Annotated in this window: 97 protein-coding genes and 3 pseudogenes; 48 read left to right on the plus strand and 52 right to left on the minus strand. The window is 45.6% G+C overall.

All coding sequences use genetic code 11. The annotated features are described in order from the left end of the window. Positions 1 to 246 precede the first annotated feature (246 nt). Complete coding sequence (locus ACQCVE_RS15300) at positions 247 to 1,119, minus strand: nucleotidyltransferase-like protein (RefSeq protein ID WP_426863321.1); 873 nt, start codon at positions 1,117 to 1,119, stop codon at positions 247 to 249. 199 nt (positions 1,120 to 1,318) lie between these two features. On the opposite strand from ACQCVE_RS15300, the gene ACQCVE_RS15305 reads away from it, so the two are divergent. After that, positions 1,319 to 1,681, plus strand: coding sequence for a YgzB family protein (locus ACQCVE_RS15305; RefSeq protein WP_426846413.1), 363 nt, complete (start codon positions 1,319 to 1,321; stop codon positions 1,679 to 1,681). Positions 1,682 to 1,703: 22 nt separating this feature from the next. Here ACQCVE_RS15305 and perR read toward each other — a convergent pair whose 3' ends face one another. Next, positions 1,704 to 2,141, minus strand: coding sequence for a peroxide-responsive transcriptional repressor PerR (gene perR / locus ACQCVE_RS15310; RefSeq protein WP_426846411.1), 438 nt, complete (start codon positions 2,139 to 2,141; stop codon positions 1,704 to 1,706). Positions 2,142 to 2,471: 330 nt separating this feature from the next. Between perR and ACQCVE_RS15315 the strand changes: the two are divergent. Together ACQCVE_RS15315 and ACQCVE_RS15320 are read left to right on the plus strand one after the other, a co-directional pair. Next, positions 2,472 to 3,338: pseudogene (locus ACQCVE_RS15315) on the plus strand (SPFH domain-containing protein). A gap of 11 nt (positions 3,339 to 3,349) precedes the next feature. Further along, positions 3,350 to 3,508 carry a ribbon-helix-helix domain-containing protein gene (locus ACQCVE_RS15320; protein ID WP_426846409.1) on the plus strand — a complete coding sequence of 53 codons (159 nt, stop codon included), beginning with the start codon at positions 3,350 to 3,352 and terminating at the stop codon, positions 3,506 to 3,508. A gap of 32 nt (positions 3,509 to 3,540) precedes the next feature. On the opposite strand, the gene ACQCVE_RS15325 is transcribed toward ACQCVE_RS15320, so the two are convergent. The 6 genes from ACQCVE_RS15325 to ACQCVE_RS15350 all read right to left on the minus strand — a co-directional run bounded on the left by ACQCVE_RS15325 (position 3,541) and on the right by ACQCVE_RS15350 (position 8,075). Continuing rightward, positions 3,541 to 4,062 carry a DinB family protein gene (locus tag ACQCVE_RS15325; protein ID WP_426863322.1) on the minus strand — a complete coding sequence of 174 codons (522 nt, stop codon included), beginning with the start codon at positions 4,060 to 4,062 and terminating at the stop codon, positions 3,541 to 3,543. Between the two features lie 131 nt (positions 4,063 to 4,193). Further along, positions 4,194 to 4,664: a thioredoxin-dependent thiol peroxidase gene (gene bcp, locus ACQCVE_RS15330; RefSeq protein ID WP_426863323.1), complete on the minus strand. Its 471-nt coding sequence runs from the start codon at positions 4,662 to 4,664 to the stop codon at positions 4,194 to 4,196. 60 nt (positions 4,665 to 4,724) lie between these two features. Then, a complete protein-coding gene (locus tag ACQCVE_RS15335; RefSeq protein WP_426863324.1) occupies positions 4,725 to 5,132 on the minus strand; it encodes an ion channel in 408 nt (135 codons plus the stop codon). A 321-nt stretch (positions 5,133 to 5,453) separates the two neighbouring features. Continuing rightward, entirely contained in the window at positions 5,454 to 6,239 is a 786-nt protein-coding gene (locus ACQCVE_RS15340; RefSeq protein ID WP_426863325.1) for an ABC transporter permease, read from the minus strand. Between the two features lie 3 nt (positions 6,240 to 6,242). After that, positions 6,243 to 7,034, minus strand: coding sequence for an ABC transporter permease (locus ACQCVE_RS15345; RefSeq protein ID WP_426846400.1), 792 nt, complete (start codon positions 7,032 to 7,034; stop codon positions 6,243 to 6,245). 15 nt (positions 7,035 to 7,049) lie between these two features. Then, entirely contained in the window at positions 7,050 to 8,075 is a 1,026-nt protein-coding gene (locus ACQCVE_RS15350; RefSeq protein ID WP_426863326.1) for an ABC transporter ATP-binding protein, read from the minus strand. A 165-nt stretch (positions 8,076 to 8,240) separates the two neighbouring features. Here ACQCVE_RS15350 and ACQCVE_RS15355 point away from each other — a divergent pair, with 165 nt between their 5' ends. The 7 genes from ACQCVE_RS15355 to ACQCVE_RS15385 all read left to right on the plus strand — a co-directional run bounded on the left by ACQCVE_RS15355 (position 8,241) and on the right by ACQCVE_RS15385 (position 19,663). After that, a complete protein-coding gene (locus ACQCVE_RS15355) occupies positions 8,241 to 8,843 on the plus strand; it encodes a sigma factor-like helix-turn-helix DNA-binding protein (RefSeq protein WP_426846396.1) in 603 nt (200 codons plus the stop codon). A gap of 2 nt (positions 8,844 to 8,845) precedes the next feature. Continuing rightward, on the plus strand, positions 8,846 to 9,439 hold the full coding sequence (gene clpP / locus ACQCVE_RS15360) for an ATP-dependent Clp endopeptidase proteolytic subunit ClpP (protein ID WP_426863327.1): 594 nt from the start codon (positions 8,846 to 8,848) through the stop codon (positions 9,437 to 9,439). A gap of 65 nt (positions 9,440 to 9,504) precedes the next feature. Beyond that, a complete protein-coding gene (locus ACQCVE_RS15365; RefSeq protein ID WP_426863328.1) occupies positions 9,505 to 10,797 on the plus strand; it encodes a glutamate-1-semialdehyde 2,1-aminomutase in 1,293 nt (430 codons plus the stop codon). A 678-nt stretch (positions 10,798 to 11,475) separates the two neighbouring features. Further along, the gene (locus tag ACQCVE_RS15370) at positions 11,476 to 15,957 is read left to right on the plus strand and encodes a glutamate synthase-related protein (RefSeq protein ID WP_426863329.1); all 4,482 of its coding nucleotides are present in this window, start codon (positions 11,476 to 11,478) and stop codon (positions 15,955 to 15,957) included. A gap of 458 nt (positions 15,958 to 16,415) precedes the next feature. Next, entirely contained in the window at positions 16,416 to 17,474 is a 1,059-nt protein-coding gene (locus tag ACQCVE_RS15375; RefSeq protein WP_426863330.1) for a DUF1835 domain-containing protein, read from the plus strand. A gap of 75 nt (positions 17,475 to 17,549) precedes the next feature. Next, on the plus strand, positions 17,550 to 18,344 hold the full coding sequence (locus tag ACQCVE_RS15380; RefSeq protein WP_426863331.1) for a protein phosphatase 2C domain-containing protein: 795 nt from the start codon (positions 17,550 to 17,552) through the stop codon (positions 18,342 to 18,344). 242 nt (positions 18,345 to 18,586) lie between these two features. Next, positions 18,587 to 19,663: an FUSC family protein gene (locus ACQCVE_RS15385; protein WP_426846384.1), complete on the plus strand. Its 1,077-nt coding sequence runs from the start codon at positions 18,587 to 18,589 to the stop codon at positions 19,661 to 19,663. A gap of 630 nt (positions 19,664 to 20,293) precedes the next feature. On the opposite strand, the gene nikC is transcribed toward ACQCVE_RS15385, so the two are convergent. The 10 genes from nikC to fabL all read right to left on the minus strand — a co-directional run bounded on the left by nikC (position 20,294) and on the right by fabL (position 30,848). Further along, the gene (nikC, locus tag ACQCVE_RS15390; RefSeq protein WP_426846424.1) at positions 20,294 to 21,169 is read right to left on the minus strand and encodes a nickel transporter permease; all 876 of its coding nucleotides are present in this window, start codon (positions 21,167 to 21,169) and stop codon (positions 20,294 to 20,296) included. A gap of 28 nt (positions 21,170 to 21,197) precedes the next feature. Further along, positions 21,198 to 22,199, minus strand: a complete 1,002-nt coding sequence (locus tag ACQCVE_RS15395) for an ABC transporter permease (RefSeq protein ID WP_426863377.1) — start codon at positions 22,197 to 22,199, stop codon at positions 21,198 to 21,200. A gap of 138 nt (positions 22,200 to 22,337) precedes the next feature. After that, entirely contained in the window at positions 22,338 to 23,942 is a 1,605-nt protein-coding gene (locus ACQCVE_RS15400; RefSeq protein ID WP_426846380.1) for an ABC transporter substrate-binding protein, read from the minus strand. 45 nt (positions 23,943 to 23,987) lie between these two features. Beyond that, positions 23,988 to 24,956: an ABC transporter ATP-binding protein gene (locus ACQCVE_RS15405; protein ID WP_426863332.1), complete on the minus strand. Its 969-nt coding sequence runs from the start codon at positions 24,954 to 24,956 to the stop codon at positions 23,988 to 23,990. Beyond that, complete coding sequence (locus tag ACQCVE_RS15410; protein WP_426863333.1) at positions 24,931 to 25,932, minus strand: ABC transporter ATP-binding protein; 1,002 nt, start codon at positions 25,930 to 25,932, stop codon at positions 24,931 to 24,933. The genes ACQCVE_RS15405 and ACQCVE_RS15410 overlap by 26 nt, the downstream gene beginning before the upstream one ends. Before the next feature lie 797 nt (positions 25,933 to 26,729). Continuing rightward, positions 26,730 to 28,475 (minus strand): ABC transporter ATP-binding protein, encoded by a 1,746-nt coding sequence (locus ACQCVE_RS15415; protein WP_426863334.1) that lies wholly within the window; start codon positions 28,473 to 28,475, stop codon positions 26,730 to 26,732. Between the two features lie 86 nt (positions 28,476 to 28,561). Then, positions 28,562 to 29,092 (minus strand): nucleoside tri-diphosphate phosphatase, encoded by a 531-nt coding sequence (ntdP, locus tag ACQCVE_RS15420; protein WP_426846372.1) that lies wholly within the window; start codon positions 29,090 to 29,092, stop codon positions 28,562 to 28,564. 164 nt (positions 29,093 to 29,256) lie between these two features. Next, entirely contained in the window at positions 29,257 to 29,511 is a 255-nt protein-coding gene (locus ACQCVE_RS15425) for a YgaB family protein (RefSeq protein WP_426846370.1), read from the minus strand. Positions 29,512 to 29,801: 290 nt separating this feature from the next. After that, entirely contained in the window at positions 29,802 to 29,996 is a 195-nt protein-coding gene (locus tag ACQCVE_RS15430) for a gamma-type small acid-soluble spore protein (RefSeq protein ID WP_426846368.1), read from the minus strand. A gap of 102 nt (positions 29,997 to 30,098) precedes the next feature. Further along, positions 30,099 to 30,848: an enoyl-[acyl-carrier-protein] reductase FabL gene (gene fabL / locus ACQCVE_RS15435; protein WP_426846367.1), complete on the minus strand. Its 750-nt coding sequence runs from the start codon at positions 30,846 to 30,848 to the stop codon at positions 30,099 to 30,101. Positions 30,849 to 30,935: 87 nt separating this feature from the next. Between fabL and ACQCVE_RS15440 the strand changes: the two genes are divergently transcribed. Beyond that, positions 30,936 to 31,160, plus strand: a complete 225-nt coding sequence (locus ACQCVE_RS15440; RefSeq protein WP_426846365.1) for a hypothetical protein — start codon at positions 30,936 to 30,938, stop codon at positions 31,158 to 31,160. Positions 31,161 to 31,174: 14 nt separating this feature from the next. Here the strand turns inward: ACQCVE_RS15440 and ACQCVE_RS15445 are convergent, their stop codons facing one another. Both ACQCVE_RS15445 and mutY read right to left on the minus strand, forming a co-directional pair. After that, the gene (locus ACQCVE_RS15445; RefSeq protein WP_426846363.1) at positions 31,175 to 31,366 is read right to left on the minus strand and encodes a hypothetical protein; all 192 of its coding nucleotides are present in this window, start codon (positions 31,364 to 31,366) and stop codon (positions 31,175 to 31,177) included. Between the two features lie 31 nt (positions 31,367 to 31,397). Beyond that, a complete protein-coding gene (mutY, locus tag ACQCVE_RS15450) occupies positions 31,398 to 32,486 on the minus strand; it encodes an A/G-specific adenine glycosylase (RefSeq protein WP_426863335.1) in 1,089 nt (362 codons plus the stop codon). 127 nt (positions 32,487 to 32,613) lie between these two features. Between mutY and ACQCVE_RS15455 the strand changes: the two genes are divergently transcribed. Continuing rightward, positions 32,614 to 33,594 (plus strand): metal-dependent hydrolase, encoded by a 981-nt coding sequence (locus tag ACQCVE_RS15455; RefSeq protein WP_426863336.1) that lies wholly within the window; start codon positions 32,614 to 32,616, stop codon positions 33,592 to 33,594. Positions 33,595 to 33,625: 31 nt separating this feature from the next. On the opposite strand, the gene ACQCVE_RS15460 is transcribed toward ACQCVE_RS15455, so the two are convergent. Then, a complete protein-coding gene (locus ACQCVE_RS15460) occupies positions 33,626 to 33,895 on the minus strand; it encodes a YfhJ family protein (RefSeq protein WP_426863337.1) in 270 nt (89 codons plus the stop codon). A gap of 124 nt (positions 33,896 to 34,019) precedes the next feature. On the opposite strand from ACQCVE_RS15460, the gene sspK reads away from it, so the two are divergent. Next, positions 34,020 to 34,175: a small, acid-soluble spore protein K gene (gene sspK, locus ACQCVE_RS15465; protein WP_426863338.1), complete on the plus strand. Its 156-nt coding sequence runs from the start codon at positions 34,020 to 34,022 to the stop codon at positions 34,173 to 34,175. 24 nt (positions 34,176 to 34,199) lie between these two features. Then, positions 34,200 to 34,364, plus strand: a complete 165-nt coding sequence (locus ACQCVE_RS15470) for a YpzG family protein (protein WP_426846356.1) — start codon at positions 34,200 to 34,202, stop codon at positions 34,362 to 34,364. A gap of 34 nt (positions 34,365 to 34,398) precedes the next feature. On the opposite strand, the gene ACQCVE_RS15475 is transcribed toward ACQCVE_RS15470, so the two are convergent. Then, entirely contained in the window at positions 34,399 to 34,716 is a 318-nt protein-coding gene (locus ACQCVE_RS15475; protein WP_426846354.1) for a YfhH family protein, read from the minus strand. Positions 34,717 to 34,772: 56 nt separating this feature from the next. Further along, the gene (recX, locus tag ACQCVE_RS15480) at positions 34,773 to 35,591 is read right to left on the minus strand and encodes a recombination regulator RecX (RefSeq protein ID WP_426863339.1); all 819 of its coding nucleotides are present in this window, start codon (positions 35,589 to 35,591) and stop codon (positions 34,773 to 34,775) included. 99 nt (positions 35,592 to 35,690) lie between these two features. Between recX and ACQCVE_RS15485 the strand changes: the two genes are divergently transcribed. From ACQCVE_RS15485 to ACQCVE_RS15510, 6 genes are all read left to right on the plus strand, one after another. Then, positions 35,691 to 36,584 (plus strand): TIGR01777 family oxidoreductase, encoded by an 894-nt coding sequence (locus ACQCVE_RS15485; RefSeq protein WP_426863340.1) that lies wholly within the window; start codon positions 35,691 to 35,693, stop codon positions 36,582 to 36,584. A gap of 67 nt (positions 36,585 to 36,651) precedes the next feature. Continuing rightward, positions 36,652 to 37,824, plus strand: a complete 1,173-nt coding sequence (locus tag ACQCVE_RS15490) for an amidohydrolase (protein WP_426863341.1) — start codon at positions 36,652 to 36,654, stop codon at positions 37,822 to 37,824. A gap of 251 nt (positions 37,825 to 38,075) precedes the next feature. Further along, positions 38,076 to 38,633 carry a GNAT family N-acetyltransferase gene (locus tag ACQCVE_RS15495; protein WP_426846346.1) on the plus strand — a complete coding sequence of 186 codons (558 nt, stop codon included), beginning with the start codon at positions 38,076 to 38,078 and terminating at the stop codon, positions 38,631 to 38,633. After that, positions 38,630 to 38,857: a hypothetical protein gene (locus ACQCVE_RS15500; protein ID WP_426863342.1), complete on the plus strand. Its 228-nt coding sequence runs from the start codon at positions 38,630 to 38,632 to the stop codon at positions 38,855 to 38,857. Before ACQCVE_RS15495 ends, ACQCVE_RS15500 begins: the two co-directional genes overlap by 4 nt. A gap of 211 nt (positions 38,858 to 39,068) precedes the next feature. After that, positions 39,069 to 39,188, plus strand: coding sequence for a YfhE family protein (locus ACQCVE_RS15505; protein ID WP_426846344.1), 120 nt, complete (start codon positions 39,069 to 39,071; stop codon positions 39,186 to 39,188). A gap of 75 nt (positions 39,189 to 39,263) precedes the next feature. Continuing rightward, positions 39,264 to 39,455, plus strand: a complete 192-nt coding sequence (locus ACQCVE_RS15510; protein WP_426846343.1) for a YfhD family protein — start codon at positions 39,264 to 39,266, stop codon at positions 39,453 to 39,455. 41 nt (positions 39,456 to 39,496) lie between these two features. Here ACQCVE_RS15510 and ACQCVE_RS15515 read toward each other — a convergent pair whose 3' ends face one another. From ACQCVE_RS15515 to ACQCVE_RS15525, 3 genes are all read right to left on the minus strand, one after another. After that, positions 39,497 to 40,705 carry a C40 family peptidase gene (locus ACQCVE_RS15515; RefSeq protein ID WP_426846341.1) on the minus strand — a complete coding sequence of 403 codons (1,209 nt, stop codon included), beginning with the start codon at positions 40,703 to 40,705 and terminating at the stop codon, positions 39,497 to 39,499. Between the two features lie 180 nt (positions 40,706 to 40,885). Beyond that, positions 40,886 to 41,767 carry a DUF4037 domain-containing protein gene (locus ACQCVE_RS15520; RefSeq protein WP_426863343.1) on the minus strand — a complete coding sequence of 294 codons (882 nt, stop codon included), beginning with the start codon at positions 41,765 to 41,767 and terminating at the stop codon, positions 40,886 to 40,888. Then, on the minus strand, positions 41,742 to 42,494 hold the full coding sequence (locus ACQCVE_RS15525; RefSeq protein ID WP_426863344.1) for a GntR family transcriptional regulator: 753 nt from the start codon (positions 42,492 to 42,494) through the stop codon (positions 41,742 to 41,744). Before ACQCVE_RS15525 ends, ACQCVE_RS15520 begins: the two co-directional genes overlap by 26 nt. A gap of 422 nt (positions 42,495 to 42,916) precedes the next feature. On the opposite strand from ACQCVE_RS15525, the pseudogene ACQCVE_RS15530 reads away from it, so the two are divergent. After that, positions 42,917 to 43,450, plus strand: a pseudogene (locus tag ACQCVE_RS15530) (peptidoglycan recognition protein family protein); the annotation flags it as partial. After that, positions 43,442 to 43,927 carry a peptidoglycan-binding domain-containing protein gene (locus ACQCVE_RS15535; RefSeq protein ID WP_426863378.1) on the plus strand — a complete coding sequence of 162 codons (486 nt, stop codon included), beginning with the start codon at positions 43,442 to 43,444 and terminating at the stop codon, positions 43,925 to 43,927. The pseudogene ACQCVE_RS15530 and the gene ACQCVE_RS15535, both read left to right, overlap by 9 nt. Positions 43,928 to 44,053: 126 nt before the next feature. On the opposite strand, the gene ACQCVE_RS15540 is transcribed toward ACQCVE_RS15535, so the two are convergent. After that, entirely contained in the window at positions 44,054 to 44,686 is a 633-nt protein-coding gene (locus ACQCVE_RS15540; protein ID WP_426863345.1) for an MSMEG_1061 family FMN-dependent PPOX-type flavoprotein, read from the minus strand. Positions 44,687 to 45,263: 577 nt separating this feature from the next. Continuing rightward, a complete protein-coding gene (gene putP, locus ACQCVE_RS15545) occupies positions 45,264 to 46,754 on the minus strand; it encodes a sodium/proline symporter PutP (RefSeq protein WP_426846333.1) in 1,491 nt (496 codons plus the stop codon). 188 nt (positions 46,755 to 46,942) lie between these two features. Between putP and ACQCVE_RS15550 the strand changes: the two genes are divergently transcribed. From ACQCVE_RS15550 to ACQCVE_RS15570, 5 genes are read left to right on the plus strand one after another with little or no spacing between them, the layout of a single operon-like run. Continuing rightward, positions 46,943 to 48,592, plus strand: coding sequence for an AAA family ATPase (locus tag ACQCVE_RS15550; protein ID WP_426863346.1), 1,650 nt, complete (start codon positions 46,943 to 46,945; stop codon positions 48,590 to 48,592). 16 nt (positions 48,593 to 48,608) lie between these two features. Next, the gene (locus ACQCVE_RS15555) at positions 48,609 to 49,049 is read left to right on the plus strand and encodes a hypothetical protein (RefSeq protein ID WP_426863347.1); all 441 of its coding nucleotides are present in this window, start codon (positions 48,609 to 48,611) and stop codon (positions 49,047 to 49,049) included. A gap of 19 nt (positions 49,050 to 49,068) precedes the next feature. Next, positions 49,069 to 49,278, plus strand: a complete 210-nt coding sequence (locus ACQCVE_RS15560; RefSeq protein ID WP_426846327.1) for a DUF2997 domain-containing protein — start codon at positions 49,069 to 49,071, stop codon at positions 49,276 to 49,278. 6 nt (positions 49,279 to 49,284) lie between these two features. Further along, positions 49,285 to 49,965, plus strand: coding sequence for a ComEA family DNA-binding protein (locus ACQCVE_RS15565; RefSeq protein ID WP_426846325.1), 681 nt, complete (start codon positions 49,285 to 49,287; stop codon positions 49,963 to 49,965). Next, a complete protein-coding gene (locus ACQCVE_RS15570) occupies positions 49,965 to 50,615 on the plus strand; it encodes a 4Fe-4S single cluster domain-containing protein (protein ID WP_426863348.1) in 651 nt (216 codons plus the stop codon). Before ACQCVE_RS15565 ends, ACQCVE_RS15570 begins: the two co-directional genes overlap by 1 nt. A gap of 47 nt (positions 50,616 to 50,662) precedes the next feature. On the opposite strand, the gene ACQCVE_RS15575 is transcribed toward ACQCVE_RS15570, so the two are convergent. Together ACQCVE_RS15575 and ACQCVE_RS15580 are read right to left on the minus strand one after the other, a co-directional pair. Further along, positions 50,663 to 51,694, minus strand: a complete 1,032-nt coding sequence (locus ACQCVE_RS15575; protein WP_426863349.1) for a serine hydrolase domain-containing protein — start codon at positions 51,692 to 51,694, stop codon at positions 50,663 to 50,665. A gap of 13 nt (positions 51,695 to 51,707) precedes the next feature. Beyond that, on the minus strand, positions 51,708 to 52,934 hold the full coding sequence (locus ACQCVE_RS15580; RefSeq protein ID WP_426863350.1) for an MFS transporter: 1,227 nt from the start codon (positions 52,932 to 52,934) through the stop codon (positions 51,708 to 51,710). A gap of 138 nt (positions 52,935 to 53,072) precedes the next feature. Here ACQCVE_RS15580 and ACQCVE_RS15585 point away from each other — a divergent pair, with 138 nt between their 5' ends. Then, positions 53,073 to 53,726, plus strand: coding sequence for an O-methyltransferase (locus ACQCVE_RS15585; protein WP_426863351.1), 654 nt, complete (start codon positions 53,073 to 53,075; stop codon positions 53,724 to 53,726). Between the two features lie 43 nt (positions 53,727 to 53,769). On the opposite strand, the gene ACQCVE_RS15590 is transcribed toward ACQCVE_RS15585, so the two are convergent. From ACQCVE_RS15590 to ACQCVE_RS15605, 4 genes are all read right to left on the minus strand, one after another. Beyond that, on the minus strand, positions 53,770 to 54,297 hold the full coding sequence (locus tag ACQCVE_RS15590) for a YwqH-like family protein (RefSeq protein WP_426863379.1): 528 nt from the start codon (positions 54,295 to 54,297) through the stop codon (positions 53,770 to 53,772). A 117-nt stretch (positions 54,298 to 54,414) separates the two neighbouring features. Continuing rightward, positions 54,415 to 54,819: a VOC family protein gene (locus tag ACQCVE_RS15595; RefSeq protein ID WP_426863352.1), complete on the minus strand. Its 405-nt coding sequence runs from the start codon at positions 54,817 to 54,819 to the stop codon at positions 54,415 to 54,417. Between the two features lie 13 nt (positions 54,820 to 54,832). After that, positions 54,833 to 55,408 carry a hypothetical protein gene (locus tag ACQCVE_RS15600; RefSeq protein ID WP_426846314.1) on the minus strand — a complete coding sequence of 192 codons (576 nt, stop codon included), beginning with the start codon at positions 55,406 to 55,408 and terminating at the stop codon, positions 54,833 to 54,835. 91 nt (positions 55,409 to 55,499) lie between these two features. Beyond that, positions 55,500 to 55,850: a DoxX family protein gene (locus ACQCVE_RS15605; RefSeq protein ID WP_426863353.1), complete on the minus strand. Its 351-nt coding sequence runs from the start codon at positions 55,848 to 55,850 to the stop codon at positions 55,500 to 55,502. A gap of 214 nt (positions 55,851 to 56,064) precedes the next feature. Between ACQCVE_RS15605 and ACQCVE_RS15610 the strand changes: the two genes are divergently transcribed. The 3 genes from ACQCVE_RS15610 to rbsK all read left to right on the plus strand — a co-directional run bounded on the left by ACQCVE_RS15610 (position 56,065) and on the right by rbsK (position 57,722). Continuing rightward, positions 56,065 to 56,274 (plus strand): hypothetical protein, encoded by a 210-nt coding sequence (locus ACQCVE_RS15610; RefSeq protein ID WP_426863354.1) that lies wholly within the window; start codon positions 56,065 to 56,067, stop codon positions 56,272 to 56,274. Between the two features lie 87 nt (positions 56,275 to 56,361). Further along, positions 56,362 to 56,754 (plus strand): ion channel, encoded by a 393-nt coding sequence (locus tag ACQCVE_RS15615; protein WP_426846308.1) that lies wholly within the window; start codon positions 56,362 to 56,364, stop codon positions 56,752 to 56,754. A gap of 74 nt (positions 56,755 to 56,828) precedes the next feature. After that, positions 56,829 to 57,722, plus strand: a complete 894-nt coding sequence (rbsK, locus tag ACQCVE_RS15620; protein WP_426863355.1) for a ribokinase — start codon at positions 56,829 to 56,831, stop codon at positions 57,720 to 57,722. Positions 57,723 to 57,949: 227 nt separating this feature from the next. Here rbsK and ACQCVE_RS15625 read toward each other — a convergent pair whose 3' ends face one another. The 3 genes from ACQCVE_RS15625 to ACQCVE_RS15635 all read right to left on the minus strand — a co-directional run bounded on the left by ACQCVE_RS15625 (position 57,950) and on the right by ACQCVE_RS15635 (position 61,901). Continuing rightward, complete coding sequence (locus tag ACQCVE_RS15625) at positions 57,950 to 58,723, minus strand: TerC family protein (protein ID WP_426846304.1); 774 nt, start codon at positions 58,721 to 58,723, stop codon at positions 57,950 to 57,952. A gap of 789 nt (positions 58,724 to 59,512) precedes the next feature. After that, positions 59,513 to 60,568: a hypothetical protein gene (locus tag ACQCVE_RS15630; RefSeq protein WP_426863356.1), complete on the minus strand. Its 1,056-nt coding sequence runs from the start codon at positions 60,566 to 60,568 to the stop codon at positions 59,513 to 59,515. Positions 60,569 to 60,680: 112 nt separating this feature from the next. Beyond that, positions 60,681 to 61,901: a hypothetical protein gene (locus ACQCVE_RS15635; RefSeq protein ID WP_426863357.1), complete on the minus strand. Its 1,221-nt coding sequence runs from the start codon at positions 61,899 to 61,901 to the stop codon at positions 60,681 to 60,683. 191 nt (positions 61,902 to 62,092) lie between these two features. On the opposite strand from ACQCVE_RS15635, the gene ACQCVE_RS15640 reads away from it, so the two are divergent. From ACQCVE_RS15640 to ACQCVE_RS15695, 12 genes are all read left to right on the plus strand, one after another. Next, a complete protein-coding gene (locus tag ACQCVE_RS15640; protein WP_426863358.1) occupies positions 62,093 to 63,268 on the plus strand; it encodes a hypothetical protein in 1,176 nt (391 codons plus the stop codon). 119 nt (positions 63,269 to 63,387) lie between these two features. Beyond that, entirely contained in the window at positions 63,388 to 64,128 is a 741-nt protein-coding gene (locus tag ACQCVE_RS15645) for a sugar phosphate nucleotidyltransferase (RefSeq protein ID WP_426863359.1), read from the plus strand. Next, the gene (rfbB, locus tag ACQCVE_RS15650; protein ID WP_426846295.1) at positions 64,125 to 65,084 is read left to right on the plus strand and encodes a dTDP-glucose 4,6-dehydratase; all 960 of its coding nucleotides are present in this window, start codon (positions 64,125 to 64,127) and stop codon (positions 65,082 to 65,084) included. The genes ACQCVE_RS15645 and rfbB overlap by 4 nt, the downstream gene beginning before the upstream one ends. After that, positions 65,056 to 65,931: a dTDP-4-dehydrorhamnose reductase gene (gene rfbD, locus ACQCVE_RS15655; protein ID WP_426846293.1), complete on the plus strand. Its 876-nt coding sequence runs from the start codon at positions 65,056 to 65,058 to the stop codon at positions 65,929 to 65,931. Before rfbB ends, rfbD begins: the two co-directional genes overlap by 29 nt. Continuing rightward, the gene (locus ACQCVE_RS15660; RefSeq protein ID WP_426863360.1) at positions 65,928 to 66,386 is read left to right on the plus strand and encodes a dTDP-4-dehydrorhamnose 3,5-epimerase family protein; all 459 of its coding nucleotides are present in this window, start codon (positions 65,928 to 65,930) and stop codon (positions 66,384 to 66,386) included. Before rfbD ends, ACQCVE_RS15660 begins: the two co-directional genes overlap by 4 nt. Before the next feature lie 239 nt (positions 66,387 to 66,625). Next, on the plus strand, positions 66,626 to 67,516 hold the full coding sequence (locus ACQCVE_RS15665) for a glycosyltransferase family 4 protein (RefSeq protein WP_426863361.1): 891 nt from the start codon (positions 66,626 to 66,628) through the stop codon (positions 67,514 to 67,516). A gap of 128 nt (positions 67,517 to 67,644) precedes the next feature. Beyond that, on the plus strand, positions 67,645 to 68,667 hold the full coding sequence (locus ACQCVE_RS15670) for a mannose-1-phosphate guanylyltransferase (protein ID WP_426863362.1): 1,023 nt from the start codon (positions 67,645 to 67,647) through the stop codon (positions 68,665 to 68,667). A 31-nt stretch (positions 68,668 to 68,698) separates the two neighbouring features. Further along, the gene (gene gmd / locus ACQCVE_RS15675) at positions 68,699 to 69,664 is read left to right on the plus strand and encodes a GDP-mannose 4,6-dehydratase (RefSeq protein ID WP_426863363.1); all 966 of its coding nucleotides are present in this window, start codon (positions 68,699 to 68,701) and stop codon (positions 69,662 to 69,664) included. Continuing rightward, positions 69,661 to 70,587: a GDP-mannose 4,6-dehydratase gene (locus ACQCVE_RS15680; RefSeq protein WP_426863364.1), complete on the plus strand. Its 927-nt coding sequence runs from the start codon at positions 69,661 to 69,663 to the stop codon at positions 70,585 to 70,587. Before gmd ends, ACQCVE_RS15680 begins: the two co-directional genes overlap by 4 nt. Positions 70,588 to 70,629: 42 nt before the next feature. Then, entirely contained in the window at positions 70,630 to 73,038 is a 2,409-nt protein-coding gene (locus ACQCVE_RS15685) for a glycosyltransferase (protein WP_426863365.1), read from the plus strand. Positions 73,039 to 73,097: 59 nt separating this feature from the next. Then, positions 73,098 to 73,859 (plus strand): sulfotransferase domain-containing protein, encoded by a 762-nt coding sequence (locus tag ACQCVE_RS15690; RefSeq protein WP_426863366.1) that lies wholly within the window; start codon positions 73,098 to 73,100, stop codon positions 73,857 to 73,859. Between the two features lie 351 nt (positions 73,860 to 74,210). Beyond that, complete coding sequence (locus tag ACQCVE_RS15695; RefSeq protein WP_426846277.1) at positions 74,211 to 74,582, plus strand: hypothetical protein; 372 nt, start codon at positions 74,211 to 74,213, stop codon at positions 74,580 to 74,582. 87 nt (positions 74,583 to 74,669) lie between these two features. On the opposite strand, the gene ACQCVE_RS15700 is transcribed toward ACQCVE_RS15695, so the two are convergent. From ACQCVE_RS15700 to ACQCVE_RS15715, 4 genes are all read right to left on the minus strand, one after another. Continuing rightward, complete coding sequence (locus ACQCVE_RS15700; RefSeq protein ID WP_426846275.1) at positions 74,670 to 75,446, minus strand: FkbM family methyltransferase; 777 nt, start codon at positions 75,444 to 75,446, stop codon at positions 74,670 to 74,672. Between the two features lie 128 nt (positions 75,447 to 75,574). Then, a complete protein-coding gene (locus ACQCVE_RS15705) occupies positions 75,575 to 76,378 on the minus strand; it encodes a glycosyltransferase family 2 protein (protein ID WP_426846273.1) in 804 nt (267 codons plus the stop codon). Between the two features lie 14 nt (positions 76,379 to 76,392). Further along, on the minus strand, positions 76,393 to 77,289 hold the full coding sequence (locus tag ACQCVE_RS15710) for a glycosyltransferase family 2 protein (protein WP_426846271.1): 897 nt from the start codon (positions 77,287 to 77,289) through the stop codon (positions 76,393 to 76,395). A gap of 18 nt (positions 77,290 to 77,307) precedes the next feature. Continuing rightward, the gene (locus tag ACQCVE_RS15715; RefSeq protein ID WP_426846269.1) at positions 77,308 to 77,940 is read right to left on the minus strand and encodes a hypothetical protein; all 633 of its coding nucleotides are present in this window, start codon (positions 77,938 to 77,940) and stop codon (positions 77,308 to 77,310) included. Between the two features lie 466 nt (positions 77,941 to 78,406). Here ACQCVE_RS15715 and ACQCVE_RS15720 point away from each other — a divergent pair, with 466 nt between their 5' ends. Beyond that, positions 78,407 to 79,174: a hypothetical protein gene (locus ACQCVE_RS15720; protein ID WP_426846267.1), complete on the plus strand. Its 768-nt coding sequence runs from the start codon at positions 78,407 to 78,409 to the stop codon at positions 79,172 to 79,174. Between the two features lie 149 nt (positions 79,175 to 79,323). Next, positions 79,324 to 79,803 carry a M67 family metallopeptidase gene (locus ACQCVE_RS15725; RefSeq protein ID WP_426846263.1) on the plus strand — a complete coding sequence of 160 codons (480 nt, stop codon included), beginning with the start codon at positions 79,324 to 79,326 and terminating at the stop codon, positions 79,801 to 79,803. Positions 79,804 to 79,947: 144 nt separating this feature from the next. On the opposite strand, the gene ACQCVE_RS15730 is transcribed toward ACQCVE_RS15725, so the two are convergent. Further along, positions 79,948 to 80,283: a hypothetical protein gene (locus tag ACQCVE_RS15730; protein WP_426863367.1), complete on the minus strand. Its 336-nt coding sequence runs from the start codon at positions 80,281 to 80,283 to the stop codon at positions 79,948 to 79,950. A 24-nt stretch (positions 80,284 to 80,307) separates the two neighbouring features. Continuing rightward, complete coding sequence (locus tag ACQCVE_RS15735) at positions 80,308 to 81,597, minus strand: hypothetical protein (RefSeq protein WP_426863368.1); 1,290 nt, start codon at positions 81,595 to 81,597, stop codon at positions 80,308 to 80,310. Between the two features lie 318 nt (positions 81,598 to 81,915). Here ACQCVE_RS15735 and ACQCVE_RS15740 point away from each other — a divergent pair, with 318 nt between their 5' ends. Both ACQCVE_RS15740 and ACQCVE_RS15745 read left to right on the plus strand, forming a co-directional pair. Next, positions 81,916 to 82,869 (plus strand): D-2-hydroxyacid dehydrogenase, encoded by a 954-nt coding sequence (locus tag ACQCVE_RS15740; RefSeq protein WP_426863369.1) that lies wholly within the window; start codon positions 81,916 to 81,918, stop codon positions 82,867 to 82,869. 65 nt (positions 82,870 to 82,934) lie between these two features. Further along, complete coding sequence (locus tag ACQCVE_RS15745) at positions 82,935 to 83,906, plus strand: CotO family spore coat protein (protein WP_426846258.1); 972 nt, start codon at positions 82,935 to 82,937, stop codon at positions 83,904 to 83,906. Here the strand turns inward: ACQCVE_RS15745 and ACQCVE_RS15750 are convergent. From ACQCVE_RS15750 to ACQCVE_RS15785, 8 genes and pseudogenes are all read right to left on the minus strand, one after another. Continuing rightward, the gene (locus tag ACQCVE_RS15750; RefSeq protein WP_426846256.1) at positions 83,896 to 84,306 is read right to left on the minus strand and encodes a hypothetical protein; all 411 of its coding nucleotides are present in this window, start codon (positions 84,304 to 84,306) and stop codon (positions 83,896 to 83,898) included. The two genes, ACQCVE_RS15745 and ACQCVE_RS15750, sit on opposite strands and share 11 nt — an antisense overlap. Before the next feature lie 199 nt (positions 84,307 to 84,505). Beyond that, complete coding sequence (locus ACQCVE_RS15755) at positions 84,506 to 85,069, minus strand: CotY/CotZ family spore coat protein (protein WP_426863370.1); 564 nt, start codon at positions 85,067 to 85,069, stop codon at positions 84,506 to 84,508. A 638-nt stretch (positions 85,070 to 85,707) separates the two neighbouring features. Beyond that, positions 85,708 to 87,246 carry a SagB family peptide dehydrogenase gene (locus ACQCVE_RS15760; RefSeq protein WP_426863371.1) on the minus strand — a complete coding sequence of 513 codons (1,539 nt, stop codon included), beginning with the start codon at positions 87,244 to 87,246 and terminating at the stop codon, positions 85,708 to 85,710. Between the two features lie 13 nt (positions 87,247 to 87,259). Continuing rightward, entirely contained in the window at positions 87,260 to 89,173 is a 1,914-nt protein-coding gene (locus ACQCVE_RS15765; RefSeq protein WP_426863372.1) for a TOMM precursor leader peptide-binding protein, read from the minus strand. Next, positions 89,170 to 90,990, minus strand: a complete 1,821-nt coding sequence (locus ACQCVE_RS15770; RefSeq protein ID WP_426863373.1) for a bacteriocin maturation protein — start codon at positions 90,988 to 90,990, stop codon at positions 89,170 to 89,172. The genes ACQCVE_RS15765 and ACQCVE_RS15770 overlap by 4 nt, the downstream gene beginning before the upstream one ends. 114 nt (positions 90,991 to 91,104) lie before the next feature. After that, a complete protein-coding gene (locus ACQCVE_RS15775) occupies positions 91,105 to 91,377 on the minus strand; it encodes a heterocycloanthracin/sonorensin family bacteriocin (RefSeq protein WP_426846247.1) in 273 nt (90 codons plus the stop codon). Between the two features lie 419 nt (positions 91,378 to 91,796). Then, positions 91,797 to 92,363 carry a hypothetical protein gene (locus tag ACQCVE_RS15780; protein ID WP_426863374.1) on the minus strand — a complete coding sequence of 189 codons (567 nt, stop codon included), beginning with the start codon at positions 92,361 to 92,363 and terminating at the stop codon, positions 91,797 to 91,799. A gap of 59 nt (positions 92,364 to 92,422) precedes the next feature. Beyond that, positions 92,423 to 92,608 (minus strand): annotated as a pseudogene (locus tag ACQCVE_RS15785) (immunoglobulin-like domain-containing protein); the annotation flags it as partial. Positions 92,609 to 92,787: 179 nt separating this feature from the next. On the opposite strand from ACQCVE_RS15785, the gene ACQCVE_RS15790 reads away from it, so the two are divergent. Beyond that, entirely contained in the window at positions 92,788 to 93,069 is a 282-nt protein-coding gene (locus tag ACQCVE_RS15790; protein WP_426863375.1) for an MBL fold metallo-hydrolase, read from the plus strand. Positions 93,070 to 93,176: 107 nt separating this feature from the next. On the opposite strand, the gene ACQCVE_RS15795 is transcribed toward ACQCVE_RS15790, so the two are convergent. Next, positions 93,177 to 94,050 (minus strand): RNA-guided endonuclease InsQ/TnpB family protein (locus ACQCVE_RS15795; protein WP_426863376.1); only part of this gene is annotated, 874 nt, incomplete at its 5' end.

Raw genomic sequence — 94,050 nt, forward strand, 5'->3', positions numbered from 1 at the left:
AACTCTCCAAAAAGTAGTTTGACTAGCTCTTGTTTAAAACTTTAGAATTAACGTTGGCACTTCGATTTGTTTAGTTTTCAAAGATCATTTTGTTTCGTTCGCCTCGTTCAGAAGCGACTTTATTAATATAACATTTCCAGATGTTTAAGTCAACATCTTTTTTGAAAATTTATCGCTGCCGTTTCCAGCGTTATCGGCGTTGTTCAGCAGCGACGTTTATTAATATACCACCCGTTACCGACCAGGTCAATAACTTTTTATGAAAGTATACGTTCTGTGGAAAATCCCTTTTCCTTTTGTCTCTATTAAGTGAATGCCAACAAACTGTTTCTCAACCAGAAACTCAAGCAAAATGTTGAGGTCTACACTGTAGTACGCAATCTCCTCGTGCGACAGAAGCTCCGAAAAATGCCAATACTCCCTCTCTTCCAATATAGAGAGTAAGTGTGCCGCTCCTACGTCAGCTTTAGAATGAATCAGGAAATCACTTGCGAGAAAAAGAAGTTCAAGTCTTTTATTTAGAGGCTCTCCGCTGTCAATCAGCTCCTGGTAGAGCTTATAAACCTGCGGTTCAATTTGCTTCACTTGATTCCATACAGTAATTTCGGGGTAAAACCCCTGATCGATTACTTCAAGTCTTGCCAGATGGTGCAGTGCATGAACGATATGATTATATGCGTCCAGATACTGTTTTGCTTCAAAAAATGTTTTCCCTTCAAAATAACGCCGGATCAGTTTGCCGTACTCCATGACAATTTTAAGCTTTCGCTCAGAAAACGGGAATGTGCTCAGTCTCTCAACCAGCTGGTATAAATATTCATTCCGGTCAAATAAAACCTTCCCGTTTAATACCCAGTCAATGATCCTCCTGTTCGTTCCAAGCATAAGCCATTCGCTGATCTGCTTTTCCGTTACAATATGAAGCGAGGCTTTTTGTCCGCTGAATTCATAATGTTTCATATGTACAGGAACTTCTGCAGATCGGACAATTATCAGTAACGCTGCATCGAACATGTCCGTTGCGGGAGACCTCTGGTTCTTTCTTTCAATCATGATGACTGCAAGCGTATCGGGATGGCTTGCCCGTTCCTGATATATGGGACGGAGAGTGTTTTCCATCTTAAAAATTCCTCCAAGTACAAAATTGATTCGTGTCTTACTTCTACATTTTTTTCTAATACCCTTTTTCGACATATATTTATCCCTCTAAAGGATTAAATTCATTTCATTCACAAGGAAGAATTTCCGGGATTATTGGAGATTTTTTCAATATTTTATCCTTTGACCTGTGCTATATTTAGTATAAGGGGATGATGGGATGGCTCGAGCTTACTCAAGTAAAATTAACAAAATCAGAACGTTCGCTCTAAGCTTGATTTTTATAGGATTCTTTATTATGTATTTGGGGATCTTCTTCAGGCAGTCCATAATTGCGATGACTGTTTTTATGGTTCTCGGTCTGCTTTCCGTTCTTGCAAGCACCGTCGTTTACTTCTGGATTGGCATGCTTTCAACAAAGGCCGTCAAAGTTGTCTGCCCATCCTGCGGCAAGCCGACTAAAATTTTAGGAAGGGTCGATATGTGCATGCATTGCAGGGAGCCGCTTACGCTTGATAAGCAGCTGGAGGGAAAAGAATTTGATGAAGGATACAATACCCGCAGAAAAGCAAAAAAAAGCTGACAAGCATCGCCTGTCAGCTTTCTTAATGGATTTTCTTCTGTACGCATCCGCTGCATTCTCCGTAAATCTCCATCCGGTGATGACTCACTTTGAACCCTGTAACATGCGCTGCCAGGTGCTCAACCTCATCAAGGCCCGGGTAGTGAAAGTCCACGATTTTTCCGCAGGATTCACAGATCACATGATAATGCTCGGTCGTCACAAAGTCAAAACGGCTGGAGGAATCTCCATAGGTTAACTCTTTTACGAGTCCCACTTCCTTAAAGACGCGAAGATTGTTGTAAACCGTTGCCACACTCATATTTGGAAACTTACCTTCCAATGATTTATAGATATCGTCTGCTGTAGGATGGTTCATGGATTGAATAAGATATTCCAAAATGGCATGACGCTGCGGGGTAATCCGGACTCCGGTTTGCTTAAGTGTGTCGATCGCTTCCTTGAGCTGATGTTCAGACATCCGCCATGCACCTCTCTTCCGAAAAACATTCTCACATTGTAATATTTATAATTAGTGTACTCTCCAAATTGAAGTTTTGTCAATGCTTGTGCTGCTAGGAATTCTTCACTCAGCTTTTTCAAAAAAAAATGTGCAGAATCAGATTCTGCACCAAGACCGCACTAACTTTTTGAGGAGGTTATGCCTTCCTTCATACTATATACACCTTGCGATCTTTTGGAGTGGACGGACGCCCCCTTTCCAAATTATTTTCTAAATTTGGAAATTTATTGTGCATTTCTGATATTAAAGTGATATCATAATGATATAAAGATATAGGGAGTCATCTTAATGGCTGAGAAAAAGATCTGGAAGGTTAATGGCTTTATTGGGATTGTCTTGTTTTTGGTTTTCAGCGGAATTGCATTGTTTTTCTTCAACATTCAGGAGGAGACTGGCGAACTGGTCGGAATCGGCCTGGCCATTGCATTTCTGCTTATCGGGATGTTAATGCTGAGCGGATTGACGATTGTCCAGCCTAATAAAGCTCACGTATGTACGTTCTTCGGAACTTATTGCGGTGTGATAAGAGAGCAGGGCTTCTGGATGACCATTCCACTAACGATCCGAAGCGGCATTTCGCTGAGAGCCGTAAACTTTAACAGCGAAAAATTAAAGGTTAATGACTTCGAAGGGAATCCCATCCAGATTGCAGCTGTTATCGTATACCGTGTTCTCGACCCTGCTAAGGCGATGTTTGATGTTAATGATTATGTAGAATTCGTAAAAATCTAAAGTGAAACAGGCATCCGCCACATCGCTACACAGTATCCGTATGATAATTTCTATGGCGATGACGGGATTTCACTCAGGAAGAATAGCGATGAGGTGGCAGACCAGCTCGCAGATGACCTTCAGAGAAGACTTCATGTCGCTGGAGTTGAAGTCATTGAAGCAAGAATTATGCATTTGGCCTATTCTTCTGAGATTGCTTCAGCTATGCTTCAGCGCCAGCAGGCATCCGCTGTCCTTGCAGCAAGAAAAGTCATTGTGGACGGAGCTGTCGGTCTGGTTAAATCAGCCATTGACCAGCTTGCTGAGGAGGGCGTGGTAGAATTAGACGAAGAGAAAAAAGCTCAAATGGTGAATAACTTGATGGTCTCCCTTGTTTCCGAAAAAGGAATGCAGCCGATCGTCAACTCAGGAAGCATTTATTAGGTTGTGATGAAATGAAGCGAAAAAACTTCCCTTTAAGAATCGACCCAGAGCTCTACAAGGCTTTGGAAAAATGGGCAGACGATGAAATTCGAAGTGTAAATGCCCAGATCGAAATTATTCTGAAGGAAGCGGTTAAGCGCGCTGGACGCGGCAAAAAAGAAGAAGAATGATAAGAACCGGACGCGAATGCATCCGGTTCTCTTTAATTATTAGGAAGAAGCTGATCACTATACCAATAATATACGTAATCAGTCATTAGGGAGGATTCATCCAGCTGATGCAGCATTGCTGAAATGTTGCCTCTGTGATACGTGCTGTGATTTACGATATGAAAGACGATTTCTGCCAGACTGGTCTCTCTTTTACCGGCGTATGGATTGTTAAGGATAATTTTCTTTTCCAAGTCAGTATTGGAGTCAAAGAAAGTTTGAAAACGAGCGTTTAAAGCCTGGAACTCCTTCTCAATTTCACTCAACGATTGTTCTCCAAGTTTTTCACGAAGGTTAATGGCCTCATTCATCGCAGCCTCCATTTCCTTTCCTTCCAGCACTAGAAGCCATAAATATTCAGTTGCATAGATATGAACCATCGTCGCAGAAACAGAGGGAAAGGTGCTTTTTATTTCCTTATTGAAGATTTCATGGGGCAAGGTCTTTAAATGGTCCAAAATCCGCTGATGTGCCCAAAAATTGTATTCATAAAGCTTTTTCGGATGGTTCTCCATCAAAATCGCCTCCTGACTATTCACGTAGTACCAATTCGTTTTATGCGCAAGAAATTCCTTCCATTTTTCCATTTTAGTTGTGGAATTTAATAAAAAAAAGCCTGAGAACCAGTCTCCCAGGCTTAGCCATATTAATTAGACTCGCTCTTTATAAATTCCAGAGCTTCCTCCACATGGTCCTTCACTTTGACTTTTTTCCATTCTTTAATGATCTTGCCTTCAGGGTTGATAATAAAAGTAGAGCGTTCAATACCCATGTATTCTTTTCCGAAGTTCTTTTTCAGCTTCCAGACACCATATGCTTCCGATACTTTATGATCCTCATCGGCAAGCAGATGAAAAGGAAGATCATATTTGTCTCTGAATTTATCATGCTTATCTGCAGGATCCGGGCTCACACCGAGAATCACCGCATTAACATTAGAAAATTCATTGTGGCGGTCGCGGAAATCACAGGCCTGCGTGGTGCATCCTGGTGTCATGTCCTTTGGATAAAAATAAAGAACTACATATTTTCCTCTGTAATCGGACAGCCTAACCTTTTCGCTGCCGGCTGCATTCAGTTCAAATTCAGGAGCTTGAACTCCAACTTCAATACTCATGTTTTCCCCTCCAAATATAATGACTATTTAGAGCGTACCCAAAACAAGGAGTTCGTACAACTATTTCGCGTTTTTATCAATTTCAAGCACTGTCCTCGCCACTAAAATAACAGGGAGCATGTAGCCGACCAGCGCTTCGATTACAGCCAGCAGCCTCCCTGCTCCTACCGGAATTATTTCCCCGTAGCCAACAGAAAAAAGGGTGACCGCGCTGAAATAAAGGCTTGTATTCAGATGCTCAAGGTAATCACCTTCAATTGGTTCATTGCCCTGGGTCAGCACACCCTGACCCGTTTGAATAAAAAGAAGGTACAGCATTGCAAACCCTATTAAAATCGATAAATATAAAAACGCGATCACGACAATCGTCTCGCGGGAAAGGAATTGCTGTTCAGCAAACGTTTTTGCCGTAATTCTCACAGACATCAGCAAACAGACAATGGTAGCTATGGCCATCAGAATTTCCATCGGACCCTCCATGATTGTCCTTTTTGAATGTATATGCAGGAGGGACGGCTTTTTATGTATAAATCAAAGACCGGCCATTCCAGCAGCCGGTCTTGCCAATCCTTGCTATCTCTTTTTAACCTTTTTGCCGATCAGCTTGTACAGCTTTTCCCATTCAGGAGCTTTTTTAGGATCTTCCTTTGACTGTTCTTTTTTCCTGGCCATGGCGGGCGCTCCTTTCCATGTTTGCTCAGTACCATTCTGCTTGAAAGCTCTTTTCAATTGTTCTCCGGATTCAGACGGTCCCTGAATTTCTCGATTCGCATCCGTGTCTGCACGAGCCTAGTTCCCGGCTCCCCGGTACTGCTTAACGCCCTGGTTCCATACAAACACTGCTATTGCGAAGAACACAGCGCCAACGACCGGAGTTAAAAACGCGTAGCCATACCATTCCTCTTTTCTCAAGAAGTAGGCAGCCGGATACATTCCGACAAAGGCAAAAGGCAGTACCCAGGTCAGAACAAACCGGATCGCTCTATTGTAGATATCAACAGGATACCGCCCGTAGTTGCCGATATTGTACATCATCGGCATGATGGATGTCCTGGAGTCTGAGTAAAAGCTGATGCTTGCAATCATAATAAAAATACCTGCGTAAACAAATACCCCTCCTATGATAAAAAGAAGGAATACAAAGGGGTCATGCCAGTAAAATGGCAGGTCAAGCCGGAAGCCTGCATACATCATAACGGCAAACCCCGTGACCGCTCCGAAAAGGGATTCAAGCTCCATCCTTTCAAGCGTCACCTGAAACAGGCTGTGGATTGGCCTTGTTAAGATCCGGTCCATTTCCCCCTTTACAATATATCGTTCATTAAAATCCCATATGTTGAAAAATGCCCCGAATACGGCAAACGGAATGAGAAAAAATCCATAAATAAAGATGATCTCATCCTGGCTCCACCCAACCAGCGACTGCGTATGGCCGAATACGACAAGGATGAAGATCAGGTTGACTGCCTGGAAAAGGAAATCTGACAGGATTTCAACCAATACATCGGCTCGGTACTGCAATCTTGTTTTCAAATATTGTCCTGCATATTGAATAAACATGGATACGTAATACATGGCTTACCCTCCCTGGATGACCATTTGCTTTTTTGCCAGTATCCACAGCAGCTGGATCGGAATGAGGAGGAGCAGGGCCCAGATTCCCTGATAAAGAATAGCCTGGAACAGCTCATTTCCTTTATACGCTTCCGTAAAAATCATATTCGGAACATAGCTGATCGCCTGGAACGGAAAATACTGCATCACATTCTGTGCCCAGCCCGGGTAAAAGCTGATTGGAAGCAGCAGACCTGAAAACAAATCCACCGCTACTCTTTTTGCCCGGATCAGCCCGTCATTATTAAATAGAAAGAACGTCATGATTCCGGTAAGCAAATTGATTTGGGTATTGATGATGAAACTGAACACAAGTGACAAGGCGAAGAAGGCCCACGTGGACGCTCCCCCCGGAAACTCAAGCGGAAATACGAATGCAATGAAAATCATACCCGGCATCGAGAAGAACAGCAGCCGGAAGACACCTTCACCAAACGCCTGCATCGTTTTCATTCCAAGGTAGTGATAAGGACGGAGCAGCTCCACAGCTACCTTGCCTTCCTTGATTTCCAGAGCAATTTCTCTGTCAATGTTATTAAAATAAAAAGCTCTTGCCATCCAGGCGACTGCTACATAGGTTGACATCTGCAGGACGCTGAGGCCCTGAATATCTGCTTTATCCCCGTAAATGGCCGACCAGAGGAAAAAGTAGGCGCCAATATTGATGCTGTAGATGAGGATCCCGCTGTAGTAGTTGGTTCTGTAGGCAAGCATCATCAAAAAGCGGATGCGGACCATTTCCATGTACTTATCCATAATTTCGCACCCGCCTCATGTCAAAACTCTCTTCTCAGGCTGATAGCCTCTTTCATAAATTTGACGGATGATTTCTTCTGTAGAAACTTCGTGGATGCTCATATCCAGTACTTTCTTCGCTCCGACTACGCGGCCGATCAGCTCGGACATACCCGCTTCCTGAGCTGTAAGCAGAGCAGTCCAGCTATTTTCACTGTTTTGCTGCCAAAAAACGTCCAGCTCCTCTGACAGCTCCTTAAGAGATGCGGAATCCACAGGCTCACTGAATTGAAACTCGATTTTTTTTCCCTCACCGAAGTCCTGGCGAAGATGGGCGAGCGCCCCGTCGTATATGATCTTTCCATTATCGAGCATAATCACCCGCTCACACAGAGCTTCAATGTCTGATAAATCATGGGTAGTGAGGAGGATGGTCGTTTTATATTTTTCGTTCATTTCCTTTAAAAACTGGCGGATTTTCAGTTTTACGAGAACATCCAATCCGATGGTCGGCTCGTCTAAAAAAAGGAGGGGCGGGTTATGAATGAGTGCCGCAGCAAGCTCGCACCTCATCCTTTGCCCAAGAGACAGCTTTCTTACCGGCTTATCAAGGAGCGGCCCGATATCAAGGGACTCGATGACATGCCCCATATGATTTTTGTAATCCTCATCAGACACTTTGTACACTTTTTTCAGCAATCGGAACGATTCCTGCACGGCGATATCCCACCATAGCTGGGATCGCTGTCCAAATACAACCCCGATGGAGCTCACAAATTTTTCACGCTGTCTATGGGGATCCATCCCATTAACTCTCACCGTTCCGGCCGTGGGGTTCAGAATGCCGGTCAGCATTTTAATCGAAGTGGATTTTCCTGCTCCGTTTTCACCAATATAACCGACCATCTCCCCCTGCTTAATCGTAAATGAAAGATCGTCGACAGCCTGGATCACCTTATAATTCCTGGTGAATAAATCTCTAAAAGCGCCCCCTAAGCCTTCCCTGCTGGAGTACGCTTTAAATTCTTTTCGAAGGCCTTCAGTTTCAATGACATTTTTCATTTTGCACGTTCCCTTCATAATGACTGCCAAAGATAGTGTAGCTTATATCCCCCAAACTTTGAAGGAATTCATCTTCTACGGAAAGAATAAATTGCTGATACCCGTATCCTTTTGATCCTCCCAGCCGTTTATTATACAAAGGTGCACCTTTAAGGAGTGAAAACGATGGCCAAAAGCAGCGCTGCCCGTTTTGGAAAGAAAGACTTTAATGAAATATATCTTTCCCTATACAAATACTGTTTGATGCTGACCCGTAATAAATGGGATGCCGAGGACTTAGCCCAGGCAACAATCTGCAGGATTCTGGAAAAAAATAATGACCTTTCGAACGATCTGCCTCAAGCATTTTACAATAAAGCCGCACAGCATTTGCACATCGACTGTTTCCGTAAGCAAAAACGGGTGATAACCGGATTTACACCAGATGATCGTGTCGAAGAAATAATGGAGAGCAAAGCCGCAGAGCTCAGTGAGTGGGTTGCCTCTGTGATGTCAGTGAAGCAGGCAGCGGTCTTCGTACTAAAGGAAGCTTTGCTTTTTAAAAATGAAGAAATCGCAGAACTGACTGGATTGACCCTGCCTGCTGTAAAAGCCCTTTTATTCAGAGCGAGACAGCACACGATGAGGGAGGACCCTGCGGATTTGGATGAAGAATTGGCTGCTGCCATCAGCCGGACTCTGACCGAAGAGAATCCGCAGCCTCTATTAAAGCTGCTGACCCTTGTTCCGAAACAATCAAGCGGCCCGATGGCAAAAATAGCCGCATAATAATGGAGGAACACATAATGAATATTATCCCTTATGTGGTGGAGCAATCAAAGCTTGGCGAACGATCCTATGACATTTATTCAAGACTGCTGAAGGACCGGATTATTATGATCGGTGATGAGATTAATGATCACACGGCCAACAGCATTGTAGCCCAGCTGCTGTTTTTAGCCTCTGAGGACCCGGAAAAAGATATTTCTCTCTATATAAACAGTCCTGGCGGCTCCATCACCGCGGGATTTGCGATCATTGACACAATGGACTATATTCAGCCGGATGTGAAGACGATTTGCATAGGAATGGCAGCTTCCATGGGAGCGATGCTGCTGCTTTCAGGAAAAAAAGGAAAAAGGTACGCGCTTCCGAACAGCGAGGTCATGATCCATCAGCCGCTTGGCGGTGCACGCGGCCAGGCATCCGATATTGAAATTACCGCGAAGCGGCTGCTGCACACAAAGCAGATCATCAACGAAAAAATTGCAGAAAAGACCGGTCAGCCAATGGAAAAAGTGGCAAGAGACTCAGACCGCGATTACTTCTTGACTGCTGCAGAAGCGCTTAAATACGGCATTGTCGATGAAATCATTACCAAGTAGGTGAACAGTAATCCTCCTAAAAAAGTGCTAGAATGAGAGAGCAAACTTTTTTAGGAGGATGATGTATGCAATTCACCAAATCTGAAGAACTTCAAAAAGAAGCACTTGAACATATAGTCGGAGGCGTAAACAGCCCTTCCCGATCCTATAAAGCTGTCGGCGGCGGAGCCCCTGTTGTTATGGAGAGAGGAAAAGGGGCACACTTCTGGGACGTTGACGGAAACAAATACATAGATTACCTGGCAGCCTATGGGCCGATCATTACCGGCCACGCCCATCCGCATATTACAAAAGCCATTTCAAAAGCAGCTGAAAACGGGGTTCTGTTCGGAACCCCTACTCCATACGAAATCGACTTTGCCAAGAAGCTGAAGAAGGCCATGCCGAACATGGAGAAGGTGCGTTTCGTCAATTCCGGAACAGAGGCGGTCATGACCACCATCCGTGTAGCCCGTGCCTACACAGGCAGGGATAAGGTGATCAAATTTGCCGGCTGCTACCACGGCCACTCCGACCTTGTGCTTGTAGCCGCAGGCTCAGGGCCAGCAACCCTGGGAACACCTGATTCGGCAGGCGTGCCAAAAAGCATTGCACAGGAAGTCATCACCGTTCCGTTTAACAACATTGAGCCGTTCCGGGAGGCGATGGAAAAATGGGGAAGCGAAATCGCAGCAGTCCTCGTAGAACCAATTGTCGGCAACTTCGGAATTGTTGAGCCGCATCCCGGATTCCTGGAACAAGTCAATGAAATCACACATGATGCAGGCGCACTTGTCATTTACGATGAAGTCATTACAGCATTCCGGTTCATGTATGGCGGAGCACAGGATATGCTCGGTGTTGCCCCGGATTTAACCGCACTCGGAAAAATCATCGGGGGCGGACTCCCAATCGGTGCTTATGGAGGCAAAAAAGAAATCATGGAAACAGTCGCTCCGCTCGGCCCTGCCTATCAGGCCGGAACAATGGCCGGAAACCCCGCTTCCATCCTTTCAGGAATTGCCTGTCTGGAAGTATTGGAAAAGGAAGGCGTCTATGAAGAGCTGGACCGGCTTGGTGCGATCCTCGAGGAAGGCATCTTAAAAGCTGCTGCTGAACATAAAGTCACAATTACAGTAAATCGTCTGAAAGGGGCCCTCACCATCTACTTTACAGATGAAAAAGTAGAAAACTACGAGCAGGCCGAAAACACAGATGGCGAGATGTTCGCCCGCTTCTTTAAAGAAATGCTCCATCAGGGAATCAATTTAGCCCCTTCTAAATACGAAGCGTGGTTCCTGACGACTGAACATACGGAACAAGATATCCGCCAGACACTGGAAGCTGTAGAAAAAGCATTCAAAGCACTTAGTAAATAATCAGAACCGGCCGGCTTCTAATTGAGCCGGCCTTTTTAATAGATTCGGGCCAGCTTTGACTGGTTGCGGGCCAACTTCACCCGGTTACGGGCCAACTTTGGATAAATACGGGCCAACTTCAGCCGGTTGCGGGCCAACTTTGAGCAAATACGGGCCAACTTCAGCCGGTTGCGGGCCAACTTTGGACGAATACGGGCCAACTTCACCCGGTTGCGGGCCAACTTTGAGCAAATACGGGCCATTCGACAATATTCTTCTTACGTAATCCGTTCCCTTCACAGATTCCCTATGAATAAAAATACATGATTATTCAATCCTCCAGCTTAAAATGATTATGAATCTTTTTATCTGCAGCAATGAAAACGCTTACTACTCCATACAAATTGGGATTTGGAGAATATATGCCAATGTCGTTGACGTGCATGCTCTCCTCATCTTTTTGCATAAATAATTGAAAATGTCTTTCCAAGATGATATGATAAAAGCTACAATTCTGAAAATTATATATATTCAATATAGGCAAATCCTTTCTTGTGCAATAATCTTTTCTTATCTCCGTCTCACTATTTACACTCTAAAATTCTCTTCAACTTTAGTTAAAATCTTCAACATTTATCAGCAGGAGGTGAAGGCGCGGCGAGCGGAATGAAAGAATTCCCTCGGAGGCAGCCGACAAGTATGAACCAAAAATGGTGTCCAAGTCTATTTCAAAACTATGAAAATGCTGAGCATGATGCATGCGGAATCGTATCCATTGTAGAGAAACACAAAATTCCTACAAAAGAAAACATCGATGCCTGTATACAGGCTCTCGTAACGATGAATCACCGTGCAGGTTTTATTAATGAAGAAGGCGATGGCGTTGGGATTCATATCGATATCCCTCGTAAACTATGGAAAAAGAAGCTTGAAAAAGCCGGTTTAGATCCGGCGTTGTCAGACAGAGATGATTTTATCGTTGGTCATTTCTTCTTGTCCCGGCACGGCAGCCAGGAGGAAACGAAGAGCGCAGCGAAAAAGCATATCGCTTCCTATGGTTTTGAAGTTGTCTATGAATCAGACAAAGTGACATCCACTGACGCGTTAGGTCCAATTGCAGTTCAGGAGGAGCCTCTTTTCTGGCAGGCTGCCTTGATCCCTTCAAAAGAATCAAATGAAACATTGACAAAGCGTTTATTTGATTTGGCAATCGAGCTTGAGAAGGATGAGCATATCCATGCCTCTTCATTAAGCCAGCACGCAGCTGTATACAAGGTTATGGGCGCAGGTGATATTTTGCCTCTGTACTATCACGATCTGGCGGATCCCCTCGTAGCGTCCTCTATGACTTTGGGGCATAACCGGTACTCAACAAATACGCTGTCAAACTTTTTCAGGGTTCAGCCGTTCAGCATGCTCGGACACAATGGAGAAATCAATACGATCGCCAAGCTTCGAGATGAAGCACGCATGATTGATGCGCCCCTTACAATCGGAGGAAGTGATTCCCAGGATTTGAACCGTACTCTTGAAACCTTTGTTTGCAGGGACGGCTACAGCCTTTTTGAAGCACTGGATGTCCTGTTCCCGCCAATTATCAATGAAATGAAAGCATATCCTGACCATCTGAAAAATCTATATGCGTATATCCGTGAAGCCTGGGGACATTTTGCCCAAGGGCCGGCCGGCATTATTTCCCGCTTTGGAGATGAAGCCGTCTTCAGTGTTGATGCACTCGGACTGCGCCCACTTTGGAAGGTTGAAACGAAAACCTCTTATATTTTCGCGTCTGAGCCGGGAATTATCCCGGCGAGCCAATATATGGCGAATCCAAAGCCTTTGGCACCTGGTGAAAAGGTCGGGCTGAAATGGGACGAAGATTCAATAAAGGTATACGATTACCCTGCCTATCAGGAGGAAGTACACAGCCGCTTTACGAAACGCATACAAGTAAGCGGGTTCGGCGGACACCTTGCCTATCCATCTTCCAATGAGAAGTGCTCCACTGCTCCGGTCATGAAGCTTCATAATGGCCATTATGCTGCATTCGGATGGGACAGAGAGCATATTCAGCTTCTTGAGCAAATGGCGGAAAAAGGGGTTGAACCGATTCGTTCTTTGGGACATGATGGACCGCTTGCCGCCATTCATCCTGGGAGAAAAAACCTGGCGGACTTCTTTAAAGAAAGTGTAGCCGTCGTTACAAATCCGGCTATCGACCGCGATCGGGAATCCGAGCATTTTTCAACGAGAACGATTGTCGGCAAACGTCCGTCTCTTTTTGAAGCAGAAGCTGGCCATCATATATTGGAGCTCCCCTCCCCAATCATCCTGGAGGGCCTTCTTGCCCATGAGGCAGCCGATGCAACAGAACAGCTTCCTTATGAAGAACTTACGGACCATTTTTCCAAAAATAAGCAGCTCTATGTTCTGAACATCGTCTATAGTGAACAAGAAACACTGAAAGAAGCGCTTGACCGTTTAACAGCTGAAGCCATTCAAGCTGTACAGGATGGGGCTGCCCTTCTCGTATTGGACGACCGCCTTTCACATCAAGATGGAAATCTCTGGATCGATCCGCATTTGATTACATCTGTCATTGATCAATCTCTTGTTTCGATGCAGCTGCGCAGGAACTGCTCCGTTCTTTTGCGTTCCGGCTCGATTCGGTCGCTGCATGATATTATTACTGCTTACGGACTTGGCGCAAATATCCTGAATCCATATATGGTTTTTGCGACTGTGGCGGAAGATGGACAGACTAAACCTTCTATTAATCTGTTTGAGGCCTTGAACAAAGGGTTGGAAAAGGTCATTTCCACTATTGGTATTCATGAGCTGCGCGGGTATGGCAGGCTATTTTCAGCAATCGGCTTAAATCATGAAATTGGCGATTTGCTCGATATTCCGAACTTTCTCGGCTCAAGCGAACTGCGCTACAGCTTTGACCAAATGAAAACGGACGCAAAAGAGCGTGCAGAGGACTTTACAAATGAGAAAGCCCGTCCGACTAAAACGTTCCATCTGTTCCCGAGGATATGGAAAGCGATAGGTGATGTAGCGTCAACCGGAGACTATGATGCCTACCGGGAAAAAATCACAGAGCAGGAGGAAGCGAATCCGATTGCCATCCGCCATTTAACGAGCCTTAAAAAAGTTCAATCCAATGTCCGTCCTGAAAAGGTTGATTTAAAGGTTGGAGAGCATGATCTGCCATTCGTCATTTCATCTATGTCGTTTGGCTCCCAAAACGAAATCGCCTTCCGTGCTTATGCGGAAGCGGCCGATCAGCTCAACATGATCAGTTTGAACGGAGAAGGCGGAGAAATTAAAGATATGCTTGGGAAATATCCGAAAACACGCGGACAGCAGGTTGCTTCCGGCCGATTCGGAGTGAATGCTGAGCTCTTGAACTCATCCAATCTTCTGGAAATCAAAATTGGGCAGGGCGCTAAACCCGGGGAAGGCGGACACCTGCCAGGATCAAAAGTTACGGCTAAAATCGCCGAAGCCCGGAACGCAACCATTGGATCGGACTTAATTTCTCCGTCCAACAACCATGATATTTATTCGATTGAAGATTTGGCGCAAATGATTACAGAGCTGAAAACGGCTAATGACCAGGCACTTGTTGCTGTAAAAGTTCCTGTTGTGCCGAACATCGGAACAATCGCGGTCGGCATTGCTAAAGCAGGCGCAGACATCATTACACTCAGCGGATTTGACGGCGGAACGGGCGCTGCAAGAATTCATGCTCTTCAATACGTAGGGCTTCCGGTAGAGATTGGTGTCAAGGCAGCGCATAACGCGCTTCTTGAAGCAGGGCTTCGCCAAAAGGTAGAGCTCTGGGCAGACGGCGGTGTTAAAAGCGCAATGGATGTTGTGAAGCTGATGCTTCTCGGTGCAAACCGAATCGGCTTTGGCACCCTGTCGATGATTGCCATCGGATGTACAACGTGCCGCGGTTGTCATTTGGATACTTGCCACGTCGGTATTGCGACCCAAATTGAATCGGAAGCACAAGCGAAGGAACACGGATTAAGAAGATTCGTTCCAAGACAGTATGACAATGCGGTTCAAGGACTGAAAAACCTGTTCACGGCGTTCGGCGGTGAGCTGAAGGCACTTGGGGCTTCACTCGGAGCCTCGAACCTGCAAAGCCTTGTAGGACGCTCCGATTTGCTTGAACAAACGAAAGAAAACGATGCGATGGATCTGTCCCTCCTGTTAAAGCCGCTCGAAATCCAGAACCTGGCGAACGCCCACAAGGAAGTGGCAGCAAGCAGTCATGAACGCGGGCTTGCTGTAGCAGCAGGTGCAGAGTACTTGGATTACCGCGATGAGGATCTGCACCAATCAAGAGAGTTTGGAAGCATCACCTCCGAGCAGCGTGTTCTGGGAAGCCGGGTTTCAGGCCACAGAGTCCGTGAACGGCTTGATGGCTCCTATAAAGAGCTTGAGGACATCCGTTTGACATACAAAAATGGCTCCGTTCCCGGTAACGGGCTTGGCGCCTATAATTCAAGCGGGATCACGATTTCTGTCGAAGGCGGTGCCCAGGACGGCACAGGCAAAACAGCCTTCGGCGGTGCCATTCGCGTACTGAAAGGAAGAGGCGGCGACGGCAGATTTTACAGCGGCTCTGTCGGCAAAGGCTTCGGGTATGGTGCTCAAAGCGGGACCCTCCTTGTTCAGGGAGATGCCGATGCAAGGGCCGGCATCCGGCTATCCGGTGCAGATATGATTATCGGCGGCCGGATCGAAAAAGCGATTCCCGCCGAGGAATACGGAAACATCGGAGTGAACGCCAACATTAAGGGCTTTGCTTTTGAGTATATGACAAACGGCCGCGGACTCGTTCTCGGCGATCCGGGACCATGGATTTGTGCAGGCATGACAGGCGGAGTCGTCTATGTCCGCCAGCAGGAAGAAACCGGCCTTACCCGTGCAGCACTTGAGCGGCGGGTAGCCAAAGGAGCAAAGATAGAAATCACTCCCCTTGATAAAAAAGGGCTGACTGATATTCATGAGCTTCTAGGTGTTTATATTGCTGCACTTGAAGAGCACGGCCAGCAGGCAGAGGCGGAAGAATTGAAGCCTCTGCTTGATAATCCGGCCCAGCACTTCCTGCAGCTTATACCCGCGAAGGAACAGGCGGATCCATCTGTATCAACGGAATAATGAACGTACGAAAACCGGCCTAGTGAAGGCCGGTTTTTTGAGTTTTTCCTATTTAGCGTTATACGCAAATGGAGGCCTCTGACCTCCGGTAAAGAGTAAAGCTCCGGCACCCCCTCTCCCTTACAGTGTGCCGTAAGGATTTAAACGTAAAAGTTTCCGACCCGTTGTTCAGAAAAGAAGTGCGGGGCTGGCATCGGACCTGTCCCCGCTTTCACTGCTGTACGAAAGCTCCGGCACCCTATCAGCAAGTCCTTGCGCATTTGGTCTGAATCCATTGTATTCTGAAATTGCATACAATAATCTATAAGTTAAGTTCTAGCGTACGATAGGATGAATAGCTAGTATTCAATTAAACAATTAGTCGTGTCCGGTTTCCAGTTTTTTTCTTCTGGGTTAAACTTAAGCTATTACATAGCAGTAAAAGCGTTTGAAACGAAACAGAAAGAGGGTCAGCAGCAATGGAAAAATACATTAAACTAAAAAAACTGGTAAGGGAGCTTCCTGAGGACGAAGTCAGGTCTTTCCTTTATCACGTCTTTATGAGATTGGAAATGGCTGAAGAACATTCGATGAATAAGGAGCAATCATTTGAATATCTCCTTCGTTTTTATCAAGATTTCCTGCGTTTCAAAGAAGGGCAAACCCTTCCCGTCCTCCCCTTTCATGCGGTTCATATCTGTTTCGGCGATTCTATTGGGGGCAGCCTGTATGCGGCTTTTAACGAGACTGGGAGCATCCGTCAACAGAAAATCATTACGGTACCTGCCCTCCTTTCCGTTGGACCGGTATGGAACCTCCATGAGGAGTCCGGAATTGGAAACCGGCAGGAATGGATCGAGGAGCGCTTCCTATTTGAAAATGACGAAGATCGGGAGATGGAGAAACATCGCCTTATCGAAGCACTGGCAGAGATTAATTCCATCCCTGAGAAAACGCCTGTCTGGATTTGGGCTGGGGAAAATGCCCATGAGCAAGCCGGGCTGCGATTGTCCCTGTATCTATTAAAAGACAAAAATCACTCTATCCGGCATTTGAATCCAAACAAGCTGTTCCAGCCAATAAAAGAGGGAAACTTTGAACTGCTTCATTCGGGAGAACTGATTCCCGAAAAATTGATCAGGATGTATGAGAACAATCAAACGCTGCCTCCTCTGACAGATGAAGAACGAAGGAACTATGCTACGGAGTGGGCAGAACTGGCAAAAAGTACAGGCAGCTTAAGATTGTGGAGCAATGGGGAATTTCAATTTGCAGAAGAAGATTGCTATGATGCTCTTCTGTTAGAAGCAGCGGAGAAACTCCATGCTGAAGATCCTCAAACCTTATTTCATAAATCCGCCCGTGTCATCGGTGAGGTTTTTGGAAGTCTGGACCAATACATCGGCGACTCATTTCTGGAGTACAGACTCAGACAGCTCATCTATACCGGCCACCTTGAAATCAAAGGTGTCCCGCAAGCAATGAGATTATACAGCGTCCGGCGCCGGGAAAGGAGAGCCAGCAGAATCGGCCAATAAGGTCCGCTCGGTTTTATCGTTTTTGAAACATAAGAGATAAAGTTTGAGAGGACATTCATAAGGGGGGAAATCACTATGAACTTTTCTTGGACAGGAAGGGATCACCTATATATAGACGAACCTGCCGTATTTTCCATCGGACCTGTAGCAGCCGGCATTTTTGGAGGCAGCTCAAAAGCCGGTCAGTATAAGAACGAAGACGGGTGTCTCATTTATATAGGAGAAGACTGGGAGCTTGGGATGATCCTGGATGCACATAAATCAGCAGAAAGTGCGGAGCTGGCTGTTCGGGAGTTCAGTAAGGCTGAACAGGAGGTAAGGGCGATTTTAACCATGCCCGCAGGTACCGCTTTAAAGGAGCTGCCTTTGTTTCTGGCAGATTTTTTTACTCACCCTGATTTTCTTGCAGCCTGCCGGGAGGTGGAGGGTGAGACGGCCTGTCTGATTGCTGTTCGAAAGGATAAGTATTTGTTTTGGTTTTCGATTGGTGACTGCGTCCTCCACCTTTACCATCCGGAGCTAGCCGCCCTCGGGGAGTACCAGCAAAATCACCGCAGTTTTTATGAGTGGGTCGGTCAGGTTAATACCTTTGAACTTCCCGTACCTTGCATCAGCACAGGTGTGAAGGAGTTAAGAAAAGGAAGCAACCATATTTTTCTCGCTACGGATGGCCTTCTTGAATGCCCGGAGCTTCCCTATAATAAACCTGAAGCCATTTTCAAAGAGTTTCAAAACCGGACAATTGAAGACGGAATGAGAATTCTTCTGCAGCAGGCACACGATTTTCACATCCGCGACAGCTGTACCCATCTTTCATGGATCGCAGACATTTCTGAAGAAGGCAGTATGCCGAGTGATTTAATAAAATGAAGCTGAACTGAGCTCTTATGTAAAAATCCGGATTTATTTTACGAAAATACATTTTCTCATTGAAAAGGCTCCCATCCTTGCCCGTTTAGGGATCCCGAGGTTCTAGAATAGGCCGGTGAATGGGTGCAGTGTTATGAAATTCAGAAAAATGGGAAATAGTATCTTGAATAATCGTAATAAACCTTGTATATTACGTAGTTGTTTACTTAAACACTTTTGAAAGGAATGTAACCCTAACTTTTATGAAACTCGGTGCCCGAATTTTAAAGACAGGGATCGCAATTACCATTGCTTTATGGGTAGCGTCTCTGCTGCAGCTGCAGTCCCCCGTTTTTGCCGGAATTGCAGCGATTTTTGCCATTCAGCCAACGATTTACCGATCTTATTTATCCGTTATTGAACAAATTCAGGCGAACTTTATCGGAGCAGCTTTTGCGGCTATTTTCGGATTGATTTTCGGACCCCACCCATTCATTATCGGACTGACGGCAGTCATCGTCATTTCCATCAACCTGAAGCTCAAAATCCAGAACACCATTCCAGTGGCGCTCGTGACGGTAATCGCCATTATGGAAACACCGGGAGAAAACTTTCTTGAATTTGCCCTTCTTCGTTTCTGCACAGTTATGCTTGGGGTATTTTCAGCATTTGTTGTCAATCTCGTTTTCCTGCCGCCTAAATACGAGACAAAATTGTATTACCGGATTTCTGACAGTACAGAGGAAATTCTGAAATGGATCCGGATCAATATCCGTCAGGCTTCTGAGCACAGTGTCCTCAAAGAGGATATTGAACGGCTGAAGGAAAACATGATGCAGCTCGATCAGCTCTATCTTCTTTATAAAGAAGAGCGTAATTACTTTCGAAGAAATACGCTTGTAAAATCCCGTAAACTTGTTCTTTTCAGACAAATGCTGCTGACCACCAATAAATCTCTGGACACGCTTAAAAAGCTCCACCGTTTGGAAAATGAACTGCATATGACCTCTCCGGAGCTTCAGCAAATCATTATAACGGAGCTTGATTATCTGCTCAGCTATCACGAACGCATTTTACTGAAATTTATCGGCAAAATCAAAACGGAAACACCGAATGAATTGATACAGGAAGGTTTATTTCATAAACGGGATCTCGTGGATGAATTCATGAAATATCAGAATCAATGCCATGATCCCGCCTGCTTCTACCACATGCTTCCGCTCGTAGCAAACATTCTTGACTACAGCGAGCAGCTCGAACACCTTGATACTTTGATCAACAGCTTTCAGAGCTACCATAAGGATGAAAATGAAATCGAGATCAGCGAGACGAAAGAATAATACAATCGAGTACGAAATCACATAGATTTTGTACTCGATTTTTTTATGCATCCATTTTTACCGGGGATCTGTATTTTTTGCCTGCAAATATGACAAATTAATTCTGCATTCCTTGGTTTGAAGCTGCATTTTCGATTCAATTCTTACAGTTGCGAACTTGTCTGTAGCCGCTTCGCCTAGGAGGGCGTTAAGATGGAGTTATGTTCAGCCTGTTTTGATTATTTTTTCGCTGCTGAAAGGCACTTACTAAGAGGAGATCAGCTGAATTTTAATTTAATGTAACGAAATGATCGTATAATGAACGAATTCACCCTTAATATTTAGAGGAATTAAACGGGCTATCGGCCGGAATTTTTTTTATTGTCCGTATTCGGTCATTTATTGTCCGTATCCGGTCATTTATTGTCCGAAATAAAATTATATTGTCCGTATCCGGTCATTTATTGTCCGTACTTTCGATATAAAGACTTTTCGACAAAATTCATCAAAAATCTCACGACGATGGCTGTACGTAATCCGGCTACCGAACCCTGTGATCAGGAAAACCATGCTTTAACAAAACCTTTTCCAAAAAGAAAAAATCCGGCAAAGCCTGTCCGCTTAACCGGATTCCATCTTAATCAAACTCGATCAGTTCTTTGATTTTGGGTCAAGAGCATCTCTCAGTCCGTCCCCCATTAGATTAAACCCGAGGACCGTCAGCATAATGGCCAGGCCGGGAAAGACCATTGTCCAGGGTGCCTGAATCAAATACTGCTTGGAATCTGAAAGCATTTTTCCCCATTCCGGGCTCGGGGCCTGAGCGCCCAGGCCAAGAAAACCAAGGGCAGCTGCTTCAATGATGGCTGTAGCAACCGCCAAGCTTGCCTGTACAATGATTGGAGAAAAGCTGTTTGGCAGGACATGCCTCAGCAGGATGCGCGAATCCTTCATCCCAATTGATTTGGCGGCCATTATATAGTCCTCCTCTTTCACGCTCAGTACTTTAGCACGAAGAAGGCGCCCGAAGTTCGGGATGTTTATAATAGCGATGGCGATTAATGCATTTTGCAGCGATGGACCGAGAACAGAAATAATGGCAATGGCAAGCAGAATACTAGGGAAGGCGAGCATAATATCAAACAGCCTTGAAATAATAGTGTCTGCCCATTTGCCATAATAGCCGGCAATGATCCCGAGAAGGCAGCCAATGATTACGGAGCCGAGGACAGCGAAAAAACCGACAAATAATGATATTTTCGCTCCATGGACGACTCTTGAGAAAATATCCCTACCAAAGTCATCTGTGCCAAGCCAATGCTCTGATGAAGGCGGCAAAAGGCGTTTGGTTAAGTCCTGCTCGTTAATCCCGTAAGGTGCAATCAGCGGCGACAAAATCGCAACGAGGATAAAAAACAGGACAATCCCTGTACCTGCCACCGCGATTTTGTTTTTTACAAACGAGCGGAGTCCTTCCTGAAACGGGCTTAGCGGTTTTTCTTCGTGAGGCTGAACAGGTGCCGTCAGCTGCGGTTCTCCCAAGATGATCCCCTCCTTAGTATTTAATACGAGGATCTATGGCTGCATACAGCAGATCCACGACCAGATTGACTAGTACAAAGATGAGTGCAATGACCAGGATTCCAGACTGGATGACCGGATAATCGCGGTAGCCGATGGCTTCCACAACATATCGTCCGAGGCCCGGCCAGCCGAAAATGGTCTCAGTGAGGATGGCTCCGCCGAGCAGCAGGCCGGTCTGCAGGCCAATGACTGTCAAAATCGGAATAACGGCATTCTTCAATGCATGGCGGTATACGACCCAGCTCATTCTTAAGCCCTTTGCACGGGCAGTCCTTATGTAATCAGCATTCAGCACTTCAATCATGCTTGAACGGGTAATTCTTGCGATAATCGCCATCGGAATTGTCGCCAGTGCGGTGCCCGGAAGGATTAAATGCTTAAATACTTCCCCAAACTGATCGAATCTCCCTTGAATAAGGGTGTCGATTAAATATAAATTTGTGATGGAATCAACAGGATTCCGGATATTTTCCCGGCCTGTTGTGGGCAGCCAGTCAAGCTGAATGGAGAAGAACCATTGTTCCATCAATCCAAGCCAGAAAATCGGCATGGAAATTCCGATCAGTGCGATCATCATAGCAAGGTAGTCGAACCAGGACCGCTGAAACCAGGCGCTGATGATTCCCGCATTGACCCCGACTGCGATGGCAATCACCATTGCAAATACAGTCAGCTCAGCAGTGGCTGCCAGATAGGGCATTATTTCTTTTGTAATGGCTTCTCCGGTACGGATGGATTCTCCTAAATTTCCTGAGAGCAAATCAAGCAGATAAGAACCATACTGCATATAAACGGGCTGATCAAGTCCAAGTTTTACCGTCAGCTGGTGGACGGCTTCCTCTGTTGCCCTTTGCCCTAAAATAACCTGGGCCGGGTCCCCGGGAATGGCCCGTATGATGGCAAAAACGATGATGGTCATACCAAGCAGAACCGGCACCAGCATTCCGATGCGCTTAAGGGAATAAGACAGCATACCCGCATCTCCTTCCATTATGTTTTCAGACACGATTATTCCTTTTGATGAGAGTCGGTGAATCTTCGCAGCCGTCAAGCGATCTGATGGTCAGCGTTTTAAAAAAGGGAGGAGCTTGCACTCCTCCCTTTTCATACGTTACTTAAATTCGACTTTTGTAAAGAGATCCGTGCCTGTTGGATGCGGAACAAAGTTAGCGATATCCGACATCCCTGCCATCATCGGTGTTGAGTGGACAAGCGGTATCCAAGGGGATTCATCGTGCACAATCGCTTGAGCTTTTTTATAAAGCTCGTTGCGTTTTTCCTGGTCCGTCTCTGTCTGTGCTTCGATCAGAATGTCATGCAGCTCCGGATTACCGTAGTAAGTGTAATTGTTGCTTCCAATACTGTCTTTATCCAGAAGGGTATAAATGAAGTTGTCCGGATCTCCATTGTCTCCCGTCCAGCCCAGCAGGAACGAGTCGGCCTCCCCCTTGCTGGCTTTATCCAGGTACGTCGGCCAGTCATACGTTACGATCTTAGATTTAACACCGATTTTTTCAAAGCTTGACTGCAGCACCTCGGCAATTTTCATTCCTTCCGGCATATAGGGACGCGCTACCGGCATGGCCCACAGCTCCATTTCAAATCCATCCGCAAAGCCTGCTTCCTTGAGCAAAGCCTTTGCTTTTTCAGGATCATATGGATATTCTTCAATCGAATCATCATATCCTTCGAGTGATGGAGGCATCGGGTTTTTCGCGGGCTCAGCAAAACCTCCGTAGAAAGAGTCAATAATGGCTTTTTTGTCGACTGCATGGTTTAGCGCCTGTCTGACCAGCTTATTATCAAGCGGCTTCCTTGTCACATTTAACCCTACATACCCTACGTTCATGGAAGGCCGTTCAAACAGCTGAAGATTTTGATCGCCTTTTACTTTAGAAAGATCAGATGGATTTAAGCCATCCATTAAATCAATTTCTCCTGTTTGCAGGGCATTCAGCCTTGCTGAATTTTCCGGAATGGTTTTAAATACGACCTGTTTCAGCTTTGGAAAGCCTTCCATCCAGTAATCCTCGTATTTCTCAAGCACAATCCGGTCATTAGCTTTCCATTCGACAAACTTAAAGGGGCCTGTACCGACAGGGTTTGCTCTTAAATCATCACCATATTTTTCAACCGCAGCGGGACTGGCGATTCCGAATGGAGACATTGCTACATTTTTAAGGAATGGTGCCTGCGGACGCTTCAGTTTAAATTCTACAGTATGTTCATCCACCGCCTTCACTTCCTGAATGACATGTCCTTCATCCTTTTTAAAGCCTCCGAACATTGTATAATACGGGAATTTTTCTGCATCTCCGTTCATCCAGCGGTCAAAATTGAATACAACGGCTTCTGCATTAAAATCCGTGCCATCGTGAAATTTAACCCCTTTCCGCAATTGGAAGGTATAAGTCAGACCATCTTCGGAGGTTTCCCATTTCTCCGCAAGACCAGCTTCAATCGTTGTATCTTTTTCGCTGTAGCTTAATAGACTTTCATAAATATTCTCTGTTACCTTAAATGCTTCCCCTTCAGTTGTCGTAATCGGATCGAGTGAAGTGGAATCCCCGCCCCTTCCATAAATGAGCGTATCTTTCCCGTTTGCTTTTTCTCCGCCTTCGCCATCCCCGCCGGCTGAATTGCTGCATGCGGATAGCACGAGTGAAAGAATAAGAATGAAAATGACCGCAACCCTGGAACTTTTCCTTCTCACCATTTGTTTCCCCCCTATTGTGTTGGCCTTATCTATCATTCACGCTGCTCATGCGTACAAATGGCAGGCAGCGAAACGACCTTCCCCTGCCGGAAAAAGATCCGGCTTCACTTTTTTGCAAATGTCCATCACTTTCGGGCATCTGGTATGGAACGCACACCCTGCAGGAGGATTGGCGGGATTCGGCATGTCTCCTTTTATGACAATCGGTTCCTGCCTTCCTGCAGGTTCAGCAACCGGTACACTCGAAAGCAGAGCTTCCGTATATGGATGCAGCGGGTTCCGGTACATTGATTCACTGTCTGAAAGCTCCGCCAGCCTGCCAAGATACATCACCGCAACCCGGTCGCTGATATGTCTGACAACCCCCAGATCATGGGAGATAAATAGATAGGTCAGTGAAAAGGTTCCCTGCAGCTCCTTTAGCAGATTCAGAATCTGAGCCTGAATGGACACATCAAGTGCTGATACCGGCTCATCCGCAATGATCAGCTTTGGGTTTGTCATAAGCGCTCTGGCAATTCCAATCCGCTGCCTTTGCCCACCGCTGAATTGGTGTGGGTATCTATTTCCGAGGTCCGGGTCAAACCCTGCAATTTTCATGATCTCGGCGACCTTGTCTTTTCTTTCACTCTTGGATCCTATTTTATGGACGATCAGCGGTTCTTCCAAAATGGACTGAACCTGCTGCCTCGGATTCAGGGACGCATAGGGATCCTGAAACACCATTTGCATGTCCCGCCTGACTGCCTTCATTTCCCTTTGATTTAGTTCAAAGAGAGATTGTCCATCGAACCGGACCGCTCCGGAAGTCGGCTCAGTCAGTCTTGTGATCAGACGGCCGAGTGTCGATTTCCCGCAGCCTGATTCTCCCACCACTCCCAGTGTTTCACCGGTTTTTATGCTGAGTCCGATGCCATCGACCGCGGTTACATCAGTCCTAGTGCGTTTTAAAACCCCTTTGTGGCTCGTATACACTTTTTTTAAGTCTTCAATCTCTAGCAATGGCTGACTCAAGCAACGCAACCTCCTCTTTGTAGAGCCAGCACCGAACCTTCTGCTGGCCGTGTTCAATCAAGACCGGATCTTCCTCAAGACATACCGGCTGAACAAATTCACACCGGTTGGCAAACGGGCAGCCTTTCTTAATGCTTCCGGGCTTTGGAACCTGGCCATCGATGGAAAAAAGCTTTTCCTTTTTTGTCCGGATATCTGGAACAGATTGGAGAAGCCCCCTTGTATAAGGGTGCTTTGGAGATGAAAAAATCGCATTAACATCTCCTTCTTCTGCAATCTGTCCTGCATACATAATCGCAACACGGTCACATACTTGAGCCACCACCCCTAAATCGTGAGTGATCAGGAGGATAGAGGTGTTCATTTTTTTATTCAGATCCTTCATCAAAGCTAAAATCTGAGATTGAATTGTAACGTCCAATGCCGTTGTCGGCTCATCAGCGATCAGTACTCCAGGCCTGCATATCATCGCCATTGCAATCATCACACGCTGGCGCATGCCTCCTGAAAGCTGGTGCGGATAGTCGCTGAGCAGTGCTTCAGGCCTCGGCATCCCAACAAGTCTCAGCATTTCCACCGCCTGATTTCTTGCCTCCTTCTTTGAGCATCGCTTATGAATTCTGTATGCTTCCATAAGCTGCTCGCCAATTTTCAGGAGCGGATTCAATGACGTCATCGGCTCCTGGAAAATCATCGCCATCTCATTTCCCCTTATTTTCCGGAGTGAGGCCTCCTTTTCATTGAGGAGATTTTTGTCCTTGTAAAAAATTTCACCTCTAACCGCAGAAGTTTTTGGCAGCAGTCCCATCATGGCCATTGAAGCCACACTTTTACCGCACCCGGACTCACCAACAATCCCCAGTACTTCCCCTTCGTTGAGCGTAAGATCAATGGACTTTACCACATCCACAACAGATGCATCTCTTTTGAATCCTACTGAAAGACCGCGGACGGACAAAACTGTATTTTTTTTCAAAAAACATCGCCCCCTTCGGACTATGTATTCGGTTTTGAACAGAACCGGATTAACCTGCTTTTGCAGGCAGGGCAAAACGTGAAACCGGCTTTCTCAGCCGGCCATCCCGGGTTTTGGCCTTTCCCTGATAAGAAACTATTTTCAAAAGGCTTTGCTAATGCATGGAGTTGATGTGCGCTAGGCGTTAGACTCTGGGTTAAGAGGAGCGGGACTGGCGAGTCCCCCAAAGCGGCAAAGCTAAGAGAAGGCCCACTGCCCCGCTCTTGGATAAGTAAACGGATGTTAGCTGCAAACAACAGCCAGGTTTACGAACACTTATAAGAATGCTCCGTACTAAAATTATGTAGAATATACAGCAAATTTTTAGATAGTGGAAAATGTAAGTCGGCTTTATATTTCAATAATATATCAAACTTTTTGATTAGTGTAAATATTCAGAATAAATAGGGTGTATTAGCCTATATCCGGATAAGGGATTATATTGAATCTTGTTAGAATCATCCTATATTAATAAGTAATTTTTTCCATATAAGGTACTTTATGATTATGCGTTCAAGCGATCAATCATGACATCTGGAAAAAATCGAATGCAGTCTTCAGAACGTAAAAAAGGAAATTTGAATTATCTTTTTACGGTGATTTTTCAATCACATATTATATGATCTGACGTATGGAAGTGAAACGGAAATTCCAGCCAGCTTTTCCTTTACTCAAAATGAAAGACCACCTCAGCATAATTGCCTTCTGGGGTGGTCCTGCTCGAGCGCGCAGTTATGAAGTTTTATCGTATTAGCTCTTCACAAATCAAGCTGCTGAATCTGGAAGAGGTTATAATACAATCCTTTTTTCGCCATCAATTCCTGGTGGGTTCCTTTTTCAGCTATTTTCCCGTGCTCCATCAGCACAATCTGTCCTGCATGGGTAATGGTGGAAAGACGGTGAGCAACTATGAAGGTGGTGCGGTCTTTAGAAAGCTTTTCCAGCGCTTCTTGAATAAGATGCTCGCTTTCCAGATCGAGGGCGCTTGTTGCTTCGTCCATGACAAGGATCGGCGGATTTTTCAGGAAAACTCGCGCAATGGAAACCCTCTGCTTTTGCCCTCCGGATAGCTTCACTCCGCGTTCTCCCACCCTGGTCTCGTATCCTTTAGGAAGCTTCATGATGAAATCATGGGCATTGGCTGCTTTTGCCGCCTCAACCATTTCCTCATCCGTTGCGTTCGGTTTCCCGATTAGGATATTTTCTTTAACGGTGTGGGAAAAGAGGAATGTATCCTGCAGCACCATGCCGATTTGACCTCTAAGGCTTGTTGCTTCATAGTCCCGGATATCCTTTCCGTCAAGCGTAATTCTGCCACCCGTCACATCATAGAATCTTGGAATCAGGCTGACGAGGGTGGATTTCCCCCCGCCGCTCATCCCTACAAGGGCAACTGTTTCCCCCTTTTTCGCTTCCAGGCTTACATCGTCAAGGACCTTTGCCTCTTCCTGATCGTATTGAAAGGTTACATGATCAAATTGAAGCTGCCCTTTTACATTCTCCGCTTTAACTGCATCGGGCTTATCCTGGATATCATACGGTTCATCCATGAACTCAAAAACGCGGTCCATCGAAGCGAAAGCCTGGGTTAGCAGGGTGGAGGAATTGATCAGCCTTCTTAGCGGTCCGTATAGCCGTTCAGTGTAAGCGATAAAGGCAACCAACGTTCCAACTGAAAGGTGTCCGTGAATTACCTGATACCCTGCATACGCAATGACAATGAGCGGAGCTGCATCCGTAATGGTATTCACGACAGCAAACGTTTTGGCGTTCCAGCTTGTATGATCGATTGCTTTTTGCAGAAAGTTGCCGTTTTCGTCTGCAAACTGACGCTGCTCATGGTCCTCAATCGCAAAGCTGCGAATAACCGCCATCCCCTGTACCCGTTCATGCAAATGCCCTTGAACTTCAGCCAGTGCCTGTGAACGCACCTTCGTCAGATGACGAAGCTTTCCATAGAAGAATTTGACGGAAAACCCGTACAGCGGGAAAAGCATGATGGAAACAAGTGTGAGCGGAATATCCATCGTCAGCATGATGGCAATGGCAATGATGATGGTTAAAATATCAAGCCAAACATTCATCAGGCCGGTCATGACAAAGTTTTTGGTCTGTTCCACATCGTTTATAACCCGGGAAATGATTTCTCCGCCCCGGGTGTTGGCGTAATATTTCAAACTGAGTTTCTGCAGGTGGGTAAAAAGCTGATCCCTTATATCAAACAAGATTTTGTTTGAAGCCAGCTGGGCGAGATACTGCCGGTAATACTCCACAGGCGGCCGCATCACAACGAATACCCCGAACATCACACCTAAAATGGTAAATAAATGCTCTGTTTTTTCCTCGGCTGTACCAGAGCCTCCGACAATGTCATCCACTACATATTTAATTAAAAGCGGAATCAGGAGAGGGATTGCAAATTTCACGATTCCAATTGCAACCGTCCCCGTGATGTGCCATTTATAAGGCTTAACAAATTCCATATAACGCTTTATTGAACCCATTATTCAACCCCCATGATGACGATAACCCAGAAGCACGTGTTCCTTATGCAAGCAAAAAGCCTGCTGAACCATTCCAACAGGCATTTTTATCTCGAATATCTTAAATACTGCTCGTACCACGTATCGATAAATTCAGCAGAAAATGGACCTTCTCCATTTTGTATCCAGTCAAGCAGCCTATCTACATTTTTCCTGAGAATGAGGTCAATGACACCAGGATATTTCATTTCTCTTTTATGCGTTTCATACTCATCCTCATCCAGGAGGATATAAGATTTATCCGGAAAAACTTTTACATCCAGATCATAATCGATGTATTTCACCGCTTCCTCATCCCATACAAAAGGGGAACTGATGTTGCAATAATAATAGACCCCGTCCTCACGAAGCATACCGATTATATTAAACCAATGCTTAGCGTGAAAATAACAAATGGCGGGCTCTCTCGTAACCCATGTCCGTCCATCTGATTCCACAACAGTCGTTCTGTCATTGCCGCCGATAATCAGGTTATCCGTACCCTTCAGAATCATCGTTTCTTCCCAGATTCGATGCAGCTTGCCGTTGTGCTTATAGCTATGTATTTGTATTTTTTCTCCTTCCGCCGGTAAGCCCATCTTTATTCGCCATCCTTTGAAGCAGCTCCTGAAAGATTTCCGTCCATTTCAAGAAGCCTGAATTCATATTTCTTTTCATTATACAGTTAGTCGATTGAAAAAGAAAACAAAAGGCCATACCGGCAGAAACTCGAGTTTCTGCAAGACCATGACCTTCATCGTGCCTATTGTTCCCATACCGGGTGATTTTTGTAGGATCTGATAACGTCCTCCGTCTGTCTTTCAAACGTTTGCTGAATAAAGTGAAGCTCTGCTTTCATCAGCTGAATTTCTTCCTGGACAACCATGAGCTTGTCCTTCTTCTGAAGCCTTTCAAGCTCTCTTTCAATTTTTTGGCAGCGCTCGACTTCGTTTTGAAGCTCAAGCAGCCTGTCCATTGTCTTAAGCTGCTCGCCGACAAGAACGTCAAATTTGCTCATAAGTGAGCCCCTCTCCCAATCCGGCTTCTATTCCCCTATATATTCGTTTTGGGTTATCCGGGCTCCTTTAGAAGAAAAGGCAGAAAGGTGAAAGATTTTGTCGGATCAGCCTGAATAAATCTGTTTTTGACTTCTGAAAAATGAAAAGAGGCCGCCCATATGCAAGCCGTCCTTTCTCTCCCTTTGCAGCCGGACCCGCTCACGATTAAGCGGCCCTTGTACAAAGCAGCGGAAATAAGCACAATTCTTGCAGGCGACCCCTCATGCATTTCTGCATTCAGTGGTGTGAATTAGCTGTTTTTAGATTTGTTTGCTTCTGCTTGCTGGTTATACTTTTTCACGTGCTGAGCATCTGTTTCAGAAGCGTACTCAGTTCCGTATTGTCCCTGAGAAGCTTGCTGATTTTGCTGCTTAACATGTTGTACGTTTGTACCTGAAGCAGTTTTACCAGCTTGTTGTTGTTGTTGGTTTTGGTTGTTTGCCATTGTAATCACCTCCACGAAAATTATGTTGTCCCGCGGAGGTAAGTTATATGCGATATATTATAAAACTTTTTTCGCCTGGCTCTGGAAGGTGTTTTCTTTCAGTCAGACGAGCAGGGATCTGCCGCCGTCCACTATAAGCGTCTGTCCCCTGATCATCCAGGATTGATCGGAAACAAGAAAATCAACGGCATTCACAATATCTTCGATTTCCACCATACGGCCCGCAGGTGTTTTAGAAATTGCATCCTGCAGCAGCTCTTCCCGATTCGGAAAATGCTTTAGCGCTTCCGTATCCACGGCTCCGCCTGAAACAGCGTTTACGACGATGTTTCGGGATGCCAGTTCAACCGCCAGATAACGGGTAAGGGCTTCTAGAGCCGCCTTCGACACTCCGACTGTCGTATAGTTTTCAAGTACCCGGATCGAACCGAGCGAGCTGATGCTCACGATTTTGCCTCCTGTTTCATCCATCCGCTTTGCCGCTTCCTGTGCGCAAAACAGGAGCGCCTTGCTATTAATGTCCATCGTCCAGTCCCAGTGATTTTCCTCTAAGTCCATCAATGGCCTTAATACACCTGAAGCAGCGTTATTGATAAATACATCCAGGCGTCCAAACGTTAAATCAATCTGCTCAAACAAGTCTTTGATTTTATCTACTTTTCCTACATTTGCCTTCACAACCAGAGTTTTCACACCCAGTTTTTCAATTTCTTCAGCGGTTTCAAGAGCAGCCTGTTTGCTTCTTGCATAGTTAATGACAATATGGTATCCCTGCTTTGCCAAGTTTAATGCAATTGCCTTTCCTATTCCTCTGCTGCTTCCTGTTACTAATGCGACTCGATTTTGTGCCATTAATAATCCTCTTTTCTTTCGAATAGATATGTTTATTGTATCAAACAATATGTTTATTACGCCATAATATGCAAGGAGACACAGCAAATGTATGTAGGACGCGATATGACAGAGCTTTCCATGATCCGCAAGCGGGACTGGAAAGACGAAGAACTCGCCTATTTTCACCATTCGCTTCAGCAGATCCTTCCCTACATGAATTCAGAAGGCCTGACCATACACAGAGAAATCATGCAGGAGATCGAAGAACGGGGCGGAATGAAAAGAAACGAAGCCGATTATACGCACGGTACACGAATCAGTTATGATTGAGAGCTCCCAGTTTATTAAATTTGGCTGTTCTCGCTGATTCCTTCTCCTGACTGCTCAGAGTCGAGCGGGCTGGCCTGCCGCTTCTCCAAAGCGGGGTCTTTCCCGTTCCTCTGCTCTATCCCGGATTGGCACCTTCCGCTTCCATCACGGGCCATTTTTACAAAAATCCCCCGGAATGCTTTGCAGCTGACCCGGGGATTTTTCATCGCAAAAGGACTTTTCAGACAAGCCCTACCCTTATTTGTTTTCCTTTTCTAAATAAAGCTTGAAAATTTTTTGGTGGGGTACTGGAAATGCGTACTGTTTCATTTCTTCTTCTGTAACCTTTACGAGCCCGCTTCCTTCTTTTACGTTTTCAACGATTCCTGCAAACAGGGCGATATTCCATATCAGATGGCTGAAAACGTGCTGTATGACACCTTCCACAGGAGTCAGTTCAGGTATGGCTTCAAGTTCTCTGATTAAATATGTTTCGAGCTCTTCCTTTTGAGTCAGCGTATCAGATACGGTTTCACAGTTTGGAAACTCCCAAAGATTGGCCAGAAGGCCCTCGGAAGGCCGTTTGCGGATCCAATAGCTGCCTGAGCTGTCCCGTAAAACTGCAGCAGCCATGAGCATGGATTTCTGCTTTTTCTTTTTGCTTTTGACAGGAAGCTCGTGCTGCCTCCCTTCTGCAAATGCCTGACAGTGCTCTCTTACGGGGCACAGCAGACACGATGGCGAGGACGGCGTGCATATGAGGGCGCCTAGTTCCATTAGTGCCTGGTTGAAATCGGACGGATTGTCCTTTGAAATGACCTCTCTAATAGCCGTATCAAACAGCTTTCTCGTTTTTGGCTTGGCGATATCTTCATCAATAAGAAGAATTCTGGACATTACCCTCATCACATTCCCATCCACTGCAGGTTCTGGAATATTGTAGGCAATGCTCATGACAGCCCCTTTCGTATAGGGGCCGACCCCTTTTAGTTCCCCAAATTTTCCGGGATCAGCAGGAACGATGCCGTCATATGCTTCGCTGACTTCTCTGACAGCAAACTGCAGGTTGCGGACTCTCGAGTAATAGCCCAGCCCTTCCCATGCCTTCATGACCTGCTCTTCATCCGCTTTCGCAAGAGACTGGACATCAGGGAATTTTTCCATAAAATTAAGAAAATAAGGAATAACCGTATCAACCCTTGTCTGCTGAAGCATGATTTCAGACACCCAGACCCGGTACGGATCCGAATTTTCACGCCACGGCAGAATCCGCTGTTCTCTTTGAAACCAGCCAATCAAATCTTTTTGAAAGGAATCTATAGGAAAGTCAGATAAAATGGTTTTCATGGTGGAGCCTCCAGATGTTAAGATTTATTCTAAAATGGGAAACATAGCTGTAGAATGAATAAAACTCTTCAGCATTGCCGGGACCAGCGTCCCAATAATTCGAAAAAAATGAGCTGGGAGGGATGATATGGATACTGCCACCCACGTAGTTATGGGGATTGCCCTTGGAGGGGCGGCAACTCTTGATCCCTTAATAGGAAGTGACCCTGCGGCTTCCCACGCCGTCATGGCAGCGGCTATTATCGGCTCGCAGGCACCGGACCTGGATACTATTTTAAAACTTCGCAATAATGCTGTCTATATCAGGAACCACCGCGGAATCACCCATTCCATGCCAGCTGTCTTAATTTGGTCGGTTCTGATTACAGCGCTGATCTATTTACTTTATCCGGGGATTGATTTGCTTCATCTGGCTCTTTGGACATTCATAGCTGTGGCCCTGCACGTTTTTGTAGATATTTTCAACGCTTATGGCACACAGGCATTAAGGCCGTTTTCGCATAAATGGATTGCGCTCGGGCTGATTAACACCTTTGACCCGATTATCTTTTCCATACACGGAATAGCCATCACCGCCTGGATCCTCGGTGCGCCGCAGGGGTATACGTTTGCTGTAATGTTTGCTGTGCTGGCAGGATATTATGTTCTGCGGTATGTTATGAAAAAGAAAATCGTTCACGAAATACGCGAACGATTCAATGAAATAACGGACATCACGATTTCTCCTACATTGAGATTCCGGGACTGGCATTTAGCCATTACAACCAGGACCCATTTTTATGTGGCGCGTCATGCAAAAGGAAAGCTTACCGTCCTGGATGAGTTTGACCGTGTTCCTGTTCCGCAGACCGATATGATCAGGGCAGCTGAAGAAGACCAAAACATTTCAGCCTTTCTCTCCTTCTCTCCTGTTTACCGGTGGGAAGTGGAAGAATACTCCGATCATTACGAAGTTCGGTTTATCGATTTGCGTTACCGAAGCAAAGGCTACTATCCGTTTGTTGCCATCGTACAGCTTGACAGCAGCCTGGAAATTGTCAGCTCGTACACTGGATGGATTTTCAGCGAAGAAAAATTGAGGAAAAAGCTCCATATTGTCCCTGATTAAAAGGCAGACCCGTTTCCGGGCTCTGCCTTTCTTAATGTTTCAAGTAATCATCCTGGTTAAGCAAATGTCTGTATTTCGGATTTGTTGCCACAAATTCATGCAGGCGAGGGCCGTATTGTTCAATCCATTTTTGGACAATTGCCTCAGTCATTTCTTTTCCCCTGTACTTTTCACCGGCTTTGGCATAGGTGGCTTCAAAATCCTCCCAAAGCAGTTCTACCCATGCTCTGGCCTGTGCATACGCAAGGGAATCATTTTTTAAAAGCAGCAAATCCGTCAGACGTTCATGGTAAGGTCCCATGCAAAGAGCACCTCCTTTTTTGCAGGCAATCCTGCCTGTATGTACTAATCATAAAACAAATCAGCTGGTTCATAATAATGGTATGCTTCTGAAGCAAAAGAAGCAATCATTGGAGGCGGTTCGATTGAGGAACAAAGCAAAGGATTTCCCTATTGCAGCACGTTCTGAAGGAGAAGCGCGTGCTAAAGGCGCATATGCCTCTAAACGCGCGGACGGCTCGATTAACGACCATCCCCAGGAGCGCATGAGGGCCTCCGGCCAACGAGAAGATTCCAACTAGTCTAAGACGCGGAGGCTGATTCGATTGGGCAATCACAAACCATCCTATGACCATTTTTATTCATCTAAAACAAAAGCGTATCCGCAGCCATGGGCGAACCCGAAGCATGCCCATTCACAGGTAAACGGAGAAACCCAAATGACGCAGGATTTGGTTATTTTAAAAAACCAGACCCGCAAACAGTCTTAAAACCGTGGCCGGCCGCCTGATTTGCGGCCGGCTATTACTGACGGATAAGGACAGAAATGGGCAGGGCTTCTTCATGATCCGGCGCTGCGAGACGGTGGCCCCACGCAAAAATCCCATTCATATAAACAATCTTAAATATTTCTCCCGGTGCCCCTTCTATTTCAAGTTCATCTCCCGCTTTATAGTCAGCGGGGTTAAGCATATAGGAACGGGCCATGGAAATTTTCCGGTCCAGCACGGCAAATTCATTCACCATCCCCATTTGCTCGGCTTTCCTTGCTTTTTCTTTTAAAGAGGCAATTTCTGTTTTTAATTCGTACTCTGTCATGTCACTGTATCTTTTGGTTTCCATCCTTGCTCCTCCTAATGTGTTTAATAAACAGGAATCAGCGTAAATAAAGCGAATACTTACTCATGTATAAAGTCCTCCGGGCTGTTCAAATACTCTTCAATCAGTTCAATGCTAAAACCCTTTCGGTATAAATACTGCTTCATTTTTTGCCTATATTTCAAGTCGTTCCCTTTATTGTATTTTGAAATGACTTTATTCGCCTGCCGTACAAGGGCTTCTTTTTCCTGCTCCTGATCATTGCCGTACTCAAGAGACTGCAGTATTTCAGAAGTCAGATTAAAGCTAAACCCTTTCCTGACAAGAAGCTGTTCAAGTTTTTTCCGGACCTGAAAGCTTGAAACCCCGTGGTTCTTTTTCAAGAACTTTTCAGCGTGGACCATAGCGGCGTCACGCTGCTCTTCATGGGCATACAAAGACAGAGCCTGTTCGATATCAAGCGGAGCAATTCCTTTTTTGATCAGCTCCTGCCTGATGACATCGGGACCTTTTCCGGAGGTCTGCCACTGCGTCCTTGTATACGCGTCTGCAAACTGATGATCATTCACAAGGTCCGAGTGTTCAAGCTGATGCAGCACTTCCTGAATGACCTCAGCCGCAAATTCCTTTTTCTCAAGGTGCTCCCTGATTTCAGCGCCGGAGCGCATTCTATAGCTAAGGAAATTCAAGGCAGAGTTGTATGCTTTACGGACTTGATCGCCTGAGCAGATTTCAGCCACGTCCAAATCGGAGAGTTCTTTTCCTTTTGCAAGCCCATATTTAATGAGCGTGTGCTCGTCCACGCCAAAACCGAACTCTTCGCCTTTTCCAGCATCTAAATAAACTTTGTATCGTTCAGCATTTTTTTGCTGGGACGTTATTTTTGTAATAAAAGCCATCCTCAACACCTCTCCCTTATTTTATCATACGTTTATCATAATAGAGGCAGGGTAGAGCTTATAAAGTGCAGCTTAAAATACTAACGCGAGGTGATTATTATGAAAATTGCAATCGCAGGAGGATCCGGTTTTGTAGGCAGGCATATCGCCCAGTACTTTGCACGCGAAGGACATCAGGTGATCATACTGTCCAGGAGCGAAAAGGAAGGCTATGGGAACATCGAATATGTTCAGTGGATGAAGGACGGCGCAAATCCCGCTCCGCATTTAGAAGGCACGGATGTCATGATTAACCTTGCCGGAAAATCAATCAGCACAAAATGGACTGAAGAAAACAAACAGGAAATAGTTGAAAGCCGTGTGCAATCAACACGGGAAACGTATAAATTACTAAATCAGCTAAGTAAGAAGCCGGAGGTTTTTATTAACGCGAGTGCAATAGGAATCTACGGTACATCTGAGCAGGAGACTTTTACTGAAGAATCCAAAACAACCGATGAGGATTTTCTTTCAAGCACGGTTCAAAGATGGGAACAGGAAGCATCCATGATCAGAGACCTCGGAATAAGAACCGTTTATGCCCGCTTCGGAATCGTGCTCGGTGAAGGCGGCGTGCTTCAGAAAATGATCCTGCCGTACAAGTTCTACGGCGGGGGTCCGCTTGGGTCCGGGAAGCAATGGATGTCCTGGATTCATGTAACCGATATCGCAGGAATGATCGGCCATATTATCCAACACAAGGAGATCAGCGGACCCGTCAATATGACCGCTCCAAATCCGGCACAAATGGAAACCTTCGGACAAAAGCTGGGAGAAGCATTAAACCGGCCTCACTGGCTTCCTGCTCCAAGCAGCGCCATTAAGCTTGCGCTGGGCGAAATGAGCATCCTTCTTCTGGAGGGGCAGCGGGTATTGCCGAAAAAAGCGATTGAAAGCGGCTATTCTTTTATTTTCCCTGAACTTGAACGCGCGCTCTCAGACATAATAAAATAAAAGAAAGTGAAGCTTCCTCAGCGGGGGTCATTCATGGATAAAATTTATATTCACTAGGAGCTAGAAGATGACCTGCACATTATTTAAGAACGCTACCATTTTCCCTGTTACCACGGATATTCTGTACGCTTCCGACCTTCTGGTCAAAAATGGAAAAATCGCTAAAATAGGAAAAAACCTTTCTGCACTCGAAAATTGCACCATCATTGACTGCCAGGACCAATATTTGTTCCCCGGTTTAATTGACGTTCACACCCACTTAGGACTGTATGATGAGGGAACAGGGTGGGCCGGTAACGATGCGAACGAAACGGTTGAACCCCTGACACCGCATATCAGGGCGCTTGACGGTGTGCATCCCCTTGACTCCGGATTCCGGGATGCGATTACCTACGGCATTACTACCGTTCATATTATGCCGGGGAGCGCCAATGTAATCGGCGGAACGACATCTGTCATTAAAACCTCTGGAGTGAACATCAGCGATATGCTTATCAAGGAAACGGCCGGTCTTAAAATCGCCCTTGGCGAGAATCCGAAACGCATTCACAGCCAGGGTAACAAAGACTCCATAACCAGGATGGGAATCATGGGCATGCTGCGCGAAGCCTTTTATCATGCAAAGTTTTGCGATGAGAAGGAAGACTTCCGTTCGCTGCCCATTCGCCGTGCACTGCGAAGGGAAATTCCGGTCCGCATACATGCCCATCGAGCAGATGACATCCTCTCTGCGATCCGCTTTGCGGAAGAATTCAGCCTCGACTTCCGCATTGAACATTGTACAGAAGGCCATCTCATTGCCGATGAGTTTTCCGGAAAACACGCAAAGGTCAGCGTTGGTCCGACATTTACAAGACGGTCCAAAGTCGAATTAAAAAATAAAAGCTGGCAAACGTACCAGGCCCTCGCCGACAAAGGCGTGGAGGTATCCATAACGACCGATCACCCGTATACCCCGATCCAATACTTAAACGTTGTAGCATCACTTGCGGTCCGTGAAGGCTTTGACGAACAAAAAGCAATCGAAGGCATTACCATTACAGCAGCCCGCAATCTGCAAGTCGATGACAGGGTCGGAAGCCTGGAGCCTGGAAAAGACGCGGATCTCGTTCTATGGAGCCACCATCCTTTTCACTATCTGGCCAAACCAAAATGCACAATGATAAACGGAAATCTCGTTTTCCAAGACCCTGTATGGGCCTCGAAAAAAGGGATAAAAATTGGCCAAAAAAACCAATAAAAATCCGCAAAAAAGTTGTATCTTTTTTAAAGAAATTCGAGTATGATATCAGTGCATGGCTTGCTGACAAAGCCTTGCTATACATGACAATTTCATGACCTGGGATCAATGGGAAGGCAAATGGTGCGCCACCGGTTTAACCGGTCCTAGTGGGTTCGATTCCCACCCCGAAATTTTTTGGCTAATTTAAAAAATTTCGAGGGTGGGGCTAAGGCTACGCGTCTGCCCTCATGTTGGAGGGAGCGAGAAAGATGCTTAAAAAACGTGACATTCACGATAGTCATGCGCTGTATGAACTCATGGTACACCCTGAAGTCTTCCCTTATGTTCGTCATAAAGCTGAATCCATCGAAGAATACCTGTTTTTAACGAAGCAAACAATCGAAGCCGAAGAGCGCAGTGAATTGATTTCACGGACCATTCTCGACGAATGGGGCTCTCCAATCGGGACCATCAGCCTCTTTGACCTTCAGGAAAACGCCGGGTTCCTTGGAACCTGGCTTGGCAGGCCTTTCCACGGCAAAGGCTACAATCAGGCCGCCAAAGATGCTTTCTTTAACGAACTTTTTTACGAGCTTGGCATTGAACGGATTTTTCTCCGCATTCGTAAAATCAACGTCCGTTCCATGAAAGCCGCAGAAAAACTTCCATATGTAATGAACGCCAACGACACGAGAAAAGCGCTGCTCGATCAAATCAATAACGGGCAAGACATTTACAGCCTTTATGAAATCTCGAAAGATTTATATACACTCTATACAATGAGAACTCCTTCCCTTGCGGAAGAGCATCATTTAAAGGAAGCTTGACTAACACAGCCCGCCAAGGATTTGGCGGGCTTTTGCTATTGGAGTATGGAACGGCATGGGGGGCGGGGCAAGCGGCGGATCGGGTTTTGCAGGGGCTCGAGCAGCTTGATGACCAGAGTGTATCGGCTGCAAGCGGTTCGCTGTTTCATGAGCCGGGCTGCCGCTTTGGGGTTTACGTGCGGTTGGAAATGCTTTGCAGGCGGGATGGGGACAGTTGCGTGTGAAGCGCGGATTTTTTACTAGCCGGGTCGCCTCTTTTCCGTCTTGTTATCCACCCAACCCGTTTTTTCCAGCCAAAAAGAGGTTCTTCCGCCAAAAAACATCACCAAAATCCTATCATTTTTCACCAAACTGCTAATTTCACCTGCAGGTCCGTATGATATGCTCTCCCATTGACCATGCTAATTTTAGTCAAGAGAATGGAGCTGATTCCCTATGGAAAAGAAACGCCATGAAAATTCCAAGAGAACACTGACAACTACTCAGGAAGTCCTTTACGGAAGAGAGTTCAAAGCAGCTGATCGTGCTGGCGGTTTTACGAAGAAGAAGAACTAGTTACCAGCATGGCTTTTTCATGAATGGCCATCCTATTATTGAACGACAAGTTCAACCAAACAGGAGGCGTTTACAATGGGAAGAGGACACAAGCAGCATACTCGTGATAAAAACAAGAATGGTCTTGCTCAAGTTCCAAAACAGCTGAAAAAAGAAGCCGATGGAACGTATGAGGAGTTCTCCCGTGAATTAGCCGACCAAGCGGATATGGAGGCTCAAGCAAGAGCCAATGCAGCAAACCAGCGCCAATCCAAACGCAGTAAATAATGCCAAAAGCCCCTGCAAGGAGTCTGCAGGGGCTTCTTCATTCAGATTCGCTTTGCTTTTATGAACTTGCCTGACCAGTAGCTGCTTTCTTTGTAATGGACCGCTTTTACCCCTTCGCTCGAAGCAACGATCACTTGACCGTTTCCTGCATAGATGGCGGGGATAATGGAGTCTGCCTGAAAGAATACAAGGTCACCGGGCCTCAATTCTCTTTCCTCAACTTCCTCACCTGACTGAATCTGCTGACGGCCATACCGCGGCAATTCTTTCCCCGCTGCTTTGAATACATATTGTGTGAATCCACCCGTGTCAAAGCCCGTTTCCGGATCTGTGCCCCCTTTTTTATAGGGCGAGCCAATCAGTGATTCAGCGGCTTTCACGAGAGGATGGCTTCGGTCAATTTGGAGCCCGTCTACCCGTTTCACTCCTGCTGATTTTTCCTGCAGGTAGCTGCTGGACAAATAGCTGATGGTTACTTTATTGGCACCGCCAATTTGGGTTGCGTTTAAAATTTGGTTATTGCCGGCATAGATTCCCACATGAGAAATCCCGGGCCTGTGTGTATTTTTGAAAAAAACAAGATCACCCGGCAGGATGTTTTCTATTTCAACGGTTTCACCGACTGCCCATTGCTGCTCTGGTGTCTCCGGCAAGTAAATGCCAGCAGCTTTTTCAAATACATATTTCGTATAGCCGGAGCAGTCAAACCCAGCTGGAGTCTGTCCTCCATGTATATATGGAATATCCAGATGGTTCAATCCTTCATTGATTACCGGATGGTCTGCAGTTTTGAGCGGTTCTGTTATGCGTCTTGCTCCAGCGTACCGGCTGTTCCAGTAATCTGACCTGCTGAAGCTGATGGAAACTACCCCTTTAGATACGGAGCTGTATACCATTTTTCCTTTTCCTTCATAAAGAGCAGTGGTGATCAGCTTGTCCCCTGCTGAATCCTTGAAAAACAGGACATCACCCGGCTGAAGGCTTTTCCGGTCGACCTCCGTTCCGAAGCTCCATTGCTCACTGGAAAGTCTGGGCAATTCTATTCCTTTCGATTGTTTAAAAACATACTGAACGAACCCTGCTGAGTTAAACCCGGCTGAAGGAGTGTTTCCTTTTTCCGAGTAGCTTGTTCCTTGAAGCTGAAGAGCAGTTTCGATAAGACTGCTCTCTGCTTTGCTGCTGTTTAATACAGGCAGAGTGACAGCAAGGGATGCTCCAATCAGTATTGCGGCAATGGATTTCTTATTCATAAGGGAAGAACTCCTTTCTTATAGTCCCTTCCATTATGTCAGTCTCACCTGCCCGAACCAATAGCGCCTTATCCCCAACTATATGTACTCACTTTGATCGATGATTTTCTTGAATTTGGACGTTTTTTCTACTTTATGTGGGGATTTTTCGTTATAAGAATCAGGACATTTCCTCCAGCCTTAACTTCTAGAACGAAATCTATTTGGAGTCTCTTCTCCTTTCGCCCTATACCTCTCCAGGCTGTTGCTCTTCTTGATCTTTTGAAGGTTCAGGTGAGGGCATTCCTTTTGAACAAGTTTATATACATCCTCCAGCAATCCTTCCAATAGGATTAGCCCTTTTGCCGGATGCTCGAGAAACACGCTCTCCATCCGCCCGGCAGCATCATATGGCTTAATGTTCATTTCATTAAGGGAGTTTCTCTGCCATTTATAAGCTGGATGATGAATGTACATTTCATTTAAAGCAAACAACACACTCATGAGCTTATTTTCAGTTGCCGCCATCAGCTGGCAGAGCATGAGCCAATCTTCTCTTGCAGCCAGCGGACCGCGGTTTTTCCATCGATTCCCCAGTTCAAGATTCTTTAAAATCATGGCATCTTTTAATGCAGCCGGATAATGGGTTACCTGGTTACGCAAATAGTGAAAGGTACGATGCCCTTCTAAAGGCTTTCCATAAAAAAGAGCTGAGGCCAGACATTGTTGATCGGGACTGGTTGAGAAGCTTGCGGTTAAATCATTAAGTGCAGAGCTTACAGCAGAGGTTAAAAAGTGGCTGATTTCCATTTTGGTTTCATCAGCGAAATAGGTTTCAGACCATTCTCCATCTTCATAATCATGGAACTCAATTATTTCTCCCTGTACCATTAAAACAGGCTGCAGGCGGTCCTCTTCATTCGGTTCTCCCTTCCAGCAAACGTATAGCTCGATGTCGGAATACTGGTCCTGCCAGCCGCGAGAGACAGAACCGCCAATCCAAACCGAGTCTGTCTTGGGATTCTTTTTATAAATTGCAGCCAGCCTCTCAGAAAGCTCATGTAAACGGCTGGAATGATCCACTTGTTTTCCGCTCCAGTTCCATCACATATTTGTACCGGTCTCCCCGGTATACGGTCTTCGTATATTCAACGGCCAGATCCCCCTCGGTGTAGCTTGTCCGCTGAATTTTCAAAACCGGTGCTCCCTCGTGAATTTTTAATGCCTCCGCTGCCTTTTTCCCCGCTTCGGACGCTTCAATTTCCTGTCTTCCATATAAGATCGGCATTCCGGACTGCCTTTCAATATAGTCGTAAATCGATCCCTCCGCATGTATTTTGGCCAAATCCGGAAATAGCCTGCATGGGAGGTAGGTCGTTTCGTAAGCGACAGGGTCCCCATCTGCAAGCCGGGTGCGTTTTATTTTATACATGGCTTCCCCCTGTATGAGACCAAGTTCCTTAGCCGCCTGTTTTGACGCCGAGATTTCTTCAAAGCTTTGAACTTTGGTTTCAGGGCTTTTTCCCAGTTCCTTCATTTGTTCGGTAAAGCTCGTAATCCCTGTGAGATCCTGCAGGACTTTGCCAGCTGAAACAAACGTCCCCTTGCCTCTTTTCCTCTCAAGTATACCTTCATTAACGAGATTGGTGATGGCCTGCCGCACGGTCATCCGGCTGATGGAGTATTGTTCGCAAAATTGCCGCTCAGAGGGAATGGCCTCTCCCTTTTTCCACTTTCCTGAATCGATGCTCTCTTTAATGATTTCTTCGACCTGAAAATAAATAGGGACCGGTGAATCTTTTTTTACCATGGTACCAACTCCTATTTCCTATGGATTCTTTACCCAGATTTTATCATTAAAAGATCTAGTCGTCTGTACCGGCAAAGGATCCTTAATCAATTTTCTAGATTTTTGCTACTCGTTGGATTTTCCTCTGTATATATCATCTGAAAGCTTTCCTTGTGTAGCATTATCGCCGGCGTCATTCTACAAATTCTGCAAAACTGTGTATAAGTTATGCACAGCCCTGTTGATATTGTGGAAAAGCATGTTGGTAAGCGGAACGTCCCTTCTCTTCTATCCACAATAATTGACAGGCTCATGCTTTTAGATGTGGATAACGTGAATAACTCTTGAATTATTCTATACTGTGCAAATTCTGTGTGGATAACCATTTTCACCAGTAATCGACACGTTGTTTTTCTGAAAACATAAACTGGCTATATACAGAGATGGAGAGTGAGAGAGTGAAATACCCTATTAATCGTTCCTATATTCGGGCGGGCAACTCAAGGTCCGGCCGAAAATTGGGAGAAGTCCGTTTCATTGTCAGCCACGACACTGGAAACCCAGGGTCCACTGCGGCCCAGAACCGAAACTATTTTCATCAGCAGCAGCCCTCTGCTTCTGCTCATACCTTTATCGATGACAAAACGATTCTGGAAATCATCCCTTTGGAAGAAGTCGCATTTCATATCCGCTATAACATTACGGAAGACAATCGCATTTTCGGTGCTGACGCTAATGATGCTTCGATTGGAGTAGAATTGTGTTTTGGGGGAGCTATTAACTTTCAGCAAGCATATGACCGCTATGTATGGTATCATGCGTACCTCTGTACCCGGTTTGGTTTGAATCCGGATAAACAGATCATCGGCCACTATGCACTCGATCCTTCAAGAAGATCTGATCCTCTAAACGCCCTTCAGCAATATGGCCTGTCATGGCCGAAATTCATAAACAGTGTAAAAAAAGCAATGGCGAGCGAATTTGGTCCTGCTCCTTCCTCCACGCCTGCGTCTGCAGAACTCCCTGTTAAAAAAGGGGACAGCGGAAGCCTTGTGAAAGAAATACAGAAAAAATTAATTGCTGCCGGCTATCGCTTAACATATGGAGCAGACGGCATTTTCGGAAACGAAACAGAGAGTGCCGTGCTTGCCTTTCAAAAAAGCAATAAATTGGCTGCAGATGGAATCGTGGGGGCTCAGACTTATGCTGCGTTAAACAAAATAAGCACCCTGCCACTTCCTGCAGGAGTGTTTAGTGAAGGCTCCAAGGGAGAATCTGTAAAGCAAATTCAGCGCGCCCTCCAAAAGCTTGGAATCAATCCGGGGGGCATAGACGGTATATACGGACCTAATACAACAGCAGCAGTCCGACGTTTTCAAAGCCGCTATCGGGCTCTCGCTAATGACGGTGTATATGGACCCAATACAAGGGCTTACATGCTAAGCGCTTTATAAAACAGAAAACAGGAGTGGACCTGAAAGGAGGGGCCGCTCCTGTTTTTTAAAATACGCATTTATTCAATAAGGTTGTGGGGGTGTCAGGCTGCGATGGTTTGACCGGGCTCGCCATAGCGGCATAGCCTAATACATCCGCAGCCGATAGCTTTCATCGAGCGCTTTTTCTACCCGGTCAGCATCGAGGCCTTCACAATTTGCATGAGCAGCGAGGATTTCATGTGCTTTCGGCAGCCTGACCGAAGCAGGCCATGAGTCTGTCTGCCATAGCTTAGACCGTTTTATCGCCTTTCCGCAATGAATGAAGCATTCTTCTACCTCCAGTACAATTCCGGCAAACGGCAGCTTTCCGTTCACCTGCATTCTTTCCAAAATATCTTGATCTTTCATTACAGAGGCTTTTCCCGTCATTCTCAACGATGCATCCATCCCCGGAATCATGCAGATCAAACCAGCCTTCGGGTTATCCAAAATATTGCGGATCGAATCAAGCCTTTTATTGCCCGGCCGCTCTGGAATCACCAGCTGCTTCTCGTTCAAAACAAGGATAAAGCCTGGATGGTCCCCCCTTGGAGAAACATCGCATTCCCCCTCTGCATTCGACGTACCCAGTAAAATAAAAGGAGTCATCGCCAGAAAATTTATACAGTGAGGATCCAGATGATCAATTGCTTTATTTGAAACAAGCCGGCTTGGTTCCCCCCAGATTTCATTCAGCTCTTCCTGCGTTTCAATGACATCTGCAAACGATCTCAGCACACAATCCCCGTCCTTTATATGATTTATCTTCTGCCAAAGGGTATGTTCGTAAATTAGCCGGCAGTACCAATTTCTCTATTTCCATTTCTTTACTACCTTACCACAATAGCCCTTGTAAAAAAGAAGGCGTCCAGAAAAGGGGCGGGGTGCAAACCTGCCATTTCAGCAGCGGGTAACGGAGCTTTAGCGGAGACCGGACTGGTTTACATTTTGGTGACGGGATCCCGGCTGCTCAGAGTAAATCCTGGTGTTTAGCCCGAAGCCCGAGGCTGATGCTTACTATTTCTCCTCAGACGGCCGATCCGGTTCAATAAGCGTGACATTAGGAATTAACGATGCAATTTGGGTACTGTTTTGAGACCTATTACGCTGCTTCAACGCATTCAAAATCAGGATATTGTCCGTACCCGGTCATTTATTGTCCGTACTCATCAACATAAAGACTTTCCGACAAAATTTGCTAAAATTCGCAGCTGGCACAACGGCACAGCTGCAAAAAAAAGTGCTCAGAGGCTCTGAGCACTTTTTTGCTGTGATTTAAGCAACAGTCTATTTCAACAGCTGCCAAAATAGCGTTTCAGACAGGCCCCCGGTCATCCCCGGTCAGCATTCTGACTGCTTGATCAAATTCCTGTTCCATCTCGCGCGTCGGCTTGGCTGTCAGCAGGCTCGTCAAAATAATGGCGATCGCACAGACGATAAAGCCGGGGATGATTTCATACACTTCTGTAAAGAACGGAAGCTGAATCATTTCCCAGACAATAACGGTGATGGTTCCGCTCAGCATGCCTGCCAGCGCTCCCCACTTCGTCATCCGTTTCCAGTACAGGCTGAGCAGAACGACCGGTCCGAACGCCGCTCCGAATCCCGCCCAGGCATAACCGACGAGATTTAAAATTGTCTCACTGGGATTCAGCGCCAAAATCAGCGCGATCAACGCAATGCCAAGCACGGCAAGACGTCCTACCAAAACCAGCTCCTTGTCCGATGCCCCTTTACGGATGAATGCTTTGTAAAAATCCTCTGTAATGGCACTTGACGTAACAAGCAGCTGTGAAGCAATGGTACTCATAACGGCAGCCAGAATCGCGGCCAGTAAAAATCCGGTAATCAGAGATGGAAACAAGACGTCGGAAAGAACGATAAACACCGTTTCCTCATTTTCAAGCTTCATGCCATTCAGGCTGAAATAAGCGATGCCGACGAGTCCTGTAAACATCGCTCCGACAATCGAGAAAAGCATCCAGCTCATCCCGATCCTTCTGGCACTCTTCATTTCTTTTACAGAAGAAATGGCCATAAACCGGACGATGATGTGAGGCTGTCCAAAGTAGCCAAGTCCCCATGCGAGCAGCGAAACGATGCCGATCAGTGTCGTTCCTTTAAAGGCTTCAAGAAGTGCGGGATCGACAGACTGTATTTCATTGAATGTTTCCGTGAATCCTCCCACATTTGCGATCGTCACAGCCGGGACTAATATTAGAGCGATAAACATAATGGTTCCTTGAACGAAATCCGTCCAGCTAACTGCCAGAAATCCTCCAAAAAGGGTATACAATATGACAACTCCGGCGGTCAGCCAGATCCCCCATCTGTAATCAAGGTTAAACGCAGTTTTAAACAGTTCTCCGCCTGCTACCATCCCGGAGGACGTATAAAAGGTAAAAAAGATCAATATAACAGCTGCGGACGTTACACGCAGTATACGGGATGTATCTTTAAACCGGTTATCAAAGTAATCGGGAATGGTAATTGAATTATTGGCCACTTCCGTATAAGTGCGGAGGCGAGGCGCTACAAACAGCCAGTTAAGCCAGGCTCCGGCCGTTAACCCTAGTACAATCCATCCGGCGCTGATGCCGGAGAGGAACATCGCTCCGGGCAGACCCATCAGGAGCCATCCGCTCATATCCGATGCCCCGGCACTCAGTGCTGTAACAGCAGGTCCGAGATTCCGGCCGCCGAGCATGTAATCATTTAAATTTGCTGTTCTTCGGTAGGCAATATACCCGATCAGCAGCATCCCTGCCATATATATTCCAATAGACAGCAGTACTCCAAAATCCATGTGCTTCCCCCTCGTTTCACAAAAAACGCTTTCATCTTATTTTTATATAGAAATAGAATACCAGTATCTTTAAAGGTTGTTAAGAACTATTTGCACTGGATGGACATGGTATTAATTGGTCTCGTTTTCCTTTAATCGTGGTATACTATTTTCATTGAACAGCATCGGCAGAAAAGGAGCATACCAGGATGAACTTTAATCAAGAAATGGCCAACTATTTCAGAGCCCGCTTCCCCTTTTTGCACATTACGACCTGGGAAGAGGAAAGAGTGATCAGTGAGCTTAGAACGCTTGCCCAATCCGAAGAAATGATTAAGACCCCCCGCACCTTTTTCACATGGAGCGTAACAGAGGGGTTTAAGCGGAATGAGGAAAGCGGACCTGATGCAATGAAAACACCGGTAAAGGCACTCGATTTCATAGAAAAGTATAAAGAGCCCGCCATCTTTGTCCTGAAAGACTTTCATGTTTTCCTAGGGGGAGAAAATCGGACAGCCGATCCGTCCATCATCCGGAAAATAAGAGATTTATCCGTGGTGCTTGAGAAAAGTCCGGCACCCAAAAATGTGGTGTTCCTGTCTCCTTCAGAGCATATCCCCTTTGACCTGCAAAAGGATTTAACCGTCGTGGAATATGGTCTTCCAACCTTTGAAGACATCAAGGAAGTCCTTCGGAAGATGATCGATGTGAACCGGTCAAACTCAAGGATCACGATCACTTTGACCTCCGAGGATGAAGAACGTCTTGCAAAGGCCGCGATGGGGCTTACACTTCAGGAAGCTGAAAATGCTTTTGCACTCGCACTCGTCACCAGAGGCGGACTTGATTTAAACAGTCTGGAGAGCGTTCTGCATGAGAAGCAGCAAATCATCAAAAAGACCGGCGTTCTGGAATACATAAAAAGCGAGCCAAGGATCAGCGATGTCGGCGGGCTTGAAAACATTAAACGCTGGCTGAAAAAAAGGAACCGCTCCTGGCTGGATTCGGCAGCTGAGTATGGGCTGCCTTCCCCTAAGGGGCTGCTTCTGACAGGAGTGCCCGGCTGCGGAAAAAGCCTGATCGCCAAATCCATCAGTTCCATGTGGCACCTTCCGCTTCTGAAGCTCGACATGGGGAAAATCTTCAGCGGCATCGTCGGCAGCAGTGAAGGGAATCTCCGCAAAGCCATCGCAACAGCGGAAGCCATCTCCCCATGCATTCTCTGGATCGACGAAATCGAAAAGGGACTGAGCGGAATCGATTCAAGCGGCGACAGCGGAACAAGCTCCCGGGTATTCGGTACCCTTCTTACATGGATGCAGGAGAAATCGAAGCCGGTGTTTGTGATCGCAACGGCCAATAACATTCAGAGTCTTCCTCCTGAGCTTTTGAGGAAAGGGCGTTTTGATGAAATTTTCTTTGTGGACCTCCCGACTAAGAAGGAACGGATGGATATATTCAACATTCATTTAAGCAAAAGGCTGACAAGTCCAAAAGCACGCGGAGATTTCCAAATCGATGAAGAAACACTCAGCCTCCTTGCGGACAGGACCGAAACCTTCATCGGAGCAGAGATTGAGCAAATTTGTATTGCAGCGCTTTTTGAGGCCTTTTCGGAGGAAAGAAGCCTGACTGTAAATGATCTGAAGAAAGTCATTGCCAACACGGTTCCGCTTTCCAAAACCCAATCCGAGCAAATCAGAAAGATAAGGGAATGGGCGAACCTTAGGGCTGTGGCAGCCACACCTCAAGAAGATAGAGCCGGATACGATAAGCTTCCTAAAATAAATGGAGCCGATTCCGCAGAACCGGATCAGGATATCAGCAGCACCAGGGGCGGACGGTCCCTCGATTTTTAAGAAAAGAGGTGTCTACATGAGTATTGAATTAGCTCTCATCCCCATTGCGATCGCAGCCGTTCAGGGAATTGGCACAGCAATGGAAAAGAAGATGGACTCAAAGTCTTACTCCTTGACCACGATTATGAAGGACGAGGCCATTCTGGTAAAAGCCCTCGACCATTACGGGTGCAGTCCTAAATTTATGGATCACAAAGGCATGGAGTCGGAAATCGGGGACATCAAAATTCTCTTTCAGCAAAATCCCGATGGAATATTTGAAGCGCTGTTTGAACAGGACATCCCACAGGAAACGGCGCTGGAATTCATAAAAAATCTGCAGGAGGAATACACCTCCATCGTACAGCAGGAAACCTATCTTAAGCTCCTTGAACGGGCGCGGGAGCAGGGACTGCTTCTTGAAACCGAACAGGTAACCGAAGACAACTCCATCGTTTTGACGTTTAAAGTCAATTGATAAAGGAGGAGAGAGGATCTTGGATAAAAAGATTATGATTGAAATAGGAGCAGACGGAAAAATCAAAGCTGATACGCTTGGCATTAAAGGAAAAGACTGCCTCCCTTATATCTCAATGCTTGAAAAGCTGCTTGATGCCAAGACTGTTGATTCGGAATATACAAACGAGTATTTTGAAAGCGAAATAAAAGATTCACTCACTCAAAAACAAAGACTTAGAGAGGAGTAAGTTATTTTGTCCAGAACCATTACCTCAAAAGGGAGAGGCTGGGAACTGCTGCATTCCATCTGGATGCTATGGACCTTTTTCCCAATGGGATTTACCAGCTTTATTTCCTTCTTATATATTGCTTTTCGGGTAAAGCAAAAGAAATGGACCATAATGGGTTTCTTATATGCAGTCCCGGTCACCATCACCATCATTGCTATAGATGTTGCGAAAGACCAGCCGATTTCAACGTTTATGATCATTATCTTATTTCCTATATGGATTATGTCCATATTTCACGCTTTTAAAGTCCGGACGGAGTACCTTCTCCGCCTTGAAGCTCGGAAGGCATTGGCTCCTCAGGAGAGAGAAAGACTGCGGAACTCCATTAATAAGGAATATCAGCCTGTTTCTCCAGCATCCCCATCTATTGAAGAAAGGCCGGCTGCAGCAGAACCCGCCGCTTCTATAGATGTAAATACCGCTTCTGAACAAGAGCTGGCCTCCATTCCCGGTATTGGCGTCATTTTGGCTAAAAAAGCGGTTACCGTAAGAAATCAGTCCGGGGCCTTTGATTCGGCTGACCATTTCGGAGAACAGCTCGGATTGAAGCCTCACGTTCTTGAAAGAATCCGGCCGTATATTAAAGTATCATCAGCAAGTACGGACTCTGCCCCATCTCAGGATGGAAGGGTCATCGACTATTAATGCTTTTGAATCTGCACCGCTTCCTGCCTCTTACCGAAGCAGAAGGACCCGGAAAACGGGCCTGTCTGTGGGTGCAGGGCTGTCCAATCCGCTGTGAGGGCTGCGGTGTGCCCTGGACCTGGTCAAAGGACGGCGGGAAGGAAACATCCGTTGATGAGATGTACGAGGAGATTATGAAAAGTTATCAGGTGAACGGTATTGAAGGAGTCACCTTTCTTGGAGGTGAACCTTTTGAACAGGCAGCTCCGCTCGCTGAACTGGCTAAAAAGCTAAAACGTGCAGGTCTATCCATTATGTGCTTCAGCGGGTATCCGTTCGAAACGCTGAAAGCTGCCAACAGAAAGGACTGGGATGATCTAATCAGCGAAACCGACCTGCTGATTGACGGCCCTTTCGTGAAAAGCAAGCTTGATTTGAGCCGGCCGTGGGTCGGTTCCTCCAACCAGCACTACCGCTTTCTCACAAACCGTTACTCCCATCTGGAATATGAACTTCACACCCTTCCAAACCGGCTTGAAATCCGGCTCGGGCAGGACGGCCGGATCATGGTCAACGGAATGGCCGCGCCTGATACGATTAAGGATTTGTTCCTCGATATAGGAAAGAAGCAGAGCGGAACACCGATTACGTCAAAGAAGCTTAGAGACTGATTCTCTAAGCTCTTTTTGCGCAATTGCTGCAGCAGCCTGGGACCCGATTATGCATGCTGCACTAATCGGGGTCTCAATTCCTTATAGATTTCCCCAATTAACCCTTTCATCTGATGAACACCCAAATCAGCATTCATCATAATCACTGCACCGGTCCCTCTCTGCGGATAAGCGAAGAGCATGGATTGAAACCCGGCTCCCCAGCCTAAAGAGGAGATTTCAAGTTCCCCGTCTGCTGAGTCAAGGAAACATCCCAAGCCTGTAAAGGGTGAACAACCTTGTGAGGCTGTCATTTCCTCAGCCAATGCTTGGGTAATTCCGACCGCACTTTTGCCTTTCCAAGCATTCATGACTTCTCCAATCAGTTTACACAAGTCCAGAGGTGCAGACCATAATCCGGCTGAGGCAGGATACGGGTAGACAGGATATTTGCAGGGCTTTAGCACTTCACCCTTATGATTGTGCCCTGCCGCACGCTCTCCTTTGCCATCCTCAAACAGGTAGAAGCTATTTCTGAGGCCGAGAGGAGCAAAAATCAGCTTGCTCACCGCCTCGGTAAAAGGGGAATCCAAGACATCGCTGATCACCTGTTCCACTACACAGAACCCGGCATCTGAATAACGGAACACACTGCCCGGTTTATTGACTGGAACAGCCGGAGCAGGTAAAAAAACCGTATTTCCCTCTAATATGTCTTTCATTAAAGGATAAGGTCCGGGGAACGTGAATTCCATAAAGCTGTTCTCAGGATCCAATATACCGGATTGATGGCTCAGCAAATGTCTAAGCGTCACGCCAGCGCCGGGAAACATCCACGATTTGAGCTTCCTGTTCACATCCTCATCCAAATCAAGCTGCCCCTCACTGACCAGTTTTAAAGCAAGCAGAGCGGCAGCGAATTTACTGATGGAACAGGCGCTGAAAACCGTAGAAGATGTAATTTTTCCACCAGTGCCATTTTCACGAAGGCCGAATCCGTGCCAAACCGCCCGTCCCTCTTCTATTACGGCAATGCTGACTCCCGCCGCCGTATATTCATTCAAGCGCTGATCCATGTCCATACCGGATAAGTAATGCATTCTTCAATCTCCTTTACTTGGCATCCATCTCGATTTGCCAATCCTTGAGTTTCTGATCCGAAGGCAAAAAAACCGTCAAGATCCCGATAACCGGAAGCAGACTGCAAAGTATCATTACAGCATATAATCCCCAAGCATCTGCGAGCATTCCAAGAAACGCAGAACCAATGGCACCCATCCCAAATGCAAGACCGATAATCAGGCCGGAGACTGTGCCAATTTTTCCGGGGAACAATTCCTGAGCATACACGACCGTTACAGAAAAACTGGACAAAACAATAAGCCCAATAATAAAAAAGAGCGGATAAATCCATATGAGACGGACATGCGGCAGTATCAGCGCAAACGGGGCTGAACCAACCATGGAAAAGAGAATAACATTTCTTTTGCCGAACCGGTCAGCGAGCGGACCCCCGAGGAAGGTCCCGATTACACCGGAAGCTAAAAAAAGAAAAATAAAATACTGGGCTTCTTTTATCGAAATTCCGTAATCCTCAATCAGATAAAACTGAAAATAATTTGAAATCCCGGCAGAATACCACGATCTGGCAAAAACGAGAAAAACGAGCAGTGTAATCGCGAAACCGCTCTGCATTTTCCGCTCCCCTGTTACAGGCTTAGTATGAAATTTTGCTGCTTTGGGAAACCGGACGAGCTGATGGGAATACCATCTGGATACAAACAGCAGCACGAGCACAGCGAGAGCCGCTACAAGCGTAAACCAGATCGACCCGAATTGGCCAAGGGGAATAAAAATCAGAATGGTCATGAGCGGTGCCAGGGACTGGCCAAGGTTCCCCCCAACCTGGTAAATGGATTGAGCCAGTCCCCTTTTTTCTCCTGCCGCCATATAAGCGACCCTTGATCCCTCCGGATGAAAGGCTGCGGAACCAAGTCCGATAAAGATAACGGAAAGCAGGACATATTCAAAGCCCGGCGCAAAAGCAAGTCCCAGCATTCCCGCCATAGACAGCCCCATGCCAAACGGGAGCACATATGGCGCGCTTTTCCTATCAGTCAGCCACCCGACAACCGGCTGCATGATAGACGATGTCATACTTAGTGCAAAACCGATCCAGCCAAGCTGGCTGTATGATAGATTCATACTCTGTTCCAATATGGGAAAGACAGCAGGGACTACTGACTGCATCGAATCATTAAGCAAATGGACGAAACCGATGGCAAACAATATTGGATAGACGGTTGGATTCGGGATGCTCATTCGTTGAGCTGCTTGCATAGACGAGTCTCTCCTTTATGCATGAAAGCGTATTGCTTTATTCTACCACTGATCCACAGGGATATCTTAAATTAGATAATAGTGGAAATGTGGTACAATCTATTTGTCTGAAAATTTACTATTTTAGGAGAGAAGGCTATGAACCAAGTATGGACAGATGTAGATGAATATTTCAGCACTAAGCTTCATCCAGATGATCCAGTCATGGAAGACGTTTTGAAAGCAAACGCTGAAGCGGATCTTCCAGCGATTGATGTTGCACCTAACCAGGGGAAGCTTCTGTTCCTGCTGGCCAAGATGAAAGGGGCAAAAAGCATTTTGGAAATTGGAACACTCGGCGGCTACAGCAGTATCTGGCTGGCAAGGGCTTTACCAGAGGACGGGCATTTGACGACATTGGAATATGAACCGAAGCATGCTGAAGTGGCAGAAAAAAACATCCAAAAAGCTGGGCTGGCGGATAAAATCAGCGTGCTTGTCGGCCCTGCGCTTGATACGCTGCCGACCCTCAGCAAAAAATTCGATTTCATCTTCATCGATGCAGATAAACCGAATAACCCAAACTACTTAAAACGGGCATTGGACCTCGCAGAGCCGGGAGCTGTTATTATTGGGGATAACGTTGTGCGTGAAGGGGAAGTCATGGAGGAAAGCAGTGGCGATCCAAGCATTATTGGCGTGCGCGAATTTATACAGCTGCTGGCGGATGACCCCCGCATCGACTCAACCGGTATTCAGACTGTCGGATCGAAAGGGTACGACGGCTTTGCTATCGGAGTTGTGAAGGGCTGATGAAATGAAACTCCGCAGGTTTCAGCTGCGGAGTTTCATTCGTTCAACCAAAGAGCTTCCCGCGAAGATTCTCCACCTGACTGCCAAGGTCAGCCATTTGTTTCTCTATTTCTTCAGCTGCACCTTGAACTGCTGCAATTGCGTTTGAGAGTTCCGCTGCCGCATGACCCCAGTCTTGGAATGCTTTAAGACTGTCCTGCAAATTTTCAATTTTACTTTGAATTTGCGTTTGATAATCATCATACGTTTCACCGAAGATTTTGCTCATTTCTTCATAGGCGGCCTCGCGTGATTCATCAAATTCATCAGCGAGGGCCCCCTTCCAGTCATTCTCAAGCGCAGGCTTTTCGATGTTTTTGATTTCCTGTTCGCCCACTCCCTGTTCTGTTTCTACGCTTTTTTTTGCTCCTTTGAGTCTTTCAATCTTCTCCTCCAGCTCCGTAATCGAACTGCTGATAAATCCTTGAGCATTTCCTAAGAGGCCTGCAATATCCATCTCGATCACCTCAAAATCATCATTTTTCTCCATAATCCGATCAATGTCTATCAAAATTTTATCATTTTTTACCATATACCCCAATTGGAAAAAAGTCCTCATCTTGCTTATGAAAAATGAAAAATTGATCAATTTTACCTACAAAAAGAGATTTTGTCTGCTTGTATTTATGTACATCAGATTAAAAAGAGCCTAGCCTTTATAGTCACACAGCTCAATAATCTGACCGTGCGTATGGGCGGGATTCATATAGATCAATCTCCTGCCGAACGGATTTGTGCGGTAGGTTTCCGATAGAAATGTTATGCCGCGGGCTTCAAAATCTGCTATTGCATCGTCCAGGTCCTCCACCTTATAGGCAAGGTGATGAACCCCCTTCCCTTTCTGCCGGATAAACCGTTCGATCGGAGAGGTTTTGCTTGTCGGTTCGAGAAGCTCAATTACCTGGCCATCAAGATGAATGACAGCAATATGTGTTTCAACTCCCGGTTTTTCACTTGTATATCTCTCTATGAGCGTCCCTCCGAGAATTTCGGTATAAAAAAGGATTGCCTCATCGATTCTTCTCACGGCGATGCCGGTGTGGTCGAGTTTCATTATTTTTTTCCTCCTAGTAAAAAGCTTGTCCGCTCAATGACGAGACTGCCATGCAAAACCTCTCCCACCCTGGAGGCGTATGAATGTGTCCGCTCTTGATTTCGCAATAGGTGTCATATTCAATCCGGATAGTCCAATGCGTTCCGTCCAGTGCGAAGGGAAGCATATACTCTTCCGCCCAATTCATGAAATCGCTCGCATAAAGCTCTTCCCTGAACCAGGCAGCTTCTTCTTGCTTTAACCTTCTAAACTCGGCAGCAGGAGAGGAATTCGGATTTTCTCTTGATGAGCTTTCTGCCATCAGGCCTTTCAAGTCGATGAAGGCAGAATGGAATGGGCCAGGATAACCGCCTGCATCCGCGTATATTCTCTGAATGGTATCATAGGGTTTTTGTCCGGTGTATTTTTTCCATCTGTGCCCGCAATCCCTGCATTGGTAATCAGCATTCCCAAGTGAAGTTTCACTCATTTGAATCAAGCTTTCTTCTGATCTGGCCAGCTGATCATCCTCCCGAATGCCCGGGATGATATCATACGTTTTCAGGCTGGAACAACGCGGACAAGTTGGTGAGATTGTTTTAAAATTCATGATTGCCGATCTCCTCTCTTTACTAACAGTTTACTATGAAGGAGGTCAAAACGGCATAAAAACGCCCCTCCAAAAGGAAGGGCGCCGTCCATTAAAAGTTCCCGCTATTTACATACAGCAGGAATGCAGAGAGAATGAGCAGTACAGCAGGTGTCGTAAATTTTGCAGCAGCATCCTTTACCTTTAAGTGCGTAACCACCGCGCCAATCATGCAGAGGGTGGCAAGAAGCGAACCCCACGCTGTCAGCTGATCGTTCCAGAAACCGGCAAGCAGCAGCACCCCTGCTGCCAATTCCACGATTCCGGTCACCACTCTGAACCATTGCGGATACCCGTAGCGTGCAAACTCCTCGGTCATCTGCTTAGAGCCGAACTTCATCAGTCCAAAAAATAGAAACGCCAACCCCAGTAAAAGTTGAATAATAAAGACAACTGTACCCATCTTGACTTCCTCCTCTTCATGTAGTCGTGCTCTCATTTGCCAGGAAGATTGAGTTACAGTATTATATATTCTTTTTTTCTCTATTTAGTCTAAGTAACCATTCAAAAAATTAAATTTAGATTTCAAATCAAATTTTATGTAAATGTTTGGAATTTACCATGGAAAAGTTCATATATTTCGGTATTATTATCCTATATTTTATCAGGAGGAAAGCATGATGACCGTATATGGAATCATTGTTCTGCTTCATGTTATTGCCGCAGTCTGCGGATTGGGAGCGACTTTTGCACTGCCGATCCTCATGAGCCGTCCTAAAACAGCTGGCCAAACTCGGAAGCATTACCAGCGCTCTTATCTTTCCTGGTCCAAATGGTTATTTATCAGGACCGGGCAGGATGGAGATAAAAAAAATATGGTCATATAGGGACTCTTTAGCGGGTCTCTATTTTATTTTCCAGCCCGGTTGGGTAAAGGTGTAGAAAACAGGCGGTTCAGAAAGGAAGGAATGGCAGTGTTCCCTAGTATTCACCGGCACAAAACCTGGACGAGCTTTCTTTTTTTCGGTGTTATTTATCTCGTTTCAATCATTGTTTTTGCGGCCATTTATGCTCTGCTTGATTTAAATGGGATGGGTTACCTTAAAGAGCACTATGTGGATGACAGCAAGATTACTTATTACGGGTTCATTCTGAAATGCCTGTATTTCAGTACAATCACAAATTTTGCAATCGGTTTTGGGGATATTACTCCATTTGGAACAGCCCGCCTGTTTGCAAGTATTCAGGCCTTCATCGGATACCTCCTTCCGGTGGCTATCGTGATTAACCTTTTTCCGAAAGAAGCGAAGGAGGAACTGGAGAAAAAAGAGCAGGAAAAAGAAAAAGAGAAAGATCTTGAGCACTGATTCTTACTTTCCTGGCATGATTAATTGGAACTGGTGATACATAAAAGTATTGAAAGAAGACAGGAGTGAAAAGGTTGGAAAAAATCCTGGTTATCGGAAGTGCATCTATTGATCTTGTCGTTACCTCACCGAGAAGGCCGCAAAACGGAGAAACCGTGCTTGGAGAATCGTTCATTATGGTACCCGGAGGCAAGGGAGCGAACCAGGCGGTTGCAGCTGCAAGGCTTGGGGCTGATGTCTTTATGGCCGGCTGCGTGGGAGATGATTCTTATGGGGAAGCCATTTTGAACAACTTGAAGGAAAATGGCGTAAAGACGGATTACGTGAAAACGCTCCCTGAAACAGCGAGCGGAACCGCCCACATTATTTTAGCTGAAGGAGATAACAGCATTGTGGTCGTGCAGGGAGCGAATAAGCTCGTTACTCCCTCTATTGCAGATGAAGCACTGCCTGTTTTAAAAGAAGCCAAAATGGTCCTTATTCAGCAGGAAATTCCGGAAGAAACCGTTGAACATGTAAGCATGCTCTGCCAGAAGCACGGGGTGCCGCTGCTTTTAAATCCTGCACCGGCACGGACGGCAGCGGGCAAGGTCCTGGACCGTGCAGCGTATATTACGCCGAATGAAACGGAAGCGACGCTCTTGTTTAAAGGTATGCCCCTGGAGCGGGCTCTTGAAGCGAACCCGAATAAGCTTATCATTACCGAAGGGAAAAACGGAGTCCGGTATCATGATGGCAAGGAAATTCGATCAATCCCGTCCTTTCCTGTGGAAGCCCTGGATACGACAGGAGCTGGAGATACCTTTAACGCAGCCTTTGCTGTTGCTTGCTCAGAGGGAAAAAACTTGGCCGAAAGCATTCGGTTCGCCAACCGAGCAGCCTCTATTTCCGTAACAAAAATTGGTGCCCAGGGCGGGATGCCTTACCGTAAAGAGGTTGATCAAACGCTTTTGGAAGCACCCGAGTAAGGAACTGGGCCGATCTCCTGCAGGCGAGGTTCCGCCTGTATTGAAATGATAAAGAAAAACTCCTGTCTCTTAAAACCGTTTATATTTTTGCCCAATTCTAGTTCTTGTCCTTGTTTATTTGCCTCACAGCAGGACCCACCCATTCAAACTGTGAGAATCCTTTACAAATTTTAGGTCAGCAGGAGCGGGAAAAAAATAACGTGCGGGAAACCGCACGTTATTTATCGTTATTTCCCATTAGCAGCTTCGCTTTTAGGCTGCTCTTTTGACAAAAACCAGCCCGCTACGGCAATGACCAGGAGGACAGACCAGAAAATGACTTTCCAGGTCAGGCTTTTCCCGAATCCTTCAGAAATAATGGCAAGTTCCGGGTGAGAAAGGGCATAAACGGCAAGCTTTACCCCAACCCAGGCTACAATGGCGAAGGCTGCCGTTTCAAGGCCCGGTCTCCGTTCGAGCAATACAACGAAGTAGCTGGCGGCAAATCGCATAATGACAAGCCCGATGATTCCCCCTGTAAGAATCACAGCAAAGTGTCCGCCGTCCAATCCGCCGATTTCCGGAAGATTTGTTTCAGGTAAAGTAACTGCGAGGGCAACCGCTGCAAGGATGGCATCAACAGCAAACGCAATATCGGCTACCTCTACCTTAAGGACGGTCATCCAGAACCCGGAGCCTTCGTTCTTCGGCTTTTCGGCTTTCACCTTTGGCTTCAATACGTGCTTCTTCAAAATATGGTAAATGGCGATCCCGAACAGATAAAGGGCTCCAATTGCCTGAACCTGCCAGATATCCACCAGATATGAGATGATAAACAGTGAGCCGAATCGGAATACAAATGCTCCTGCAAGCCCGTAAAATAAAGCTTTTTTCCTTTTCTCTTCAGGCAGGTGCTTAACCATGGTGGCAATAACCAGGGCATTATCCGCAGCAAGAATTCCTTCCAGCCCAATTAATATTAACAGGACCCACCCATATTCCAGCAATATTCCAGCGTCCATTGTGCTTCCTCCTTTACGAATCCTATTGTTTAGTTTCTTTCTTTTTTAGCAATCCATTCTACAAATGTCATCTATGTGGAAGCGGAGCACGCAGCTGTTCTGCCGGGCTCTGCTATAATTGCAGGAAAAGGCTTCTCGGCGGATGATAAACTTCAAGCGTTAAAATCGTGACGGCATATAGTTTTATGGTCACAAATAAAAGGATTTTCTTTTGCAGGTTACCTTCCAATTATATTTGGGCTTCTCCTTTAGTTTATTAAATTGGGTTGTGCAGCGCAGTCTGCATAATATCAGATTGCAGGAAGCCTCCTTTTTTATACAATGGCTTTGTTAAAGCATGGTGTTGATTTTTCACACCTGTTGATTGGACGGAAGGCGTGAGACTCCGAGCTAAGAGCAGCAGTACAGGTGAGACCCTGCGGAAAGGGAACGCCTGCAGCGGAAATCAACAGCCAAGTTTAACAGAGCTTATACAAAAAAACCTTCACCTGATCCGGTGAAGGGTTGAATTCCATACTTTTTCCTTCACCAAAAATGGCAAAGGTCTCGCAAACAACATACAGTTGCCAACTGAGCCGGTGATGAATCATCACGTATTGTCGACGCAGCTGTAAGCTACTCCCCTTTGGAGTATATAAGCTCTTAATGAGCACAGCCTTAACTCTTCGGCTATAAGAAAATAATACCGGATAGCCAGGCATGCCGTCAATAAATAATACTTTTGAAAATGCTTGTCCAAAATGGAGGCTGTCAAAATAGAGAGGGGGCTGTCGTTTTTTTTTATATGCATTATCGGAACTTTTTGTTCGGTGAAGTGTCCGGATTTTCCCCGTCCGGCAGCTGCATGTCTGCAGTTAGCTGGCTGATTTGCCTTTCTAATTGATGAATCATATCTATGCCTGCTGTAATTTGCTTTCCATATTCCGATACCCGGGATTGCAAGTGCTGGATTTTCTTTTTTTGGGCCATTGATGTTTGGATGAGCTTCCGATTTGGCATGTGAGAAGCAATGCGCTCCTTCGAGTAGAAAGAACGAATGTCTATCATCAGCTGGTATATTTTTTTCTGCAGCTCTGATTGAACAGCCTGCATGGATGATTTCTCCTTTAATAGCCGTCTTTTTTCAGCCTCCAGCAGCTTATTTTTTTGCTGCAAGTCACTAATGGAGTCCTGCATTTCTCTATGGTGACGATCCATCTCGCCCAATTCCTGATGAAGCGAGCTGACGATCGTTTCCAGCTGCGGGACAGAATAAGCTGTTTTTCGAACCATCTCATATTTTTCCTTCAGCTCTTCATTCCCTGATTGAAGATTTTCTAAAACGGAGTTGAGTTCTATAATTTGATGGTTGAGAGAGTGAATGGTTTGAGTGCTTTTCTCTTCGCCTTCCATCTTCTCGCTCAGCTGCTGCTTCAATTCAATGCATTCTTTATTTTTAACATCATAATCGTTTTGAAGAGTCATGATGTGGTCCCTTAAGCTGTCAATCTCTGTTTGCTTTGATTCGATATCATGTTTCACGTTCTTCATTTCCTGATTTTTTTCACTTAATAGGTGGATGGTTTCTAAGTAATATTGTTCCTGGACTGAAAAGGCCTCTGCTTTTCCAGCGTATTCATTAAGCTCAGCCTTCATTTCATTCAGCTCATTTTCCTTCTGCTGAAGGTTTTTCATCAGATCTGCATTTTCCAGCTTCAGCGTCTTTACCTTGTGATTATGACCATTCTTCTGATATTCGTCCACTACTGCCATGTACTTATTTAATTCAGCCTTAAGACGAATGTTTTTCTGCTGTAGAGTCAGCAATTCCTGGAGCTCCTCCTTCACCGCATACCTTCTGTCCATAGAGCGCCTCCTCCTTTTCACATAGGCTCATACACAATCTATATATATGTGCAGGAAAAGAGTGGTGTTCCGCTGCAGAAGAAAATAAAAATACCCGTGATGAACACAGGTATTAAAATGAAAACGAAATGCTGTTATTAGAACTGAATACATGTTTTCCTTCATTAAAATAAACAAATCCCCCGATTGCTATCGCGTTTCTTTCCTCTGCATAGTCAATGGTGATTTTATAGGCAGGAAAAACAGCCGTCTCACCAGGGTTTATTTGCAGCGCCTGGATGGATGTAATCCAGTATTCACCCTTTGATTTAACCCTCTCTCTCCAATCCTCATACACATATCTCCACCCTTTTTCCCCGCTGCTGCCGATTGTCGCCATACCTGAAACCATTCTTGGAGGAATAATCTGCCCTTGGAGCGAAACGCCTTGTCCAGCAGGGACTTTAATGCAAATGACAGGGCTATGGAGGATTTCATTACCGGTATTCTTCATATATAAATTTCCATTGATTAAAAACCCTTCTCCTTCTGAATCCTTTTGAGGTGGAAGCACCGTATAATCAAAAAAGATTTCGGCCTTCGCTTCTCTCTTTACAGCCTGAATGGTCTTTTGGCTGTCAGCTTCTTTTATTTCAGCGGATGAAGCTTCCCCTGCTTCCTCCGTTTCCCGGGATGGAACCGATTCGGAGCTGCTCCATAACCGTTTCAGCATAGCCTTTTGTTTGTCAGCCGGAAGATACGCGAACGGCTTCTCTTGATGGTACCGGTGTAGATAACGCATGATGGCCCTTGCCAGAATCAGTTTGACCTGTTCATAAACGGAGGAAGTTTCCGTTAGCTGAGGGAGACGGCATTTGATTCGGATCAGGCGTCCTGAGGCAGTTGGAACAGCTGGTACTTCTTTAAACTGAAAAGCCATTTTGTTTTCATTCAGTTCACTCAGCAACATGTTCCGAAGCCGCTCATCGACCAATGGCTGATGCTCAATCAGGATGGAAGGGTGATGCCCATGCATGCCTTCCGTTACATCCAGCAGGATGGAAAGACCCGGCACAGAATTTGCAGCTTTTCCTTGATCTGTTAAGGAAGACAAACCGCCTGCAGCTAACAAGCGGAGAATTTCCTGAACAAAGTCTTGGCTTGCCTTCCCTTTATTCTCAGAAAAGATGCGGACGCGTTCCTGATGCAGGCTTGAGTACAAATCCATTCGTTGCTCTGACATATTATAGCTTGAATAGAGACCTTGCTTTTCGCAGAACAGCCGAAAGCCCACCAATGAATCATATGGAATCTTCATATGAAATTCGCGGTCAAAAAAAACGGAAATTTTCATAGAACAGTCCCCTCTTTGCTTACTTATAGGCTACTTCCTATCTATATGGTCTTATCACCAATTTATGCAAGGTTATCCAAAACAGGCATTTGTTTCAGAACCATTTTAAAAATCTATCCATAGTATGGAGAGAAAACACAACTTATTTAGAAAGGAAGATCCTTTTGTTAAAACCTATTAGGGGGTCTCAATTGACTCCTAACAACGTGCAAGAAGAATGTATCCGCGTACCAAAGGTTTATGACTGGGTATTTGACGCAATCTCCACTGATACAGGCATTGTCTTGTCAGAGGATTGTGAAGCAGCTGTTGCTGCAGCAGTAGCAGCTGGCAGAACTCCCCTTGATGTAACATGTGAGGTTCCGGATGTAGGCGGTTTCTTCCCGCTTGATCAGCCACAGGATCCTAACGCATTGTGTACGGTTTCTTCAAGAATCGAAAGAAGAGTCATCAATGGGCAGGAGCTTGCCATTGTAAAAGTTATTTTTACAATCAGACCATTGATCAACATTTTTGACAGCGAAGGAACACTTCTTTGCTCATTCCGCCCAACAATCAGCGAATCTCGCCGCCTTGTTGTTTGTGCACCAGAGCCGTTCACAAGCGACAACGTATTTTGCCGCATCATTGCTCTAAGCTGCGACACGAATTTTATCGAAACGGGTGTGCCTGATCTTGGCCTTCAAGTTATGCTTGATATTTGCTTCGAAATTCAAGTTGAAGCAGATGTAAAACTGGAAGTATTGGCTAAGTTCTGCTTCCCGCGTCCGAATGACATCGTAATCCCGCCAAGTGCCGTCTGCCCTGAGTTTGAATTCCCTGCTCAATGCGACTTCTTCCCGCGCGACAACTGTGACTGCCAGGCGTTTGTTGACACAGATCCGCTTTCACCTCCGGGAGTTGCCATTGATTTCTCTGCCATCCTTTTCCCTACTGATTTGGATGCAGGAAGCTTTACAACTGAATTGAACGCAGAAATTTGTGACAACTGTAACTTGACTGGAAGCACAATTGAATGGATCGTAGAAGACCTTCTAGTTCCTACAGGAACTGTGGATCAAAGCTTCACATTTACGGCTACTGAAATCGGTATGCCTACTTGCACAACCATTCCAGGAGTAGCAACAACGATGGTGGTTACCGGTTCAGGTACTGTAGCATTTGCAGACCCTGGTGTAGCGGACCGTCCAGTGTTGTTTACAATGACATTGGTTGAAAATGCTGCGCTTCTTGATTCTTATGCTTTCGTACTGACTGACTTGGCTGCAGCACCTTTAATCACATTCGCTGGTGCGGGTGTAGCATTTGTTCCAGACGAAGACCTAGTTGTTCAGGACTGCTTGACATTCCCTAATATCATCGGCTAATACCGCATCATGAAGAGAATATCTTGAAAAAGAAGGGGAAACCCTTCTTTTTTCTGACTATAACCCAATTTTTCCTTCATTTATCGGATTAAAAATAAACGTACAGGGAGATTGATAGTGTGAAAGGAGTTATTCTTGCCGGCGGTACAGGATCCAGGCTACGTCCATTAACCAAGATTATCAATAAACACCTATTGCCCGTAGGCAGCGATCCTATGATCTATTGGCCGATTTCTAAACTAAGGGATGCAGGAATCTGCGATATTATGATTGTCACGAATCAGCATCATCTAAGTTCCTTTATCGAGCTTTTAGGATTGGGTGAAGCAATGTCTGTGAACCTTGTATATCAAATTCAAAAGACAGAAGGCGGAGGAATTGCTGACGCTCTTTTAGGTGCAAAGGAATTTATTGGTGAAGATAAATTTGTGGTGCTGCTTGGTGATAATATTTTCGAAGATTCATTGGCCCCTTATGTTCATGCCTTCCATTCACAAAAGACCGGTGCCAGAGTCCTTTTAAAACAAGTGGAGGATCCGGGCCGCTATGGTGTTCCAGAGCTGGATCATGCAGCAAACAGAATTCGTAAAATTCGGGAAAAACCCGTTCACCCTGCATCTTCTTTTTGTGTTACCGGCATATATATGTACGATCAGGAAGTTTTCCGCTTTATCAAAAAAATACAGCCTTCTGAACGAAATGAATTAGAAATTACGGATGTGAACAACCTCTACATTCAAAGCAATGAGCTTCAATTTGACATCCTTAGCGGGTGGTGGATTGACGCAGGAACCCATGAATCACTGTTTAAAGCAACTCAGTATGTATACGAAGGTTTTTCAAAGGAGAGTTCCTTTTGACTAAACATCTATTAGTAACTGGAGGAGCAGGCTTTATCGGGTCCAACTTCATCTCCTATCTTTTAAAAAACACGAATTACCGCATTACAAATATTGATTCATTAACCTATGCAGGGATGAATGGAAAAACCGAACTTTTTTCAAAAACGAACCGCTATCGTTTTATCAAATGCGATATTGGGGACAGCCGGGAACTAATCCCTGTTTTGGACCATGAATATGATGCCATTATCAACTTTGCAGCTGAATCCCATGTAGACAGAAGCATTGTCGATGCGGCACCATTTATCCGCACAAATATTAATGGCACATTTAATCTACTGCAAGCTGTTTTAAAAGGAAAAGCCAGGAAAATGATTCAAGTCTCAACCGATGAAGTATACGGGTCGCTTGAACCATCCGATCCTCCCTTCACGGAAAAGACCCCTCTCGCTCCTAACAATCCTTACTCTGCAAGTAAAGCGAGTGCTGATTTATTGGTAAGATCCTTTTTCCAAACGCATCAGCTTCCGCTAATTATCACGCGCTGCAGCAATAATTATGGACCCAGGCAGCATACGGAAAAATTAATTCCTAAAGTCATTTTTAATGCATTGCGCAATAAAGAAATTCCTTTATATGGCGACGGATTGAATGTACGGGATTGGATTTATGTGGAAGATCATTGCCGCGCGGTGCTTGCAGCACTTGAAAAAGGAGCTCCAGGTGAAATCTATAATTTTGGAGGATCTGAAGAAAAGACAAATATGGATGTGATCCTGAACATCCTTCACCACTTAGGGAAAGACACAGCATTGATCCGCAAAGTGACAGACCGTAAAGGGCATGATCGAAGGTATGCGATGAACTCGTCTAAAGCCATGAAGGAGCTGGGCTGGAAACAAAATCTCTCTTTTGATGATGGGTTAAAAAGAACGATTGACTGGTATGTTCAAAACGATTTTGAAGGACGGTGAAACCTTGAAGATAGTGATTACCGGTGCCGGCGGACAATTAGGAAAAGAATTGGCAAGAAAACTAAATCCCAATCATACGGTATACAGCCTTGCAAAAAACGAGCTGGACATTACGAATCAGACAGAAGTGAATCGCACGATTTCTAGAATCCAACCGGAAATCATCATTCATGCTGCAGCCTATACAGCGGTCGACCTATGTGAAACAGAGGTGAAAAAAGCATTGGAAGTAAACGGCATCGGAGCAGGGAATGTTGCCTTGGCTGCTGAAAATGCCAATTCAAAAATGTTCTATATCAGCTCTGATTATGTCTTTAATGGAACGAAGCATACGCCCTATGAGGAGACGGATACACCCGACCCAGTTTCAGTTTACGGAATAAGCAAACGGCTGGGTGAGCAGCTGGTTCTCCGATATGCGGGAGGAACGATTGTCCGCACCTCCTGGCTGTATGGACATGATGGAAAAAACTTTGTCAAAACGATGCTCTTCCTTGCAGGGAAGAATAAAGAAATCAAAGTGATTGATGACCAAATTGGATCACCAACCTACACAGGTGACCTGTCTGACACGATCATCCAACTTTTCTCAAAAAAACAAGGCATTTACCATGTGAGCAATTCCGGGTCATGCACCTGGTATGAATTTGCCCGAACAATTTTCGAAGAAGCGGGTTTCAACCCTAATCTCGTATTGCCAACGACTACAGAAGAGTATGGTTCCAAAGCTCCCAGACCACATTATTCCGTTCTGGCTCATACAGCGATGAATCGGGCGGGAGCGGGACCGATCCGCCCATGGAGAAAGGCATTAAAGGAATTTATCAGAAAGGAGCTTACCCAATGATTGAAGGTGTAAAAGTGAAAAAGTTAAAAAAGCACTGTGACGATCGGGGTTTCTTTGCAGAACTCATCCGTGATGATGAACCGGATTTACTGTCAAAGTTTGGGCAGGCATCCTGGTCCATGAGCTATCCAGGTGTCATTAAAGCCTTTCACTATCATGAAAAACAGGATGACCTTTGGTTCTTTCCTTCGGGAAACGCCCAGGTTGTTTTATACGATATGAGAGAACATGCTTCTACAAAAGGAGAAACAGATGTGTATTACATGGGAGAAGAAAATCCCATGATGCTTTTGATTCCGAAAGGGGTAGCACACGGTTACCGGGTGCTTGGGGAGAAGCCTGTTTCCATCATCTATTTCACAACGGAATCATACAAGGCTGAATCTCCGGATGAAAAGAGAATTCCCTGGAACGACCCCGGCATAGCGTTTAACTGGGAAACAGAAAACCGATAAGGAATGTTCAGAGGTGGCGTATGAAAAATGGAGTAAATCTAATCGGGTATACCAGAGCAGAATCCGGTTTAGGGGAAGCCTGCCGTTCAGCAGCTAAAGCTTTGCAGGCGGCAGGAGTCCCTTTTCAGCTGATCAACTTTCCCTTCCATTCCTCTAGGGAAGGGGACCTTAGCTGGCAGCATAAAGAAGGACAAAATCCAATTTACAGAACGAATATTTTTTTTCTTAATGCCGATCAAATGTATATTCAAATCCGGAAAAAGAAAATTAAAACCGGCTGGCTCAGTAACCGGTATAACATCGGATACTGGCATTGGGAATTGCCTGAATTCCCGGACCACTGGGTAAAATGCTTTGAATTAGTTGATGAGATATGGGTCCCCTCAAGCTTCACCCACCACTCTGTGTCAAGCAAAACCGGTAAACCTGTACGAATTATTCCTCATGCCGTTTCCTTTGATATCCCCGCAGACCATGACCGCAGCATTTTTCAATTGCCCGAAAGCCGTTTTCTTTTTTTAACCATGTTCGATCTTTTTAGTACTGCAGCAAGAAAAAATCCATACTCCGTGATTAAAGCATTTAAACAAGCCTTTACAAAGGAAAATCAAGATGCGGGTTTAGTCATCAAAGTTAACAACGCATCTTTTCACCCCGTAGAAATGGAAAAAGTAAAACAAACAATCGCAGGCTGGCCCAACATTTTCCTTATAGAAAAAGATCTCTGCCGCCAGGAAGTATATGGGCTTATGAATGCAGCTGATTGTTACATCTCGCTTCATCGTTCCGAAGGTTTTGGATTACCCCTGGCTGAGTCGATGTTCCTCGGGAAACCAGTCATCGCTACGAATTGGTCCGGGAATCTGGAGTTTATGGATCCTGGCAACTCGTTATTAGTTGGCTACACCTTAAAGAAAGTAGAAGAAAACTTCGGTCCCTATACCACTGACCAAATGTGGGCTGAACCTGATACGGAGCAAGCCGCTGAACGGATGAGAAAAGTAGTGGAGAATAACAATTTTGCGATACAGATTGGTAGACTTGGAAAAAAAACTGCAGAAAGCAAATTATCTCCCCAAACCATAGGAAATATCTATAAGAACCGACTTAAGGAACTTAAATTATACTAGGAATACCCCTTCAAAATAAACGAAAACCATGAAAAATAGATTATTGCAACAAGCGAACCAGTATATAAGCACATATCATAAAACAGCTACTTGTTTGACTACTAAAAGAATTCTGAGGTGCTGTATACATGAAGGTCGTAATAATGGCAGGAGGAAAAGGGACACGATTTTGGCCATGGAGCACAAAGAAAAGACCTAAACAATTCTTACCTTTAGTATCGGAAGAAACGATGCTGCAGCAAACTTACAGCAGATTTCAAAAATGGCTTGCGCCTGAAAAGATTTTTATTGTTACATCAGAAGAGTTTGTTCCGCTCGTAAAAGAACAAATCCGTTTCATGCATGACGAACAAATAATCATAGAACCTGAACAAAGGGACACCGGTCCATGCATGGCTTTAACCGCACTAAAATTTTTAGAAGAAGAAGATGATGAAGTGTTTGCAGCAGTGCCTTCAGACCACTTCATTCCTGAAGATGCCCAGCTTTTTGAAATATTTGAATTAGGCGAAGAAATAGCTGAAGCAGATCACTCGATTGTAACAATAGGGATTACACCGACACGGCCGGAAACAGGCTATGGCTACATTCAAGCAAAAAGTGAAGGCCCTAAAAACAATGTTCTACCTGTGGAAGCTTTTATCGAAAAACCAGATAAAAAAAAGGCGCAATCACTAATTTCCAAGGAGAACGTATATTGGAATGGCGGAGTGTTTATATGGAAACCTTCAACGATTGCTTTTTATATGGAAAAGCTTCAGCCGGAGCTTTGGAAAATGGCAACAGAATCCCAAAAAATCACAAGGGACCAGTATTCCCTTTTCCCAAAAATTTCAGTGGACTATGCCATTTTGGAAAAAGCAGAAACGATCTACACGATTCCGGTCAATATGCTTTGGGATGATATTGGCAGCTGGGGCGCATGGGATCGGCTCCACAAAAAAAGCGGCGATGATAATCTGCTAATTGGCAATATTTCTATATCAGAATCAAAAAATTGCATTATTAAATCTGAAGATCGTAAAACAGTCGTTATAGGAGTAGAGGATTTGATCATAGCCTCTACTCCTCACGGGCTATTAATCTGCCACAAATCTTACGAAAAAGACCTTAAAGGGATCCTTCAGGAAATTTCAAATCGGGAAGCGTAAGGAGCCTAAAGAAATAATTGGAGATGGTCATGTGAAAAGAGCATTGATTACCGGGATCACCGGTCAAGATGGATCTTACCTCGCTGAATTACTGTTAAAAAAAGGGTATAAAGTCTTCGGACTAAAAAGAAGAACGGCTACCCCTAACTTTCAGAACATTAGCCATTTGATTGACGATATAGAATTAATTCCAGGTGATTTACTGGATTTGGCCTCACTGATCCATGCGGTAGACATCTCAAACCCTGATGAAGTATATCACCTGGCTGCCCAATCCTTTGTAGGGGACTCATGGACACAGCCCCTTTATACCGGCCAGGTCACAGCATTAGGGGTAACCAATATGCTTGAGGCTGTAAGGACAGTAAAACCGGACGCCCGTTTTTATCAAGCTTCAAGCAGTGAAATGTTTGGGAGGGTTTTAGAAACTCCCCAAACAGAAAAAACTCCATTTTACCCGCGAAGTCCCTATGGTGTCTCCAAACTATACGGGCACTGGATTACTGTCAACTATCGGGAAAGCTATGGGATGTATACATGCTCAGGAATTTTGTTTAACCATGAGTCTCCAAGAAGAGGACTGGAATTTGTCACGAGGAAAATTACAGACGCCGCAGCTAATATTAAACTCGGCAGGCAAAAGGAGCTGCGCCTGGGAAACCTGGAGGCAAAGCGCGACTGGGGTTATGCAGGGGATTATGTAAAGGCGATGTGGCTCATGCTTCAGCAGGAAAAACCGGAGGATTTTGTCATTGCTACAGGAGAAACCCATACTGTAAAAGAATTCGTAGAGATCGCGTTTGAACATGCAGGTCTAAACTGGAAAGATTACGTGATTCAGGACGAAAAATTCATGCGCCCTGCTGAGGTCGATCTATTACTAGGCAGCCCTGAAAAAGCTAAAAAACAATTGCAGTGGAGCCCTGAAGTTTCTTTTAACGAATTGGTGAAAATGATGGTGGATCATGATATTGAAAAGGTTCAATCAAAAATATGAGAGCGTTAATTACAGGAATTAACGGCTTTGTCGGCCCTTATTTACAGCATCAGCTGAAAGCTGAAGGTGCTGAAGTTTATGGAACCACTAGAAGGCAAAGTTCCTGTAAGGAGATCTATCAATTAAATTTGAAGAATCAAGATCACATCCTTCGTTTATTAAATAAGATAAAGCCAACTCATATTTTTCATTTAGCAGGTCTGAGCAATGTGAAAGAGTCATGGTCAAACATCTCAGAAACATTGGAGACCAATACGATTGGCACGATTAACGTACTTGAAGCCGTAAAGAAGTATAAAAATCATGTAAGAGTCCTCACCATCGGTTCTTCTGAAGAATACGGGAAGATTTCTGATGGAATCTATAAAACCTGTGAAAAAACTCCTTTAAATCCACTAAGTCCTTACGGGACCAGTAAAGCAGCGGTAAGTATGATCACACAGAACTACCATAAAGGGTACGGCGTAGACGTTATCCATATCAGGCCGTTTAATCATATCGGAGCAGGGCAAAAAAAAGGATTTGTAACTGCGGATTTTGCTTATCAAGTTGCTATGATCGCCAAAGAACAAACGGATTCAAATAAGATCACGGTTGGAAACCTGGCATCCTTCCGGGATTTTACGGATGTCAGGGATATAGTCAGAGCATACCACCTGCTTGCTTTAAAGGGATTTTCAGGAGAAATTTATAATGTTTGTTCTGGAATGGCTGTAAAGATTGAAGAACTTCTTAATACGTTCATCTCATTTTCTTCTAAGGAAATAACCATTAACGTAGATCCTGAAAAACTAAGACCTTCCGAAGTACCTCATCTTGTGGGAGACTGTACAAAGCTTACTGAATTAACTGGCTGGGAACCGGCTATCCCTATAGTCAACTCCCTTCAAGATATCTACCAAGACTGGATCGATCAATTGTAATGGCTGCAGTGGCTGTGTTCGCAATAAAAAGGAGGATTTGTTTTGGAAATTATTAAGATTTTAAGAGAAGTCTTCCTTCAGGAAGATCAGCAGTTTATTTCAGCTCTTTATATGGAAATGCTAAACCGGCCGCCTTCAAAAGAGGAAGCCAATGATTATTTGAACCAATTTTCATCCGGCGCTTCAAAATTGGACGTATTAGCTGCCATAATAAGCAGTAAAGAAGCGCGTATATTATATGATAAACCCCTCACATCCTCGGGCAAAGATCAGCGAAAAACGGCTGCAAATAAAATGCGCAAGATATTCAAATACGAGCAAACCAGGTTAATTAAAGAATTATACAGGGAACTGCTCTGTAGAGAAGCTGATCAAAACGGCCTGCAAAATCACCTGTATTTTTTGAATAAAATGAAAAGAAATGGCACGGTGTTTAAACTCTTTATGAACATTCTCATGTCAGAAGAAGCTTTAAACAATCTGCTTCTATCTTCCCCTGATAAGGATGAAGCACCAAAAGCAGTATTTGGAGATTTTAAATCCTTTCCTATTAAGAAGCACGATCAGAAAAACCCCCTTAGTCATTATGTCTTGAACAAAAAAACTTCCATCATCATCCTTACGTGGAACGGAATTGAGCATACAAAAAAGTGCTTGGAATCCCTCCGGAAAACAATCAGGCATCAGTTAGTCGAGGTAGTTGTATTTGACAATGGAAGCACGGACGGCACAGTGGAATATTTGCAGTCACTTAATTGGATTAAAGCTGTCTATAATAACAAAAATATAGGTTTTACCGCCGGCAACAATGAAGCGCTGAAATATTGTGATCCTAACAATGATATCGTGCTTTTAAACAACGATATGATTTTAGAACAGGAAGACTGGATGGATTTGCTCCAGGAAACTGCCTACAGTGATCCAAGGATCGGGGTAACAGGAGCGAGGCTATGCGGAGCTGATGGAGATTTAGAAGGGAAATTGCTTCATGCAGGATCCTATATTTATCCGGATGACCTCGCCGGGCAGCAAATTGGCGGAGTGGAAACGGATGTTAACCAATATTCCGCCATAAGAGATGTTCAGGGAATCGTATTTGCGTGCGCCTATATAAAACGGGATACTATCGACCAAATAGGCTTTTTGGATACTGACTATTTTGCCTACTTCGAAGATACTGACTATTGTTTAAGAGCAATTTCAAACGGCTTGAGAGTCGTGCTTGATGGAAGGGTAACGTTAAAACACATTCATAATGGAGCAACAAAGACAAATAAGGTGAGTTTCTGGAATATTTATAAGCCTTCCCAGAAAATATTCGAACGCAAATGGAAAAATTACCTTCAATCTCAATATCAGCAGTCCGTAAATTGGCATTCCACCGTCAATCTTCCTTTTTTTGGATATGCTAACTCCTCCAGAAATATCATGCTTGCTCTTGACGAACAAAATGTAGAAGTCCGCTACCGTTTCGTGTACGGTAAAGGGACGCCCATCCTTCTTGAAGAATCCTCTAAAATTGACGATCATCGGCTAAATCTATTCAGCCGGAGAGCACGCGATCCACATGCTCCGGATGTTATTTACGGCCAGGGAGATGTTTTCTTCAGAAATAAAGGACGCTATAATGTCGGATACACCATGCTTGAGGTTGATGGCCTTCCTGCAGAATGGGTCAGACAGTCCAACATGATGAATGAAATATGGGTCCCTTCGCAATTCAACGCAGAAACGTTCCGTGAAAGCGGTGTTAACGTCCCTATCCATGTTGTTCCGTTGGGAATCGATCCTAATTATTTTAATCCTGGCATACAGGGCACTCGTTTCTCAGATAAATTCACCTTTCTATCCGTTTTTGAATGGGGAGAACGGAAAGCCCCGGAAGACCTATTCCGTACATTTTTAACAGAATTTGCTGCTAATGATGATGTACTGCTGGTATGTAAGATTACCAATAATGATCCGTCTGTAAACGTTGAACATGAAATTCAAAAACTCGGGTTTAAAGACTTTGGATCCAAGGTTTTGATTTTGCTCAATCAGAAATTACCTACCCACTTAATGGGCAGCTTGTATCGTTCTGCTGATTGTTTTGTGCTATCGACTAAGGGAGAAGGCTGGGGAATGCCGATATTAGAAGCCATGGCATGCGGGATCCCCACGGTTGCAACCGATTGGAGCGCACAGCAGGAATTTTTAAACATTCATACCGGTTATCCTGTAAACGTCAAAAAGCTGGTTCCCGCAATCGCCAGGTGTCCCTATTATAAAGGGTTCAAATGGGCCGAACCAGACCTTGAGCATCTTGCCTTTCAATTGCGTCATGTTTATGAGAACCGGGAAACAGCGAAAGAGAAAAGCCATCATGCTGCCAATAAGATAATAGAAAGCTGGACTTGGAAAAACACCGCTTTAAAAATTAAACAACGATTAGATGAAATTGGTTCGTGAAAGGAATCCGGCTATTCCAGAACGGGGCATAATTGATATTTTTAAAAGAGGCGATATTCATGAACTTACCAAGAATATTTGTAAACTCAGTCCCGAAAAGCGGGACCCACCTTTTGCTGCAGATTATGCTTGGGATCCCCGGGACTCGGAAGGTTAAGGGGATTTTAGGTGAGAATGCAAATTATGTAAAGGAAATGGTGCCGGGAGAAGTCACCTATGGCCACCTCTATTATGTAAAAAACACAATTGATCTTCTGAATAATGAGAACATTCGAAGGTTTTTCATCTACAGAGATCCAAGAGATGTAACGGTCTCCATGGTGTATTACGCATTATATATGAGTGAAACGACGTTTTTGCATAATTATTTAAAAAACACTCCCGGCACTGTCAGTGACCATATAATGACTGTTATTAACGGCATTAAAAATCTTGATGTCCAAACGGCCGAAACCCTTTTGCATGGCCATACCGAGTATCCGAATATTAATGAATTTTACAATCAGTTTATGGATTGGTCTCAGGATCCTAACACATTTTCTGTCCGATATGAAGAGCTTATTGATCAACGGAACCGGCACCATATCCTTCATAATATGGCTGGTTTTCTTGAGGAAGATTTGAAAGGTTTAGACCTGGAAAAAGAAAAAATTGCAGAAATGATGAATCACAACATTAATCCGAAAATGTCTCCCACCTTTAGAGAAGGGAAGACTGGAGGATGGAAAAACCATTTTACAGAAGAGCATAAACGGCGTTTCAAAGAAGTGGCAGGGGATTTGTTAATCAGGCTGGGGTACGAAACGGATGATCATTGGTAGTCCTCCTGCTCATGCCGAACCTCAATAATAACTGGATGGAAGATGACTGTCAGCCATCCAGTCTATTTATGTTCTATGACTTGTGGTTTTAAGACTCTTGCTTTCCTATTATTAACCAAAGTCTATTTTTTAAGAGGCTGTCTTTACCATCTTCGAAGTAATAGTTATCAACCCTTCCCTTCTTCCCTCCGCACACATATAGTATACAAATCACAAATTTTCTTAATGGCTGGCCTGAATCCATACTCTCTCATCCTGATTGGAAAGAGAACTAGATTCAAGCTGCACCCTTATAAAAAAAGCTTTGAATTAAGATATTGTGGTTTAAACAAATTTGCTTCAAAGGAAGGAATGACTGCCCTTATGTTTATTTACTCCACCGGTCAAGTCAACACATCCATTCTAAACCTTGCCCTTATCCGGTTTGATCTTATGAACCGGGCAACAACCCCCCAGACTGTCAGAGTTCTTGTTTGGAACACTGCAGCTTCACCTAAAGTCAATGTGTACGATGAAACCCTCACCGTTCCGGCATTGAATGGATCTGAGCGTCTGTTTACCAGTGTAATCTTCCCTGCGGAATTTGAAGCAATCGTGCAAACGAATGACCCTAACGTTGTTCCCAGGATTACCGGACTAAATGCTTTGAGCACGAGTCTGTTAATCGAATACAAGTATGGGGACTTGTTTAGAACAATTGGTAACGGTGACGTTATAGCTTAGGCCCTATTCTGTCACATTCCAATCAGATAGCTCGGGGTAAACCCCGAGCTGTTTCTATGAATGAAAAATTTTGTCATTTTCAATTGCTTATTTGAATGAACAATATAAATCCTCATGAGTTCCGCCAGACATCAGCTGCATCAGGGTTGAGTAGTCAGCTGCTTTTACAAGGGTATTGTCGCGCTTTAACACGTAAATGCTGGGATATCCGGCTGTCTTAATCATATTGTATAATTCCTCCGGTTCAGCACCTCCAAGATCGGAAATAGCGATTGGATTAAATTCGACAATTAAATCAGGCTTCCATTTTTTTATAGTGTTTGATGCGCCCTGGATCGCTTTTATTTCAGATCCTTCGATATCGATTTTAATAAAATCAACCTTTTGCACATTGGTGTTTTGCACCCAATCATCCAGTTTGATGCAAGGGATTATTTCGTTAGGTGTTGCATCTATTTTCGTTTCATCAAAAACAAAGGACCATCCACCGCCGCCTGCGCCAATTTCACAGAAATTTATGTTTGTATTCCTGTCATACACCCCTACATTTATAGGGGAAATGTTCTTAATATGATTATCCTCTATCGTTTGCACCAGGAAAGGAAAATTCGTCTTGGAAGGTTCAAAGGAATAAACTTGCCCCTCTTTAGCCAAATAGCTCAGTGCGAGGGAAATCAGACCGATGTTGGCGCCAATATCCAGGCAGACACTTTCATGACGTATGATTTTTTTTAAAAGCCTCATTACATGAGGTTCATACGTTCCTTTCGTTTTTACAGGCTTAAATACACTGCTATCGAGTTCATTTCCGTTTATTATAAACGTTTTGTTATCATAAGGAAGATGTAACGCTGCCTTTGCCAACTTATTCAACTCCTATTTATTCATGCTCTCATTATATGAATCATACGTTGAAACGGCACAGTATATAACTGTTTAGTTACATAATAGACGCTTGGCTGAGCACCGGGATGCCCGCTGCATAAAGGGATCTAATCATAGGGGACATAGTGCTTTTCCTTTAAGAATGGCTTTTCCAGTTCTGCCGCTTCCTTAATCAAGCTTAAATCATTTATTTTCCACTTTTGAAAAAATTTCGCTTCACTTTGTTTGATGATTTTTTTATGCCGTTCACGGTGATCTTTGAAACTGCTGCTCCCATAGTGGTGGATGAATACATCGTTTGCCACCATTAGCCTTTTATCCAGGATGAGGGCTCTTAAACATAAATCGGTGTCCTCATAATACCCAGGATAAAATCTCTCATCAAAGCCTCCGATTTCATTTAATAATGTTTGATCAAAGGCCATACAAAGACCGCTTAGATAGTCCGCTTCATAGCTGTCTTCATGATGGCGTTCTGACCACTCGGCAGCAAACACATGCATTTCTTCCATTGTTTTGTAAGGTACGGGAGCTACTATTTGATGAGGTACCGTATAATTTGACCTCGGTCCGGCGATGCCGGTCGAAGCTTTCTGATATAAGCATGCTAAAAGTCTCTTAAGCCAGTCTTTCGTTACAACCGTATCATTATTTAACAGAACGATGGATTCCCCTGATGCCATGGAAAGGCCCTGATTACACCCCACTGGAAATCCTCTGTTTCTTTTATTTGCGATCACTTTGGTTTTTGGAAGAGAACGTAGGTACTCCACCGTTCCATCTGTAGAGCCATTATCAACAGCGATTAATTCAATCTGTTCTTTTGTATGGGCGAATATACTGGCTATGCATTCCTTTGTGTAAGGCAAGCCGTCTTTGGTCAGGAGAATAATAGATGTCAGAGAACCCAATTTACACCCCTTTCTTAATAATCAATAGTAAACTTCCTAAAATACCAGTCATCATCAAATTTTCTCTTCCTCAAATATCTTTCTCTCGTCATGCTAACACCGTCCCTCAGCACCTGCTGTTCAATATCCTCCGCGTTTCCTTTTACGATCATTTTTTTGCATTTTTGAATCCGATCCGGGCTGAAATGCAAATACGCCATCCTCAATAAATTGTAATAGTACTCATCCATGCTTACGTGGTAAGGCTGCTGCTTCCGGAATAGATGCAATACCTTCACATCAGGTAGAACACTGCCGCGGTAACCAAAAAGCCAGAGCTTTATGGAGAATTCAACGTCCTCATGGCCCCACGTTTTAAATCCGGTTTCAAAGCCTCCGAGCTTTTCAAACACCTCACGCTCGATGGCAAAGCATCCGCCAGGCAGAACAGCAGTATCAAACATTTCATGGTGATATTGATTCCAATGCGTCCTCAGATTTGAATTATTTTTTGGGTTAGACCATAATGTCTGGCCATACCCTATAAATTCCGGATTCCCGATCGCTCCGATTGCAGGAGTCACTGCGTTCGTTTCCCCTTCAATTAATGGCCGGATTATGCGGTCCAGCCACCAATCCTCGAATTCCAAGTGGGCATCGCAGAATACGAGGTAGTCCCCCCGAGCATGTTCTGCACCTAAATTCCGTGCATTCGCTGCCCCGATGCCGTCAGTGAGAAGAAGCTTAATCCGGTTTTTATGACGAAACGTTTGCAGAAAATCACAGCAATCATCCACTGAAGCGTCATCCACAACAATGGCTTCAAATAATTGATCGGTTTTGGCGGAAAACAAAGAGTCTAACGTCGTTTTCACATGAATTCCTTCATTCTTTACCGGAAAAATAATTGAAATAAATGGATGGTTCTCCAAAAATCCACCTCCGCTCCATTAATACACCGGGAATATTCTTGTTTCAAGCTCATCCATAGGAAGCTTGCCTGCGATATAGCTGCATAGCAGTGAGTGATTATAATGAATCGCAAAAAGTGTTCGGTGAATAGGGGCTGCTGTTCCCTGCAGGTGAATGTAAGGCTCGAGCACATAAGCATCCATGCTCTCAGCCCCGCTGTCAGACAGGCGAATCGCTTTATCCACTCCTTTTAGAATGACGTATTTGCTGCTGATTGGAGGATAGAATGCAATCAGCACGGATTCATCAACCGAAGACTGCCGGTTTTTCAGTTTGCCTCCCTTTGCCTGCTGGATGGACGATTTTAAGCGATCGATGGAGATGACCGTTTTGGAGAGCTTCTCTTTGCTTACCAAATATTCCAGTTTGGGCACCACCCACTCCATTGTGTAGAACTCCTCTTCACTGACAGGCACCTTAAGCTGGATCCGCTCCTCCTCGGATAGGATATAGGGAGCTTGTGAAGCAGCTTTTAGCCGGTCCTTGTAATACGCAAATGTCTCGTTCAATTCCGCAGGAGGTTCATTGACAACACTGAACCCGTTCTTTTTAACAAGCTGCTTCATCGCATCCGCCGTTAAAAATTTCTCAAGCTTAAATATACTTTCCAATGCTTTCACCCCGTTGTTATTCACATTCTGTTCTTGTTAAGCTTTTGCCTTTGTTTCACCATGCACAGAAACAAACATATACTGCTATAAGCGGTTTGCCTTTTAAGGAGAATCGACCATGACGAGGGAAAACAGTTTTTAAAGCCATAGAGTAAAATCTCCCCGCTTTACTCCTTAATCCAGTTAACATTAAACATAAACGAAACTCCTTCCATCATCATATACAGGATTAGAAAAAAAGTTGACACACCTGCAGCCGGGAAAATCACGATTCTATAACTGAGGCTCATGGGTATAGTCGAGCGGTAAGATTTTAAAAAAGCCCTGACCGGGCGCAGCACAATTGGAGAATAGCTAAACAGGAAAAAGCAATTCATTTTTCTATAGGAAGAACAACAGGCTTATGGTGCATTCAAAATCAGGCACTATCTTTCAAAGTTTAAGGAAAAATTGGGCAGAGACAGCGGTGAAAGAACCTATGCATGACCGGCAGGAGTTGAATACCATAAAGAGAGGGAGCTGGATTCAAATGGTTTGGAATTTCTGGAACAATGAAGAATCGCACTATCTTGCAAAAACAGAAGAATTAACGAGCACCATTCAGGACTTAAAGGAAAATTTAAGTCACTATGAACAGCTGTTAGAAAAAATGAACGGCCATTTTGAGCGCTATGAACAAAATGAATTGAAGTTCTCCGAGGAAATCAAGGAGCTCAAATTCCAGCTTCAAAGCTCAATGGCTAACGAGAGTGTATACAGCAGCAGGCTAGAGGAACTTAAGAATGAACTCAGTATTTCGGAAGAGCAAAAAACAGCATACAAGGAAAAATTCGAAGCAATGGAACGATCCATCCAGAATATGAAGCAAACTACAGCAGAATACGAAGATCAATTGGAGAAATTGAGAGCGAAAGAAGCGGAACAGTCCAGCCAGCTAAAAGAAACGATCCGCTCCTACCAGGACAAGGAAAAGCAATATGCTGAAAAATTTCAGAAAGCACTGGGACAGTCTCAAGGAAGAAGCGAAGCGCAAAGAAAAGCTGCTGCACAATCTCAGTCACGATACCAGCAACAGGCAGGCAGTCCTATCAATCCGAGAAATCAGAACCAGATTGTTCCAAGAGAAAGAATGCCCGAAAGAAGAGCAGCCAGCCATAGTGAATTGCTGAAGAAATTTTACCCTCAAGCACAGTCTCAAACCAGTATTTTTAATCCATTTAAATATTCAAAATAACCGTTTATTGGAGTGGTAGGAAATGATGTCACCTGAACAGTTTTATCATTCATTTACTCAAGCAAAAAGATTTCCGGCAGGAACGAAAGCAAAATCAGAGTCCAAACTCTTGAAAGATAAAAATCAGGAGCTTTCCCCTAAAGTCGCAAGTGAAAAAAGAGTATACCAATCCGGGGGTCAGCCAAGACGCCGCAGAAGCTGCTGCGGACGCTAAGCGGAAGCCGTTGCGTGAATCCGTCTATATAAAAAAATCAGTTTTAGCTAATATGATCAACCATTGCCAGCAGGAGCTGCCCTATGAAGCATGCGGATTGCTTTCAGGCAGGCTTGGCAAAAATGAAACACAGTGGATCATGAATAACACGGAAAGAAGCCGCACCTCATTTGCAATGGACCTTGGTGAGATGACCCGGACCTTAAATTTAATAAAACAAAAATCGGAAGGGATGACCGGCATTTACCATTCACATCCGACCGCCCCCCCGGTCCCTTCACGGAATGACATAATCCATGCCTATTATCCGGATGCAGCCTATTTTATTATCTCACTCGCTTCCGGGAAGCCAAGGGTTAAGTGTTACCGGATCCGCAATGAGAAAGTCAGGGCTTTAACCATTATTGAAATGTAAGTATTCTGCCATTTTCTAAAAAAGTTGTGTTCATTTGAACGTTGTGTGTTTTCACCCAAAGATTGCTGACAATCTTTGGGTTTTGTTCTGTTTTCAAGGAAAAAAAGGAAGGAGAACCGTCTCCCTCCTCCCTTTTTCCAGCCGTTATTTTTTCTGTTTCCTTTTTAAAAATCTGTTTTTCAGCTGATGAATAGTTTTCAAATCTGCGTGCAGCTGCTCCAAGGTCTTCCATGTTTGAAGAAGGGGCAGTTTAGGATCCTTTCCTGAATCCTTTTCCCAAACCTCACATCCATGGAATGGATTGGCTGTTCCTAAATACAGCTTTCCATTCTTGGAAGAGAACAGGTTTCGCACTCCATAATTTTCGGGATTGCCGAATCCATTCAATGAAACAGGAAGCCAAATGCAGCCATTTCCGGACTTCCATAGGTCAAATCCGGATAGTAAACCCGGGATTTGCAGTTTATAATCCTTTTCCATCTCTTTATTATGCTTTTGACCGTTTCACGTTTCTTTAAGAAGCCTCAATAGGGCTTTACTATAAGGTAGCCGATCTGCAGCAAGTCCAATCCCTTCGTTCAGTTTTTCAACTAAACCGTGCTGAGTGTTCAAAAGGCTGAGTAACAAGGGGTGAAGAGCTGAAAGCTTTAAATGCGGAAGGGACTCGAGAGCTGTTTTCACTTCTTCATCAAAGGTAAGCAAAGCATCCGCCTCACCGTCCCAGATTGCCTCGCATAAAGATTGCAGGGCAGGAGGAATGACCGAGGTCCAATCAAAAGAGCCGGCATAAATGGATCCCTTATAGCTTCTGATCTGCCAGCAGTATACGTTAAACGGGTTACCGAAGCCGGACGGAATCATTGCCAGATTCCTTTGGCCTGTAGACGGCTTTGTCCTCTTCATCGGCAGCCCCCCAACCACGACTTTCCACGTATCATTCCTGCTGATTTTGATCATATCAAAGCCCTTCGTAATAACTGGAACGCCCGAAAGCAGAGGCAAGAAAGGAATCATGCCCGTCCCTAGATAAATGGCCCCCTCGAACTGATCCATGACGAACGGAATGCTGTTAATCGCATCGCCCGCTCCTTTATCTACAACAAGCTTCCAGCCCGAGCATGGCTCTGCCCCATCTGTTCTCCATACATCCAACCCGTCCTCTTTAGCCAGTCCAATGTAAAGGCGGTTATTAAAGCTGATCATGCTAGTAATTTCACCTGTTATGGCTGGCGGCAGGGAGACGGCCTCAAAGGAGGTTTGAGACTCATTCAAGATGAAAAGCTTCGGGACATTGCCGGCGGATGTGAGCGGTACGGTCGCCACGTATAGCCTGCCGAGATGCTCAACCATCGAGCGGGATGAACCTCCCTCAAGTTCGGCGAACACACTCCATCCGCTGCTTACTGTTCTTCTGTATATGACAGCCTTGCTCCCGTCACTGGAGGTAGCGGCTGCATAAAGAGCTCTTTTTGAACGGCTGTTCTCGGGAAATTGAATCATATACCGGAAACCGTAGGATTTTGACGGGGTTTTGAAATCCAGCTCCCAGTCTGTACCCCCATCCTTTTTAAGTCTCCAAATCTCAGCACGGTAGTCGTCGTTCGGCAAGAAGGCTTTTGGAACCGGCAGCCCCAGTCCATCAAATGCAAGGTTCGGAATATTCCTGCCCGTACCCGTATACAAGTAGTCCCCAAGCTCCTCCATTGCCCACGCATAATCATTCTGTCTCGCATTCCCCTTGTCGGATGAAAATCCATTTAAGGGAGTGATTTTTTTAAAGCCATGAGTAATCACCAGAACTCTCCCTTCTCTTTGCATAGTCTATTATTTTCCACTGCATAAACCTTATGGCAGAAGACAATAGCTTTTCCTGATAGTTTATGGAACGGGGCTGCTGTTCGGCAGGGCAGACTGAGGAGAAAATTGGCGGAAATTGAGCGGACTATTAATCTATTAGACTAGCCGGGCAAAACCTGAAGCCTTCCAGTAAACGCCTGTTAAACCCGGCTCAAGCCAGCAGGAAAAACCTCTCTTGTGACCGGGTTTGCTGTTTCTGTCCCGTCCCCCCTTTCTGTTACAATGAGGAAAACAGGACGAGTGGAGGATGCTGCTATGCAAAAGCTTATTATCGGGCAAAATTTGAATGATTCTTATGTGAAGCAAATTCAGGAGGTGATCCCGGATTGGAAAATCATAGCCGGAAGAGACGCCTCTGTGTGGGAACGGGATATACAGGGCGCTGAAGTCATCGCAGGCTGGCGGAAGGAAATGGCTGATTATCTTAAGGATGCCAGCAGCCTCCGGTGGATTCAATCGTGGAGCGCAGGTGTAAACAGCATGCCGCTTGAAGAGCTGAAGAGGAAATCGATTGCTTTGACAAGCGCGAATGGCGTGCATGCCTATCCGATTTCAGAAACGATCTTCGCCTTAATGCTTGGCCTATCCAGGAACATTCATGCCTACGTCCGCAACCAGCAGGAAAAAAGGTGGCACCATGCCGGCCTTAAATTGGAAATCCACAACAAAACGATTGGCATACTTGGAATCGGAGCCATCGGCAAAGAAACAGCAAAGATCGCCAAAGCCTTTAACATGAAGGTTCTCGGCATGCGGTACTCCGGCAGGCCAGAGGAGTTTGTGGACGAAATGTACACACCGGATAAGCTGCACAGCTTGCTGCCGGAGTGCGATTATGTTGTCGTCACACTGCCCCTAACGAAGGATACAAAACAGCTTTTTGGAAAAAAACAGTTCCGCATGATGAAAAATTCAGCCTTTTTCATCAATATTGGCCGGGGGGACATTGTGGAGGAAAAAGAGTTAATTTCCGCACTACATGAAAAGGAAATCGCGGGGGCCGGTTTGGATGTATTCGAACAGGAACCTCTTGAGGAAAACAGCCCTCTTTGGGAGATGGAAAATGTCATCATCACCCCTCACACTGCAGGCTCCACAGAATATTACGATGAACGGGTCATCGGAGACATATTTCTGCCGAACCTGAAAAAGTACATAGCAGGAAAGGAGCCAGATCTAAACCGGGTGGATTTTGAAAAGGGATACTAGGCCCTGAATCTGCATTCGGCAAGGGAGGAGGGCATATACATTGGGTGTAAAGGAGGCGAAGGCTTTTGGCTGACAAAGAGAAGCAGCGTCCGTTAATGTACATCATCGATCCGCTGATTAATGAGCGGGATCTGCCCCAATCACTGCCGGCTCACCCGAGAAAGAAAAAGCTGGAGAAGAAACAGTTCGCACAAAAACTTGCAGAAGAAATGAAAAAGCTTCAAAGCGGAATGGTCATCCTTTTAGGCGCGCCAGACCCAGAACCCGGTCCCCTTCAATCTGACGCCTCAGCTGAACCCGGCCCTGCAGAAGCGTCAGGTTTAGGAGCCGGCGTTCATAAGCAGCCAGAACAGCGTCTTCCTAACCGGGAGACATCCGGCGATCTGGAGACAGACCCGTTTAACCCGCTGGCGGAGATCCATGGGCTGGATTGTTATTTTCAGCTGACAGAAGCAGAATCCCTCCCAGATCATGAGGAGTTTCTATTAAACTATGATCCTGAAGCAGCAGCCGGAGTCTCATGGCTGTCTGAACCTGCTTCTCCCACAGAGACCGCAGTCTCCAGCGCTGCCGGCCAGGACGCTGAACCCGTGGCCGAAGGAGCACCATTACAAAGCCTGCCTGAAAAGCTGTCTGCTGAAACGATAAACCCAGTTCATCAGACAAATTTACGACCTGCAACAGATACTGAAATAAGGGAATCAGCTGCAGATGACGACGAGCCGGAAAGTCTTGGGGATTACCCGAATAACATGTACCGGGGACCGGTAAAAATCCATTTTCGTACGAAACGAAAAACCCCTTCAAAACCGTTTAAACATTTAAGCATTCCCGAAAAAGCAGCATTCCTTTTAAGCCTCCCCAAACCATTCAACGGCATCATCACTGAAATCAAAACGAGCAAACGATCCTGTGTCGGAATCGTCTGCTCGTTTTCAGAAATAAACGAATCCCTTACCATTTTAAATACAAACGACCTCCATTTCTACACGATGGCGATACAGGAAATACAAAGCTTTAAAATCATCAGTCTTTGACTTCTACAAGCTTTGAATCCAAATACTGCACGCCTCCGAACACGGTGCTGTTCATTTCAACGCAGAACCCGGTTTTTATCAGGTTATACACATCGAAAAGATCTTCCGGAACCGCCTGGCCATAATGAGGCTTTAATAGTGTAAGGGTGACCATGAATGAATCGCTGATGGTTTCAATGCGGAAAAAAGGAGTGGTAAAATGGCCCTTTTCATCACGCCGGCCAATACCTCCTGATGATTGAAAAACACTTCCGTTATTTAGAAAAAAAACAACCGGAATGGTATCTCGAATAGGTGCCGGGAAAAAGAGACTCTCAATCTTTCCTGCCTCTTCGACCGCATCCTGTAGGGTCTTGATCTGTTCCAGCCTTCTAATAAGGGGGTTTACATGCACACGCAATGTCCTTCCCTCCCTGCATGTTCTGTTCCTAATTTATGTTCCATTCATGGAATTATGAAGTGTCCCTGGAATGCTGGTCAAGAAAACCTCCGCTATCCTGTTTTAAGCTCCCAATCCAGGATGGTTCTCTACTATTAAATAAAAGAAAGAAAGACAGCCGTCAGAGCTGTCTTTCCTATAGCCTAATATCGATTTATTCTTAACCTAGTGCTGGAGCCTGAGGGCAGGTGCTTGCATTAACAGCAGGCAAGCAGGAAACTCCGCAGAAGCATCTCAGGTCAACAGTTATGCAGATTCCTGTTCTTTGATAAAGCGGTGTAACAGTTTCCAGGCAGTCATTCAAGTCGCTTACTCTCGGACCATATCTCGGTGTATCTCCCAATCCGGTAACACATAGCAATTCAAGCTCTGCACAGCATGTTTCTGTATCTACAGCAGATACTCTAAAGAAGCTGGAAGTAGCCGCTTCCAGTTGTCCATTGTTTCCGTTTGCAGCTCTTTTAAAGCCTTGCGCGATGAAAACCGTTCCGCAAAATCCTCCGAAATAAACATCTCCGTCTCCAACTGTTCTCGGGTTAGCTGAATTGCAAATCAACTGAACGGGTACTGTATTGTAATTAGGAGCAGAACCTCCCATTAATTCGCGAACAGATTCAGAGCAGCTTCCGAGACAATCCTGGGTGTTATCTTGTTGAGCATCTGCAATTTCTGCTAAAATATCGCACACACAACTGCCTGTATTTAAGTGACTTCCACAACCCATTTATCATTTCCTCCTATTATCTTTCAATTGACTCTCGTCCGTACATCTTATGTTGATAGAATGGAAGGGTGTGGGAGGGTACCCCTGCTTACAAAAAATGGACAGGGGCATTAAAATCATATTTTGCAGCGGAAATTTTCATAGAGGATGCTAGAATCGTGCCTCATCCCTGAATATAAGGATCGTTGACTTTGATCGGGAGGCTGATGAATAACGGGGGGTTCTGGTCTATATAACAAGTGATACGGCGGGGTCTGTCCCTCACTCTGATAAAGAGCTAAATCTCCGGCACCACCTCTCAAAACCGCTGTGCCGCAGCGGTTTATGAACAATGGTCTCTGTCCCCTGCTGCATTAAAGCAGAAGGGGCCTGGCACCGTGCCTGGCCCCACTTTCGCTGCCGTACTAAAGCTCCGGCACCTGATCCTTCAACCCATGGCACACACCGCCTGACAGAGTGCTGTCTCTGTCCCCCGCCGCTTTACAGGAGGAAAGCTCCGGCACCCGCTTATCAACGTGATCATCCGGGATACCTGGTTAACATGAACCGGATCGCAGCTCCTTCTTTCTGCACCGGACGGGAAGCCACCTGCACTTCACACCTTTTAGTAGAGGACTTAACCCGCCAGCCCCAGAACCTCACCCATGCAGCCCACCCTTCAGCCACGCCCTCTCCCTGTAACCGCCAATCGGGATCTGAATCAGACAGGTTTCCCCGGTTTCCTCCAGCTTGTAAAGCCTGTCACAGCGGGATACATCATATCCAAGCAGCGGATGTCCGCCAAGTCCGAGGGCTGACGCTGCCAGGAGCAGACGCTGGACAAGCATGCCCGCTTCCATCTGCTGGACCCGGTATCCCCTCCAGCTGAGCTGATCCATCAGATGTCCCCGGTCCCCCGCCACATGCAATACGATTGGAGTTGTGTACAAATTGACATTATGAAGCGTCAGTCCATCCTGAAGATACAAGCGGTGATCTCCAGGCCGGATACATTTCAGCGTGCCTTCTTCATACAGGTAGGCTCCGTCTTCAATACCTTCTACATGATAAAAGCATGCATACACAGACAGCCGGCTCCGATTGATTTCCGCCCCATCCAGATCATTCCGGCAGACAGATGCGGACACGGCTTCCCGAAGAAGATCCCCTGCCGTTTCTGCATGGATATCACCTATCATAAAATCCATATCCGGTGAAAACCGGCTCCGGCAGGACGAAGCGAGGTCATATAAGAACCTGCTCCCGCCAAGGTTTGTCTCCTGTCCGTCACGGACCGGCTTTTTCCATGAACCAATTTTCCGGAATTCCTTCGCTGACTCCATAAACGATGCCTCATTGATTTCACATAGCAGCGAATAATCCAATATTCTTTTGGAGCGTTCATAGGACTCGGTTATAATCGGGGGAATGGACCGGCACAGCTCCTCAGCTGACACTAATCCGCGGTCCGTTCCGGCAAACCACCGCATTGGCTCTACTGACAGCGGGATGACGGCATAGACGCTTTCTTCCTTATCATTCAAGCCTAGAATATGATTGAGCGCCCTGTCGAGAAACTGTACATAAACACCGCATGAGAAGCCAAATCTCTTTGCAGCTTCCTGCAGCTGTCCGGCCAGCACTCCTGCATCAAGTCCCTGAAGCCGGTAGGAGAACTGATTGTATTTAAAAAAATTTTTCCAGAACTTTGCCGAAATCAGTACAGCGCCGAAACAGGAGGAAATGTCACAGCGTTCTCCGAGTGCTTCAGAAAGATACGTCTCCCAGTTCCCTTCCCTCAAAAGGACGAGCTGGTGACGGGCAGCGTCGTAATGGTACATTCCAGAAGGTGCCTCATCCACATTCAGATACAGATACAACTCATTCGGGTAAAGACCTCCCCCTGAAGGAACGAATCTTCTGAGCGACTGAACCGTTTCCTCAGCCGAACCGCTTTGGGTAATCTGTGTCAACCCATACGTATACCACAAAAAATGCCCAATCCTTGTCAGAGAAGGCACGGCGGGTTCTTTCCATTTCGCAAGTGTAAGCGGGACCTCGTTGCTTAGAGGTATAGCAGGCAGCCCCCGATACAGTTTGTATGGCAGGGGCGCATCCTCCCAATCCGGCTCCCATCCATCAGGAGCGGTCTTTTCGGTATGAAAGTGCAGGTTATAAAGAAATTCACCAAGATCCAACAAAGTCCCCTCCCTACGGAAACGGATGCGGGTACGGATTAAGCTCCCCGATTTTCAAAGGTTTGGAGCAGTATCCTAATTCATATGGGATCTCCAGCAAACGCTTTAATCCCGTCACACGTCTTAAATGATGGCCGAACGTCATCGGGAGCATCCCCGGAATGAGAACCTTGACACAGTGCAGTCCATTACGGCTTAGCTCCGGCGCTGTCTGGTCAACAACGATGACATCCATATCCCTTTTCGCGAACCGCTGCAGCACATCCTCGAGATCCTCCTTAAGGTCAGAGCGGAAAGGAGTACGGTCGAACGCTTCACCAAACGTGAGCGGCGGCCGCTTATCCTTCAGCAAAAAGTCCAGCCGCTCCTCTGCCTCCGGAAGGCCGTACAGCATCCCGTGGTCATCCATCTGCTTTACAAGCGCTGAATCCTCCAGCAGCTTCTGGTGCACGTCCCGTTCCTTATCCAGCCTCTGTCCGAGCGAATCCATTAAACCTGCCAGCTCAAATACAGCACTTTTCACCGCTTTGATGGGATCGAGATGGGCCCCGGCCGCACATTGCAGGTTAATGCCCTTTCCTGTGCCATTTTTCATGACGGCCCAGATGCTTGGGATCCCGTGCTCCATCGTCGCCTGGAATAGATGAAGCTCATAGCCGTACAGGATTTCGAGACGGTCAAGCATGACGTTCAGTTCAGCGTCATCTGAAGTTCGCGGATCAACCCTTCTCAATGGGAGCTCCGCGTACCAGGTGAGAAGAAACGCATCCCGCTCTGCCACTTCCATGATGCCGTGGAAGATCGCTTCCTCCAGGCTCCCCCCAACCGCACATCCGTTTGAGGATTCATACACAAAACCGCCTCCGTGCCCGCAGGTCATGCTGTAGTAGGCGAGAAGCTCAGGAACGAGGACCGGGCGTTTTTGTAAAAATGAATAGCCCCATACCCAGCTTAGCTTTCTTTCCGGATCGAACGGCTTAAAAGGAAAATCAGGCTGTTCGTATTGCGCCTCTGCATGCACCCCGACAGACATAGGATCGATGGCATAATCCTTCAAACGGCTGTACCGGTCCCGTACAACCGGATATTTACCCCTCGGGCTCATTCCGCAATAGCGTTCAAGCCCCTCCAAAATGGCGGTCATCTCGCTCAGTTCATAAGAAAGCGTTCGGCCGGCCGTCCCTTCGTCCCCGCCAAATAAGGGCAGATTTACGCTCATATCAGCGAATGGCGTGGACAAATCCAGCAGCTTATCATTAAACAGACCTGTCCGTTCATCAAGATAATCCCTGATTAGGAAGCCGGACAGCTCTTCGATCGAGCGGCACCGGTAGCTGCCCGCGCCCGACTTTGGACTGGATTTGAGCATAATTCGTGCAAGCTCCGGGGAATCATCCGGCACCGTGCCGCAAACTCCGCAAAATGGGTCCGGAAGAAACGAGTGCCAAGCTCCTTCCAGACGTTTTAAATGAAGGAGATAGATCCGGCCATCCGACCGAATCTCTTCTCCTCTGAAAAAGGATTCAGTCTCGTTTTCAAGCACATGAAGGAGCTGCACCATTCCTGTCCGGGATGCCCAAGCATCGGGAGCCTCTTCCGTTTCGGCCAGCCTTTCTGTCAAATCCCACATGTGCTTCCGGTCCCTGCCCGCCATCAGCTTTCGGACAGAGGAACAATGGACACAGCCGGGCACTGCCTTTTTCTCAAGCGGTCCGATGACCCCCTCCCCGAACGCCATGTATGCAAACAGTTTTGGAACACTTGTGGTCACAGAACGGAAAAATGCCGGATTCCAGCTGTCCTGAAGGACCACGGCCAGTTCAGCTGAGTCTCCTTCAGCTCCAGATAAAACGCGATAATGCTTTGAAAGCTTTTGACGGGCGAGTGCTGCCAGCTCTCCATCTCCGAAAATAACAATCTGCCTCATTGTACCTCCCCCTTTCGGAGTGTCACCCTGAATATCTCCGCAGCTCCTTCTTTTAGAAAAGGGACACCTGTCAGTTCATCCACATCCAATACAATCTCTTCACGCTCCAGAATGGTTGCTGCATATCGGTAAAGCGCAGTCCAGCTTACATCATACTCAGGAATCATCAGTCGGAAGGAATGTTCAAGCAGGACAGGGGGAGCAGAAGGCTTTCGTTTTTGCGGGACTTGAATCAGCTCCAGTGATCGTTGAAGGGCTCTCCGGGCTGCAAGAGTTACATTTAATCCTGTGCTTTTTACCCATCCGTGTCTCGTACCCGCCCATATAACAGGGAATCCACCCGCTTCCCTTCCTACACCGATGACCGGAGTCAAATTCAGCGAATTCAGCACCTGCCAGTAGTACCGGCAGCGACAATCCTCCGCAGCGAGCTGAACAGGGTAAACCGGTATCACTTCTTCCTTCTGGCGCTTCAGCTCCTCCTCTAGCGCCTGCTCAATTCCCCGGCAGACAGCCTCTGCTGCCGTTTCCCCGGCTCCGATACCGTGAACCTCCTCATCGCATTGAAAAAGCTCCGCTCCATAGGCTTCAAGACCGGCCAGTCCCGCTTCCTTCCGTGCCTCTTCATGGGTAGCCCCGCTGCTAATAATTTCAGGCAGCAAGTCGCCCGTTTCCGGATGAACGGCCTGCACCCGGCACAAAGCCAAAGGAAGCTGACTCAGATTTCCTTCCTCCCACTTGCGGAAGATTCCCGTTCTCGCTGAGGCCAGTTTGCTGAAAAACAAAAACCATTCCTGCGGATTTCGTTCTGTTGCCTCCCCGATTCTCATCTTTATGTCGACCGGCTTGAACTCTATACTCTTCTGTCCGCGTGGCACCAGGGTTTCCCAGCTTCCCTCAAGCGTCTCTGCATTCAGCAGATAGCATTTCTGTTCGCCGTTTTGAACCCCTGCCGCTTCCTTCATCCATTCAAAAGCAATCAGGTTGGCTAGCATCGCATAGGCTGTCCTGGAGGGAACATATCCCTTTGACGGAGGAAGACTTCGAATGAGCTGCCATACTTCTCCGTACTGTTCAGGCTGCAGGACCGGTCCTGCAGCCCCCGCTTCTCCTTTGAAAATAGCAGGAATAAGAAGTTTCCCGCCCCTCCTGCAAACCTCAATAATCCCTTCAAGCTCTTTCTCGCCGTTATGATCTGATACAAATAAGACAGCATCGAACTGCTTAATGGCGTCCTCCCATTCATCTGGCTCCGCTGTCTCCACCCTCACTTCCGGATCCTGAAGCTGCGCACCTTCTGCAAGCTCCTTGATGCGGTCCCAATCGGTCTCCCCTGCAGCCAGCAAATGCAGTTTTGCCGTGCCAGATTCAAGAATTGCGGATACAAGAGAAACAAAAAAAGGCCCCGAGCCTGCCGCCAGAACAGGCGTCTGGCGAAACTTTTCAAACCTGGCCGCTCCTGACCCTCCAAGCTCATCGAGAAATTCAATCTGAGAGCCAAATCGCTTAAGCACCTCTTCAGGCAGCTGATGCGGGAGCTCTTTTTGCACATCCCGTACATATCCATTTCCAAGCAGAGTCCCGGCAATATTAAAAACCCGGTCACGGTATTCCGGCGACAGCCCGGCGGTCAATTCAGCCAGGCTCCGCTCCCCTGTAAAAAGAGGCAGCAACTTTTCTATCCACTGAGCAACCGACTTGCCTTTCATTTCAAACGAACTTGTATTATTCCGGAAATACACACTGCCTGAAGGATCAGGGACAAACACCGTATCCCGGTTCGTTTTCAACCGTGAAGAAGGATCCAAGTTCTGCATTCCGCTCCTCCTTTTCCTGAAAAAATCATGATCATTTCAGGATATGCGGCAGAAATTGTCCGTTATGTAAAAAAAAGTCTCTGTGCCCTTTAGACACAAAGACTTCCCCTGATACTATTCGATGCGTCCGCAGCGTCCGCAGCCGCCACATCTTGCACAGCCGCCGCATCTTGCACAGCCTCCACATCTTGCACAGCCGCCGCAGCCTCCGCAGCCTCCACAGCCTGCACAGCCTACACAACCCACACAGCCCACACAGCCGAAGCAGCGGAAGAAGATTAAACGGGAATCATCGCCATACCCATTTCTGGCATCCCAAGGAATAACCTGCCCTGCCTGATAGTCTCCCAGCTGCAGCGCCTGTAAATCATTTTGAATTGGATACATATTCATAACCTCCGCATATTTTTATTCATTTTTTCTGTAAGCCTATTGCTAGATAGGTCAATTCACCAAATTCCTGGTCACTCCCCCACAATTTATGAAGAATGGCCGATTTGGGTTCGTAGTGGGTAAGCCCAACTTTTATTGAACGAAAACTAAAGGTATGCGGAGGTGATATGATTGATCTTATAAAAGAGAATGGAGGCAGGAGGGAAGCAGGCTGTCCCGGCAGGCCTGTACTTGTTCTCCTGCACGGATTTCCAAGTTCACGCCTATATTCCGGGATCTGATCCCGCTTCTTAAAGCGTTATACTTTAAACGAGCGGGGTTCCCTCTGCTGCGAACCGCCTCCTCTAATTTTTAAGGCGCACCGGGGCATGTTAACCGGCGGGGTAAAACCGGACACATGGTTCACAAAGAATTTAATCCCCGCCGGTTATGAGCACATACTGCCGGTTTTTGAAAGTAAACCTCTCCCAGATCCTGATAAAGCCGTTTTTATTTAAGCGGAAGGTTCCGAGATAATTTGTATAGCTTCTCTCCTTAAAATCGATTACTACATCCAGACTATCAATTTTGGGGAGCATCTCATGATGATCATAGCAGGTATACAGCTCAATTGGACCTGTTTGGAGTGAGTGTTCATGGATGTATTGAAACAGATATTCCAGGGTCTCCCGCGTTCCGCTTGATCCAAGCTCATAGATAGATGGATGCCTGAGCTTTGATTTAATCCCATCAAATCCTTCCATCTTGCTTATGCTGATTCCGGCAGCTGCATCCTCTTCTGTTTCGTAGACAATGAGGGACTGCTGTGGAGTTTCCTTATATTTGTTCCGCTTTTCCTTTTTGGTTTGCATGCCTCTGATTTTCAGCTGTGACAAGTCCTTAATCTGGACGACTGAAGCTTTGCTGTGAAAAGGCACAGGAGGCAGTTCATTCTTTGAACCAATAAAATGATAGAGCATCGTCATGCTTTCATTCAGCATCCTTCCTCCATTAAGCAGAAGCAGCAGCCCGCCGTTAGGTATCGGATTGCTGCTGCCGTTTACTTCACCGTTATTTTTCTGGTGATGCTGGTCTTGTTTCCGGCTTGATCTGTTGCATGATAGGTGATTCTCTGCAATCCCTTTACCTTCGTATTCACCGAGCCTGATACGGTTATCTTTTTTGTAACATCTCCGTCTGCATTGTCCTTTGCCGTAACTCCCGCCATCGGATTAAAAGCAGATCTGTATTTTACGGTCTTGGATCATGTTCCATAAGTAACAGGCTTGACTGTGTCCACATACTTCGTGATGTATGCAGAGGATGAAAATAGGAGAATAGAGTTTGCTTTAGAAGATGTTCATAAAGGAAATCAGGTTCCCGTCCCGAATAGGTATCTATCCCCTAAAATCAGGAGGCCAAAAAATGGACCACCATTACTTTACCTGCACGGAAGTCCGACCCGGCGTTTTTGCAGCGATTGCAAAGGAAGGGACGGGGGCAGCTGGCAATGCTGGATTTGTAAATTTGGGAAAAGGGACGCTCGTATTCGATACCTTTTTGCTGCCGCAGGCTGCAGCTGAGCTTTGCGCAGCAGCAGAGGAACGGACAGGAAACCGTGTGAAATATGTAGTGAACAGCCACTATCACGGAGACCATTTGAGACTCCCACGGCTAAAGCCGCAAGCCCTACACCTTACGGTGTGACGGGTGGGATTCTTGAATGACTAAACGTTCGCAGTCCATTTCTGTTTTGAACAGCCTTCAAGACAGGGGCATCTCATTGCCCCTCCTAAGACAGTGCATATAGCATCTTAGGCTGGTTGACTATGACCGCCAACCACAGGTGCATAGCGAATATTCATTGCACCGACTACATCTCTATGTTTTTCGAATCCGCACTGACACGTATATTTCCTGTCTATGGCTTTATTTTTTTTAGAACATTTCGGACAAGTTTGACTCGAGTAGGCGGGATTCACATATTCAACTTTAATACCCACTAGGTTTGCTTTATATTCGATGAAATGAGACAGGCGATAAAATGACCAAGTGTGCAAATTCTTTTCGTTTTTACGGCTCGTTCTTGCCGTCTGTCTAATGTTCGCCAGTTGTTCCAAGCGAATGACAGAAATGTGATTGTCTTTTGCAAAATTGACGATTGCACGGCTCACCTTGTGGTCTTGGTCTTTCATCCATCGCTGTTCTTTATCATCCAATTTACGGATGGCATTGAGTTTTTTCTTCCTGCCCAATGTTTTGCGTTTGGAACGGAATGTACGCTTCATGTATTTGTTTTGTCTACCGTTTCCAAAGAAACAAACCTTGTCATCATCTGTGATGGCTACCGCAGGAACTTTCAAACCTAAATCTACACCCATTATTTTCGTTCCTGTTTCTTGGGCAGAAGGAATGATGACAGCTATTTGGGCAATCCATTTATTTGATTTTTTTGTGATGCGAAGAGTTCCTAGTTTATGCTTTAGCAAATCAAAATTGCGGTTATGCTTATCGACTACTATCGCACGAATAGGTGTTTTCTTTACTTTACCGTTAATCAACAAAGGCAAATGTATGTGAGTGAAGTCAAACGAGTAGTTTTGGTTATTCCAAATGCAGACAGGCTTCACCAAAATAGGGATGATTGTGTATTTGCTTTTCTTAATTTTTGTAGAGAATACACTTTTA

Origin of the sequence: Metabacillus sp. 113a (assembly GCF_050107635.1) — a bacterium.
Taxonomy (GTDB): domain Bacteria; phylum Bacillota; class Bacilli; order Bacillales; family Bacillaceae; genus Metabacillus_B.

Bases quoted from the DNA above. Each gene is read 5' to 3' on its own strand.
- ACQCVE_RS15300 (WP_426863321.1), bottom strand. From the start codon at position 1,119: ATGGAAAACACTCTCCGTCCCATATATCAGGAACGGGCAAGCCATCCC.
- ACQCVE_RS15305 (WP_426846413.1), top strand. From the start codon at position 1,319: ATGGCTCGAGCTTACTCAAGTAAAATTAACAAAATCAGAACGTTCGCT.
- perR (WP_426846411.1), bottom strand. From the start codon at position 2,141: ATGTCTGAACATCAGCTCAAGGAAGCGATCGACACACTTAAGCAAACC.
- ACQCVE_RS15320 (WP_426846409.1), top strand. From the start codon at position 3,350: ATGAAGCGAAAAAACTTCCCTTTAAGAATCGACCCAGAGCTCTACAAG.
- ACQCVE_RS15325 (WP_426863322.1), bottom strand. From the start codon at position 4,062: ATGGAGAACCATCCGAAAAAGCTTTATGAATACAATTTTTGGGCACAT.
- bcp (WP_426863323.1), bottom strand. From the start codon at position 4,664: ATGAGTATTGAAGTTGGAGTTCAAGCTCCTGAATTTGAACTGAATGCA.
- ACQCVE_RS15335 (WP_426863324.1), bottom strand. From the start codon at position 5,132: ATGGAAATTCTGATGGCCATAGCTACCATTGTCTGTTTGCTGATGTCT.
- ACQCVE_RS15340 (WP_426863325.1), bottom strand. From the start codon at position 6,239: ATGTATTACGTATCCATGTTTATTCAATATGCAGGACAATATTTGAAA.
- ACQCVE_RS15345 (WP_426846400.1), bottom strand. From the start codon at position 7,034: ATGGATAAGTACATGGAAATGGTCCGCATCCGCTTTTTGATGATGCTT.
- ACQCVE_RS15350 (WP_426863326.1), bottom strand. From the start codon at position 8,075: ATGAAAAATGTCATTGAAACTGAAGGCCTTCGAAAAGAATTTAAAGCG.
- ACQCVE_RS15355 (WP_426846396.1), top strand. From the start codon at position 8,241: ATGGCCAAAAGCAGCGCTGCCCGTTTTGGAAAGAAAGACTTTAATGAA.
- clpP (WP_426863327.1), top strand. From the start codon at position 8,846: ATGGAGGAACACATAATGAATATTATCCCTTATGTGGTGGAGCAATCA.
- ACQCVE_RS15365 (WP_426863328.1), top strand. From the start codon at position 9,505: ATGCAATTCACCAAATCTGAAGAACTTCAAAAAGAAGCACTTGAACAT.
- ACQCVE_RS15370 (WP_426863329.1), top strand. From the start codon at position 11,476: ATGAACCAAAAATGGTGTCCAAGTCTATTTCAAAACTATGAAAATGCT.
- ACQCVE_RS15375 (WP_426863330.1), top strand. From the start codon at position 16,416: ATGGAAAAATACATTAAACTAAAAAAACTGGTAAGGGAGCTTCCTGAG.
- ACQCVE_RS15380 (WP_426863331.1), top strand. From the start codon at position 17,550: ATGAACTTTTCTTGGACAGGAAGGGATCACCTATATATAGACGAACCT.
- ACQCVE_RS15385 (WP_426846384.1), top strand. From the start codon at position 18,587: ATGAAACTCGGTGCCCGAATTTTAAAGACAGGGATCGCAATTACCATT.
- ACQCVE_RS15395 (WP_426863377.1), bottom strand. From the start codon at position 22,199: ATGCTGTCTTATTCCCTTAAGCGCATCGGAATGCTGGTGCCGGTTCTG.
- ACQCVE_RS15400 (WP_426846380.1), bottom strand. From the start codon at position 23,942: ATGGTGAGAAGGAAAAGTTCCAGGGTTGCGGTCATTTTCATTCTTATT.
- ACQCVE_RS15415 (WP_426863334.1), bottom strand. From the start codon at position 28,475: ATGGGTTCAATAAAGCGTTATATGGAATTTGTTAAGCCTTATAAATGG.
- ntdP (WP_426846372.1), bottom strand. From the start codon at position 29,092: ATGGGCTTACCGGCGGAAGGAGAAAAAATACAAATACATAGCTATAAG.
- ACQCVE_RS15425 (WP_426846370.1), bottom strand. From the start codon at position 29,511: ATGAGCAAATTTGACGTTCTTGTCGGCGAGCAGCTTAAGACAATGGAC.
- ACQCVE_RS15430 (WP_426846368.1), bottom strand. From the start codon at position 29,996: ATGGCAAACAACCAAAACCAACAACAACAACAAGCTGGTAAAACTGCT.
- fabL (WP_426846367.1), bottom strand. From the start codon at position 30,848: ATGGCACAAAATCGAGTCGCATTAGTAACAGGAAGCAGCAGAGGAATA.
- ACQCVE_RS15440 (WP_426846365.1), top strand. From the start codon at position 30,936: ATGTATGTAGGACGCGATATGACAGAGCTTTCCATGATCCGCAAGCGG.
- ACQCVE_RS15445 (WP_426846363.1), bottom strand. From the start codon at position 31,366: ATGAAAAATCCCCGGGTCAGCTGCAAAGCATTCCGGGGGATTTTTGTA.
- mutY (WP_426863335.1), bottom strand. From the start codon at position 32,486: ATGAAAACCATTTTATCTGACTTTCCTATAGATTCCTTTCAAAAAGAT.
- ACQCVE_RS15455 (WP_426863336.1), top strand. From the start codon at position 32,614: ATGGATACTGCCACCCACGTAGTTATGGGGATTGCCCTTGGAGGGGCG.
- ACQCVE_RS15460 (WP_426863337.1), bottom strand. From the start codon at position 33,895: ATGGGACCTTACCATGAACGTCTGACGGATTTGCTGCTTTTAAAAAAT.
- ACQCVE_RS15475 (WP_426846354.1), bottom strand. From the start codon at position 34,716: ATGGAAACCAAAAGATACAGTGACATGACAGAGTACGAATTAAAAACA.
- recX (WP_426863339.1), bottom strand. From the start codon at position 35,591: ATGGCTTTTATTACAAAAATAACGTCCCAGCAAAAAAATGCTGAACGA.
- ACQCVE_RS15485 (WP_426863340.1), top strand. From the start codon at position 35,691: ATGAAAATTGCAATCGCAGGAGGATCCGGTTTTGTAGGCAGGCATATC.
- ACQCVE_RS15490 (WP_426863341.1), top strand. From the start codon at position 36,652: ATGACCTGCACATTATTTAAGAACGCTACCATTTTCCCTGTTACCACG.
- ACQCVE_RS15495 (WP_426846346.1), top strand. From the start codon at position 38,076: ATGCTTAAAAAACGTGACATTCACGATAGTCATGCGCTGTATGAACTC.
- ACQCVE_RS15505 (WP_426846344.1), top strand. From the start codon at position 39,069: ATGGAAAAGAAACGCCATGAAAATTCCAAGAGAACACTGACAACTACT.
- ACQCVE_RS15510 (WP_426846343.1), top strand. From the start codon at position 39,264: ATGGGAAGAGGACACAAGCAGCATACTCGTGATAAAAACAAGAATGGT.
- ACQCVE_RS15515 (WP_426846341.1), bottom strand. From the start codon at position 40,705: ATGAATAAGAAATCCATTGCCGCAATACTGATTGGAGCATCCCTTGCT.
- ACQCVE_RS15525 (WP_426863344.1), bottom strand. From the start codon at position 42,494: ATGGTAAAAAAAGATTCACCGGTCCCTATTTATTTTCAGGTCGAAGAA.
- ACQCVE_RS15535 (WP_426863378.1), top strand. From the start codon at position 43,442: ATGGCGAGCGAATTTGGTCCTGCTCCTTCCTCCACGCCTGCGTCTGCA.
- putP (WP_426846333.1), bottom strand. From the start codon at position 46,754: ATGGATTTTGGAGTACTGCTGTCTATTGGAATATATATGGCAGGGATG.
- ACQCVE_RS15550 (WP_426863346.1), top strand. From the start codon at position 46,943: ATGAACTTTAATCAAGAAATGGCCAACTATTTCAGAGCCCGCTTCCCC.
- ACQCVE_RS15555 (WP_426863347.1), top strand. From the start codon at position 48,609: ATGAGTATTGAATTAGCTCTCATCCCCATTGCGATCGCAGCCGTTCAG.
- ACQCVE_RS15570 (WP_426863348.1), top strand. From the start codon at position 49,965: ATGCTTTTGAATCTGCACCGCTTCCTGCCTCTTACCGAAGCAGAAGGA.
- ACQCVE_RS15575 (WP_426863349.1), bottom strand. From the start codon at position 51,694: ATGCATTACTTATCCGGTATGGACATGGATCAGCGCTTGAATGAATAT.
- ACQCVE_RS15580 (WP_426863350.1), bottom strand. From the start codon at position 52,934: ATGCAAGCAGCTCAACGAATGAGCATCCCGAATCCAACCGTCTATCCA.
- ACQCVE_RS15585 (WP_426863351.1), top strand. From the start codon at position 53,073: ATGAACCAAGTATGGACAGATGTAGATGAATATTTCAGCACTAAGCTT.
- ACQCVE_RS15590 (WP_426863379.1), bottom strand. From the start codon at position 54,297: ATGGTAAAAAATGATAAAATTTTGATAGACATTGATCGGATTATGGAG.
- ACQCVE_RS15595 (WP_426863352.1), bottom strand. From the start codon at position 54,819: ATGAAACTCGACCACACCGGCATCGCCGTGAGAAGAATCGATGAGGCA.
- ACQCVE_RS15600 (WP_426846314.1), bottom strand. From the start codon at position 55,408: ATGAATTTTAAAACAATCTCACCAACTTGTCCGCGTTGTTCCAGCCTG.
- ACQCVE_RS15605 (WP_426863353.1), bottom strand. From the start codon at position 55,850: ATGGGTACAGTTGTCTTTATTATTCAACTTTTACTGGGGTTGGCGTTT.
- ACQCVE_RS15610 (WP_426863354.1), top strand. From the start codon at position 56,065: ATGATGACCGTATATGGAATCATTGTTCTGCTTCATGTTATTGCCGCA.
- ACQCVE_RS15625 (WP_426846304.1), bottom strand. From the start codon at position 58,723: ATGGACGCTGGAATATTGCTGGAATATGGGTGGGTCCTGTTAATATTA.
- ACQCVE_RS15630 (WP_426863356.1), bottom strand. From the start codon at position 60,568: ATGGACAGAAGGTATGCGGTGAAGGAGGAGCTCCAGGAATTGCTGACT.
- ACQCVE_RS15635 (WP_426863357.1), bottom strand. From the start codon at position 61,901: ATGAAAATTTCCGTTTTTTTTGACCGCGAATTTCATATGAAGATTCCA.
- rfbD (WP_426846293.1), top strand. From the start codon at position 65,056: ATGTTCAAAACGATTTTGAAGGACGGTGAAACCTTGAAGATAGTGATT.
- ACQCVE_RS15660 (WP_426863360.1), top strand. From the start codon at position 65,928: ATGATTGAAGGTGTAAAAGTGAAAAAGTTAAAAAAGCACTGTGACGAT.
- ACQCVE_RS15665 (WP_426863361.1), top strand. From the start codon at position 66,626: ATGTATATTCAAATCCGGAAAAAGAAAATTAAAACCGGCTGGCTCAGT.
- ACQCVE_RS15670 (WP_426863362.1), top strand. From the start codon at position 67,645: ATGAAGGTCGTAATAATGGCAGGAGGAAAAGGGACACGATTTTGGCCA.
- ACQCVE_RS15680 (WP_426863364.1), top strand. From the start codon at position 69,661: ATGAGAGCGTTAATTACAGGAATTAACGGCTTTGTCGGCCCTTATTTA.
- ACQCVE_RS15690 (WP_426863366.1), top strand. From the start codon at position 73,098: ATGAACTTACCAAGAATATTTGTAAACTCAGTCCCGAAAAGCGGGACC.
- ACQCVE_RS15695 (WP_426846277.1), top strand. From the start codon at position 74,211: ATGACTGCCCTTATGTTTATTTACTCCACCGGTCAAGTCAACACATCC.
- ACQCVE_RS15730 (WP_426863367.1), bottom strand. From the start codon at position 80,283: ATGGAAAAGGATTATAAACTGCAAATCCCGGGTTTACTATCCGGATTT.
- ACQCVE_RS15740 (WP_426863369.1), top strand. From the start codon at position 81,916: ATGCAAAAGCTTATTATCGGGCAAAATTTGAATGATTCTTATGTGAAG.
- ACQCVE_RS15755 (WP_426863370.1), bottom strand. From the start codon at position 85,069: ATGGGTTGTGGAAGTCACTTAAATACAGGCAGTTGTGTGTGCGATATT.
- ACQCVE_RS15765 (WP_426863372.1), bottom strand. From the start codon at position 89,173: ATGAGGCAGATTGTTATTTTCGGAGATGGAGAGCTGGCAGCACTCGCC.
- ACQCVE_RS15770 (WP_426863373.1), bottom strand. From the start codon at position 90,990: ATGCAGAACTTGGATCCTTCTTCACGGTTGAAAACGAACCGGGATACG.
- ACQCVE_RS15775 (WP_426846247.1), bottom strand. From the start codon at position 91,377: ATGTATCCAATTCAAAATGATTTACAGGCGCTGCAGCTGGGAGACTAT.
- ACQCVE_RS15780 (WP_426863374.1), bottom strand. From the start codon at position 92,363: ATGCTGAATGAAAGCATGACGATGCTCTATCATTTTATTGGTTCAAAG.
- ACQCVE_RS15790 (WP_426863375.1), top strand. From the start codon at position 92,788: ATGGACCACCATTACTTTACCTGCACGGAAGTCCGACCCGGCGTTTTT.